Here is a 112,023-nt window from a genome sequence, read left to right as displayed (position 1 = left end):
GCCTTGCTCGATCAAGTGCGGATGCAGCGGGACGATACGCGCGGCATTAGCCTTTACTGTGCCTGCCTCGGGCGTGATCCGAATTGTCCAGATGCCGTCAATCTGTGTCACGTCTTGGCCGCGTAACTGCGAAATCTCGTTCACTCGCGCACCCGTATAGGCGCAAAGCCAAGGTATCCACCGGCGTGCCAGTAACGTCTTGGCCGCGACGCTCCTAGCAGGCCGCTTTAACGTGGCAGACAGAATTGCCTTGGCCTCTGCGGGGGTGAAATCGCGCTCTCGAAGCATTGCCTTCCGAGGCACACGGATAGTTATTTGCGCGGCGACATTTTCTGTCAGCTTCCGTTTCTCAATCAGCCAATTCAGGGAGGCGCGCAGCGGTGAAACATAATTGTTCCTAACTGTCCTGGGGCTGCGGGGCTGACCCCTTTTGGTCGTTTCTGCAAGCAGGGCGGCGACCCAGCGGTCTAGGTCATCAACGGTAATCCGTGCCGCGTCATCATGCCCTAGGAAATCGACTAGCGCAGCGAGGCTTCGACGCCATTCATATCGTGTCCCCGGCTTCATTCCCTGCTCGGCGGCATAGCTGTCAAACGAGGCCAGGAGGGGCACCCCTGTAGCGGGCGAGGCCGGTTTAAGGGAGGCCGTCTCGACTGGTGGCGAAGCAATCCCACGTCGCGCCTCCGCACGAGTAAGGGCACGCATTGTCTCTCGCTCACGCTCTATCGTGAAATCCAGCCGCAAATCCCGGATTATATCCAGAACGGCACTCTCCTCGTCAGATCGCTCCAGCGTTGATTTACGAAATGCCCGTTCAAACCGTTCGCGGATCGGCGCTCGGCGCTCATATTCTGCTTCGCGGCGAGCGATGTCCTCGGATGCTGTCTGCGCGTCAGCCTCAGAGCGTTCCACCAGTGCGGCTGTCCATACCTTGGCTTGCTCCTCCAGGCGCTCTGCGACACGCCTACGGGCGTCATCATCCGGGCTGTTTGCCGCTACCCGGCGTGCCTGCTCTGCCGCGTCAATCTCGGCCTGGGTATCCAGCGTATGGCGCGGGATAAGCCGCTTCGCTTCGTCGCGGTCTTTAGTCTTGAGCGACCGCTTCCATTCCGCGCGCGGAGCGCCAGTGCTTGTGCGGATGAACGGTCGCAGTTCCAACGGAACGACACGCCGGAAATAATAGGTTGATCCGACCTGATCGAGGTATGTGCACATCGTTGGCGCTCCTATTACAAATGTAACAGTCGCCCGTCAAAAAGTGCCTGATTTCCTAGGTTTTTTCAGCCATTCCAAAGGCTTGGAACGGGATGGTGCCGGTTGCAGGGATCGAACCCGCGACCTTCGGTTTACAAAACCGCTGCTCTACCATCTGAGCTAAACCGGCGATCCGCCGCGAATGGTGCCCCTGGCCGGACTTGAACCAGCACTCCTTTCGGAACTCGATTTTGAGTCGAGCGCGTCTACCAATTTCACCACAGGGGCCTGTCGCGGGACGCAGGCGCTAACCGATTGCGCCGCGCCCCGCAAGCCATCGGCGTCAGCCAAAGGTGTCTGCGACGTCGTCCACGGCATAAGGATCCTTGGGATCCGGCCCGAACCGGTTCGGCCCCCGCGTTCCTTCCAGCACCATGAAGACAAGGACGATCAGACCGCCGACATAGGGGATGAAGTTCAACAGGACGAACCATCCGCTCCTGTCCTGATCATGAAACCGGCGAACCTGCACGGCGAGGGCCGGGATGAAGATCGCCAGCACGAAAATCCCGAACAGGATCAGGAACAGCCCTGACGCGCCATCGCCCGTCGATCCGAAGATGCCGCCAAATACGGCGAGCAGGATCGTGACGATCAGATAGCCGAGAAAGAACATCCAATATTCCTTGCGGCGCGATCGTCCCTGAAAATCCGCGTATCGCTTCAGCGGCATCAGCATCCATTCCATTCACTCTCTCCCCCAGATACCGCCCCCCCCGGCGCGGCGATAGAAACGTGGCGCAGAGCGGCTCTCGCTGCAAGCGGATCACGTCAGGCACGCGGTGCCTGTCGCCGGTAACTCAGCGCCTCGGCCACATGGACCCGGCCGACCGTTTCCGATCCGGCCAGATCGGCAATGGTGCGGGCCACGCGCAGGACGCGGGTATAGCCGCGCGCGGACAGGCGCATCGCTGCCGCCGCCTTGGCCAGCAGGTCGCGGCCCGCATCGTCGGGCTTTGCATGATCGGTCAGGATATCGCCATCCGCCTCCGCATTGGTGCGCGCGGGATTGTCCGCATAACGCCGCTGCTGGATGGCGCGTGCCGCCGCGACGCGGGCACCGACCTCTGCCGACCCCTCGACCGGCGGCGGCAGGATCAGGTCGGCGGCAGTCACCGGCTGCACCTCGACATGCAGGTCGATCCGGTCAAGCAGCGGACCGGATACCTTGGCCTGATAATCAGCGGCGCAGCGCGGCGCGCGGCTGCACGCCAGCGCCGGATCGCCCAGATGGCCGCAACGGCACGGGTTCATCGCCGCCACCAGCTGCACCCGCGCAGGATAGGTCAGGTGCGCATTGGCCCGCGCGATGCTGACCGTGCCGGTTTCCAGCGGCTGGCGCAGCGAATCGAGGACCGCTCGCTGAAACTCCGGCAGTTCGTCAAGGAACAGGACGCCCAGATGCGCCATGCTGACTTCCCCCGGCCGCGCCTTCAGCCCGCCGCCGACCAGCGCCGCCATTGACGCGCTGTGATGCGGGCTGCGGAAGGGGCGCACCCGCGTCATCCGCCCGCCCTCCAGCGTACCCGCGACGCTGGCGACCATGGAAACCTCCAGCGCCTCGCCCGAATCGAGCGGCGGCAGGATGCCGGGCAGGCACGCCGCCATCAGCGATTTGCCCGCACCAGGCGGCCCGACCATCAACAGATTGTGTCCGCCCGCCGCCGCGATCTCCAGCGCGCGCTTGGCCGTTTCCTGCCCCTTGACCTGATTAAGGTCCGGCCCCCCGCCCTGCGCAACCGCCATGCCCGGTTCCGGCGGCGACAACAGCTGCAGGCCGTTCAGATGGTTGAGCAGGCCGAGCAGGTCGACCGCCGGAACGACGCCGGCCGATCCGGCCCAGGCGGCCTCTGCACCCTGCGCCGCCGGACAGATCAGCGCCTTGCCCTCCGCCGCGGCATGAAGCGCGGCCAGCAGCACGCCGGGCGACGGGGCCACCCGTCCGTCCAGCCCCAGCTCGCCGACGATCACATAATCGCCCAGCGTCTCGGCATCCGCCACGCCCATCGCGGCGAGCAGCGCCATGGCGATGGGCAGGTCGTAATGCGATCCTTCCTTGGGCAGGTCGGCGGGCGACAGATTGACGGTGATGCGCTTGGGCGGCAGCGACAGGCCGATGGCGGCGATCGCGGCGCGCACCCGTTCGCGGCTTTCGGCCACCGCCTTGTCCGCCAGGCCAACGACGACGAAATTGGGCAGGCCGGGGGCCAGCGATACCTGAACCTCGACGCTGCGCGCCTCCAGCCCCAGATAGGCCACTGTCGATACGATCGCGACCAATGGCCAATCCCCCTGCCCCGGTTTTGCAGTAGCTTAGCCGGTTTCGTAATCCTGGCCAGAGGGCCATAGGGGAAAAAAGCGGGGCGGGCGTATTGCACCGGCAATACACAGCGCCCAACTGTGCCAGCATGGCGACATCGCCCTCTGCGTTGACTTTATCGGCAGGCTGGCATAAAGCCGCGCCCAACACGGCCGTCCGAGTGGCGGCCCTTTTTCGTTCTGATTTACCGGGAATGCACAATGAAGCGGACTTTTCAGCCGAGCAATCTGGTGCGGGCGCGCCGTCACGGTTTCCGGGCACGCATGGCGACTCCGGGCGGCCGCAACGTGATCCGTGCGCGCCGCGCGCGCGGCCGCAACAAGCTGTCGGCCTGACCGTCCTTACGCGGCGGGCGGATTTCCTCGCCGCGAATCAGGGCAGGCGCGCACCGACGCGGGGGTTCCTCCTGCTGGTGCGCGACCGGGGTGATGGCGATCCGGGCATGCGGATCGGCTATACCGTATCGAAGAAAGTGGGAAACGCCGTCGTGCGCAATCGCATGAAGCGGCGTTTTCGCGCATTGGCGCGCGAGGTGCTGGCAACGCACGGCATCGCCGGTGCCGACCACGTCCTGATCGGCCGCCATTCGGGGATCGAACATCCCTATGCCGATCTGGTCGCCGACCTGAAAAAGGCGCTGGCCCGCGCCCGGCCCGGGCCGCCCGCTGCGTGAGCCGCCCGTCCCTGCCCGCACAGGCACTGATGGGGCTGGCCCGGCTGTGGCAGCTTGGCCCGTCGCTCATCCTGCCACCCAGCTGTCGCTATTCGCCCTCCTGTTCGGCCTATGCAATCGAGGCGCTTGCCCGCTATGGGGCGCTAAAGGGTGGATGGCTGGCAATGCGGCGTATTGCGCGATGCCATCCATGGGGCGGCCATGGCCATGATCCGGTGCCATAAGCGCCAAGCAGGGACTGACTGGTGAAACAAGAACAGAAGAATTTCCTGATCTTTGCCGTGATCGCGGCGCTGATCCTGTTTGCCTGGGAACCGATCGTCCGCTTCGTCTATCCCAGCGCCGTCACCCGGCCGACCGAGGTGATCGCGGGCGGCGAGCGCGTGGCCAAGCCCGACCCGTCTGCCGACCCTGCCGCGAACACGCCGGGCGCGATTCGCGATCGCAATGCCGTCCTTGCCGAAACGCCGCGCGTCGCCATCGACACGCCGACGCTGAAGGGGTCGATCAACCTGAAGGGCGCGCGGATCGACGACCTTGTGCTGACCCGCTATGATCAGACGGTCGACAAGAACAGCCCGCCCATCCGGCTGTTTTCGCCCTCCGGCACCGAAAAGGCGTATTTCGCCGGCTTTGGCTGGCGCGGCACCGGCCTTGCCGCCCCGGACGCGAACACCGTGTGGCAGGCGAGCGCGCCGACGCTGAAGCCGGGCCAGCCCGTGACGCTCAGCGCGCGCGTGGGCGCTCAGGTCTATCGCATCCAGCTGGCGGTCGACGATGCCTATATGTTCACCGCGACGCAGACGGTGGGCAATGCCGGCGGCCAGCCGGTTCAGGTCGTGCCGTTCAGCTATCTGAGCCGCGCCGAAAAATCCGCCGATGTCGATCAGTGGACGGCCCATGTCGGCGCCATCGCCGCGACCACCGAACAGGCGAACTACATCAATTACGATGCGGTGACGCCCACGGCGACGCGGTTCGAGACGCGCGGCGGCTATGCCGGGTTCACCGATCATTACTGGCTGACTGCCGTCATTCCCGATCCCAAGGTGGCATCGGAACTGCGCCTGATTTCGGCGGGCGAGCGGTCGTTCCAGGTGGATACCGAACCCGCCAGCGCAGCCCAGCTCGCCCCCGGCCAGCAGCTGACGCAGACCAGCCGGCTGTTCGCGGGTGCCAAGGAAGTGAACATCCTGGACCGGTACGAGGAACAGGGCGGGATCCCCCATTTCGGCCGCGCCATCGACTGGGGCTGGTTCGAAATCCTGGAAAAGCCGATCTTCCACTTCCTGCACTGGATTTTCACCAACGTGCATAATTTCGGCGTGGCGATCATCCTGCTGACGCTGACCATCCGCCTGCTGCTGTTCCCGATCGCGCAGAAACAGTTTGCCAGCATGGCGGCGATGCGCGCGGTGCAGCCCAAGATGAAGGCGCTGCAGGAACGGTACAAGGACGACAAGGTCCAGCTGCAGCAAAAGATGATGGAGCTGTACAAGACGGAAAAGGTCAATCCGCTGGCCGGATGCCTGCCGACCCTGATCCAGATTCCGATCCTGTTCGCGCTGTACAAGGTGCTGATCCTGGCGATCGAAATGCGGCACCAGCCGTTTGCGCTGTGGATCAAGGATCTGTCCGCGCCCGATCCGCTGACGCCGGTCAACCTGTTCGGCCTGCTCGATTTCACGCCGCCCGGCTTCCTGGCCATCGGCGTTATTCCGATCCTGCTCGGCATTTCGATGTGGGCGCAGTTCCGCCTGAACCCCGCGCCGATGGACGAGGTGCAGAAACAGGTGTTCGCGATCATGCCGTGGATGCTGATGTTCATGATGGCGCCGTTCGCCGTGGGGCTTCAGATCTACTGGATCACGTCGAACCTGCTGACCATCGCCCAGCAGCAATGGCTGTATTCCCGGCATCCGGCGCTCAAGCAGAAACCGGCATGACGGCGGAGGAGGAAGCGGCGCGGGCAGCGGCGATCGAGAAAGCGCGGCGCATCTTTGCCGGGCCGATCACGTTCCTGAAATCGGCGCCCGCGCTTGAATTCCTGCCCGATGCAACGGTGCCGGAAATCGCCTTTGCCGGCCGGTCGAATGTCGGCAAATCGTCGCTGCTCAACGCGCTGACCGGTCGGACCTCGCTTGCCCGCACGTCGGTGACGCCGGGTCGGACGCAGGAGCTGAACTATTTCGACGTCGGCAATCCGCTGTTCTTCCGGCTGGTCGACATGCCCGGCTATGGCTTTGCCAAGGCGCCAAAGGACATGGTCCGCCGCTGGCGCTATCTGGTGAATGATTTCCTGCGCGGTCGCCCCGTGCTGAAACGCGCACTGGTGCTGATCGATTCGCGGCACGGCATCAAGGACGTGGATACCGAGATGCTGGACATGCTGGACAAGGCAGCGGTCAGCTATCGCATCGTGCTGACCAAGGCGGACAAGGTAAAGGCGACCGACCTGGCCGCCGTCCTTGCCCGCACCGAGGCGGAGGCAAGGAAGCGTCCCGCCGCGCATCCGGAAATCATCCCCACCTCGTCCGAAAAGGGCATGGGCATCCCTGAATTGCGCGCCGCGGTGATTGAGGCTGTGACCGCCTGACCGTCGCTGGCCGGGCGGCTTCGCGCCCCCCGGCCCCGCTCTCCGCCCAACGGCGCGCGGCGGTTGCCCCCCGTCCCCCGCGCGGCTAAGCCCGTGCGATGCTCAAGCTTTACATCGGCAACAAGGCCTATTCCTCCTGGTCCATGCGCGGCTGGCTTGCCTGCAAGCTGTCCGGCCTGCCGTTCGAGGAGGTCGTGGTGCCGCTGTACGACGCCGAATGGGACCAGCGGCGCGAAGGGGACGAGTTCGCGCCGTCGTCGGGCAAGGTGCCGATCCTGTGGGACGGCGATGTCGTCGTGTGGGACAGCCTGGCGATCGTCGAATATCTGAACGAGAAATCGGGCAATGGCCGGTTCTGGCCCGCCGATCCCGCCGCGCGCGCCATGGCGCGGTCGATGGCGGCGGAAATGCACTCCGGCTTTTCGGCGCTGCGCCGCAAGCACAGCATGAATGTCCGCCAGGTCTATCCCCCGCAAAAACCCGATGACGATGTGCTTCAGGATATTCAGCGCATCATGGAACTGTGGGCACAGGCCCGCGCCCGGTTCGGCGGCGATGGCGAATTTCTGTTCGGCGATTTCAGCGCGGCAGACGCGATGTTCGCGCCGGTGGTGACGCGGCTCGTCACCTATTCGCTGCCCGTCGCGCGCTTTGCCCCCGCCTATATGCACGCCGTCCTGACCCATCCGTGGATGCAGGATTGGATCGCCTGCGCCCAGGCCGAGGACTGGGTGATCGAAAAGTTCGAAGGCGTGGTTCAGGGCTGACCTATCGCAGGCGCGGGTCTGGGTAGGGCGTGCCGTCTTTCCGCTGATAGCCGTCGGCCGTGAACGTCATGTCGATGTCGGAATAACTGCCGCCCGCCGTCCGGTCGCCCGCGCCGATGGCAATGAACACGCAATGGGCATCGCTGCGGTTGATCAGGTGATGCCCGTTTTCCTCCCCCGCTGGAAACGCGGCAATGTCGCCGGGCCGCAGCACGGTTTCGCCGTGATCGTCGATCAGCACCGCTTCGCCGGCCAGCATCACGACCAGCTCGTCCTCCCCCCGATGCCAGTGGCGCTGCGACGACCATGCCCCCGGTTTCAGGACGACATGGCTGGCCCCGATATGGGTCAGGCCCGCTACGGGCGCCAGGCGGCGATACCATCGCCCCTCGACCGCAGTATCGAATGGCGGCGGATAACCGGTCGCATTGGTTTGCGGCATGGCATCAAGGTCCAGCTTGGGCATCGGCTTATCCTGCGCTAACGGTGCGGCCATGCTGCCCGATCCCATCGAATTGACCAAGGCGCTGATCGCCGCGCCAAGCATCACTCCGGCCACCGGCACGGTGTTCGATGTGCTGGAGGCGGCCCTGCTGCCGCTTGGATTTGCCGTGGAACGGTTCGTCAGCGGTCACGCACCCGATGGACCGGTGGAAAACCTGCTGGCCGTGCGCGGCACCGGCGGGCGGCATTTCGCCTTTGCCGGGCATCTGGACGTCGTGCCGCCGGGCCAGGGCTGGGCCAGCGATCCGTTCGAGCCGCAGGTGCGCGGCGACCTGTTGCATGGGCGGGGTGCAGTGGACATGAAGGGCGCAATCGCCGCCTTCGTCGCCGCCGCCGGACAGGTACCGGCCGATGCCGGCACGGTCAGCCTGATCATCACCGGGGACGAGGAAGGGCCGGCGGTTTTCGGCACGCGCGCACTGATCGACCGGATGGGCGAGCGCAGCCTGGCCCCCGACGCCATCCTGGTGGGCGAGCCGACCAGCGTCGCCCGGCTGGGCGACATGGTAAAGATCGGGCGGCGCGGCTCCGTCAATATCTGGATCGACGTGCCGGGGCGGCAGGGCCATGTCGCTTATCCGCATCTGGCCGACAATCCGATCCCGCGCCTGATCGCCGCACTGTCGGCAATCGACGCGATCGCGCTGGACGCCGGGACCGACTGGTTTCAGCCGTCGAATATCGAGGTGACGGACATCACCGTCGGCAACCCGGCCACCAATGTGATCCCGGCCGCGGCGTCGGCGCGCCTGTCGATCCGGTTCAACGATCTGCACACCGGCGACGGGCTGGGCGAGCGGATCCGGTCCGTCGTCCATGCCCATGCGCCAGAGGCGATCGTGCGGCCCGTCGTGTCGGGTGAGGCGTTCCTGACCCCGCCGGGCGCGCTGTCCACGCTGGTCGCCGATGTGATCGAGCGGCACCAGGGCATCCGGCCAGAACTGTCGACGACCGGCGGCACGTCCGATGCCCGGTTCCTGTCGCGGATCGCGCCGACCATCGAATTCGGATTGCTGAACGCCACCATGCACAAGCTGGACGAGGCTGTGGCGCTTCAGGATCTGACCGCGCTGACCGCGATCTACGCCGATATCACGCGCGAAGCGCTGGCCGCGGCATCCTGATCGACGGCTGGGCCGCGACCCAGCGCATGAACGTCACCTCGTCCATCGGCGGGGCGATGGCATAGCCCTGCAGCACCTCGCACCCGATGACGCGCAGGACGTCGCGCTGTGCTTCGTCCTCGATCCCCTCTGCCACCGCCGTACAGCCCAGCCCGTGGATCAGGCCGATGACCGCCTGCGCGATGGCCCGCGCCTCGGTGCGGACCGCGACATGCTCCACGATGCTGGTATCCAGCTTCACCCGGTCCACCGGCAACTCGCGCAGACGGGCCAGGTTGGAATAGCCGGTGCCGAAATCGTCGATCGCGACCGTCGCTCCATCCTCGCGCAGCGCGCGGATCGCACTGATCACATCATCGCTGCACGTCATGGCCAGCGTTTCGCTGATTTCCAGTTCCAGCAGGCCGGCCGGCGCGCCCGCCGCCCTCAGCGCGCTGCGCAACCGGCGGAAAAAGGTCGCGTGATCGATCTGTCGCGGGCTGATGTTGACGGCCATCCGCTGCTCGATGCCGATCCGGGCCCAGCGGGCGATCGTTTCCGCCACCTCATCCACCACCCGGTTGCCGATCTTGACGATCAGGCCGGTTTCCTCGGCACAGGCGATGAACTCGGTCGGCAGGCGGACGCCATCGGCATGGCGCCAGCGCAGCAGGGCCTCTGCCCCGACAACGCGGCCATCCTTTGCCGCGATCTGCGGCTGGAAATACAGGCTGAATGCATCGTGTTCGACGGCGTCGCGCAGGTCCCGTTCCAGCTGCATCCGCGTTTCGGCGGCCAGCGCCATTTCGTCGGTATAGAGCGCCACCCGGCTGCGGCCATCGCCCTTCGCCCGGTACATCGCCATGTCGGCGGCCCGCATTAATTCGGCCAGCATCTGGCCGTGACGGGGGCGCAGGGCGACACCAACCGATGCGCCAATCCGCACATCCTGCCCCTCGACATCGAATGGCTGGATCAGTTCGGCATGGATGCCATGGCCGATCCGCAGGGCATCGGCCGCATCGCTGACGACCGGAAAGAACAGGGTGAACTCATCACCGGCCAGCCGGCCGATCAGCGGATGCGCCGCACTTCCGTCGTCCGCCATCCCGGCAAACCGGCCCGCAACGTCGCGCAGCCGCTGTGCCACCATGCTCAGTAGGATGTCGCCCGACGCATGGCCCAGCGTGTCGTTGACGAGTTTGAACCGGTCAAGGTCGATGAAAAACAGCGCCGACGACCCGTCGTCGGACAGCGTTTCCAGCAACCGGTCGCAGGTCCGGCGGAAATGCAGCCGGTTGGGCAGGCCGGTGACCGCATCGAACAGCGCAAGCCGTTCGGCACTGTTCAGGTTGCTGCCCACCTGATCGAACAATTCCCGCATCGTCTGGGCCAGACCCGGTACGGCGCGGTCGATCTGTTCGGGCACCGGCGCGGTCAGGTCGCCATCGGCTGCCTGGCGCAGTCTCTGGATCGCGGTGTCGAGCGCGGCGGCGGTCCCGGCCAGCGTATGTTCGGCGAAGGCCCAGCACATCGCACCACAAATGGTCGCCGCGATCAGCGCACGCCCCGCGCCATCCGGCGTGATGCCAGCACCCGTCGCCACCAGCGCCAGGATGAAAACCAGCGCGCCAGCGCCCAGCGCGAATGCGATCGCGCGAACTCTGAGCGAATGGCCTGTCATCGTCGTCGATGGCTATCCCGGCGGCGGTGCGCCCGAACGGCCCCCGACCAATGCGGAAATATCGTCGGAAAGAGTTAAAAAAACACGACGTTCAGCCAGATTTTCGTTTCTGGATCAGAACTGCTTTCGCTCAGCCTGAACGGTGTATCGTTCCGCGGCGCAGGACGATGTACAGTGCGCCCGCCCCGCCGTGCCGGGGATGAGCGCCCCGCACCGCCGCAATCGCATCGGCATGGCGCGACATGGCCAGCCAGTCGCGGACGGCAGCACGGATGGCGCCGCGCGCATGGGGCCGTTCGGATTCGGGGCGCGGCGGACGGCCGGTGATCAGCAGCAGCACCCGGTCGCCGCGCGCGATGGCGCGGGCCAGTCCGTCGTCCAGCACCCGGTGCGCCTCGGCCAGGCTATGGCCGTGCAGGTCGATGCTGCTGTCGGGCAGCAACTGTCCCCGCGCGATGCGGCGTTCCCATCCGCCGTCCAGCGATCCGTCGATGCTGCGCGGCGGTGGCGCGGGCGGGGCGACCGGGCGGGGCAGCGGCACCCGCCCCTTTGGCGGGCGATGGCTGGCGGGGGCGAAATCGGCAGCGGGCGGCAATGGCGGTGGCGGCGGCGGGACGACGGCGATCCGTGCTGCGCGCAGCGGCCGCACGCTCGCCATCACCTTTGCCCAGAGCGCGGCCTCTGCCGGGTCAAGGCGCCGCATTGCCGCCCCGGACCCGCGCAATCGTGCCGCGCGGCACCAGGATAAAGGCGGTGCCGCGGGCCGACATGCCGCCCGCAATCGCCCGCGCATCGTCGCCCGCGCCCCAGAAGGTATCGAAGCGGTTCGGCCCGCGAATCGCGCCGCCGGTATCCTGTGCAACCCACAATCCTGTGGCATCCGTCCGGTCCATCGACAGGAAGACGGGCGCGCCCAGCGGCACGAATTTGGGATCGGCGGCAACGCTCGCCTGTCCGGTGACCGGCAGGCCCAGCGCGCCAAGCGGACCCGGCCCGGTCAGTTCGCGGAAAAAGACATAGCTCTTGTTCTCGCGCATCAGCGCGCGGCCTTCCTCCGGATGTTCGCGCAGCCATTGCATGATGCCCTGCATCGACGCCTGACCGGGGGCCAGCAGGCCGCGATCCCGCATCAGCGCGCCGATGCCGGTATAGGTGCGGCCGTTCTGCCCGGCATAGCCGATGCGCAGGACGCCGCCATCGGGCAGGCGCAACCGGCCCGATCCCTGAATTTGCAGGAAGAACAGCTCAATGGGATCGGCGGCCCAGCCGATTTCCAGCCCGCGTCCGGCCAGCGCGCCTTCCTCGATCGCGGTGCGGTCGTGATAGGGGACCAGGCTGGTTCCCTGCACCCGGCCCCGGATGGTCTTGCCCTTCAGGTCATCGCTGAAATCGCCCAGCGCAACATCGACCAGATCGGTCGGGCGGGCATAGACCGGGGTCTGGTACGGCCCCTCCTGCCGCCGCGATCCGGCGATTTCCGGCTCGTAATATCCGGTGGCAAATGCCTTGCCGTCCGCCACCTGAACCGTCTCGAACCGCTCGGCAAAGAACCGGCGGGCGTCGCTGGCCCCGGCCGCCGCCGAACAGGCCGGTTGCCAGTCCGCACCGCGGGTCAGGCCGGACGCATCGGTCCGCCGGATCAGCGAGGGGCAGGAAATGCGAAACGCGGCCAGCGCGCGGGCCGCAACGCTCTCACTGATCGGCAGGCTGTCGATCGCCGGGCCGGGGGTCAGGGTGGCCGCAGCGGCGGTGGTGATGCTGGCATCGACCGCTGGCGCGATTGCGGGGGCGATCGGCGTCGCCGCAACCGGCTGACGCGCGGCTGGCTGGCGCGTGGTGGACTGTTCGGGGACCTGCGGGCGAGTGGCCGGACGTGTCCCGGCGGGCGGGCGCGCTGCAGTTGACGGGGTATCGGGGCGAGGGACCAATGTTGCCGCACAGCCGGGCAGCGTCAGCATCGCGGCCATCATCGCCATGGCCGCCAGCGACGCCCGTCCCCCGTTCGTCATGGCGCGCTACACTCCTGCCGGTTCAGGCTTCGTCGGTTTCGCTGAGTTTCCAGTTCGGATCGTCGCTGCGCAGGCGGCGGCTGAACGTCCAGATATCGTGGGTCTGCACGGCGTCGGACAGCGAACCGGCCACCACATTCCCTTCCTTGTCGCGCGTCACCGCGGCGATATCGGCATCGAAGCGAACGGTGATCTCGGCGACGCCCGATTCCACCCGCGCATCGGTGATGACCGCGTTTTCGATGGCGACGACGCGGTTGTCGAGCACATGGCCGGCCGCCTCGCGATCCGCGATCGCTGCATCGAACCCTTCGCGCACATCATCCTCGACCAGCCAGGTCAGCGTTTCGCGGTCGCCCTTCCAGTAGGCGTCGAGGATCATGGAATAGGCGGAGCGCGCACCGGTCAGGAACTGTGCGGCGTCGAACCGTGCATCCGCGTCGATGATCGCCCGCATCCCGCGCTCGGCTTGAGGCTCCATCAACCGCTGCGCCGGCTCGCGCAGATCGGCGGGCTGATCCACCGGCCGCTGCGGCTGTGGCATGGCAACGCGCTCTTCCGCAGGCTTGGGCAGAGGTTGTTCGTGCCCCGTCCGCTTGCCCAGAACCGAATACAGGCGCAGCGCCAGGAAGCCCGCAACCATGGCGAGCAGCACAATGAAAAGGATGGGTCCACCGGTCATGATGCGTCCAACATAGGCAGAAGCGCCGCGGGTTTCAAATGAACCTTGCGCCGATCCGGTTCCCGCGACCGTTGAACTCGGCCGCCGCCCCTGCTAGTCGCGGCGCTCTTGGCCGGGGGAGCGGGATCGCCGGACGGCCTTTTCAGGGACGACAAGGAAAAGTTCGATGGAAATTGAGGACAATGGCGTGGCTGGCGAGCCCGTGGCGAACGGTGCAGACACCGCTCCGTCGGCAAGCGTCATTTCGCAATATGTGAAGGACCTTTCCTTCGAAAATCCGAACGCGCCCGCCATTTATCAAGTTCAGGACGGCCAGCCCAAGCTGGATGTCCAGTTCAACATCGGTGCCGGCCAGCTGGGCGAGGGCGTGCACGAGGTCGTGCTGAAGATCGAGGCGCGGGCCGAAGTCGACGGCCGCGTGATGTATCTGGTCGACCTGTCCTTTGCCGGCCTGTTCGCCCTGCGCAACATCCCCGACGAGCATCTTCAGCCGTTCCTGCTGGGTGAGGCACCCCGCATCCTGTTCCCGTTCGCCCGCCGCGTGCTGGCCGATCAGGTGCGCGACGGCGGATTCCCGCCGCTGCTGCTGGAACCGATCGACTTTGGCGCGCTGTACCTGCAACAGGCAGCGGCCCAGGGCGGTCAGGGCGGAGAAATTGGCGGCGAGTTTCCGACCAGCGGCCAGGCCTGACCGGCCCGTCCGGAGAGCCGCCCGATGGGCCTCGCCAAATCGCTGGGATCCGTCGGCGGCCTGACGCTGGCCAGCCGGGTCCTGGCGCTTGGCCGGGATACGCTTCAGGCGGCTTTCGTGGGCGCGGGCTTTGCCTCGGACGCGTTTCTCGTCGCGTTCCGGTTGCCAAACATGTTTCGCGCCCTGTTCGCCGAAGGCGCGTTTTCGGCCGCCTTCGTCCCGATGTTCAACCGTCAGGTGGCGGAGGGCGGCGGCCGACCCGCCGGGTTGCTGTTCGCCGAACAGGCGCTGGCACTGCTGTTCCCCATCCTGCTGGCCATGACCGCGGTGATGCTGGTCGCCGCATGGCCGCTGACCTGGGTGCTGTCGGGCGGGTTCGATGACCCCAGCCCGGCACAGTTCGCCTATGCGGTCGAGCTGTCGCGGATCACCATTCCCTATCTGATGCTGATCTCGCTCACCTCGCTGCTGGGCGGCATCCTCAATTCGATCGACCGTTACTGGGCCAATGCGGCCGCGCCGATCCTGCTCAACGTGTCGATGGTGTCCGCCTTGGTCTTCTTCCACGGCGCGGACCCGTTTGAAACCGCACGGGTGCAGGCACTGGCGGTCACGGCCGGGGGCGTGCTGCAACTGGGCTGGCTGATCTGGGTATGCCGCGCCTCTGGCGTGTCGCTTCGCCTTCGTCTGCCGACCATCACGCCGCAGATGCGCGAGCTGGGCCGCCTGATCCTGCCCGCAGCGGTCGGTGCGGGTGCGGTGCAGATCAATCTGGTGATCTCGACCGCGCTTGCGGGCAGCCTGCTCGATGCCGGGTCGATCAGCCATATCTATTACGCCAATCGCCTGTCCGACCTGCCGCTCGGCATCATCGGCATCGGGCTGGGCACCATCCTGCTGCCCACCTTGTCGCGTCAGTTGAGCGGCGGCGATCATGCAGAGGCGATGGCGACGCAGAACCGGGGGATCGAGCTTGCCCTGCTGCTCACCCTGCCCGCCGCCGTCGCGCTGGTCGTTGCCGGCGAACCCATTGTGCGGGCGCTGTTCCAGCATGGCGTGTTCGGATCGGACGACACGCGCGCCACCGCGCTGGCGCTGGGCGCATTCTCGCTCGGCCTGCCCGCCTATGTCCTGATCAAGCTGCTGACGCCGGCCTATCACGCACGTCAGGATACGCGCACGCCCATGCGCTATGCGACCATCTCGATCGGGGTGAACATCATCGGCAACCTCGCCCTGATCCCGACGATCGGCCATGTCGGGCCGCCGCTGGCCACCACGCTGGCGGCGCTGGTCAACGTCGTCCTGCTCTATCGCACCCTGCGCAAGCGCGGGGATTTCGAGGCTGATGCCCAGTTGCGCCGCCGCCTGCCCCGGCTGGCGCTGGCGGCGCTGCTGATGGGCGGTGCGCTGTTCTGGCTCGATCGGATCGTCGCCCCCTGGACGACCGGCGAATTGTGGGTGCGCATCGTGGGCATGGCGGCGCTGGTCGCGGCCGGATGCCTGGTTTATGGCATCGCCAGCATCGTCACGGGTGCCTTCAGCCCGACAGAGCTTCGTGCCCTGCTCGCGCGCCGGGGGCGCGCCACCAAACCGACAGAGGATTGATTTTCACACCATGCGCGTCGTTTCCGGCATCCAGCCCACCGGCAATCTCCACCTCGGCAACTATCTGGGCGCCATCAAGCAATGGGTGGCGATGCAGGATCAGGTAGCGTCCGGCGGTGGCCAGTCGCTGTTCTTCCTTGCCGACCTGCACGCCCTGACCGTGCATCAGGAACCGGCGGCGCTGGCCAATGCGACAATCGAGATGGCCGCCGCGCTGATGGCCGCCGGCATCGATCCGGCCAAATCGATCCTGTTCAACCAGGCCCGCGTGCCCGCGCACAGCGAGCTTTGCTGGCTGTTGGGCGGCACCGCGCGCATGGGCTGGCTGAACAAGATGACGCAGTGGAAGGACAAGGCGGGCAAGAACAGCGAGGGCGCAAGCGTCGGCCTGTTCACCTATCCGGTGCTTCAGGCCGCGGATGTGCTGGTTTACAAGGCGACCCATGTGCCGGTGGGCGAGGATCAGAAACAGCATCTGGAACTGGCCCGCAACATCGCCACCAAGTTCAACACCGATTTCGCGGTCGAGCTGTTTCCCCTGCCCGAACCAATGATCGGATCGGCGGCGCCCCGCGTCATGAGCTTGCGCGACGGCAGCGCCAAGATGTCGAAATCCGACCCCTCCGATGCCTCGCGCGTCAACCTGATCGACAGCGACGACGTGATCGCCCAGAAATGCCGCAAGGCGCGCACCGATGCCGAGCCGCTGCCGGGCGAGATGGCGGGGCTTGAGGGCCGGGCAGAGGCAAAGAACCTGGTGACCATCTATGCCGCGCTGGCCGGGCGCGCGCCGACCGATGTGCTGGGCGAATTTGCCGGACAGGGATTTGGCCAGTTCAAGCCCGCGCTGGCCGATCTGATGATCGCGACGCTTGGTCCGATCCGCGACCGGATGACCGCGCTGCTGTCAGACCGGGCAGCGATCGGTGCTGCGCTGGCAGAAGGGGCCGCCCGCGCAAACGCGCTTGCCGCGCCAACCCTGCGCGAGGCGCAGGACGCCATGGGTCTTCAGGTCTAGCATCGGGTGGCAAAGGGGGGTCGCACCCCCTTTCGGTCAAACCGCCAGCTTTAGCGGGACGGGGTCCGTCACCGGCCGCGGCTGATCGGGCCAGATGCCGCGCGTGTCATACACGATCTTGCCGCGCCGTTCGTCCAGCGGGACGGATTTGAACACGTCGTGATCGACCAGCACGATGAAGATCGGACAGCTTTCGATCGCCTCGTCCACATCGATCAGGGTCGCGCCCGTGCCGTCGAATGCGCGGGGCAGTTCGGTCGCATAAGGCTCGACGATGCGCACGCGGCTGCCATGGTGACGGGCCAGTTCCGATGCGACCTTCAGCGCCGGGCTTTCCCGGAAATCGTCGATGTTCGCCTTGAACGCCAGGCCCAGACAGGCGACCGGCGCACCGGGCAGGGACGCGATCACATCGTTTGCCTGTGCAATGGTGTATTCCGTCTTGCCATCGTTCACCTGCCGCGCGGTGCGGATCATCCGCGCGTTTTCGGGGTCGGAATGGACGATGAACCACGGATCCACCGCGATGCAATGGCCGCCGACGCCGGGGCCGGGCGACAGGATGTTGACCCGCGGATGGCGGTTGGCCAGCCGGATCACCTCCCACACATCAATGCCCAGCCTGTCCGTGATCAGCGACAATTCGTTGGCAAACGCGATGTTGACGTCGCGGAACGCATTTTCGGTCAGCTTGGTCATCTCTGCCGCCCGCGCGGTCGTGGTCACGCACGCACCGCGCACGAACCGGCGATAGAATTGCAGCGCCTTGCGCGCGCAGCGGGGCGTGATGCCGCCGATCACCCGGTCATTGTCGATCAGTTCGACCAGGATGCGGCCGGGCAGCACGCGTTCGGGGCAATAGGCGATGGCAACATCCGGCGTGCCCATGCAATGCCCCGGCACCTTCAGATCGGGGCGCAGCCCGGAAAGCAGCTTTGCCACCTCCTCCGTCGTGCCCACGGGCGATGTGGATTCGAGGATGACCGTGTCGCCGGTTTTCAGCACCGCGGCGACATTGGTCGCGGCCTGCAGGACATACCCGATATCGGGGGCGTGATCCTCGTTGAACGGCGTCGGCACCGCGATGACGAACACGTCGGACGGCTCCACCTGCATCGACGCGCGAAGCAGGCCGCGCGCAACGACGCCCGATACCAGGCCGTCCAGGTCGATTTCCTCGATATGCACCCTGCCCGAATTGACGGTGTCCACGACCGACTGATGCACGTCCACGCCAAGGACGCGGGCCCCGGACCGGGCGATCACCGCTGCGGTGGGCAGGCCGATATAGCCCAGCCCCAGAACGCAGACGTTCAGGTCATTGTCCGAACCCATGGGCAATCGTCTCCGCAATCCGTGCCGAGGCATGGCCGTCGCCAAACGGATTGTGGGCGCGCGCCATGGCCTGATAGGCATGGCTATCGTCCAGAAGGGTTGAGATTTCGGAAACGATCCGGTCGGCATTGGGGCCAACCAGTCTTGCGGTGCCCGCCTCCACCCCCTCCGGCCGCTCGGTCGTCTCGCGCATCACCAGCACGGGCTTGCCCAGCGCGGGCGCTTCTTCCTGAACGCCGCCGCTGTCGGTCAGGACGATGTGCGCCATCCCCAGCGCCCGGATGAAATGCGGATAATCCAGCGGATCGATGCGCGCGACATTGGGCCGTTCGCCCAGCATCGCGTTCATCACGCTGACGACATTGGGATTGGGATGGACGGGAAACAGCACGGCCGTGTCGGGCCGATCGGCAATCCGGCCGATGGCGGCGGCAATCTGGGCCATGCCGTCGCCAAAGTTTTCGCGCCGATGGGTGGTGACCAGCACCAGCCGCTTGTCGGCAAAGCGCGCCTCGATTGCATCAAGGCCAGCGGCCAGGCCCGGATCAGCCGCTATCCGGTCGCGCGTCGCGTGCAGCGCGTCGATCACCGTGTTGCCGGTGACATGGATCGTCGCGGGATCGATATTTTCCCGGCGCAGCGCCGCTGCCGCCGTTTCGGTGGGCGCGAAATGCAGGTCCGCGATCGGCGCGACGATGCGGCGGTTCACTTCCTCTGGCCAGGGTTGCCAGATATCGCCCGACCGCAGGCCAGCCTCGACATGAGCTACCGGCACCTTGCGGTAATAGGCGGCAAGCGCGCCGACCATCGCGGTGGCGGTATCGCCCTGCACCACGACCCGGTCGGGCCGCTCGGCATCCATCACCTCCCCCAGCCCGGTCAGCAGCCGCGCGGTCAGCCGGTCCAGCGTCTGGCCCGGCTCCATCAGGTCAAGGTCGATATCGGGCACCAGCCCGGCAATCGCCATCACCTGATCCAGCAGGCCGCGATGCTGCGCCGTGATGCACGTGCGCACGTCCATCCCGCCCTGCGCGCGCAGCGCATGGACGACCGGAAACATCTTGATGGCTTCCGGACGGGTGCCAAAGATGACGAGGATTTTGGGCTGGGTCATGGCCCGCGGGATTAGCGGCACAAGGTTAAATGCCCGCTAAGCCCCCCCGGGTCAGTCGACGCCGACCAGTTCGACGTCAAAGATCAGGTCAGCGCCCGGCGGGATCACACCGCCCGCGCCGCGCACGCCATAGCCATCGACGGCCGGGATCACCAGCGTGCGCTTGCCGCCCACCTTCATGCCGTTGATGCCCAGGTCCCAGCCACGGATCACGCGGCCGGTGCCCAGCGGAAAGGCAATCGGCTCGCCGCGGTCCAGGGAGCTGTCGAACTTCTTGCCGCGCGCGCCGTCGGTCAGCAGCCATCCGGTATAATGCACGCGAACCATGCGCCCGGGCTGTGCCTCCGCCCCGGTGCCGATTTCGGATTCGATGATCCGGGTGGCCTCGCCGGCCTGTATGGGTGCGGTATCGGACACGGGCTTATCCTTGCTGGGGGAAACGAGCGCGATCAGCGCGGAGAGGAATGCGAATGCCATGCCCGCGCCATAGGCCGGACCCGACATATGGCGCAATGCCGGTCAGACAAGGACCAGCCGATCGTCGCCCAGGGCGAGCAACAGCCCGACCATGCCTCCGCCCTCGATCCGGGGATCCAGCGTGGACAGATCGATGCCCGCCTCGGCCAGGCCGGTCTGACAGGCGATGACCGCGACGCCGCCGTCCATCGCCTCAACCAGCATGGCATCGGACAGCCGCATCACGGCCATCCGATGGGCATAGAGCCGCACGGTACCGCCAATCGCCGCCTCTGCCGCTGCAACCGCGACGGCTGCGTCGAACCGCTGGGGGTCGTCCCCCGCAACGATCAGGGTCAGGCCGCGCCGCATGACGGGCACCCCGGATCCTTGGGCAGCGACAGCGTGCGAAAGCGGAAATCCAGCGCATCGGCGATCAGCAGCTTTCCGGCCGGATCGGTGCCGAACGGCGCGATCTGCCGCACCGCCTCGATCGCCGCCATGCTGCCCATCACGCCGGTCATCGCGCCCAGCACGCCCTGATCGGCACAGCTGACGTCCGGCCGGTCGGGATCGCCACCCACCCAGCACCGGTAACAGGGCTTGTCCGCCTCCCACCCCCGAAACACGGCCAGCTGGCCGTCGAATTGCCCCACAGCGGCGGAAACCAGCGGGACATGGTGGCGCAGACATGCATCGGCGACCAGCAAGCGCGTGGCGAAACTGTCGGTGCCGTCGATGACGACCGTCATGCCCTCAACCGCATCGATGCTGGCCGCATCCATGCGGCGCACCATCGCCTCCACCGTAATTTCGGGATTGATCGCCAATGCCCGATCCCGCGCGGCCTCCGCCTTTGGCTGGCCGATATCGGCGGTGGCAAAGATCGTCTGGCGCTGCAGGTTGGACAGATCGACCCGGTCGTCATCGACGATGACGATGCGCCCGACGCCGGCTGCGGCCAGGTACTGGATGACCGGCGATCCGATCCCGCCCGCGCCGATCACCATGACCCGCGCCGCCTTCAGCGCGGCCTGCCCCGCCCCGCCAATCTCGCGAAGGATCAGATGGCGGGCATAACGCTGAAGCTCGGCATCGGACAGGCTCATGCCGCCCAGTCGAAGGTGATGCTGGCCCGGTACCAGCCGGGTGCGCCCTGGGCCCGCGGCAACAGGTTGTTGCGCGCGGCGCTGGCGACGATGCCGGCCGCATATTGTTCGACCGTCGCGCATTTGATCGCGCGCGGAATGGTGGCGCGGACATTGCCCTCGTCATCCAGCAGCACGGCGACATCGGCGCGCACCATCCGGCGACCCAACAGGATTGGGGCCTGCGGACAGCGGCCGGACTGAATCTCGCCCGCGACATAACTGGTCATATCCGGGGTGACCGGCGGCACGGTGCGATAGGGCAGCGGCGGCAGCGCATCCCAGTCGATCGGCAGGGTCAGCCCCTGGGCCTGTGCGGCAAGGGCCGCGGCGGACAGCAGACGGATCATCCCTGCACCCCCGTCGATCCAAAGCCGCCGGTGCCGCGCGCCGTGTCGTCAAGGCTGGCGACTTCGTCGAACGCCGCGCGCTGAACCGGAGCGGCCACCAGCTGAGCGATCCGGTCGCCGCGGGCAATGGCAAAGGGCTGATCGCCAAGATTGGCAAGGATCACCTTTACCTCGCCGCGATAATCGCTGTCGATCGTGCCGGGCGTGTTGAGGCAGGTCACGCCATGCTTCAACGCCAGGCCCGACCGGGGACGCACCTGAACCTCGAACCCGTCCGGAATGGCGATGGCCAGTCCGGTCGCCACGGCATGGCGCGCGCCCGGGGCCAGCATCACATCCTCGGCCGACACGATGTCCATGCCCGCTGCACCTTCCGTCGCATAGGCGGGCAGCGGCAGGCCGTGGCCGTGCGGCAGGCGCATCAGCGCAATGCGAATGACGCCGCTCGTCACTTTGCATCCCTCGGCAGCCGGGCGGCCATCCGCTGCGTCGCTTCCAGTACCTGCGGGTCATCGATCAGCGATCCGGTGCGCCCCGGCAGGATGCGCAGGTCCGTGTTGATCCCCCGAAGCGCCAGCGCCTCGGCATAGGAACGGGAAAAGCGCGGCGGCAGTTCCTTGTCATCGGCCCCGGTCACGATAGCGGCCATCATGTCCGGCGGCACGCCGCCTGCGGTCAGCAGGGGATCGAGCGCCTCAACGGGCTTGTCCCATCCCTTGCCCGGCGACTGGCGCGCGCGCAGCTTGCGCCATTCGGGCAGGGTGCACGGACAGCTGATCAGCACCATGCCGTCCAGCAATTGCGGACGGGTGCCGGCCAGATTGGCGATGATCGCCGCGCCGCCGCCCGAACCGATCAGCACGGTTTCGGCATTGGGATACCGGCTGCGGATCGCGCCGATGGTGTCGGCGACCGCCATCATCGCCTCGGTCGATGCCTGATCGCCATTTTCCGCCGGGACGTCACCCGGGCTGCGATGGCCGCTGGCATCGCCATAGCCCGGACGCAGCAGATGGACGACCGCGCTTTTCGGAACGGACGCGCCCAGTTTGCGGATAAAGCCATCCTCATCCCCGCGATTGGCGGGCGGGCCATCGCCGTTCAGCATGATGAACAGCGTCTCGACGGAGCGGCTGCGCTTCGGTCCGATCAGTTGTTGATACAGCGCCATGCCCTGTGGACCGTCCATCGGCGGCAGGCTGGCAGCGCATCCGGCCAGGACGAGCAGCGCCGCCATCGGCACCGCGCCGGCCAGCCATCGTGTCATTCGGTCAAATCGCATCCGCAATCCGTTCCACCAGCCGCTCGGCCACGGCCTCCTTTGTCATCCGTTCCCACGTCTCGACCCCCGTATCGCGGACGAGATGGACCAGATTGTGACCGCCGCCCATCACATCGCCCGACACGTCGTTGGCAATGATCCAGTCCGCCCCCTTGCGCAGCCGCTTGGCGACCGCATGGTCGATCACCCGTTCGGTTTCCGCGGCAAATCCGACGACCAGCGCCGGCCGACGCTCTCCGCCCGCAACGGTTGCCAGTATATCGGGATTTTCGTTCAGCGTCAGCCGCGGCGGATCGCCGCCTTGTTTCTTGATCTTCTGTCCGGCCGCGGCCACGCGCCAATCGGCGACAGCGGCGACCATGATCGCGACGTCGGCGGGCAGTGCGGCATCGACCGCAGCGGCCATTTCGACTGCCGTTTCGACGTCCACGCGGTCAACGCCGGGCGGCGTCGCAAGCTGGACCGGACCGGCGATCAGCGTCACCCGCGCACCGGCGCGCGCTGCTGCCGCTGCGATGGCAAAGCCCTGTTTGCCGGACGAGCGATTGGCGATGTACCGCACCGGATCGATGGGTTCATGCGTCGGACCAGCGGTGATCAGCAGATGCCGCCCGGACAGCCGCCCGGCGGCCTGCCCCTCACCCCCCAGCGCGGTCTGGATCGCGGCAAGGATCGCGGCGGGTTCCGGCAACCGGCCCGGGCCATGTTCGCCGCACGCCATCGGCCCCTCGTCCGGCTCCATCACGGTCACGCCGTCCGCCCGCAGCTGGGCGACATTCCGGCGCGTGGCGGCGTGCTGCCACATCCGCACGTTCATGGCGGGGACCGCCAGCACCGGCTTGTCCGTCGCCAGCAACAGCGTGGTGGCCAGGTCGTTGGCCAGCCCGCCGGCCATGCGTGCGACCAGATCGGCGGTGGCGGGCGCGACGACGACCAGATCGGCCTGACGGCTGAGCTGGATATGGCCCATCTCCGCCTCGTCCTTCAGATCCCACAGGCTGGTATGGACGGGCTGTTCGGACAGCGCGGCCAATGTCATCGGCGTCACGAACTGCGCCCCGCCATCCGTCAGGACGCAGCGGGCAGCCATGCCAGCTCCGCGGATCAGGCGGATCAGCTCGCACGCCTTATAGGCCGCAATGCCGCCGCCAACGATCAGCAGGATGCGCTTCATGCCGCCGACTTCTGCACGCGTGGGGTCTGTCTGTCGAGCAGCGCAAGCGTCAGGTCCCGCAGCGCATCGGGCACGAAGATCAGACCGGGCAGCACCAGCGGCGCGACCAGCAGGCCCCAGTAAAAGGTATCGAGCCGCCCGAACAGCGCCAGCAACAGGCCATAGGCGGCCAGCGTGCCCAGCGTCCGCGCCGCCATGGCGCTGCGCCAGCTTGCCCAGCCGAACAGGGCAAGGGCAACGACCGGCGCGGCCAGCCAGACCGGCGCCAGCGTGAGCGCGGTCGAAATGCCCATCGTGCGGAAAAAATGGCCCGGCCCCAGCATCCCCGACCATCCGGGCGAAACCGGGTCCAGCGGCGTAACGACCATCGACACCGCATGGGCATGAGCCGCGACAACTGCGCCCAGCACCGCGACCGCACCCACCCATGCCGCAGCCTCTCGCCAGCGCCGCTCGGAAATCGCGGTCAGGAACATGATCAGGGCGAAGAGGGCGCTGGTTTCGCGGATCAGCATGGCCATCAGCGTGATGGACACGGTCAGCAGCACCCGGTCGGGCCGGTACATCGCCAGCGCCAGCGCGATCAGCAGCCCGGCCCAGATTTCGTGGAATGGCGCAAGGTCGAGCTGAACGAACGCCATCAGCCCGCCGAACAGGAGCACGATCAGGGCAATTCGCGGCGCCATCCGGGTCAGGCTGGGCCACAGCCGCGCCGCCCAGGCGGCCAGCACGCCCGCGACCAGGCTGAGCTGAACGCCCCAGACCAGCCAGTCGGGCACTGCTGCCTGCAACCGCGCCAGCGTCGGCAGGCGAAAGGTGATGAAGGGCCGCAACGGATAATTGCCCGCGCGCAGCGCACGCGCCGCCACCGGGTAATAGTCATCCCCGCCGCGCAGCCCCGCGACAATGGTTTCATAAAGGACGACATCCGCCTGCGCCTCCACCCGGCCGCTGGCGTCGCGGGCGGCGGGCGGCGGTGCGGGCACCAGCAGCGCGGTGAACGACAGCGCCAGCACCAGCGCCAGCAGGGCGGCGGCAATCATCGCGCCGCGCCGATCGATCCCGGCCAGCCGCCGGTTTCCGGCAAGCCAGAAGCCGGTCATTGCACCGCGAACATTGCCAGCGCGCCCAGCGCCCCGCCGGCCAGTGCGATGACGGCATAGCGCCACCCGCCGCCCACGCGGACCAGCTGAATCTCGCGCAGCGGCGGCGATGGCGGGGCCCCTCCGGGGGCAGGAAAATGCAGCTCGATATTGCGGACCAGCTGGGGCAGCCGCGCCAGGGTGCGCAGGTCCTCGATCAACCGGTCGGCGACATAGGTTTCCGGGCCAAGTTCGGTCCGGATCCATTCGCGCACGAACGGTGCGGCCGATTCCCACAGGTTGACGTCGGGATCCAGGCTGGTCGCCACCCCTTCCACCATCACCATCGTCTTTTGCAGCAGCAACAGGTGCGGCTGCGTCTGCATGTCGAAATCGCGGGTGATGTTGAACAGGCTGTCCAGCATCATGCCGATCGACATTTCCTTGACCGGCAGGCCGCGCATGGGTTCGCCCACCGCGCGCAGGGCCGTGGCGAACTCCTCGACATTGTGATGCGGCGGCACATAGCCTGCCTCGAAATGAATTTCGGCCACGCGGCGGTAATTGCCGGTGATCAGGCCATAGAGGATTTCGGCCAGCCAGACGCGGGCGCGCCGGTCGATGCGCCCCATGATGCCGAAATCGATGGCGGCGATGCGGCCGTCGGGCAGGGCGAACAGATTGCCCTGATGCATGTCGGCGTGAAAGAAGCCTTCCGAAATCGCCTGCCGCAGGAACGCGCGGACCAGCTTGACCGCCAGTCCCGGCAGATCGTGCCCCGCCGCGATCAGCGCCTCCCGGTTCGACAGCTTGATGCCGTCGATCCATTCCAGCGTCATCACCTTGCCCGTGCTGCGCTGCCAGTCGATTTTCGGCACTACGAAATCGGGTTCGGCGCGCATCGTTTCGGCCAGTTCGCTGGCGGATGCGGCCTCGCGCCGCAGGTCCAGCTCGCGCAGCGTCCAGCGCTTGAACGTGTCGATCACCAGCCGGGGGCGCAGCCGCTGCGCCTCGCCGCCCATGGCCTCGACCTGCGCGGCGGCCCATTCATAGGTGTCGATGGCGGACAGAAACTCGGTTTCGACGCCGGGACGCAGCACCTTGACCGCGACATGCCGGCCATCTGTCGTCACGGCGCGATGGACCTGTGCGATCGAGGCGGCTCCCACCGGCACCGGGTCGATGCTGGCGAACAGATCCTCAAGCGGCCGGCCAAAGCCCTTTTCCATGGCGGCGCGGATCGGTTCGAACGGCAATGGAGGCAGCCGGTCCTGAAGGCGCATCAGGTCGTGCGCCGCCGCTTCTCCGACCAGATCGGGGCGGGTCGCCAGCGTCTGGCCCAGCTTGATCGCTGCAGGGCCGATCGCCTCGAACGCATCGGCATAGGCCGGTTCGGCCGGCACGCGCGCGCCGAACCGTGCGAGCCGCGCCACGCGCTTGACCGCCACGGGCGCATTGGGATCCCGCTCGATCCCGCGCAGCGCGCCGTGCCGGGCAAGCGTGCGGCCCCATTTCAGCAGGCGCCACAGATGAACGACAGGTGCGGTCATGGACGGGCGATGCCGACCGGCAGCGGCGGCGCAGGCGGGACGATCATCAAAGCTTCCACCCGCTATGGATCGCCACCAGTCCGCCCAGGATCGGTTCCACCCGCACCTGGGCAAAGCCCGCCTCTTCGATCATCGCCTTGAACGCGGGCATCGGCGGGAACCGGCGGATCGATTCGACCAGATAGCGATAGCTGTCCGAATCATTGGCCAGCAGCTTGCCAAGCCGCGGGACCAGATGATGCGAATAGGCATCGTAGACATCGGCAAAGCCGGGCCATTGCGTCGTCGAAAACTCAAGGCAGAAAAACCGCCCGCCGCGTTTCAGCACCCGGTGCGCCTCACGCAGGGCCGCCGGGATATCGGTCACGTTCCGGATGCCGAAGGCGATGGTATAGGCATCGAAGGCACGGTCGCCGAAACTCAGCGTCTCGGCATTCTGTTCCTGCCAGACAAGGCCGTCGATGCGCCGTTTCGACGCGCGTTCCATGCCGACGGCCAGCATGTCGGGATTGATGTCGGCCACCGTCACCGATGCGCCCGACCGGGCCAGGCGGAACGCGATGTCGCCGGTGCCGCCCGCCATGTCGAGGATCGATTCCCCGGCGCGCGGATTGACCTTTCGCACGAACGAATCCTTCCACAACCGGTGCAGGCCGCCGGACATGGCATCGTTCATCACATCGTATCGGGCCGCGACGCTGGAAAACACGCCGCCCACCCGGCGGGTCTTTTCCTCTGGCGCCACCTGTTCATAGCCAAAGGACACCGAGCGTTCGTTCGTCATAGCCAACTCCGTTCGTCCCGAGCGAAGTCGAGGGACAGGCACCGCGTCTCCACCGCCTCTAGCCAAGGGTTGAGCGCACCGCAAACACTGCCTAGCTACCGGGCAGGCGGCGCCGTTTCGCGTGCCGGACCCGAGAGCCGATCCTGATGCCAGAACTGCCCGAAGTCGAAACTACCGTTCGCGGCCTTGCGCCCGTACTGGAGGGCCAGCGGATCGCGCGGATCGAGACGCGGCGGCCGGACCTTCGCTTTCCCTTTCCACCGGATCTGCGTCAGCGGTTGACCGGCGCGACAGTGACCACGCTGGGACGGCGGGCCAAATATGGCCTGATCAGCACCGATCGCGACGATGTTCTGCTGTTCCATCTGGGCATGTCGGGGCGCTGGCGGGTCGATCCCACCGATGTGCTGACCCACGATCATCTGGTGATCGAAACAGAGGCTGGGCGGCGGCTGGCGCTCAACGATCCGCGCCGATTCGGCTTTGTCGACCTGTTGGCCGGGGCATCGGGGCTTGCCACCTATCCCGCCTTTGCCGCGATGGGGCCGGAACCGCTGGGACCGGAATTGACCGCGGCCTATCTGGCCGACCGGTTCAACGACCGGTCCGCGCCGGTCAAGGCGTTGTTGCTGGATCAGCGAATCGTCGCGGGCCTTGGCAACATCTATGTGTGCGAGGCGCTGTTCATGGCCGGCATCCACCCGCGCCGGGCCGCCGGCACGATTTCGCGCAAACGGCTCGATTCGCTGGTGACGGCGATTCGCGACGTCCTGTCCTCCGCCATCCTGGCCGGGGGATCGACGTTGCGCGATTATGCGCGGCCCGACGGACAACTGGGCTATTTCTCCAAGCAATGGCTGGTTTACGGCCGCGAAGGCGAGCCATGCCGGTGCGGCGGCACGGTCGAGCGCATGGTCGATTCCGGCCGGTCCACCTTCTGGTGCCGCGCCTGCCAGCGATGATTGGCCGTCGCTTCGATGCCGCTGAACAGTTGACCGGGCGAGCCGGAGCGCGTAAGGGCGCGTCCTTCCGGGGACAGGCGCCCTTTGTGTGCCGGCCCTTTTCTTGACGATTTTAAGGATTCGAGGACGGCATGGCGAATACGCCTCAGGCAAAGAAGCGTATCCGGCGCAACCAGCGCCGCGCGGAAATCAACGGTGCGCGCGTCAGCCGCATCCGCACCTTCGTGAAGAAGGTCGAACTGGCCCTGGCTGCTGGCGACAAGACCGCCGCTGCCGAGGCGCTGACGGCGGTTCAGCCGGAACTGGCGCGCGGCGTGGCACGCGGCGTGCTGCACAAGAACACCGCATCGCGGAAGTTCTCGCGCCTGACCAAGGCGGTTTCCGCCCTCGCCTGATCCTGTCGGCAGGCATCGCCTGCACGATCTGAGACCAAAGCCTCTGCTGCATCTGCGGCGGGGGCTTTTGTCATATGGAAATGACCCAGGATGGCAGGGAAATACCCCATTCCGAATCATACGATTCGAACGGGGAAAGCCCGCAAGCAATTGTTAACCACCTGAAAAACCGCAGAAAACCCGGCGTCTCACGCAAAACTGCGGCAAAGTCGAGTCAATGGTCATTATTTCACTTTCTTTACGAAAGCGGACTTGATCGACTCAAGAAACCCTTCCTAAAACGACGGTCCCGGCCGCGGACGAGGTCGGGTTCAAGCGTAGCTGCATTCTGTACAGTCGGGGGGCATGTTCCGGCTGGGGGGAAGTGTTGACTGTTGGCATGTAGCGCGCGGGCGATCCTGTCCGCGCCAAGGGAAAGGTTGTGCGCGTGGCAGGCCTTGCGGGACAGGAAGTGAACGAAGCCATCGAACCGAATGGAGCAGTTACTGCCGCATGGAACCGGGTCCGCGATAATCTGCGGGCGTCGGCCGGGGCCCGTCTGTTCGACCAGTGGCTGAAGCCCATCCAGGTGATGCCCGGCGACGGCGATCGTCATGTCCGCCTTGGCCTGCCCTCTGCCTTCATGGCCAGCTGGGTGCGCAATCACTATGCGGACCGCATCTTTTACGAGTTCCGGGCGATCCTGCCGTCGATTCGCAAGGTGTCGATCGAAACCCTGCCCGCCAATGTCGACCTGCGTCCGGTCGAGGCGCCCGAAAAGCCTGTACAGGCCCCGGTGCGGACCATCGCCAACGACCAGCCGGCGCCCGTGCCGGCAGCGCCGCGGGCCGAGCCTGCGGCAATGCAGCCGCGTGACACCCAGCCGTTCGATTCGCGCCTGACCTTTGACCGGTTCCTGGCCGACGATTCGAACCGCGTGGCAACCAATGCGGCAAAGGCGCTGGCCGAACCGGGTCGTCCGCGGTTCAGCCCGCTTTACCTGCACAGCGCGACCGGGCTGGGCAAGACCCATCTGATGCACGCCATCGGCCACGCCTTTCTGGGTGCCCAGCCGGATGCGACCGCGATCTACATGCCGGCCGAACGCTTCATGTACGAATTCGTGCAGGCGGTGCGTGCCCGCGATACCTTTGCGTTCAAGGCGCGGCTGCGCGGCGTCGACCTGTTGATGATCGACGACCTGCAATTCATTGCCGGCAAGGAATCGACGCAGGAAGAATTCTTTCACACCGTCAACGAGTTCATGGGCGCGGGCAAGCGGCTGGTCGTTGCCGCCGATCGCCCGCCGCAGCAGCTGGACGGCATCGAGACGCGGCTGATGACGCGGCTGGGGTCAGGTCTGGTCGCCGACATCCGCCCGCCCGAATTGTCGCTGCGTCAGGCGATCCTGAAGGCGAAGCTGGCGGACATGCCCGGTGCCGCGATCCCGGCAGAGGTATTGGACCTGTTGTCCCAGCGGCTGTGCCATTCGGTGCGGGAAATGGAAGGCGCGCTCAACCGGCTGGTCGCCTATGCCCAGCTGACCGGGCAGTCGGTGACGATGGATTTTGCCGTCGCCACGCTTGGCGAGGTGCTGAAGGGGGCGCAGCGCCGCATCACGATCGACGAGATTCAGCGGGCGGTGTCGGCGCATTACCATGTCCGGCAGATCGACCTGATCTCTGCCCGGCGGGCGGTTTCGATCGCCCGGCCGCGACAGATCGCCATGTATCTGGCCAAGCGGCTGACCACCCGGTCCCTGCCGGAAATCGGTCGCAAGTTCGGCAATCGCGATCATTCGACCGTCATCCATGCCGTCCGCCGGATCGAGGAACTGCGCGCGGTGGATCAGGAAATCGATTCGGCCGTCACCGTGCTGATGCGCCAGCTGGAGGGTTGATCCCCCCGGCCGGGCATAGCCCGGGTCTCTGGCGCAGCCCGCTTCCCTTGATGGCGCAGCGATCCTAACAGCGGGCCATGCAAGCGATTGACGCATTGAGGTCTGACCTGGCCGGCCTGGCGGCACGCGACCGGCTGCGGTCGCTTTCGCCGCGCACCGGCATCGATTTTTCGTCCAACGATTATCTGGCGCTTGCCCGTTCCCCCCGCCTTGCCACTGCGGCACAGGCGGCGCTGGCGCGGGGCGTGCCAACGGGGTCCGGCGGATCCCGCCTGTTGCGGGGCAACGATGCGGAGCATGAGCTGCTGGAGACAGAAGCCGCCACGTTTTTCGGATCGGAGGCCGCGCTGTTCTTTTCCAGCGGATTTGCGGCCAATGCGACGATCCTGTCGACGCTGCCGCAGCGCGGCGACCTGATCCTGCACGATGCCCTGATCCATGCCAGCGCGCATGAGGGGATGCGGCTGGCCCGCGCGCCTGCCCGCGGCGTGCCGCACAATGACGTGCAGGGATTTACCGACGCCATCCGCGACTGGCGGCGCAGCGGGGGGATGGGCACGCCCTGGATCGCGGTGGAGAGCCTGTACAGCATGGATGGCGACCGCGCGCCGCTGGCCGAGCTGACCGCGCTGGCCGAAGCCGAGGATGCGGTGCTGATCGTGGACGAGGCGCACGCCACCGGCGTGTTTGGCGACCGGGGCCAGGGGCTGTCGCTGCCCGGCCCGCGCCGCATCGCCATCCACACCTGTGGCAAGGCGATGGGCGTCGAAGGGGCGCTGGTCACGCTGCCCCGCGTGATGCGCGATTTCATCGTCAATCGCGGGCGCGGCTTCATCTATTCGACCGCGCCGTCGCCGTTGATCGCCGCGCTGGTGCGCGAATCGCTTCGCATCCTGTCGGACGAGCCGGAGCGGCGGGCCGCCCTGCACGGGTTGATCGCCGCTGCGGGCGCCGAATTGGCCCGGCTGGGCATCGCGCCGACGGGCAGCCAGATCGTGCCGGTGATCCTAGGCGAAGACGCCCGCGCCATGGCCGTTGCGGCGCAGATCCAGGCGGCCGGGTTCGACGTGCGCGGCATCCGTCCGCCAACGGTGCCCGCCGGAACCGCCCGGCTGCGCCTGTCCCTGACGCTGAACGTCACGATGACCGATATCGATGCGCTGACAGGCGCGCTGAACGAGGCAATGGCATGAGCACGGGTCCGACCATCATCGTCACCGGCACCGATACCGATGCGGGCAAGACGATCTTTGCCGCCGCCCTGGCCGGCGCGCTGAGCGGCCTGTACTGGAAACCGGTGCAGTCCGGCATCGCTGATGGCTGCGATGCCGATACCGTCCATCGCCTGTCCGGTCTGGCGCGCGAACGCATCCTGCCCGAAGCCTATCGCCTGACCGAGCCATTGTCGCCGCATCGCGCCGCGGAGCTGGACGGCGTGGTGATCGACCCCGACCGGCTGACCCTGCCCCGTCATCAGCGCCCGCTGGTGGTGGAGGGTGCGGGCGGCGTGCTGGTCCCCGTCACGCGCGATCTGCTCTATGCCGACCTGTTCGCGCGGTGGGCCGCGCCGGTGGTGCTGGTCGCCCGCACGTCGCTGGGCACGATCAACCACAGCCTGCTGAGCATCGAGGCGCTGCGGGCGCGGGGCATCCCCATCCTGGGCGTGGCGTTCAACGGCGATGCGAACGAGGATAGCGAGGCAACCATTGCGGCAATCGGCGGCGTCCGCCGGCTTGGCCGCCTGCCCCGGCTGGACCCGCTGACACCCCAGACGCTTACCGCAGCATTTGCGCAGCATTTCCGGCTGGACGATTTTGCATGAGCCATATCTGGCACCCCTTTACCCAGCATGGCCTGAACGAGCCGATCCCCGAAATCGTGCGGACCGAGGGTGCGGCATTGTACACGCGCGATGGCCGCCGCATCGTCGACGGCATTTCCAGCTGGTGGGTCACCACCCATGGTCACAGCCATCCCCGCATCATGGCCGCCATTGCCGAGGCGGCGGGACAGATGGACCAGATCATCTTTGCCGGGTGGACGCATCCCCATGCCGAGGCGGTGGCGACGGGCCTGCACGCAATGATGCCGGACAGCCTGACCCGCACCTTCTTTTCGGACAGCGGATCGACGGCGGTCGAGGTCGCGCTGAAAATGGCGCTGGGATACTGGTTGAACATCGGCCAGCCGCGCGACCGCATCCTGGTGCTGGAACACAGCTATCATGGCGATACCATCGGGGCCATGTCGGTGGGCGCGCGCGGCGTGTTCAACCGCGCCTATCAACCGTTGCTGTTCGATGTCGGCACCCTGCCCTTTCCGGCCGCGGGACGCGAGCAGGCGACGCTGGATGCGCTGACGGCGGCGTGCCGCGAACGTCCCGCTGCATTGATCGTCGAACCGCTGCTGCTGGGTGCGGGGGGGATGCTGACCTATCCGCCCGCCATTCTCGCCGAAATGGCACGTATCTGCGCAGCGCACGACGTGCTGTTCATCGCGGACGAGGTGATGACCGCCTGGGGCCGCACCGGCACGCTGCTGGCCTGTGAACAGGCGGGCGTGGTGCCGGACATTCTGTGCCTGTCCAAGGGGCTGACCGGCGGGGCCGTGCCGCTGGCCGTCACCATGGCGAGCGAACGGATTTACGCGGCGCATCTGTCGACCGACCGGGGGCGGATGTTCTTTCATTCATCCAGCTACACCGCCAATCCCATCGCCTGCGCCGCCGCAGCCGCCAATCTGGCCGTCTGGCGCGACGAACCGGTGCTGGACCGTGTGGCCGATCTTGGGCGGCGGCAACGGGACTGGCTGGACCGGATTGCCGCACGGCCATGGGCGCACAATGCGCGCAGCATCGGCACCATTGCTGCGTTCGAATTCGGCCAGAGCGGCGATGGTTATCTGGCGGATATCGCCCCGCGCCTGCTGGCCGCATTCCGCGCCCGCAACCTGCTGATCCGGCCGCTTGGCAACACCCTCTATGTCATGCCGCCCTATTGCATCGACGATGCTGATCTTGCCGCGATCTGGCAGGGGATCGACGCGGTGTGCGTGGATCAGGCCGCAGGGGTCAGCTGACCGGGTCCAGCACCGCCAGCACCATGTCGTTGCTGCGCATCGGGATGCTGCCCATCCATGTGCCGTCCATGCCGATGGTGACCATCGCCTGCCGCTCCGGCGTGTCGGCGGTCAGCGCCCGCATCCGCGCGATCTGATCCGCCGACAGGCTGTCCGGCAGGCCAAGGTCGATATAGGCCGAAAAGGCGTCATTGGCGCGAAAGCCGGTTCGGTGCAGCCGCATCCGATATCGGCCCGGTCGCATCCCGGCGACGCGCAGCACGACCGTCCGGTCGGGCAATGCCTGAACGATCCGGCTGAAAAACGGCTTGTTGCTGAGCGCCTGATCCGGCTGGCGAAAAGCCCAGACCAGTGCGGCGACCCGGCCATTCTCGGTCGCTGCCCAGATCTGATCGTCCGTGCTGGGCAGCACGCGCCCGCGCACGGCGTTCAGATATTTATAGGCGAACCAGACCGGCTTTCGGATGGATTCGCGGTTCATCAAGCCAAAGCCGCCATGAAAGGGCGTGGGCGGCGGACCCGGCTCTTCGAACAGGTCGGTATAGGCCCAGTAGCTCATGCCCTGAAGCAGTCCCTCGGCCTGTTTCAGCTTGGTGAGGACATAGGCCCCGCTGACATAGCTGTCGTGGACGAAGTCGCGCGGCGTGTAGCTGGTCGACCATTCGGTGAAATACAGCGGCAGGCCGGGATAGGCCGATGCCTCGATCTCTGCCCGCACCTTGCGGATATCGCCGATGACGGCATCCGGCGATGGGGACAGCTTGGTATCCTGCTTGCCCTCTTCGTCCAGAAATCCGCCGTCCACGCCATAGGTGTGCGTCGTCACGAAATCGACCGGCACCGTGTTGGCGTGGCAATAGGCAAGGAATTCCGGCACCCAGGCAGCGCCCGCCGTGGCTGGCCCGCCAACCGGCAGCGCAGGGTCGATCGCCTTGATGGTCCGCGCGGTCAGGGCATAGAGGCGGAAATAGGCGGCCTGATCCGCGCGCTCGAAAAAGCCGTCCAGATTGGGTTCGTTCCAGAATTCGAAATGCCAGCGGCGAACCTCTGCCACGCCGTACCGTTCGCGGCAGTGCCGAACGAACGCATCGACCAGCGCGGCCCATGGCCCATCCTGAGGATGGCTGGTATTCCCCTTCCACCAGAAGATCTGCTGATCCGATGTCTTCATCGCCTCCGGCGTGAAACCCAGTTCGACAAAGGGCCGGATGTTCCGCGCAATCAGGCCGTCGTACAGCCGGTCGATCCCCGACCAGTCGTAAACGATCCGCCCGTCCCGGACCTGCACCGTTTTCAGGACATCGTGGAACAGGGCGTGAAAGCGGATGGTCCGGAACCCCAGTTCCTCGACTGCGGTCTTGAGCTGCGCCATGCTGTCGTCGCGGATCAGCGTGCCGGGATAATCCGATCCGACCATGTAATCGAAAAACCGGTCCATCGGCTTGCCCGCGCGGCGCAGGTCAAGGTCGATCGCCCGCGTGCCGCCCGTGACGGCGGATGCAGCCCGCACCACCGGAGCCGCAGCCGAGCCGATCAGCGCGCCCAGCGCCGACAACATCCGCCGGCGGCTCCAGCGCCAGGTCATTTCAGACGATCCGGCCCCAAAGTCACCGCCTTGCCATCATAGACGACCTGCACCGATCCCGCCTCGAAGCTGGGCGCAATCGTCCCGCCCGGCCGATAGACGCGGACGGAAATTCCGCGCTTGCCCGCCATGCCGGGATAGCTGCCCTGACGCGCACCGATGGTCAGCGTCCCCGCCTTGTCATCCCAGCGGATCGGCGTGCGGGCGAACTCGCCGCGATCAAAGCCCATCGACGTGCCGTCATCTTCGTACAGGTCGAAACTGGCATCGGCCCCGGCAAAGACGTGCAGGACCAGCGGCCCGTCCGGCTGTTCCGACGTGTACTGGACCGCCGGGCCGGTCGGCACGATGGAGCCCGCACGGACGAACAGCGGCATCCGCTCACGCGGGGCATCGGCGGTAATCGTCTGTCCGCCCTTGAAATGCCGGCCGGTTGCAAAATCGTACCAGTCGGCGCCGGCGGGCAACCAGACGGTGCGGTTCGTCGCCTTGAATTCGGTGACCGGCGCGACCAGGAACGCGGGACCGAACAGATATTGGTCGTCCACGTCCCAGCCCTTGCGGTCGGCGGGGAAATCCATCGCCAGGCCGCGCATGATCGTCCCGGACTTGAAGTGCGTGTCCGCCGCCAGCGTGTAGATATAGGGCAACAGGCGATAACGCAGGCGGGTATAATCCAGCATCGACTGATATGCCGCCTGATCATCCCCGGCGAGGGAATAGACCTCGCGCAGCGGAAATTCGCCATGGCTGCGGAACAGCGGGCTGAACGTGCCGAACTGGAACCAGCGCAGGTTCAACTCGCGCCATTCGGCGACGTGCGCCGGATCCTGTTTGGTATAGCGATCCTCGACCGCAAAGCCGCCAATGTCATGGGTCCAGTTGGGCACACCCGCCATGGACAGGTTGACGCCCGCCGAAATCTGATCGCGCAGATCGTCCCAGCGCGCGGCGACATCGCCCGACCACAGCGCGCTTGATGCACGCTGCACCCCTGCATAGCCCGACCGCGTCAGGATGAAGGGCCGCTGATCCGGGTGGCTGCCGCGAAGGCCATCAGCCATGCCGTCGGCGTGGATCAACGGATAGCTGTTGAACCGGGCCGCGCCGACGCCGCTGTCGCGATGGCTCATCTGGAACTTGCGTTCCTCGACCGACAGGTTGGAATGCCAATCCGGTTCGGTGGCATCCATCCACCACGCATCGAAACCAAGCCCGACCAGCTTGTCCTCGATCTGCTTGTAGTACAGTTCGCGCGCGCCCTTGGTGTAGGGGTTGTAGAAGGTGTTGGGATACCCCTTGCCCACCCAGTCGAGCTGTCCAGCCTCCAGCGGACGGCGATACAGCCAGCCCTTGGCATCCAGTTCCTTGGCATTGTCGGTGGTCGGATAGAATTTCGGCCAGACCGAGATCATGATGCGCGCGTTCAGCGCGTGCACCTCGTCCACCATCCCCTTGGGATCGGGGAAGCGCGCCTTGTCGAATTCGTGGCTGCCCCATGCGTTTTCGGGCCAGTAGAACCAGTCCTGCACGATGTTGTCGATCGGGAATTCGCGCTTGCGATATTCGCGCACCACGCCCAGCAATTCGTCCTGCGTGTTGTACCGCTGGCGCGACTGCCAGAAGCCATAGGCCCATTTCGGCATCATCGACGCCTGGCCGGTCAGCGAGCGATAGCCCGCAACCACCTGATCCAGATTGTCGCCGGTGACGACATAGTAATCGAGGGTCTTGGCCAGTTCCGACGACAGCCACAGCGACTTGCGGTCCTGCGCGGGCATCGGATCGTTGTGATACAGCGCGATATATCCGGCATTGGGCGACCATTCGATCCGCAGATCGACCGTCTTGCCCGCCGTCATCGGCAGTTCGAAATTATGGTACCAGGGGTTCCAGTTCTGGCGCCAGCGCGACAGCACTTCCTTGCCGTCTGCGAACACCTTGACGTAATGCGAGCTGTAGAGCTTGAACTTGTGCGTGCCGCTGGCCTTGGCATTCAGCGTGCCGGTCCACACCACGCGCTGCTGCTGCACCGCATTGCCCGCCGTGTTCTGTCCGGTCGTCGCCGCAACCGTCTGCGCCTTGGCCGCTTCAGGCCAGTTCTTCTGGTCGCGGATATATTCATAGTTGATCGTGGATTCCTGACGCGCGACCACGGGCTTGTCGTCCAGGAAATATTCGGCCTTCCACCCCGGCTTTCCGCCGCTGGTGACGGTCAGGCCCGCATCGTCCCGGGACCCGACATGGGCATAGGGCACGGGATCGCCAAAACGGGTGATGCTTTCATTGTCCCACAGGACGCCGTAATTGTTGGTCGACACGACAAAGGGGATGGCGATCGACATGTTGTGCTGGGCCAGCTCAACATCCTCGCCATTGTAATTCATCTGCCGGTTCTGGTGCTGGCCCAGGCCAAAAAAGCCCTCGTCCGTGCCGCGATTGAACTGCTGGTTCACCGCCACGAATTGTTCGCCCTCGACCGTCACCGGCTGGAATGCGCCGCGCGCCGCCTCGGTCAGGATGGTCTTGCCGGCCGCATTGGCAAAGCTGACCTGCCCGTCGGACAACCGGATCGTCGCGCTGCCCCGTTCGGCCTTGACCGTCACGGTGCCGCGCGCCTCGCTGACCGTAAAGGCGCCGTCGGGCTTTGCGACGACCATGATGCTGTCGGGGCGGTTGAACTCCGTCGTCGGCGTTGCTGAGACGCGGAAACGATCCGCGCCATAGACCAGCACGCGCACCTTTTTGGCCGGACCGCGATCGGGCGTGACGACCACGCCACCCGGCACCTTTTCCACCTCGGCCGCCCATGCCGGCACCGCCGAAACGCCAGCCATCAGCAGCGCAAGTGCCGCCCCAACCCTGTTCAATGCGCGCATGGTCATTCCTTGAAACTGCCCATCGTGATTTTGAGAAACACCGGATCGGCCCCGAAATTCAGGCCGTGATCGGTCTGATCGCCGTTCCAGACACGGCGCATCACCCAGTTGCCGTCGGCATCATAGCTGCCTTCCTCGACCCGCAGCATGATCCCCTGCCGCCCGGCGGGCAGCTTTTCCGCGCCGAACTTGAGGCGGACATGGCTGCCCGCGGCCAGAAATTCGTTGTCGGACAGCTGGGCGACCACTGCGCCGCCGACCGGCTTGCCCGCCGTCGGATGCGGATCGGATTTCAGCCACGGGCTGTCCCGGTCGCCGAACTGCCATTCTTCGTACTGCGCGCTGATCTTCCATGCGCCCATCACGGTTTCGTCGCGCAGCGTGTCCTCACGCTTGGTCGTGCCCCAGGTCGGGCGGTTAGCAGCAATCGCCGCCCATGCGCGCGCAGCAGGCGCGAACAGGCGATAGGGGCGCGCAAAGGTATCCAGCGTCGCGTCGTCCAGTTCCTTGGCACCCAGCGGATAATTGGAATAGCCGCTGGCATCCATGCCGAACGGCGCCATGCCGATCCCGCCCTTGCCCAGAATTGCCCAGAAGAAGCGCGCGAATTTCGCGTCATTGCCATATTCGGGCACCATCAGGGCATTGTCCGCCCGCGCATAATGATCGAGATGCTTCAGGAACTGGCGCGGTTCGCCCGAATAGATGTCGGGGGCCACGAAATCGATGTGCGGCGCCGCGGCCTTCCAGACATCGATCATCATCCAGTCGGGACCACCCGATGCACCGCCCCCCTCGCCCGGTTTGGCATAGGCATCGCTGAGCGCGGCATTGGTGTACATCGGAATAGGCTTCACTGCCTTTCCGGCCGCAGCGATCTCGTCGATATAGCTGGCGGTGTACCAGGCGTTGAACGCGCTATCCGCATCCTTGCCGAACAGCTCGGTCCATGTCCCCTTGCGGCGCATCTTGCGGGCAAGCGCATCGGGCACGGGCCCTGCGAACAGCCGGTTGGCCGCGGGTGCGAAATCGCGTTTCTGGCCATAGACGCCGACTTCGTTTTCCGGCTGCACCAGAATGACCGTGTTCTGCGGGTCGCGCGCCTTCAGATGCTGCATCAGGCGGACGAACGCCTTCTTGTCCGCGTCCAGCGTGGCGCGGTGATGCGGCGACAGCGCGTAATGCGCCTTGCCATCGGCCGTCCGCATCCGGGGAAACCGCTGATTGTCCAGTTTCACCCAGGCGGGCGCATAATTCGGTCCGGTATTCTTCCACGTGGCGAACCACAGCAGCACCAGCCGCTTGTCATGCGCGCGCGCCTGTTCAAGCAGCGTGTCGACATAGCTAAAATCGAACCGGCCCTCTTCCGGCTCCAGCTGTTCCCAGGCGACGGGGATTTCCAGCGTGTTGGCGTGCAGCCGGTCCATCACCGGCCACACGGTTTCCAGCATCGCGGGATAGTTGCTGCTGTTATGCGCCTGAATGCCCAGGACCAGAAAGGGTTTGCCATCGACGATCAGCGCGTGTCGGCCGCCGTCGCTTGACAGGCGCGGAACGCTGGTCGGCGACTGGGCGACCAGGGGCGCGGTCAATGTCAACGCTGTCAGCGCAAGAAAAATCCGTCCGAACATCCGCCCCTCAATCTGTTTTATGAATGAATGCCACCGCCCCGCGATGATGCCAACCGTGCTGCCCCTGAAAAAGGCGGGGGCGACCGAAGCCGCCCCCCGTTCAGGAGATGGAACCATCAGAACCGGACGCGTGTCCGGATCGAGAAGCGGCGATCGTTGATCACATAGTCGCGCGGGCGGCTGCCCACGATCTGATAGGTCTTGAACGCCGTATCCAGCAGGTTCTGGCCATCGACGATGATCGAGAATTGCGGCGTCACGTCATAGCTGACCGACGCATCGAGCACCCCGAACGCCTCGCCGTAAATCGGCAGGTTCTGCGTTCCGGTATTCGCCGTGCCCTGCAGATAATCGTCGCGCCAGTTATAGGCGACGCGGATGTTCAGGCCATCCTTGTCGTACAGACCGACCAGGTTGAAGCTGTGCTTGGACAGGTTGGTGATCGGCACGCGGATCAGTTCGGGGCTGCCGATTGCGCCAGCGGCCTGCTGGCCCGCATCGCTTTCGACATAGGTATAGTTCGCCTGAACCCCCAGCCCGTCGAACGGCGCGGGCAGGAAGTTGAAGAATTTCTGCCCCCCCACTTCAAAGCCGCGGACAAAGCCTTCCTCGACATTGACCAGGTTGGTGACGCCGAACTGGACATTGCCGACACCGGGGATTTCACGAACGAACGTCGCTGCCTCGGTCGTGATCAGGTTCTTGATCTTCTTGTAGAACCCGGTCGCATAGAGATAGCCGACCGGCTCGAAATACCATTCCAGAGCCAGATCGGCCTGGGTGACTTCTTCAGGCAAAAGGTCGGGGTTGCCCTGTGCCGTGCCATTGCCCGCATAGGGATTGGTGACGGGATCATAGGGCAGGTTGTTGTTCACCCGGTCCGGCGTCAGCGCCCGGTTTTCCCCGACATCGGTATAGTTCGGGCTGAGCGTGAAGCTGGGGTTGAGCGAGGTGAAGGCGGGCCGCGAGAAATTCTTCGACGCCGCCGCACGCAGGATCAGTTCGTCGGTCAGGAAGACGCGCAGGTTCAGGCTGGGCAAATATTTGTCGTAATCGCGCCCGCCCGAATAGGGCTCTGTCACGGTCACCGTCGTCGGCGTCGTGCCGCTGCTGGCGGGATCGCGATAGGTCAGCACCGACAGGCCGTTGGCCGCAGTTTCCGTCCGCACCGCGCGCAGACCTGCATTGCCGTCGAACCGGATGCCGCCAAGGTCCGCACCGAAAGCCACGCGGACATAACCGGCATAGGTCTTTTCATCGATCGTGCCGCTGAACGCATTGGGCGCGTCGAACGGGCGGAACGCGATGTCCTGACCCGAAATCGCTTTCACTGCCGCAAAGGCAGCGGCGCTGTCGTTGATCAGCGCATCGCTGAACTGCCACACCGGGCCGAACACCGTATCGCTGGCCCGGCCGCGCAGCAGGTTGGACTGGAAACGGTTGGGTTCGGCATATTGCGGGAATTCGGACAAAAGCGTGCAGCCATCGACCGACGACCAGTTGGCGCAGGTCGAACCGATCGCCGTCCAGGTGCCATAGGTGGTGTTGCGGTTGATCGCGCTCTTGTCGGTATAGCGGCCGCCGACGCGGATCTGCTGAATGAAGCTGCCGTCGTCGAAATCCCAGCTGAGGTCCGCGCGGATCGCATCGGCCGCCGCCTCGTTGTCCTCGGCATAGGGCAGGATCGCCGTCATGCCGTAATTGCGGATGTCGCCATAATAGCTGGGGTCGTTGGCCAGCAGCACCGGCACATCGCCGCTGATATCGAAGAAGAAGTCATATGCCTTGCCAAGCCCGGCAACGCTGGTGCGCGGGTTGAGCGCGCTGGCCGTCAGGTTCAGCGTCTGCTGCTGCACGTCGGAATCGATATGCTGGTAATCGACGCTCAGCTTCAGCCGGTCCGTCGCCTGCCAGATCAGACCACCGGAATATTCGCTGGTCGATGTGTCGCGCAGCGTGCCGTAATTGACCGAATCGACGCCCGGATTGCTGAAATAGCCGCTGCGGACAACGCCCTCGTCATCGACGGTGAACGGGCGGTTCGGCCCGGTCGCGATCGGCATATCCTCGCCATAGGCAAAGAAGGACACGCCGGCTTCGTCAAAGCTGTAATCTGCCCGGAAATACTGGGCGTACAGTTCCAGCCGGTCCGTCGGCTTCCACTGCAGTACCGCCGTGCCGCTCAGCCGCTCGCGGTCTCCATAGCTGACCGCAAAGCCGCCGCCATGCGGGGCAAGCAGCGTCTGGTTCTCATACCCCGGATAGGCCTGTTTGATGCTTGAGATGTTGGTGGGGTTCGGCCCGTGCCGCCAGAACGGCTCCACCACCACCTTGTCCTCACGGAACGCCGTGGTCTGATAGCCGACGTTGAGCAGCAGGCCGATTTCACCGATGCCGGTGTCCCAGCGATTGCTGTACAGGCCAGCCAGCTGCTGACCGCTTTTCTCGATCAGATCGAAATAGGTGGCCCCTGCGTTCAGCGCGATGATGCGGCCCGACGAATCGAACGGCTTGCGCGTGCGCAGGTTCACCGTGCCCGACAGGCCGCCCTCGATCAGTTCGGCCGACGGGTTCTTGTACACATCAATGCCGGCAAGCAGCTCCGATCCGACCTCTTCCCACGAAAGGCCGCGCCCGCCGCTGGCCTGAAAGATGTCGCGGCCATTCAGCTCGGTGCGAACCTGGGTCAGACCGCGCACGGCGATGCCGCTGCCCTCGCCCCGGTTGCGGGTGATCTGAACCCCCGAAATGCGCTGCAGCGATTCGGCCACGTTCACGTCGGGCAGACGGCCGATATCCTGGGCCGTGATGGAATCCACGAACTGTTCGGAATTGCGCTTGATGTTCTGGGCGCTCTGCAGCGACGCGCGCAGACCAGTGACGACGATTTCTTCATCGGCCGGCGTCTGTTCGGCGGATGGCTCGGCCGATGGATCCGCATTGTCCTGCGCCAGCGCGGGTGTTGCACAAGCGACTGTCAACGCTGTCAGAGACGCGCGCAACATAAGCTGATGAAATTTGCGATTGCAGAACGCCATGACTTGTCCCCTCCTGTGCCGTGTCGTCACGGGCTTGAAACATCATATTATTGTTGGCCGCCTATACAGATCATATTTAATCCGACAAGTAGCATCGGATAGCGCTATCAAGATTTCGTTCGAGGGAGAGGTCGGGTGATGAGAGAGCCGATCAGCCGCGTGGTCATCGCGGGCGGCGGGACGGCGGGCTGGATGGCCGCCGCCGTGCTGTCCAGGACCTTTACCGACACCGGGATGCAGATCGCACTGGTCGAATCGCCCGAAATCGGAACGGTCGGCGTGGGCGAGGCGACGATCCCGCCGATCCTGACGCTGAACCGCCTGCTCGGGCTGGACGAGGACGAACTGGTCCGCCGCACCGCCGCCACGTTCAAGCTGGGCATCGAGTTCAAGGATTGGGGGAATCGGGGCGAAAGCTATTTCCACCCGTTCGGGACCTATGGCGCCGATACTCAGGGCGTCGATTTCCACCACCACTGGCTGAGGCTGAAGCGCGGCGATCTGGCCGAATATTCCCTGCCAACCATGGCCGCGCGGCAGCACCGCTTCACCCGGCCCGTTGACGATCCCCGCCACGTCCATTCGCGCATGGCCTATGCGCTGCACTTCGATGCGGGATTGTACGCCGCCTATCTGCGCGACCTGTCGGTTGCGCGCGGGGTTAGTCATGTGACGGGCACGATTGCCGATGTCCGCATGGATGACCGCGGCCATGTCAGCACGCTGACCCTGACCGACGGGCGGGAATTGCCGGGCGACCTGTTCATCGATTGCACCGGCTTTCGCGGGTTGCTGATCGAAGGGGCGCTGAACACCGGCTATGAAAGCTGGGCCGACTGGCTGCCGATGGACCGGGCCGTGGCGATGCCCACCACCAGCAGCGGGACGCCCCCGCCCTATACCCGCGCCACGGCGCGCAAGGCCGGATGGCACTGGCGCATTCCGTTGCAGCACCGAACCGGCAACGGCCATGTCTATTGCAGCAGCCATGTGTCGGACGATGAGGCCGCGGCCGATCTGGTTGCGTCGGTCGAGGGACAGCCGCTGGCCGATCCCCGCTTTCTGCGGTTCAAGACCGGGCGGCGGCGCAAGGCATGGAATGGCAATGTGGTCTCGCTGGGCCTGGCATCGGGGTTCATCGAGCCGCTTGAATCGACCAGCATCCACCTGATCCAGCAGGGTGTCGTCACGCTGATGTCGCTGTTTCCGGACAAACGCTTCGATCCGGCAACGGTCGATCAGTATAACCGGTTCATGCAGCGCGAATTTGAAAGCGTGCGGGATTTCATCATCCTGCACTATCACCTCAATCGTCGCACCGATTCCGCGTTCTGGACCGAAATGCGGGAAATGACCGTGCCCGACAGCCTGCAGCACCGGCTATCGCTGTTTGCCGATGCCGGGCGCGTCTTCACCGATGCGGGCGAGCTGTTCACGCCCACCAGCTGGGTGGCCGTGATGATGGGTCAGGGGATGGTGCCCGGCGGGCATGACCCGGTAGCCGACACGCTGCCCGCTGCGACCATGCACGCAAAACTGGATCAGATGCGCGCCGTGATCGAACGCGGCGTTGCCGCCATGCCGACGCATCAGGCGTTCATCGATGCCCATTGCCGAACACAGGTCAGCGCACCGGGCAAGGTGGCGGCATGAAGCGGCGCGGCTTTCTTGGCGCGTCCGGGGCGCTGTTCGGTGCGGCGGCGGCAGGGGCGCAGGGCATGGGCCAGTCGGTTGCGCCCAACTGGTCGGCGCTGACCGCGGCCTATCGCACGCCCGACTGGTTCCGCGACGCCAAGTTCGGCATCTGGGCGCACTGGTCGGCGCAATGCGTGCCAGAGGCGGGGGACTGGTATGGCCGCCTGATGTATGTGCCGGGCGATGACCGGTACGATCATCATCTGCGCACCTATGGCCACCCGGCCGACACCGGTTTCATGGAAATGGAAAACCGCTGGAAAGCCGAGGCATGGGATCCGGCCTATCTGGTCCGGCGGTACAAGGAAGTGGGCGCGCGCTATTTCATGGCGCTGGCGGCGCATCACGACAATTTCGATTGCTGGAACAGCCGCCATCACGAATGGAATTCCGTCCGCGTCGGGCCGAAACGGGACATCGTCGGCACCTGGGCGAAAATCGTCCGGGCAGAGGGGCTGCGCTTTGGCGTGTCCAACCATATCAGCCATGCCTGGCACTGGTGGCAGACCGCCTATGGCTATGATGCCGAAGGGCCGCGCGCCGGACAGCGTTATGACGCATTCCGCCTGACCAAGGCGGACGGCAAGGGCAAATGGTGGGACGGGCTTGACCCGCAACAGCTCTATACCGGCCCCGCCATGGTGCCGCCCGACGGCATCACCGACAATCAGGCGATGCGGGATTGGCACGATGCCAATACCGGCCGCTGGATGCAGCATTCGCCGCCGCAGAACCCGCATTTCGTCGCCAAATGGCTGGCGCGCCAGATGGACCTGGTGGAACAGCATGATCCCGATCTCGTCTATCTGGACGATTACGGCCTGCCGTTCGGCAGCACGGGGATCGAGGCGCTGGCCCATTATTACAGCCGCAGCATGGAGCGGCGCGGCGCGATCGACGTGGTGCTGACGGCAAAGAACCTGTCCGCCTATCAGCGCCGCGCATTGGTCGAGGATATCGAGCGCGGATTTTCCGACCGGTTGCGCGAAGAACCGTGGCAGACCTGCACCTGCATCGGCGACTGGCATTACAATCGCAGCCGCTTTCTGGAGCGCAGCTATGTGCCCGCCGAACAGGTCATCCAGCGGCTGGCCGATATCGTGTCGAAAAACGGCAATCTGCTGCTGTCCGTTCCGGTGCGCGGCGATGGCAGCATCGATGCGGAAGAAGAGAAGATCCTGGACGGCATCCGCGACTGGATGCGCGTGAACGGCGAAACGGCGATTTACGGCTCACGCCCCTGGCGCATCTATGGCGAGGGGCCGACCGTGCTGAAGGCCGGGATGCATACCGAGGATCAGATGAAGGCATTTTCGGCGCAGGACGTCCGGTTCACCGTCAAGGACGGCGGGCTGAACATCCTGTTCCTGAAATGGCCGGACGGGCCGGTTCGCGTGCCGTCGCTGGGCACCGGCCGCCTGCCCGATGCGCAGATCGCCGCCGCCCGGATGGCATCGGGTCAGAAGGTCGGGTTCGACCGACAGGCCGATGCCCTGGTGCTGACCCTGCCCCGCGCGCCATCAGGGGGCGGCATCGTGCCGGTCGTGCGGCTGGAAGGGCGCGGCCTCGTCTGACCGCGGCTGCGGCGGGCCGGCCCCGTGAAGGACCGGCCCGTGCAGCGGATTACTGACCCGCGCCGGGGGGCGGACCGCCGGGGCCACCGGGGCCGCCCGGGCCCATCATCTGCATCTGCATCTGGCGGAACATCTGTTCCGGCATGAATTCGAGCATGTCGACTTCGAACACCAGCACCTTCTTGGCCAGATCCGCCTGGGGCGATCCGGGCTGAAGCTTGGCGACGATATCGGGCGCGCCATAGCCGAGTTCAGGCTTGATCCAGATGCGATATTTGGAGCCGCGCGGCATCAGCTTCAGCGCCTCGGAAAAACCGGGGATCGACGCGCCGGGGGCGACCGGGAACGGCACCGGCTGCTGGCTGCGGTCGAATTCCTTGCCGTCGGTAAAGGTGCCGACATAGTTGATCAGCGCAACATCCGCCTCGGACGGGCGCGCATCCCCCTGACCGGGCGACAGCACTTCATATTGCAGGCCGGATGCCGTGGTGACGACGCCCGAACGCGATGCGTTGGACGATAGATACCGGGTCACCGGATCGGTGGCGCCGAACCGCGCGAGCAGGATCGCCAGCGCGATGGCAGCAACCACGCCAATCCAGATCCACGCGACATAGCTGCGCTTGACGGGCGGAATCGGCACGGCGGTGGCGGACATGAACGGCAATCCTTGCAAACATGACAAAAGGGGCGACACTCGTGCCGCCCCCTAACCGGTCGTGCCGGAACAGTCCACGCCCGACCGTGATCGAAACGGACGAAAGCAGAAAATTGCCATCGCCGGTATCGTATCCCAGCGATGACCGACGGCTTACTTGACGCCGTCGCGCTCCATCCGCTTGCGCTCCATCTTGCGGGCGCGGCGAACGGCAGCGGCACGCTCGCGCGCACGCTTTTCCGACGGCTTTTCGTAATGACGGCGCAGTTTCATCTCGCGATAGACGCCCTCGCGCTGCAGCTTCTTCTTGAGGGCGCGCAGCGCCTGGTCGACATTATTGTCGCGAACGATGATTTGCATAAGGCCGTCGTTGCTCCGATCAAACAATAGATTAGGGTTCGCCGGGAACGCATTCCCGGTCGTTGCCGGAGCCCCTATCAGCGATTCCCGCGCGGTTCAAGCGTTTTGCGGACTGGCGGAGCATGGTGCACCGCGATAGGCTTTGCTTTTTTCGGGCGGGAGCGGGTGCATGGCAATCTCCATCGGCGATGGCACGGCAGCCGCACCGGCGGCATCGCGTGGGCGCTGGTGGACGCATCTGTACAGCTGGGTCCTGATCGGGATCGCGGCCGGCATTTCCGTCGGCTTTGCCGCGCCGGAGACGGGATCGGCGCTGAAGCCGCTGGGCGATGCCTTTATCAAAATGGTCAAGATGATCATCGCGCCGGTCATCTTCCTGACGCTGGTCACGGGAATCGCGGGCATCCGCGACATGGCAGAGGTCGGCCGCGTCGCGTTGAAGGCGTTTGGCTATTTCCTGTTCTTTTCCTCGCTTGCGCTGGTCGTCGGCCTGATCATCGGCAATCTGGTTCAGCCGGGCGCGGGACTGAACATCGATCCGGCCACACTGGATGCCAGCGCCGTATCCGGCTTTGCCGAAAAAGCGCATGAAACATCGCTGATCAAGTTCCTGCTCGGCATCATCCCGACCACGCTGGTCAGCCCGTTTGTCGGCGACAACATCCTTCAGGTGCTGCTCGTCTCGATCCTGTTCGGCACGGCCTTTGTCCTGGTGGGCGAGCCGGCCCGTCCGGTGCTCGATATTCTGGAGCGGGTGGGCAAGGTGGTGTTCCGCATCGTCGGCCTGTTGATGTGGCTGGCCCCGATCGGCGCGTTCGGGGCGATGGCCTTCACCGTCGGCGAATTCGGCATCGCCAGTCTGGCCAATCTGGGCAAGCTGGTGGCGACCTTTTACGCCACATCCCTGATCTTCGTACTTGGCGTGCTGGGGCTGGTCGGCCTTGCCGCCGGTTTTTCGATCTTCAAGCTGATCCGCTATCTGCGTGCGGAACTGCTGCTCGTGCTCGGCACCTCCTCGTCCGAAGCGGCGCTGCCCGCGGTGATGGACAAGCTGGAGCGGGCGGGCTGTGCCAAGGCGGTCGTGGGGCTGGTCATTCCGACCGGCTATTCCTTCAACCTGGACGGCACCAACATCTACATGACGCTGGCCGCCCTGTTCATCGCACAGGCCGTGGGCGTCGACCTGACCCTGGGTCAGGAAATCGCGCTGCTTGGCGTTGCGATGATCTCGTCAAAGGGCGCGGCGGGCGTGACCGGCGCCGGGTTCGTCACGCTGGCGGCAACGCTGTCGATCGTGCCCGCCGTGCCGGTGGCTGGCATGGCGCTGATCCTGGGGGTCGACCGGTTCATGTCGGAATGTCGCGCGCTGACCAATTTCATCGGCAATGCGGTCGCCACGATCGTCGTCGCCCGGTGGGAGGGGCAGCTGGACCGCGAACGGCTGGCGGCGGCGCTGGACGGGCGACTGGACGGGGAACGCGCTTGACCGCTACGACATCGACTGGCGCGCCGGGCATGGCAGCGCGGATCCGGTCGATTATCGGCGGATCGGCGGGCAATCTGGTCGAATGGTATGACTGGTATGCCTATGCCGCCTTTACCCTGTATTTCGCGCCGCACTTTTTCCCGTCCGGCGATCCGACAGTCGAATTGCTGCAGGCGGCGGCGGTCTTCGCGCTCGGCTTTCTGATGCGGCCCATCGGTGGCTGGCTGATGGGCGTTTATTCCGACCGGCACGGGCGAAAGGCGGGCCTCACCCTGTCGGTGACGCTGATGTGCGCCGGATCGCTGCTGATCGCCGTCACCCCGACCTATGAAAGCATCGGCGTGGCCGCCCCTGCCCTGTTGCTGCTCGCCCGGTTGATGCAGGGGCTGTCGGTGGGCGGGGAATATGGGGCGAGCGCCACCTATCTGTCAGAAATCGCGGGTCGCGACCGGCGCGGCTTCTTTGCCAGCCTTCAATATGTGACGCTGATCGGCGGGCAGCTGTCGGCGCTGGGCCTCTTGCTGCTGCTGCAACAATTCCTGCCGCGCGAGGCGCTGGATGCCTGGGGCTGGCGCATCCCCTTCCTGATCGGCGGCGTGCTGGCGATCAGCGTCTTCTGGCTGCGGCGCGGGCTGGTGGAGACGGAGAGCTTTCACAATGCCGATCCGGCGGCCCGGCGGCGATCGGGCTTTGTCGCGCTCATCCGCGATCACCCGCGAGAGACGGCGACGGTCATCGCGCTGACCGCCGGGGGCACGCTCGCCTTCTATGCCTATTCCATCTACATGCAGAAGTTCCTGGTGAACACGAGCGGGTTCAGCCGGGAGGCCGCATCGACGATCAGCGCGGCCAGCCTGTTTGGCTTCATGCTGTTGCAACCGGTGATGGGGGCGCTGTCGGACCGGATCGGGCGAAAGCCGCTGATGGTCGGGTTCGGCGTGCTGGGCGTCGCCTTTACCTGGCCGATCTTCACCACGCTGGAGGGGGTGCGCGATCCCGTCACCGCCTTCTGGATCGTCATGGGCGCGCTTGCCATCGTCTCCGGCTATTCGGCGATCAGCGGCGTGGTGAAGGCGGAAATGTATCCCGCAGCCATCCGCACGCTGGGCGTCGCCCTGCCCTATGCCATCGCCAATGCCGTGTTCGGCGGGACCGCCGAATATGTGGCGCTATGGCTGAAGGGCGCGGGGTGGGAACGCGGCTTTTACCTCTATGTCACCGCGATGATCGGCGTGTCGCTGATCACCTATCTGCTGATGCCCGATACCAAGAGCGCCAGCCGGATCCTGGAGGATTGAGGGCCGTTGCCGGACCTGCCTTAAAGCAGCAGGTCCCCGCTTCGGCTGGCCATCACCCGGCCCATCGCCTCGAACAGGGCATCCATCGCCACCGGCTTGAACAGAACCTCGTCCGCGCCCGCAGCGATGCACCGCTCGCGCAGATCGACGGCGGTGTCCGCCGTGACCACGATCAGCGGCAGTTCCGCCTTGTGATCCGGCCGGGCGCGGATTCGGCGCATCGCCTCCATCCCGTCCATCCCCGGCATCCGCAGATCCACCAGGACTACGTCGAACTCGTCACTGTCGATCAGCCGCAGGCCATCCTCGGCCAGCGGCGCTTCGACCATCGATACCCCGGCAACGTCCAGCATATCGCTGACCACGCGCCGGTTCATCGCGTCATCCTCGATGAATAAAACTTTCATTTGCGACCTGTCCCGCATTTTCGACGGGTTATTGTGTTTTGCATGACTATATCACTATCGCGCTAGGCGGCTTGCGAAACAAGAGGTGGGGCATTGTTTTCGTAACCCCCTAATCGTTTCAAGCTGGTAACAACCGCAGCGCCAGCCACTGGCCGCTCCATTACCACGATCTGCCCCATGCCGCAAAGCGCCGCGCGGCGATCGGCAGCCATGGGCTGGGCAAGCAGCAGCACCGGCGTGCCGCCGCCTGCGGCATGGATCCGCTCCAGAGCGACCTCGATTGCCGTCCCATCCGCGGTCAGCGTGCCCTCGTCCGCCAGCACGGCCCGGAATGGGTGGGCGTCAAGGGTGGCAACCGCCTCGTCCACCGTGGTCGCAAAGCCTGGCGCACCGAACCGCGGCGCCATCAACGTCTTCAGCATCGACCGGGCCACGGGGTTGCGCTCGACGATCATGATGCCGCCGGTTCCGCCATCGACCTGTACCGCAGGCTCCGCCGCCTTCGGTGCAGCAATCGCGACAAGCGGAAGATCGACGGTAAAGACCGAACCCTCACCGACGACACTGTCTACCACCACGTCACCGCCAAGCGCGCGGGCAAGGTTGCGGCAGATGGAAAGCCCAAGCCCGGTTCCGCCGAACTTGCGCGTCGTGCCGGAATCGGCCTGCTTGAACGATTCGAACACCTCACCAAGCTTGTCCTGTGCAATGCCGATGCCCGTATCGCGAAAGGTCAGCACCAGCCGGTCGCCAGTCGCGCGCGCGGCAAGGGCGACGGAGCCTGCCTCTGTAAACTTGATGGCGTTGGACAAAAGGTTGAATACCATCTGACGCAGCCGAGCGGGATCGCTTTCGATCCAGCCGAGCGCGGGATCGATGGTCAGATCGAATCCCAGCCCCTTGGCCCGCGCCTGCTCCTGCCACAACCGGCTGACATCGGTCAGCGTTGCGGGCAGGTCCATCGGCGCCTGTTCGATGGTCAGGTTGCCCGTTTCCATCTTGGCCACGTCCAGAATATCGTCGACCAGCGCGCGCATCGTGACGCCGGCACCATGAACCACGTTGATGCGGTCGCGCACCTGACTGTCGAGTCGCTGGTCGGCAAGCATGACCTGAGTCATGCCCAGAATACCGTTCAGGGGCGTTCGGATCTCGTGGCTGGTCGTCGCCAGAAACTCGGTCTTGGCCGCCAACGCCTTTTCCAGCGCGCTGTTTGTCCGGCCCAGTTCGACGTTGGTCGCGCGCACCTGATTGCGGCTGCGGCGCAGCGTCACGACGCCAAAGCTGAGCAGACCGATCAGGACCGCAACGGCAATGGCAATGCCGCTGAACAGCGTCAGCTGGAACTGCCGGCGGGCGCGTTCGAATTCGACATTACGACGCAGCTCCTCGGCCTTCAGCCGGGCGATCTGCAGCTCTTGATTCTGGAAATCGAATTGAGCGCCCATCAGCGCCGTCTTGGTCGAAATCGCCAGCTTGGTGGCCTGTTCGTCGAGCCGGTTGAGCGCCTGAAGGTGAACCAGCGCCGCCTTGCTTTCCCCGGCCGCGCTATAGGCGAGATAGGCGCTGAGATGCGCGTCGCGGAACGACAGGGCCGACGTTTCCGGATCGATGCCCGCCAGGCTTTGCTCGGACAGGGCGATCGCCCGCTGAACACGCCCCTGGTCAAGCGCGACCCGCGCCGCGACATTCAGCAGCTCGCGCCGGGCAATCGCAGCATTGTCGCCGGGCAGCAGGGCAAGCCCGGCATCCACCGACCGCTGCGCATCGTCCAGCTGACCCGCCACCCGCTGGGCACGGGCAAGATTGCCCAACACACGGGCAAGGACCGGAGGGTTATCCAGCGTCTGCGCACGCTGACGAGCGATCAGCAGTTGTTCGACAGCCTCTTTCGACCGCCCCATCTCCCGCAGCACATTGCCGCGGTTATTCAGGACAAAGACGGACAGCTGGGCTTCCTCGTCATACGCATCCAGCGCCTGACGGTAATATTTCAGGGCCGCTTCATAATCCGCCGCCTCACGATAGAGCGACCCGATGGCGACCAGCGCAATCGCCTGGCTGCGCGCTTCATTCGCGGTGACAAAGGCACGATGCGCCCCCTGGTAATCGGCCAGTGCTCCGGCAACGTCGCCAGATGCACTGCGGACACCCCCACTGGTCAGCTTGAGGTCGCCGGCGGTCTTGTCGGATACCCGGTTCGTCCGGGTCAGCCGGACGGCTTCTTCGATCAGCTTTGACGCCTGATCGGTGTGGCGCATGCGCAGTGCCGCTTCGGCCTGCAGGCCAAGCGCAGCGACCAGCCATTCGGCCGAGCGTGCTGCCCTTGCCTGGCCTGCCGCCTGAACAGCGATCGTCCGCGCCTGCTCCGGATCGGATGCCATGACGGATCGCGCCCGTTCGACCAGTTGCGCGGTGGTTGCGGGTGACGACTGCGCTGCAGCTGAACCGGCCGGCGCTGCCTGGGCGGCTTGCTGCACGATCGGCATCATGCCGAGCAGGGCACCGGTCAGGAACAGGAAGGGGCGTGCGCAACCATTCACCCGTCCTGACTAACCGGCGGGCGTTAACGTGGCACTAAAGGGGTTACACGCGATTCCAGAAACGATTGCCCGCCTGGAACGAGATGGTCGGGCGGGTCAGCGCCTGTTTGTGGCGATGCTGCGCCAGATACGGGATCAGCGCATCCAGTTCGACCGGGCGGCTGACCAGATATCCTTGGATCATGTCGCAGCCCATGACGCTGAGCAGGGCCATCGCCGCCGGCGTTTCGACGCCTTCCGCCACCACTTCCATATCGAGCGCATGGGCCAGATCGATGGTGGACCGCACGATCAGCGGATCTCGGTTGCTGCTAGTCAGCTGGGTAACGAACAGCTTGTCGATCTTCAGTTCGGTCGCCGGCAGCTGTTTCAGATAGGCGAGCGAGGACAGGCCCGCACCGTAATCGTCGATGGCAATCGGAATGCCGGCATCGGCAAACAGTTTCAGATGGCGGATTGCGACCTCCGGATCCCGGATCACCGACGTCTCCGTGATCTCGAACCCGATCCGACCCGTGGTGTCGCGCACCATCAGCGACACCTGTTGCACGAAATCGCGGTCGGCCAGCAACAGGCCCGAAATGTTGACGTAAACCGGAATATCATGCCCGGATTCGGCCAGGCGGGCCTGTCCGCGCACCGCCTCTCCCAGGGTCCAGAGCGTCAACGCCCCGATCTGTCCGGCCTGCTCGGCCAGCGTAATGAAATCGCCGGGCGGAATCAGGCCGTGAACCGGATGGCGCCAGCGGACCAGCGCCTCAACGCTGGACACTTCCTGACGCCGGACATGCACCTTGGGCTGGTAATGCAGCACCATCTGCCCCGCCGCGATCGCACTGGGCAATTCGCGCATCAACGCCACCGGATCCAGCCCGTCACCGGTTTCGCCAAGCACCCGGACGACATCCCGCTCATCGGATTGCGCCTGGCGCAGCGCCGCTTCGGCAAGTTCGACCAGGCGGATCGGATCATGGCGGTTGCCAGCGACTGCAGAGCCGATGGTCACGAATACCCGGTGCAGCTGTCCGTCCAGATCGATCAGCGCGGTCATGGCATCGCGAACCAGCGCGATATTGGTGTCGGCGTCACCGGGACTACGGATGGGCAGGGTCACTTCCATCGTCCGACGTCCGCTTGCCACCACTTCGGCCAGCGGCAGGGCCAGCGCAACGCGCGCTGCGATCCGGTCGATGATTTCGTTCGCAGCATGAACGCCCGCATGACGGCGCAGCACGTCAAAATTGGTCAGTCGCACCAGCAACATCTGGACATGGTTGTTGTCGGCAAGGCGACCGGTCGAAAGCGGCTCGGCATTGGCGGCGCTGGCAATGGGCATGGCCATGGGCGCGACCGGCGCGCGCATCGCCGTTCGTCTGGGCAGAGGACGCAAGGGCGCGGTGCCGGACATTGCATCACCCCTATCTGTCAAGGGTTGAAAGAAGGGTTAATTCCGGTGGACGCTGTCCCGAAAGCGACGCAAGTCCGAATTGCAAAATGCTTAAAAATCAGTTAATAATCACGACGCGCACGTTGCGCCAAAACAGGAGAATCCTGATGTTCGCTCTGCTGTTTCGTGATTCCTACGGCGACGACCTTCGCCCCTGGTAACGGACGCTTCCGGGCTGGGTGAAGTCTTCGGAAATCAGCCAGCCCGGACGTTTCGCGAATCACGACCGCGAGCGTTTCAAGCCTGAAATCAATGGCCTGGCTAAAATGCTGGGATTTTTGGCGTATCCCCAGTAGTTCAGCCATGTGCTGATTTGAGGCGCATGGGCATAAGCGCGGAACACGCTAGCGCGCGCCATTTCCGCCCGAACATTTGCCGAGTCCCGAATCGGGACGGCCGTTATTCCACGGTCACTGATTTCGCCAGATTGCGGGGCTGATCCACATCGGTGCCCTTGGCCACGGCGACATGATAGGCGAGCAGCTGCACGGGGACAGCATAGACCAGCGGCGCGATCAACGGATGCACGCGCGGCATGGCGATGGTGGCAAGGCAACCCTCGCCAGCGGCGGCAACCCCTGCCTCGTCCGAAATCAGCACGACCTTGCCGCCCCGCGCCTGCACCTCCTGCATGTTGCTGACGGTCTTTTCGAACAGCGGACCGGACGGCGCGATGACGATGACCGGAACGGCATCGTCGATCAGCGCGATCGGGCCATGCTTCATCTCGCCGGCAGCATAGCCCTCGGCATGGATATAGCTGATTTCCTTGAGCTTGAGCGCACCCTCCAGAGCCAGCGGATAATCCGTGCCGCGACCCAGATACAGGACATCGCGCGCGCCGGCGATCAGATGCGCCATCCCCTGGATCGCCTCGTCATGCGCCAGTGCCGCGTTCAGCGCCGCGGGCGCCTCGGCCAGATGACGGACGATCTCCTTCTCCGCATCTGGGTCCAGCCGCCCCTTGGCACGGGCAAGGTTTGCAGCAAGCGCCGCAAGCACCGCGAGCTGGCATGTAAACGCCTTGGTCGAGGCAACGCCGATTTCCGGGCCGGCATGGGTCGGCAGCAACAGATCGGCCTCACGCGCCATGGTGCTGGTCGGGACATTGACCACGACGGCGATCTTCTGCCCTTCCTCGCGGGCGTGGCGCAGCGCAGCCAGCGTGTCGGCCGTCTCGCCTGACTGGCTGATGAACAGGGCAAGGCCGCCCCCTTCCATCACCGGTTCGCGGTAGCGGAACTCGGACGCGACATCGAGGTCCACGGGCACGCGGGCGAATTGTTCGAACCAGTATTTGGCGACCATCCCGGCATAGAAGCTGGTCCCGCAGGCAACGATGGTCACGCGGCGGATCGCACCAAGGTCGAACTCGGGGATCGGCAGCGACACCTGGTCCTGTTCGCGGCGCAGATAAGATTTCAGCGTCTGGGCAACAACGATCGGCTGCTCATGGATTTCCTTGAGCATGAAGTGGCGATGATTGCCCTTTTCCACCTGTGCCGCCGACACGCCGGAAAGCGTGATCGCGCGCTCGACCGGCCGGTTGTCGCGGTCAAAGATTTCCGCGCCGTCCCGGGTGATGACGACCCAGTCGCCCTCCTCAAGATAGCTGATCCGCTGGGTCAGCGGTGCCAGCGCCAGCGCGTCGGAGCCCAGAAACGTCTCGCCATCGCCATAGCCGACGACCAGGGGCGAGCCGAGCCGCGCGCCGATCAGCAGGTCGGGATGATGACGAAACAGAATGGCCAGGGCGAATGCGCCGTGCAGGCGGGGCAGCACCGCGGCCACCGCATCACGCGGGGCCACACCCTGTTCCACCTGCGCACTGATCAGATGGGCGACGACTTCGCTGTCGGTCTGGCTGTCGAAATGACGGCCGGCGGCGACCAGCTCGTCACGCAGCGGCTTGTAGTTTTCGATGATGCCATTGTGGACCAGCGCCACTTCGCCCGTCGAATGGGGATGGGCATTGGCTGTGGTCGGCGCGCCATGGGTGGCCCAGCGGGTATGGGCGATGCCGATGGTGCCGGGCAGCGGCTCGTCACGCACCTCGCGGACCAGATTGGCCAGCTTGCCCTCCGCCCGGCGGCGTTCGATCGCGCCGTCATGGATGGTGGCAACCCCGGCGCTGTCATAGCCGCGATATTCCAGCCGCTTCAGCCCGTCGACCAGACGGTCGGTAACATCCGTGTTGCTGACGATTCCAACAATGCCGCACATGGTTCAACTGGCCTTCGTGACTGGGTTGCCGGTGTCGGTTGCACCGGCAGGATAGGTGGAGCGCACCGCCTTTAACCAGCGATAGTATAGAAATCATCCCTTTGCGCGGTCGGCCTTTTTCCGCTTCATCGCATCGTGAAAGCGGTCGGCCCAGCCGGGTTTCACCAGCTGTTCGGCACGAACGATCCGCAATTCGCCATCGGCCACATCGCGCGTCACCGCACTGCCGGCGCCGACGATGGCGTCCGCACCGATGGTAACCGGTGCGATCAGCGCGCTGTTGGAACCGATAAAGGCGCGCGGGCCAATCACGGTCCGGTATTTGAAATACCCGTCATAATTGCAGGTGATCGTGCCCGCACCGATATTCGCGCCGTCGCCGACACTGGCATCGCCGATATAGCTGAGGTGATTGGCCTTTGCCCCTGCACCGATTTCGGCGGCCTTTACCTCGACAAAATTGCCGATCCTGGCCCCTTCGCGCAGCACCGCGCCGGGCCGCAGCCGGGCATAGGGGCCGATCGACACGCCCGCTTCCAGCACTGCCCCCTCCAGATGGCTGAAGGCATGGATCGTCACGCGGTCGCCCACGCTGACGCCGGGGCCGAACACCACGTTCGGTTCCACCACGACATCGCGGCCAAGCACCGTGTCATGGGCGAACCAGACGGTTTCCGGCGCGATCAGCGTCGCCCCGTCCGCCATCGCCTGTGCCCGGCGGCGCTGCTGCCAGGCCAATTCGACGCCGGCCAGTTCGGCTCGGCTGTTGACGCCCGCCACCTCTGCCTCGCCCGTTTCGATGACCGCGCTTGCCCGGCCATCGGCGGCGGCCAGCATGACGATGTCCGGCAGATAATATTCCCCGGCTGCATTATCGTTGCCCACCCGCGCCAGCAGCGCGAACAGATCGGCCGAACGCACCGCCATCAGGCCGGAATTGCACAGGGTGACGGCGCGCTCCGTTTCGCTGGCGTCCTTATATTCAACCATGCGCGTGATGCGGTCGCCATCGGCAAGGATCCGGCCATAGGCCGCCGGATCGGCGGGGCGAAAGCCAAGCACGACGCAGGCAGGCGCATCGGCCGCGCCCAGCCGGTCGACCATGCGGCGCATCGTATCGGCAGAAACCAGCGGCACGTCGCCATACAGGATCAGGACGGTGCCATCGAACCCGGCCAGCGCGCGTTCGGCCTGCGCCACGGCATGGCCGGTGCCCAGCTGTTCCGATTGGACGGCGATGCCCACGCCCAGCGGCGCGACGGCCGTTTCCACCTGTTCGCGCCCTGCCCCGACCACGACCACGCGGCGTTCGGGCGACAGCGCATCGACGCTGGCCAGCAGGTGCAGCAGCATCGGCCGCCCGGCGACGGGGTGCAGCACCTTGTGCGTGTCGGATTTCATGCGGGTGCCCTTGCCCGCGGCAAGGATGATCGCGGCGATGGGTTGCGTCATGCGGCCTCCAGCTGTCGGCCGCGTCCCTGCCATGCCCGGCTTGCCATGACCATAGGCGACCGCCATTTGGCCAGCCATGCAGCACCCATTTTCGATCATCGGCTTTGATCTGGACGGCACATTGGTCGACAGCCGGACGGATATCGCCATCGCCGTCAACGCAGCGCTGGCGGGAATCGGGCGGCCGGCACTGACGCTGGATGCCGTCACGCGGATGATTGGCGGGGGCGTCACGCGCCTGCTGGAACAGGCGCTGGTGGCGACGGGAGGCGCGGACGGCGTGGATTTTCCGGCGCTGCGGGCGGCGATGCTTGCCCATTATGGCGCGCATCTCAGCGTCCATACCCGCCCCTATCGCGGCGTCGAGGCGGTGCTGACCGAATTGGCGGCAGGGGATACGCAGCTGGCGGTGGTGACCAACAAGCCGGAGGCGCTGGCCGTCGCCCTGCTCGATCAGCTTGGCCTGACCCGCCATTTCAGGCTGGTGATCGGCGGCGACACCATGGGTCCGGGCCGGGCAAAGCCGGATCCGGCGCCGGTGCTGGCGATGATCGACCGGCTGGGCGGCGGCCCTGCGGCGTTCGTCGGCGATTCGCAGTTCGATGTCGGCGCGGCGCGCGCGGCCGGCATTCCGGTCATTGCGGTCGATTTCGGCTTTTCATCGGTACCTGCCGCCGATCTGGGTGCGGACGCGGTGATCGGTGATTTTGCAGACCTGCCGGCCGCGCTGGCGGATCAGGCGGGGCGATAACCCGTCCGCCACTTGGTCCACAGATGCCGGGCCAGCATGGCGGGCGGCATCCGCAAGGCATGACCGCGCAGGTAAAAGGCGAATTCAGTCCCCTTGTGCCGCTGCCGTCCCCAGCCATCGCGGCCCGTCAGACGGCGGTGGAACCAAGCATCGCTCCATCGCCTGCCCGACCATTCGGCCGGAATGTCGGTGCCGAACAATCGCGCCGACAGGCGGCAGGCCCGCGCCATTGCCCCGGTCAGGCCATGCAGCCGCGCCCGATCGGGCAGGCCGTCATGCCCCCCGTCGCTCAACAGACAGTGAATGTCCCACAGGTTGCGCAGTCCCCCGGCCATGTCGCCATCGGCGATCAGATGCGCGGCGGCATGGCACAGCATGTCGGCATGGTTCAGCACCGCCAGTCCGCCGCCCAGTTCCACGCGGTCCGCGATCAGCGCCGCCGCATCGGGCCGCACCCGCGCGGTCAGCGGCAGGATGGTGTGATGGACGTCGATCATCCGGTCCCGCTCGCGGTGGATCAGCGGCGGCAATTCGTGCATCCAGCGGCGATAATAGGCATCGTCATAGGGATCGGGCTTGACCCATTCCCAGCCGCCCGGCCCCAGCAACGCTGCCTCCACCGCTTCCAGCGCATCACGGGGAACCAGGATATCGAGATCACCGATCGACCGCCCCAGCCCGGCGGACAGCCCTGCGGCAACAAACGCCGTCCCTTTCAGCAGCACGACCGGCACGCCCAGCGGGGCCAGCACGCGGCGCGCCATCTCCGCCTCCCACAGCGCGGCCGTTCGCCCCTGTTCGGCCGAGGCGCGGGCATCGGCCAGGATGCGCGCAGCGGCATCGGGCATGGGCAGGCCCTTCAGGCGGTGGGCCAGCGTCCCGACGATCTGTTCCGCGCGCGCCGCCGCGATCAGGCCGGTCCAGCCCGCGGCATCCAGCGATGCCGTGCTGGCCGGATCGCGCAGCGCATGGATCAGCAGCCGGGCGCTCACGCCGCCGCTCCGAACAATCGTTCGACCATCGCAAGCGCGCTGTCCGTGTCGGGATAATCGATCGCGCGGGCGGGCACCGTGCGGACCAGCCGGGTCAGCGCGGCAAAGCCCCGTTCGCCCAGCGCGACATAATTGGTCGAGGCTTGCGTCAGCCGCACGAAAACCTCGCTCGGCTCGACCGGCCGCTCGTCGGCGGCATGGCCATAGCTCGGGAACAGGATCAGCGCGGGGCGCGCGGTCCGGTCCATCGCGGCAATGGCAGCGGCGTCGGGGATCAGATGGCGGATATCGCCCTTTGGCGTGGCGGGCTGGGGCGGCCCGAACCGGCCATCGGGCAGCGCGGCCTGCATCACCGCCACCGACTGATTCTTCAGGCTGATCAGGCGGGGAAAGGCGTGGACCATGCCGGTTTCGGGGTCGAGCAGCGCGAACTCATCCCCCATCAGCCGCCATCCGCGCGCCATCAGCAGCGCCGACAGCGTCGATTTGCCCGATCCCGACACGCCGGTCATCAGCACGCAGCGCCCATCCCGCTCCACGGTCGAGGCGTGGAGCAACAGGTGGCGCCGCTGCGCCAGCGCCATTTGCAGGTTCATGCCCATTTCGGCCGCCAGCAGCCCCAGCGACAGCGGCAGCGGTGCGGCATCGGGGATGGTGTAATCGCCGCCGATCATCACCGATGGACGGATCACCCGCCGCCACGGCCGCGCGGCGAACAGCCGGACGGTGAAATCCGGGATGCCGTTTTCGGGCCGGGGATAGTCGCGATAACAGTCCGCCAGCTGCGCCACCGGCAGCCGCCAGTCGGAACCGACGCGAAAGCCGACCGGGCCGACGCGGACGTGAAAGACGTGCCTCACAGCCGCTCCACCAGCCCCGTCGTGGTCAGCTCCTCCAGCCGTTCGGCCAGCGCCGCCGCATCGCCGTCCACCAGATCGAACCGTTCGGCCAGCCGGGCCAGCAATGCGGCCGCATCCAGCGCGCCATCGCCCAGCGCTTCAAGCAGTTCGGAAACCGGCGCCGCCACCAGATGCGTCTGCCCGGATCGCCGGTCATGGATCGCGGTCAGCGCATCCAGCGGCACGGTCAGCAGCGTTTCAGGGGGGGCGGCGCGATATCGGGTCACGCCATTGCCCTACCGCCAAAGCGGTTAGGGGGAAATTAAGCGATCAGCCGCGCGGCATCTGCAGCGAGGCGTAGCAGGTAAAGCCGCTCGTCCCCTGTTGCAGGCGCCGGATATAGTTGGTGTAGGCGCGGCTTTGTTCATAGCTGGTGCCGGGCAGCGTGCTGCCGTTCAGCGCGCGCTTCACCTCCTCGCCCTTGAACGCGCGGCCCGGCGGGGCGAACGCGCCCTGGGTGCCGGGCGGGACGACCTTGCCGTCAGCGGCGATATACTGGCCCGCGCGGCCGGGATCGGGCACCGGAATCTCGCAGGTCGAGATGGAGGCCGTGGTCTGCGCCAGCGCCGGCCGGATGGAAACCACCGCCGATGCACCGACCGCGCCCAGCATCAATGCCCGGCGGCTGGTGCGCGCGCTGTCCTTGCCCGGGGTCGCGGGCGGCTGGGCTTCGGGCAGGTCGGCATGATCCATCATGCGCTTGTCCTGCCACAGCGCGGGTTGTGCAATGGTAAAAGAGGGTAAATCCCGGCCCGCGCGCTCCGAAATGTCCTGTTGCGGGCCATTGTCGGGGCCCGCGCCGCGCGATAGGGCATGGGCGATGAGCGCCGCCCTCGCCTCCCGCCTTGCCGTCGCCATCGTGCTGATCCTGATCGGCGCGCTGGGCATCGCCGCGCTTGGGGCGGACATCAACATCCTGGTCATTTCCGCCATTTCCGGCATCGCCGCCGTGCTGATCGCGCACGGCATGGGCGATGGCCTGAAACGCCGGGCCAAGGCAGAGGCGCTGAAAGCCGCGCCGCAGACGACCGGCATGGGCGAATTGTCGGAAGCGATTGCCGAACCCATCCTGCTGATCGCCGACAACCGGGTGGTCCATGCCAACAGCGCCGCCCGCGCGCTGCTCGGCACGCATATCCTGGGGCAGGACGCGCGCATCGCCATCCGGCATCCCGCCGCCGCCGAACGATTGCTGGCACGCAAGGACCCCGCGGGCGGCGCGCCGGTTCATCTGGTCGGCCTTGGCACCCGCGACCAGCGATGGGAATTGCGCACGCGGATGCTGTCATCGGGCCAGCGCATCGTCCACCTGATCGACCGGACCAGCAGCTATGCGACGGAGCGGGTGCGGGTCGATTTCGTCGCCAATGCCAGCCACGAACTGCGCACGCCGCTGGCATCGATCCTGGGTTTCATCGAAACGCTGGGCGACGAGGCGGGCGACGATCCCGAAACGCGCGCGCGGTTTTTGAAGGTGATGCATACCGAAGCGGTGCGGATGCAGCGGCTGATCGACGATCTGATGAGCCTCAGCCGGATCGAGGCGGAAAAATATCGGGAGCCAGACCAGCAGGTCGATCTGGCCGAACTGGCGGGCGAGGTGGTGGCATCGATCCGCTCGACTCACGATCCGCGCGCCGCGGACATTCAGCTGCAGATGGCCGATGTGCCCCCCGTGCGCGGCGACCGCGCCCAGTTGAGCCAGGTTTTGTACAACATCGTCGGCAATGCGATGAAATATGGCCGGCCCGAAACCCCGGTCCTGCTGACCCTGAAAAGCAGCGGGACGATGGCCGAACTGTCGGTGCGCGACCGGGGCGAAGGGGTGGCGCCGGAACATCTGCCGCGGCTGACCGAACGCTTCTATCGCGTGGATTCCGGCCGCAGCCGGGCCATGGGCGGCACGGGCCTGGGCCTCGCCATCGTCAAGCATATCGTCGAACGGCATCGCGGCCGGATGGACATCGCCAGCCAGGTCGGCGTCGGCACCACGGTCACGATCCTGCTGCCGATCGGGGGCGATGTCATCAATCCGTAACAGGATTGCAACACAGGCAGCCGGGTAAGGTGCTAGCGGGGCCGGGACAGGGGGCCAATTCCGCACCGCTGATGGAGATTTCTATGCTCGGCCGGCCGGTGCTGGTTGCGATCCTCGCGTTGATGACGACCGCCTGTGGCGGGCCGAGCGCGCGCGAGCAGATCAAGGTGGTGGGTTCGTCCACCGTCTATCCGTTCACGACGGCCGTTGCGGAGCGATTCGTCAACGCCGATCCCGGCCGCCGTGCGCCGGTGATCGAATCGACGGGCACGGGTGCAGGCTTCAACCTGTTCTGCGCCGGCGTCGGATCGCAATATCCCGACATCCAGAACGCATCGCGGCGGATCAAGAAAAGCGAGTTCGAACAGTGCGCCGGCAACGGCGTGCGCGACATGATCGAGGTTCAGGTCGGCGCGGACGGCCTGGCCATCGCCGAATCGGTCAATGGCCCGCGCATGACGCTGACCCGCGGCCAGCTGTATTCCGCGCTCGCCGCGAAGATAGACGGCAAGCCCAACCCGCACCGGTTCTGGGCGGACGTCGATCCTTCGCTGCCGCGCATTCCGATCAAGGTGCTCGGCCCGCCGACGACTAGCGGCACGCGCGATTCGTTCAACGAACTGATGATGGAGCCGGGCTGCGTCGCTGCCTTTCCCGACATGGAAAAGCTCAAGAAAAGCCCGGACAAGGATGCGTTCAAGAACGCCTGTGTCCGCATCCGCGACGATGGCGCCTATATCGATTCGGGCGAAAACGATAACCTCATCGTCCAGAAACTGGCCGCCGATCCCAACGCCATCGGCATTTTCGGCTACAGCTTTCTGGAAGCGAACCTGACGCGGGTGCGCGGCGTGCCGATCGACGGCATCGTTCCCACCTATGAAACGGTCGCCAACGCCAAATATCCGGGTGCGCGGCCCTTGTTCATCTATGTGAAGAAACAGCATATGCGCGCCGTTCCCGGCATGGCCGAATTCCTGGCCACCTATGTCCAGTCGTGGGAAGCCGATGGCCCGCTGGTGCGAAAGGGGATGATTGCCTCGCCCGCCCCGGTGCGCGCCGCCGCCGCCCGCGCCGTCGCCGAACAGACGGTCCTGACGCCGGAGGGGCTGAAGTGAACCCTGTCGTCCTGTTCTTTCTGGTCCTCGGCCTGGCGCTGATCGGCTGGCTGGTCGCGCGTGCCCGCGCCGCCGGGCTGGAGGGCGCAAATGGCCGTCGCCCCCATTCGCTGCCAGCCCAGCATGGCTGGTATGTCGCGATCTGGGTCGCGCTGCCCGCCCTTGCCTTTCTGGGGATCTGGGCCGCGATCATGCCCGCGCTGGTCGCCGATACGGTCACCGCGCATCCCGCCGCCGCCGCGCTGCCGACGCAAGGGTTCGAACGCGCCTCCATCCTGGCAGAGGCGCGCGCGCTGGCCACCGGCAATGCCTATGGCGCGTTCAACCCGCTGGCCGAAACGCTCGCCCCCATCTATGCCGCCGCCGCAGACCGTTATGGCTGGATCGGCACGGCCATCGCGCTGCTGCTCGCCTTTGCCGGCGGTGCCTATGCCTATACCCGCATCCGGGCGGATCTGCGTGCGCGCACCATGGTCGAACGGGTGGTGATGATGGTGCTGCTGATCGCATCGCTGATCGCGATCCTGACTACGCTTGGCATCTTCCTGTCGCTTTTGTTCGAAAGCGCGCGCTTCTTCGCGATCGTGCCGGTCACCGATTTCCTGTTCGGCACCCGCTGGAACCCGCAGGTGATCAGCGCGACCAACCCCGGCGAGACGCTGGGCGCGGTGCCGCTGTTCTGGGGCACCTTCTTCATCGGCGCGGTGATCGCCATGATCGTCGCCATCCCGTTCGGCCTGATGAGCGCCATCTACCTCACCCAATATGCCGCCCCGGCCGTGCGCAAGTGGATGAAGCCGATCCTGGAAATCCTGGCCGGCGTGCCGACGGTGGTTTACGGATATTTCGCCGCATTGACCGTCGGCCCGGCGATCCGCGACCTGGCTGTCACGCTGGGCTTTACCTATGCCAGCAGCGAAAGCGCGCTGGCGGCGGGCCTGGTGATGGGGATCATGATCATCCCGTTCGTGTCGTCCATGGCGGATGACAGCATTGCCGCCGTGCCGCGCGCCATGCGCGACGGATCGCTGGCAATGGGTGCGACGACCAGCGAGACGATCCGGCGCGTGCTGCTGCCCGCCGCGCTGCCCGGCGTCGTTGCCGGAATGCTCCTCGCCGTCAGCCGCGCGATCGGCGAAACGATGATCGTGGTGATGGCGGCCAGCGGCGCGGCCAACATCACGATCAATCCGTTCGACAGCGCCACCACGGTGACCAAGCAGATCGTCGACCTGCTGACCGGCGAGGCGGAATTTGACAGCCCCAAGACGCTGGCTGCCTTTGCCCTTGGCCTGACGCTGTTCCTTGTCACCTTCCTTCTCAACATCGTCGCGCTGCGCGTGGTGAAGAAATATCGGGAAGCTTATGAATAAGCCCGCGTCCATGGAACGGTCGCAGACCGACTGGCGCTCCGACGCGATGCGCCGCCGCATCGGTGCGCGCTATCGCGCCGAACGGCGGTTCCGCCTGCTCGGGCTGGGCGCAGTTGCGGTGTCCGCCGGGTTCCTTGCCTTTCTGCTCGTTTCCATGCTGTCCAGCGGCCTTGGCGGCTTCAACCGGACCGAAGTGGCGCTGCCGCTCGATCTGAAGGCGGCGGCGCTGGAAGTGACGCCGGAACAGCTCAATTCGCCGGGCGCCGATCTGGCGCTGGCCAGTGCCGGGCTGGCCGATACCGTGGAGGCGGCGGCGCTGGCGGCATTCGGGGAAACCCCCGTGCCGGTGGTGTCCGAATATAGCTGGCTGGCCGTGCGCGACGCGATCAAGGCCGACCCGGCGCTGATCAACCGGTCGGCGAAAATCGACGTGCCGGTGTCCAGCGAGATCGAGGAAGCGGTCAAAGGCGACGGCACGCCGGAGGCAGAGGCGATCGTTCAGCGCCTGACCGCGGCAGGCGCGCTCAATTCGGGCTTCAACTGGCAGTTCCTGACCGCATCGGATTCCACCGATCCCAGCGCGGTCGGCATCTGGGGCGCGCTGAAGGGATCGTTCCTGACGATGCTGGTGACGCTGGCGCTCGCCTTTCCCATCGGCGTGTTCTCGGCCGTGTATCTTGAGGAATATGCCCCCCGCAATCGCTGGACCGACCTGATCGAGGTGTCGATCAACAATCTGGCGGCGGTGCCATCGATCATCTTTGGCCTGCTGGGGCTGGCGGTGTTCCTCAATACGCTGAACCTGCCGCGATCCGCGCCCATCGTTGGCGGCCTGACGCTGGCGCTGATGATCATGCCGGTCATCGTCATTGCGGGCCGCAACGCGATCAAGGCGGTGCCCCCTTCGATCCGCGACGCCGCGCTCGGCATCGGCGCATCGCGTGTGCAGGTGGTGTTTCACCACGTCATCCCGCTGGCCCTGCCCGGCATCCTGACCGGGACGATCATCGGCATGGCCCGCGCCCTGGGCGAAACCGCCCCGCTGCTGATGATCGGGATGCGCGCGTTCATCGTCAGCGCGCCGGAGGGGATGGCCGATCCGGCCACCGTATTGCCGGTCCAGATCTTTCTGTGGTCCGATCAGGTCAGCCGCGGCTTCATTGAAAAGACCAGCGCGGCGATCATCGTGCTGCTGGTGTTCCTGCTCGCCATGAACGCGCTTGCCATCTATCTTCGCAACAGGTTCGAGACCCGCTGGTAATGACCGACACCCTTATCAACCCGGCGATCGCGCCGGCCACCGCGCCGATCAAGATGGCGGCGCGCGACGTCCATGTGCATTACGGGGCGACGCACGCGATCAAGGGCGTGTCGATCGGCATCGACATGGACAATGTGACCGCGTTCATCGGCCCGTCGGGCTGTGGCAAGTCCACGTTCCTGCGCACGCTGAACCGGATGAACGACACGGTCGCCAATGCGCGCGTCACCGGCGATATCACGCTGGACGGCGAGGATATCTATGCCTCGTCCATGGACGTGGTTCAGCTGCGCGCGCGGGTCGGCATGGTGTTTCAAAAGCCCAACCCGTTCCCCAAGTCGATCTTTGAAAATGTCGCCTATGGGCCGAAGATCCACGGGCTGGCGACCAGCAAGTCCGACCTTGCCGACATTGTCGAGCAGTCGCTGCGTCGCGCCGGCCTGTGGGACGAGGTGAAGGACCGCCTGAACGACAGCGGCACCGCCATGTCCGGCGGCCAGCAGCAGCGGCTGTGCATCGCGCGCGCCATCGCCGTCGATCCGGAAGTGATCCTGATGGACGAACCGTGCTCGGCGCTGGACCCCATCGCGACGGCGAAGATCGAGGAGCTGATCCACGAACTGCGCGGCCGTTACGCCATCGTGATCGTCACCCACAATATGCAGCAGGCGGCCCGCGTGTCGCAGCGCACGGCATTTTTCCACCTGGGCAACCTGGTCGAATATGGCGTGACGTCGGACATCTTCACCAATCCCCGCCAGGAGCGGACCAAGGATTACATCACCGGCCGCTACGGCTGAGTTCGGGAGTTTCAGGCGGCATGAGCGAACATACGGTCAAGGCATTCGATGAGGACATCGGCGAGCTGCGCGGCCTGATCGCGCAGATGGGCGGGATGGCCGAAAGCGCGATCGAGGCGGCGATGACCGCGCTGAAGCGGCACGACCTCAAAGCGGCGGCCGAGATCATCGAGGGCGACAAGGCGATCGACGCGCTGGAATTCGAGATCGAGCGGCTGGCCGTCCGGTTGATCGCCCTGCGTGCGCCGATGGCGGACGACCTGCGCGAAGTGGTCAGCGCGCTCAAGATCGCCAGCGTCCTGGAACGCGTCGGCGATTATGCCAAGAACATTGCCAAGCGCGTGGCCGTCATCAAGGACGGCGGCGACATGGCGCCGCTGTCTCTGCTGCCCGCCATGGCGACCATGGCGACCGACATGCTGCATGACGTGCTCGACGCCTTTGCCGCGCGCGATCCCGAAACGGCGGTCCGGGTGTGCGAACGCGACAATGCGGTCGATGATTTCTACAATTCCATCTTTCGCACCCTGGTCACCTTCATGGTCGAAAACCCGTCGACCATCGGTCAGGCGGCGCATCTGCTGTTCATTGCCAAGAATCTGGAGCGGGTGGGCGACCACGCGACCAATGTCGCGGAAATGGTCTATTACACTGCGACCGGCCACCACATGAGCGACCGGGATCAGGGCGAACCTGTTCCCGTCATCGGGAGCTGAACCCATGTCACGCGCAACGATGCTGCTGGTCGAGGATGATCCGGCACTGGCCGAGCTGCTCATCTATCATTTCAAGCGCGAGGATTTCGAGGTCAAGCATACGCCGGACGGCGAAGAGGCGCTGTTGCTGGCCAAGGAGGCATCGCCCGACATTGTGCTGCTCGACTGGATGGTCGAGGGGCTGTCGGGGATCGAGGTGTGCCGCCGCCTGCGCCGGATGAGCGAGACGGCCAATGTCCCGATCATCATGCTGACCGCGCGCGGCGAAGAAGAGGATCGGGTGCGCGGCCTGGAAACCGGGGCGGACGATTACGTCACCAAGCCCTTTTCCCCGCGGGAACTGGTCGCGCGGGTCGGCGCGGTGCTGCGCCGCGTGCGCCCGGCGCTGGCCGGGGAACAGCTGGTCTATGCCGACATCGAAATGGATACGGTCGGCCACAAGGTGCGCCGCGGCGGCGAAGTGGTGCCGCTGGGTCCCACCGAGTTTCGCCTGCTCAAGCATTTCCTGGAACATCCCGGCTGGGTGTTCAGCCGCGAACGGCTGCTCGATGCGGTCTGGGGCCATGACAGCGACATCGAAAGCCGCACCGTCGACGTCCATATCCGCCGCCTGCGCAAGGCGATCAATCAGGGCGACCGGCCGGACATCATCCGCACGGTCCGCTCCGCCGGCTATGCGCTGGATTCGGGGAACTGATCGCAGCGCCGACCTGCAACCGTTGACGCTGGCCGGTTGAGCCTGCACCAGTCCGTCCCAGGTTATTCGGGAGTGGATTAAATGGCGATCCGGTTCGATGGGCGCGTGGCGATCGTCACTGGCGCTGGCGGCGGGCTTGGCCGCGCCTATGCGCTGGAACTAGCCCGTCGCGGGGCGCGGGTCGTGGTCAACGATCTGGGCGGCGCACGCGACGGCACCGGACGATCCGATGCCGCCGATCGCGTGGTGGCGGAGATCGAGGCGCTGGGCGGCGAGGCGATGGCCGATGGCGGCAACGTCACCGATTTTGCCCAGATGGAGGCGATGGTCGCCCGCGCCGCCGAACGATGGGGCGGCGTCCACATCCTGATCAACAATGCCGGCGTGCTGCGCGACCGCAGCTTTGCCAAGATGAGCCCGGAAGATTTCGAGTTCGTCGTGCGCGTCCACCTGATCGGGTCGGCCAACGCGACCAAGGCGGTGTGGGACCGGATGCGCGATCAGGGATATGGCCGCATCCTGATGACCGCCAGCTCGACCGGCCTGTTCGGCAATTTCGGCCAGGCCAATTACGGCGCGGCCAAGCTGGGCCTCGCGGGGCTGACCAAGACGCTGTATCTGGAGGGCGCGAAATACAATGTCCGCGTCAACACGCTGGCCCCCGTTGCCGGCACGCGGATGACAGAGGACATTTTTCCCGAAGCCGCCTTTCACGCCTTTGCGCCAGAGGCCGTGGTGCCGGCCGCGCTCTATCTGGTCAGCGAGGATGCGCCGACCAACGCGATCGTCGGGGCGGGCGCGGGCGTATTCCAGGCCAGCTATGTCACGCTGACCCGCGGCGTCCACCTGACCGGCGATGCCCTGTCGCCAGAGGGCGTGGCAGAACATTGGGCGACGATCACCGACCGGACGGGCGAGATTGTGCCCCAGTCGGGCGGGGAGCAGGCCGGGCTGATCTTCAGCCAGCTCGGCTGAAGCCGCCGACCCGCCTAATTCTCGACCAGCTTCATCAGGCGGCGTTCGACCGGGGCCAGGACCAGCGCCAGTTCGTGCCCGCGCTTCAGCACCACGCCCTGTTCCCCGATCAGCGCCCACATCCCCTGCCGGTTGCGCAGCGCCGGACGCTTTTCGATCCGCAATTCAGGGTTTTCCGCCGTCCGGCGAAACGCGGCGAACATCGCCACGTCCCGTTCCAGCCGGATGGCATAATCGCGCCAGTGGCCCGCAGCGACCATCCGGCCATACAGGTCGAGGATCCGGCCCAGTTCCGCCCGGTCAAAGCCCACCTGTCCGGGGCGCGGCCCGCCCGGGGCGGGAAACGGCGTGACGGTTCCCATCAGGCGCGGTCGCGGCGCTCCACGGCATCGCGTTCGGCCATCAGTTCGTCCACGCGCCGACGCATCGCCTCAAGCTCGCAGCGCAGGATTTCCAGCTTCTGCGTCTGGGGATCGAACATCTCGCGGCACGGCGTGCCATAGGGCATGAACCCCTGCCCCGACTGGTAACTGGATGCGTCCATCAGCACGGGCTTGGCGGGAATGCCAACCATCGTCGCCCCGTCCGGCACATCCTTGGTCACCACGGCATTGGCCCCGATGCGCGCACCGCGCCCGACCGTGATCGGCCCCAGCACCTGCGCACCGGAACCGATGATCGCACCGTCCAGCAACGTCGGATGCCGTTTGCCGGCAATGCCATTGTCCGGGCTGGTCCCGCCCAGCGTCACGCACTGATAGATGGTGACATTGTCGCCGATCACCGCTGTTTCGCCGATCACGGTAAAGCCATGGTCGATGAAGAAGTGATGGCCGATCGTCGCGCCGGGATGAATATCGATCGCGGTCAGGAACCGGGACACGTGATTGACCGCGCGGGCCAGGAAGAACAGGCGCATCCGGAACAGGCGATGCGCAATCCGGTGGAACCCCAGCGCCCAGACGCCGGGGTACAGCAGGATCTCCGCCCGCGACCGCGGAGCCGGATCGCGCGCCTTGATCGAATCCAGATATCGTCCCAGGCGCCGGATCATCGGCCCGTCCCCTTGTTGCAAGCCGGCTATTTAGGGGGAAAACCCCGCGATTTCCAGTGGGACGGCGATGCAGCACCGGCAGGGGGGATAGTTCAGCCTTGCCGATGGAAACCCGATCAATCTTGTCGAATATGAAAAAGCCGTCATTGTGCGTGGCAATGTCTGGGGCAGCATAAGGTCCGCGCGTGGAGATTTTCGGGTTCGATCTTGCTGGGGTGCTGCCGTTCATCGCGATCGGTTTTGCAGCGCAGATCATCGATGGCGCACTGGGCATGGCGTTCGGCGTCATTTCATCGACGCTGATGGTCAGCGTGATGGGCGTGGCCCCCGCGCGCGCCTCTGCCGGCGTGCATCTGGTCGAAATGTTCACGACGGCCGCCTCGGGCATCAGCCATTTCTTCCACCGCAACATCGACTGGAAACTGTTTGCCCGGCTGGTCATTCCCGGCGTCATTGGCGGGGTTATCGGCGCGTATTTGTTGGCTGAAATGGGGGAAGGCGCCCGGCCGTTCGTCATGGCCTATCTCTCGGTGATCGGAATTTACCTGATCTTCCGCGCCTTTGGCATCCCGCCCAAGTCGAAAGAGCCCAAGCTGATCGCCCCGCTGGGCCTGATCGGCGGTTTCCTTGATGCGGCGGGCGGCGGCGGCTGGGGGCCGGTCGTCACCTCGAACCTGCTGATTCAGGGCAGCAATCCGCGCACGACCATCGGCACCGTCAACAGCGCCGAGTTCTTCCTGACCACGGCGGTGTCGATCACGTTCATCGCCCATCTGGGGTTCGAGGCGTTTACCCAGGCAACCATCGGCCTGCTGATCGGCGGCGTTATCGCTGCACCCTTTGGTGCACTGCTGGTCAAACGGATCCAGCCGCGCCTGCTGCTGGGCCTGGTCGGCACCGTCCTGACCCTGACCAGCGCCTACAGCATCTATCGCGCGCTGACCTGACCCCCCGCGCCGTCCGACATTCGGAAACGGCAAAGTCGGTACGGCAATGACATGAAGTCGCTCGATTGTGGGCTGCCGCTTTGATCGACACAGGCGATCAGGGGGAACGAGCATTCCGGTTTGAACGGCACTGCACAATACCTATATGCCGCAATGCAACACCCGTTCATCAACAGGAGGATTTCCATGGCCCTTATTGGCAGCCAGCTGAAGCCGTTCACCGCCACCGCGTTCAAGGAAGGCAAGTTCGTCGACGTGACCGACGCCGATGTGCGCGGCAAGTGGGCTGTTTTCTTCTTCTATCCGGCCGACTTCACCTTCGTCTGCCCGACCGAGCTGGAAGATCTGGCGGACGTCTATCCGACGCTGCAGAAGATGGGCGTCGAGGTGTATTCGGTGTCCACCGACACGCATTTCAGCCACAAGGCATGGCATGAAACCTCGCCGGCGATCAGCAAGATCACCTATTACATGCTGGGCGATCAGAACCATGTGCTGGCCAAGAATTTCGACGTGCTGCGCGACAGCGGCCTTGCCGATCGCGGCACCTTCGTCGTCGATCCGGAAGGCGTGATCCAGCTCGTTGAAATCACCAGCGAAGGCGTCGGCCGCAATGCGCAGGAACTGCTGCGCAAGATCAAGGCGGCGCAGTATGTTGCGGCGCACCCCGGCGAAGTCTGCCCGGCCAAGTGGGAAGAGGGTGAAAAGACCCTGGCTCCGTCGCTGGACCTGGTCGGCAAGATCTAAGGCCGCATCCAGGGCCACGTCTGAATAGCGCCCGCCATCTCCCCCCTCCCCTGGCGGGCGTAACGCGGCCCGGAGCGATCCTCCCCTCCCTTCGCTCCGGGCCGTTCGTTTTTTGATCAACAGGAGTGTTTCATGCTCGACGCGCATCTGAAGCAGCAGCTCGAAGGCTATCTGGTCCATATCCGCGAACCGATCGAACTCGTCGCCAGCCTTGGCGAGGATGCCAAATCGCTTGAGCTGGAAGGGCTGCTGAACGAAATCGCCGGCCTGTCCGGCAAGATCTCCGTCGTCCGCAAGGATGACGACAAGCGCAAGCCCAGCTTCATGATCCGGCGCGTCGGCACCGACATCGGCGTCCGCTTTGCCGGCATCCCGATGGGGCATGAGTTCACCTCGCTGGTGCTGGCGCTGCTTCAGGTCGGCGGCCATCCGTCAAAGGCGGCGCAGGACGTGATCGAGGCGGTGAAGGGCCTGGAGGGCGAGCTTCACTTCGAAACCTATTTCTCGCTGTCCTGTCAGAATTGCCCGGATGTGGTGCAGGCGCTCAACCTGATGGCGGTGCTCAACCCCCGGATCAGCCACGTCGCCATCGACGGTGCGCTGTTCAAGGAAGAGGTGGATGCGCGTCAGGTGCTGGCGGTGCCGATGGTGTTCCTGAACGGGCAGCAGTTCGGCTCGGGCCGGATGGAGCTGGAGCAGATCGTTGCCAAGCTCGACACCGGCGCAGAGGCAAAGGCCGCGGAAAAGCTGAATGCCAAGGATGCGTTTGACGTGCTGATCGTCGGCGGCGGCCCGGCGGGCGCTGCTTCGGCCATCTATACCGCGCGCAAGGGCCTGCGGGTCGGCGTTGCTGCCGAACGGTTCGGCGGCCAGGTGCTCGACACCATGGGGATCGAGAACTTCATCTCGGTGTCCTATACCGAAGGGCCGAAGCTCGCCGCGCAGATGGAGGCACAGGTCCGCGAAAACGACGTGGACGTGATGAACCTTCAGCGCGCGGACAAGCTGATCCCCGCCACGCACGAAGGCGGCCTGCACGAGGTTGTGCTGGCCAATGGCGGGCGCCTGCGGGCAAAGACGGTGATCCTGTCCACCGGCGCGCGCTGGCGCCAGATGGGCGTACCCGGCGAAGAAGAGTTCAAGAACAAGGGCGTGGCCTATTGCCCGCATTGCGACGGCCCGCTGTTCAAGGGCAAGCGCGTGGCAGTGATTGGCGGCGGCAATTCCGGCGTGGAAGCGGCAATCGACCTGGCCGGCATCGTCGCTCACGTCACGCTGATCGAATATGACAGCCAGCTGCGCGCCGACGCGGTGCTTCAGCGCAAGCTGGGCAGCCTGTCGAACGTCAAGGTCATCACCTCGGCGATGACGACCCGCGTCAATGGTACCGACAAGGTCACGGGCCTGACGTACAAGGATCGCAATTCGGGCGAGGAGCACGATATCGAGCTGGAAGGGATTTTCGTCCAGATCGGCCTGGTGCCCAACACCGAATGGCTGAAGGACACCGTCGCACTGACCCCGCGCGGCGAGATCGAGATCGACGCGCATGGCGCAACGAGCCAGCCGGGCATCTTTGCGGCGGGCGATTGCACCACCGTGCCGTACAAGCAGATCGTGGTTGCGGTCGGTGCCGGATCGACCGCGGGTCTGGCCGCGTTCGACTATCTGATCCGCCTGCCCGCCGAAGTCATAGAGGCTCAGGCAGCCTGATCCGAAACGACGGATCCGCAACGATTTTGAAAACCCCTTCCTGGCCGGGCCGGGAAGGGGTTTAATTATCGCCTTGCTCACTTATATCGTCCAAAATCATCGGTTGGGACGATCAATGGCCGCGACCTATCTGCCGACACTGAAACAGCTGCAATATCTCGTCGCCCTCCGCGATACCGGCCATTTCGGGCGGGCCGCGGAAAGCTGTTTCGTCACGCAATCCACTCTTTCGGCCGGCATCCGCGAGCTTGAAACGCTGATCGGCGTGGTGCTGGTGGAACGGACGCGGCGTGTCGTCCGCTTCACGCCGCTCGGCGAAGGGATCGTGGCAAAGGCGCGCGTCGTTCTGCGCGAGGCGGACGAGCTGGCCGACATGGCGCGCGCCGCCGGCCAGCCGCTGTCGGGCGAAATGCGGATGAGCGTCATTCCCACCATCGCGCCATTCATGCTGCCGCGCATCCTGCCCCGGCTGCGCGCCGATTACCCGGATCTCAAGCTCTATCTGCGCGAAGAGCCAAGCGCCGCTGCCTGTGAAGGGCTGCATCATGGCCGCACCGATTGCGTGCTGCTCGCCCTGCCCTATGCGTGCGGCGATGTGGAAATCGAACCGCTGTTCGATGACCGTCTGTTCGTTGCCTATCCAGGCGACGATCATGCGCCGCCGCCCGGGCCAGTGGTTTCCGAAGACATTGACGAGACCCGGCTGCTGCTGCTGGAGGACGGGCATTGTCTGAAGGATCACGCCTTATCGGCGTGCAACAATCCCGAATTGCGCGGCCAGGCGACGATGCTCGGCACCTCACTCCACACGATCGTTCAGATGGTGGACAACGGCCTTGGCGTCACCATGCTGCCGGAAATGGCCATTGATGCCGGGATATTGACGCATACGCGCATTGTCGCGCGCCCTCTGCTCACCGACAAAGCAGTGCGGAACGTCGCATTGGTCTGGAGAAAGGCGAGCCCGCGTGAACGCGATTTCCGGTTGCTTGCCAAGGTTTTGAGCGACGCCCAACGCTGATCCTGCAATGAGTCCCCCGAACTGCGCCAAATGATCGTCCGATGGTGACTTGGAACCCGATTGGATGCTCAAGCGTAATGTTATCCGGCGCAGCGATGCGCCCAGAATTTCGGACAACCGATTTGGAGAGTTCCATGCGTAGTCTTTCTGTCATCGCCAAGCTGGCCGCCGTCAGCGCCTTTGCCCTGACCGCCGCCGCTGCCAATGCGCAGCAGGCCGAACCGCAGGCCCCTGCCCAGACCGAGGCACCTGCCCCCACCACCACGGCCGATCCGGCCACCACGACCACGGCTCCGGCCGACACGACGACGCAGACGGCTCAGCCCGCGGCTCCGGCCACGGCGGACGCTGCGGCGCCCGGCGGCACGATCGTCGATGCGGCCGTCGCCACGCCGACGCTGAGCACGCTGGTAACGGCGGTGCAGGCCGCCGGGCTGGCCGATACGCTGAAGGGCCCTGGCCCGTTCACGGTGTTCGCGCCAACCAACGAAGCCTTTGGCCGTCTTGCCCCCGGCACGGTCGACACGCTGCTGAAGCCGGAGAATAAGGCAACGCTGACCGGTCTGCTGACCTATCACGTCGTCGCCGGTGAGCTGGATTCGGCCAAGCTGGTCGAGCAGTTGAAGGCCAATAACGGGAGCGTCACGCTGACCACCGTTGCCGGCCAGCCGCTGACCGCGACGCTCGAAAACAACGCCATCATCCTGACGGATGCGAACGGCAACAAGAGCTACGTGACCCAGTATGACGTGAAGCAGGCCAATGGCGTGGTTCATGTCGTCAATGGCGTGCTGATCCCCAAGCAGGAAGCGCAGGCGGCACAGGCGCCGGCGGCTCAGCCGTCGACTGAGGCGGCGGACGCCACTGCCCCGGCTCAGGACGGCGCAACCCGCTGATCCGACCTTAACTGAATGGCTGCGGCCGGCGCCTCGTGCGTCGGCCGTTGCTATTTCTGGTTGGTGCCAACCGGACGGGGTGTCTGCTCGGCTTTGTGCGCCAGCCCTTAACGCCAACGGTCCGCCGCTTCGTGGTCGCTGTCCCGTGCCGCCACCCAGCGGACGTCTTCGCCGCGCGTCTCCCGTTTCCAGAACGGGGCATCCGTCTTCAACCGGTCGATCAGAAACGCACAGGCGGCAAGCGCGTCGGCCCGGTGCGGAGCAGCCGTCACCACCATGACCACCGCATCGCCCGGGCGCATCGCGCCCACACGATGGACCAGCAGCGCGCCGGTCAGCCGCCAGCGGGCGGCGGCATCCACGCACAATCCATGCAACGCCCGCTCGGTCATGCCGGGATAATGCTCCAGCATCAGCTCGGTCACGCCATCATCGGCGCGGACCAGCCCGGTGAACGTTGCCACGGCGCCAACCCCGTCCAGCGCCGCGGCGCGGTTCAGCATCGCGGCTATGTCGATGGGCGTCTGCTCGATCCGCGCCTCGATCATCCGCCGGTCACCGGGGGAAAGAATGCGATTTCCCGCGCCGCACCGATCGCCGCGTCGAACGGCACGAACTGCTGATCGATCGCCGCGCGCAGTCGCGTGGGCTCGGCAAAGGCGGTGCGGTGCCCTGCGCTGTGCCCGGCAAGCCATGCCGCCAGCGCCTCGATGGTGACAATGTCATCGGGCAGGGTCACCGCCTCCTCACCGCTGCCGATCGCCTCGCGCACCCAGGCGAAATACAGCAGGGTAACCGTGCGGGTCATGCCGTTCAGCTATCCATGTGCGTCAATCCGACGCGCAGATAATCCCACCCCGTCACCAGCGTCAGCAACGCCGCAATCCACAGGGTCGGCAGGCCGATCCAGTCGGCCAGCCACACGATATCGCTGAGGATCAGCGCACCCAGCGCGATCAGCTGCAGCGCCGTTTTCCACTTGGCCAGTTTGGAAACCGGCACCGATACCTGCAACCCGCCCAGGAATTCGCGCAGGCCCGAAACGGTAATCTCGCGCACCAGGATGATCAGCGCGGGGATGATGTGCACCCCGTCGATGACCCCCTTGGCACACAGCATCAGCAGCACGGCGGCCACCATGATCTTGTCGGCGATCGGATCCAGGAAAATGCCCAGTTTCGATACCGTGCCCTGTGCCCGCGCCAGATATCCATCCAGATAATCCGTCGCCCCGATCACACAGTATAACAGGAACGCGGCGACATAGCCCGCTTCCCAGCCCGGCCACCACAGCAGCGCCACCAGCAACGGCACCCCCAGGATGCGGGACAGCGTCAGGATGTTGGGCAGCGTCAACATGGGTGCTTTCCCTACGGCGTGCCCGGCGACAGGGCAACGGCCCAGCGCAAGCGATCGACAACCGCGATCCGGGATTGATGGTGCGCCGCAATCGGGGCTATGCCCCACCCCTGTTGCTTAACCCCGGCTGGATCGCATCTGCCCATGACCAATGCCTTTGGCCTGCTGCGCCAGCGCCGCTTCCTTCCGCTGTTCGTCACGCAGTTTCTCGGCGCCTATAACGACAATCTGTTCAAGACGGCGATGGTGCTGTTCGCCACCTATCAGATTTTCAACAATCCCGAGGTGGAGTTTCAATTCAACGCGCTGGCGACCGGTTTTGGCATTCTGCCCTTTTTCCTGCTGTCCGCACTGGCCGGTCAGCTGGCCGACACGACCGACAAGGCGCGGATCATCCGCATCGTCAAAACTGCCGAAATCGGGCTGATGCTGTTCGGTGGAGCGGGCATGCTGATCGCCAATGCCGGGTATCACAGTGCAGGCATCGTCATGATGCTGGCCGCCGTCCTCGGCCTCGGCGTTCACTCGACCTTTTTCGGGCCGATCAAATACGCGATCCTGCCTCAGCATCTTGAGGATGATGAGGTTCTGGGCGGCACCGGCCTGGTGGAGGCGGCGACCTATCTGTCGATCCTGATGGGCACGGTAACCGCGGGTTTTGTTGCCAAGCATATCGAACTGGCCGCCGGCCTTGTCCTGATTGTCGCGCTGATCGGCTGGTTCACCGGTCGCATGGTGCCGCCGGCCCCCCGTGTCGGGCCAAAGCTGAAACTGAACTATAACCCTGTCACCGCATCCTGGCGGCTGATCTCGGCGACGATGCACATTCCCCGGCTGTTCCTCGCCATCTGCGCGATCAGCTTTTTCTGGACGATCGGCTCGGTGCTGATCATCATTTTCACGCCGCTGGTGAAGAATGTGCTGACCAGCGATGAACAGGTGGCCAGCCTGACCATCGCAGTGTTTTCGATTGGCGTCGCGGTTGGATCAGTGATCATCAACGCGCTGCTTAAGGGGCACGTGTCGGCCCGCTATTCTCCGATCTCGGTTATTGTGATGGCAGCCATCATCGTGATCTTCTCGGTAGAGGTGCGGATGTGGGTGCCCGCACCCGCCGGGACGCTCTATTCGGTTGCCGAGTTCGCAACCCAGGGTCAGGGATGGATGATCATGGGCACGCTGCTGGCCATCGCCGTGTTCGGGGGGATGTTCGTCGTACCCCTCTATGCCTTTCTCACCACGACCGTGACCAAGGATCAGACGGCGCGCACGGTTGCGGCGAACAACGTCGTCAATGCCGGCGCAATGACCGTGGGCGCGCTGTTCGTCATGGGGCTGACCGGGCTTGGCATCTCATCGGAAGATATGCTGCTGGTCGTGGCCGGCATGTGCCTCATCTCGGCATGGCTGGCCTATCGCCTGCACCGGGTTTGCCAGATGGAAGATGCGGCCGCCTGCTGACGCCGTCCGTTACAGGAACAGCGTATAAAAGCAGACGAAGAACGCTGTGAAGCTCAGCGCGAACAGTTTGATGTCGCTGTCATCGGGATTGGCGATCTTGGGCTTGGGCAGGTTCAGCTGGCGACGAAAACCGTTGGGTGCGGCGGGCTCGATGCGGTGAATGCTCATGGCACATGTTAACGCGCCGTTGACCATTGCGCTCCATTCAAAAGCGCGCGCCCGCGTCCGGGAACGGGACAGGCGCTTGACCTGAACCTTCGGTGGGCCGGGCGTCAAGCGCACTGCGCCATGACCTTGGGTCAGTTCAGGCCGCCGATGCCCTGATGCGATGCTGTCCATCATCCGCAACGCCAGCCGGCGGGCCGGCCTGGTACCGAGGGGGAAACGGGGCAGGACGGATGCCGCCTCTGCCCTGCAACGCTTCCGGTATGTTCGGATGTCGTGGTCGGGAACCCAGCAAGCCCGCGTTCCCCGGCCTGCCAGCGGCTGGCATATCCCTGACGCTACATCGGCCAGCAGGTGCCGCCTCGAACGCCCCTGCCGCGCGCAAAAGAAAAGGGGGCCGGTTTCCCGACCCCCGATCCTTGTTCGTCCGTTACCGGTCGATCAGTTGCCCGAACCCGGACCGTAGGTGACTTCCACCCGGCGGTTCTGCAGTTCGCGGACACCGTCGGCGGTGTCGACGCGCGGACGGCTTTCACCGAACGCTTCCGTCGAAATCGCGCCTTCGCCGATGCCACGGCCCGACAGGTAAGCCTTCACCGCGTCAGCGCGACGCTGCGACAGACCCACATTGTACTTGGCCGAACCCGACTTGTCGGCGTGACCAGCCAGCATCACCTGCGCGTTGCCGCACGACTGATAGTTGGTGATCGCGTTGTCCAGGATGCTCGCGGCTTCCGGCGTGATATCCGACTTATCCCAGTCGAAGAACACGATGTACGGCCCCGGGGTGCAGACCACTGCCGGCGGAGGCGGCGGAGGCGGCGGCGGGGGCGGCGGAGGCGGCGGGGGAGGCGGCGGCGGGGGCGGCGGCGGCGGCGGCGGCGTCGGCGCACCGAAGTTGAAGGTCAGGCCACCCAGCAGCGAGTGCGAGCGGAACCGGCCTTCGAACTGACGACCCTGAATGTCCGAGTAGGACACGTTGTCGGCGTTGAAGAAACGATACTTCAGCGACACATCGACATTATCGCTGAGCGGGGCGCGCACACCGGCCAGGGCCTGCCATGCGAACACCGTGTCGGAGTTGTCGAGGAACGCACCGTTCTCGTTCAGGCGATTGTCGCTCGCCTTGACGCGGGCAACACCGGCACCACCACCGATAAAGCCCTGAACGGCATCGTCAGCACCGAAGTCCAGCAGCGCATTGGCCATGAAGCTCAGCGCGCTCGTGCGGCCGCCCAGGCTGTAGCTGCCAGCCGGCGCGTTGAACACCGCACCCGCCGCGTTGAACGCCGGGGTGGTGGTCGACGAGGTGAACTCGTCGGCAGTCGCGCTGCGATAGCTGACTTCGGTTTCCAGACGGACCGGACCGAAGTCGTAACCGACCGTGGCACCAGCGTCGTAACCATAGTCGCTATCAACGGTAGCGGTGGCACCGTTGCCGGTTGCGATGTCATAGTCGATGTCTTCGACGATCATCGCGCCGCCTTCCACGCCCACATACCACGCTTTGTCGCGTGCAAGGGCGGGAGTGGCCAGCGCGGTTGATGCAAGCGCCAATGTGACGGCAAGCTTCCGCATTGTAATCCCCTTTCATGGTTGTCCTACGGACAGCGCAAACCCTCTACTCCGCTGTAAGTTTCCGTGCAAGCGAACAAATATGCGGTGTGTTGCGCGAAAGACACATTATTCCGCGGAACCAATCATGCCGTATGTGCGTGCCGCGGCCAGCAAATTGGTGATCGCAGCGCGCGCTTCATGATCGATCACCGTGCCACCGACCGGGTTCGAAATGGCCGGCTGGCGGTCGCCCGTCACCCGGTTCCCCGCCTCGTCGATCACGTGACCGCGCCATTGTCCGGCCTCCCATCCTGCCGCGCCCAGCCGGATGACCTGTGCGGCTGCACGATCCCATAACGCCATGCCGGGCACCGGGTCGACAAAGCGCCATCCGCCCCCGCTCCAGAAGGCGATCCGCCCGGCCTGCCCGGTCCAGTCCCCGTTCGCAGATGCAGCAACGATCCACCCCGCTCCGGGCGCGGGATCATCAACCGGCGGCGCACCTGCACTGCCCTCGACAATTCCGGCAATCAGGAAATCGGCAATGATCAGCGCCTCGTTATGCGTCATCTCCTTCTGTGCCTGGCCCGGGTGGAGCATCGGCATGGCCCAGCGGGGGGTTTGGTCGTCGCTCATCCTTCATCTCCCATCGTGTCGATCCTGCCGCCGGTCATGAAAGGGCAAGGGACATCGGCGTCGACGCCGCCAGGTCGCCGATCTGGCGGATCTCGATGTGCCAGGGCCGGGGCCGGCCGTCGGTACCCAATCTCAGTTCCGGCACCCCCGTGTCGTGAACACTGGTCGCGCCAACCGAATCGCGGATGGTCACGCGGTATCGCTCTGCCGATTCGCCAAGCGGCGCATCGATCGCGTCGATCCAGTTCCACCCCGTCCGGCTGCGCCTGGTCCAGCGAATCACGATGTCGCCATCCGCGCCGGTGCTGACGATCGCGCGCACCGGTGACGGCGGCCGCACGGACCGACCGTCGATCGCCACCCTTTCCCGCACCAGGTCGGGATCGCCCACGCCCTGGGCTGCAACATCGATGTCGCTGCCGATCGCACCGGGCGTCAGGTCGATGACGGCGAGTGCATCGGCTTCGATCAGGCAGAAGGGTTCATCGGCCACATGGTTTGCCATCGCCCATTCCGTGCCGCGCCGTCCGCGCAACAGGCCGGTGAGCCGCCACCGCCCCGCGCCCAGCGGATCAGCGCGCATGAACTGGATCAGCTCATCCCCGATCAGGGCCAGGTTCTCCCCGCGGTCCACTGACGCTATGTCTGCATCGCGCACCATGTCGCCGGGGCGGGTCAGCGCGACGATCACCGCGCTCCGCCAATCGATCAACAGGGGGCACGCCGGCCCCGGCGGCACGACCGCCCGCCCGATCACCGCTGCCCGCGCGCTGCCGCCGAATGGCTGCCACGCCCCGCCCGGTGCCGCGGTCATCAGCGCCGCGGATCGCCACCCCGCCTCCGTCCCCGACGCTGCGATGGCCAGCCTTGGCACGCCGGTGCCGCTGCCCTGATCCAGCGGTAGTTCGAACGCCGCGATCACGGTCGGCCCATGGACCTGGTCGTCGTCGGGATGCACCCGTCCGGGATCGGCGAGGGGCAGAGGCACCGCGGCAGCATCGGCAATCCGGACCAGTTCGACGCGCCGCCCGCTCCGCTCGATCGTCACCGCCGCCGCCCGCCACAGCCCGGCTTCGCCCGACAGGCGCACCCGGTCGCCGGGGTTCAGCGTCAATGCATCCGCCGTCACCCCGATCCAACGCCGCTCGCGCTCGGCCATCGCCCGGTCCATCGCCGCCTCGGCCAGCGCCAGCGCCGCGTCCGCCCCGATGGCGGCCGGCATGGCGATGCGGCGTTCCGATTTGCCAGCGCCCGGCCGCGCTGCCCGCTGTACCCCTGTCTGATAATCGCGCGCTGGATCGTAATGGGCGATGGTCACCGCACCCGGCATCCGGTCGGCGGGCGTCATGCTCCGCCGGCCCGGCGATCCCGCCCCCGCCGCGCGCCAGCCATGGTCGGTCAGCATCCGCTCCCCGCCGTCGCCCTTGCCCGCACACAGGATCAGCCTGCCGTCCCCCTCGCGCCACCAGCCACCGGTGATCGCCGCGATCTCTCCCGCTGCCTCGGCAATGCTCGCGCCCTCGACCGCCAGGCCGCCCAGCGCCGAACCGGCACCTTCCGCCCCCAGCCGGTGGGACAGCGCGGCCAGCACCGCGCCCGTCGCTACCGGCTCCGGATCGGCAATCACTTCAAAGGTCAGCGACGGGATGCGGTTGCCGAATTCGCTGAGGTCCAGTTGCTCGAACACCGCATAGCCATGGCCTCGCCACGCCGGGGCCTGCGCCGCCCCTTCCGCTGCGGCGATCAGGGGGTCGGGCATCTGGTCCGCATCGCCTTGATACAGCCGGAATCCCGTCCGCACCTTCCAATCGCCCGCCGCGCCCCGGATCAGCCGCCCGTCCGCCCAGACCCGGCCGATCCCGCTGATCGCCCGCGCCGACAACAGCACAGCAAAGGAGGCGCTGTAGCTATATTGCGTCACGCGCGGCCCGCCCTTGCCGCCGCCCGATGTGCTGCGGTTCTCGATCAGGTCGCTGGCCCAGATCACGGTGCCTGCCACACGCATCGTCCCGAACAGGCGCGGGATCGGCGTGCCGTAACTGGAAGTCTGGATTTTAAGGTCATTGAGCCGTGGCCCCTCCCGCCGCCGCCCGGGCAACAGGCTGCGGTCCGCCGCCTGCCCCAGCGCCGCGCCGATCGCACCGCCCACCGGCCCGCCGATCGCCGTGCCCAGTGCCGTCAGCACCAATGTCGCCATGCCCTATCCCTCCCCCTTGATCCGCCACCGCGCCAGCACGGGCCAGGGCAGCGGCCCCGGCCGCTCGACCACCCGGCCCAGCCCCGCATCGGCATGAACGATCCCGCCCGAACCGTTGGCGATTCCCAGATGCAGCTGCCCGGCGGCGGGCCTGAGCAGCACGATCTCGCCCGCGGCGCCCGTGCCCGCCATCAGGTCCGCGGCCGCCGCCCACCCTGCTGCCCGCATCGGATCATCCATGCGAAGCGCATAACCCCTTGGCCCCACGTCCGGCCGCGCGATCGCCAGCGCGACCAGCCCCACGCAATCCAGCCCCGTCGCCGGATCGCGGCCATGCAGCCGGAACCGCACGCCGATCAGCGCGCGGGCACGGCCCAGCACCTCCTCCATCACCTATCCCCCCGGATATCGGGTCAGCAGGTCCATGCCCGGCAGATGCGGCTCGCCCTGAAAGTTCACGGCATTGCCAAACCGTCCGGCACAGGTCGCCAGCCGCCGGTCACACCCCTCGATCAGTTCCACCAGCGCGCCTGCAACCGGGTATCGCGGCGGGCTCCACGGGGTGACCCCGCCCGCATCCGATCCCGCCAGCGGCAGATCGATGCCGCTATTGCCGCCGCTGATCCAGCGCAGCCTCCCTTGGGCAAACCGGCCCGGCGCGCCCAGTGGCCGATCCATCGCCAACCGGCCATCGGCCATGCTCGTCACCCGCGCGATCATCCGCCGCCCGGCCATCGGCACCCGGCACCGCCGGTCGCCCAGGGTCGCCCTGCATCCCGCGCTCGTCGCCTCGACCACCGGCTGGTTCAGCGCCGCCGCAACACCGTTCAGCTCCGCCGAAAATCCGCCCGCGCCGGTGTCGATCGCCCCGATCGTCCCCTCGCCCTGCGGCCATTGCGTGCCCTCCGGATCGGTCCAGTCCACCGCGAACAGGCGCACCCGCGCCCCGTCCCACCGCCCGGCGATCAGCGCCTCAGCCTCGATCGCCGCATGGCTCAGCGCGCCGGAAACGCTCATCCCCTCCCCGTCAAGCTCGGCGCGCCGCTCGATCGCGCCCGGCACCATCCCCGGCGCCGCGCGATAGGTCAGCCCGTCGATGAAAAGGTCGCGGTCATGCCCGGTCAGGCCGATGGCCACCCCGTCCCGCCGCTCGATCCGCCAGCACCAGGCCAGCGTGGTCAGCGCATCCTCCAGCCCCGCCATGGCTTATGCCTCGCGCAGTTCGATCATCGGCACGCTGGGTGCCACGCCCGCCCGGAATGTCGCCCGACTGACGCTCAGCCGGTCCTCGGCAAAGCGGACCGGCACATCGAACGCGAACCCGGCCGTCACCCCGGCCCCCTCTAGCGGCGGCGCATCCAGCACCACCCAGCCGCCCGGCTCGACCGTGAACGCCGCCGTCTCGGCCCCCGCCACCGCCACCCGCACGCTGCCCGCCACCGGCCGGGTGATCCGCCGCGCAACATCGCCATACCGCTTGACCAGCGCGAACCGCAGCGTCTGGCCATCGCCCGTCCCGATCTGCACATCCATCGGCCCCGCCACATCACCCGTGCCGGTCCGCCAATCGAACGGATCGCTCAGCCGAAACCCCCGCGCCGGCCCCATCCGCGCGCGATAGAATTCCAGCAGCATCGCAATGTCCGCCTCGCTGCGGACCCCCGGCCCCACATCGTACCGCGTCCGCGCCGATGCCCAGTTGGCATTGCGCTGCTCATGTCCGCTGCTGCTTTCCAGCACCTCGGTCGAATGTTCCGGGCTCACCTCCACTTCGCGCCCCAGCGCAATCGGAAAGCGCACATCGTCGAACGGCACCATCGCACCCTCCCCCTCGCCAAAATGGATGAACCCGTCGCGCATCACCTGGGGCAGCGCCCAGACGAACGTCTCCGCCACCCCCCGCGCCCGCGCCGCCTCTGCCGCCGCGTCGATTGCCGCCCATTGGCGCTCGTCCTCCGGCCGCAGTACGAACCCGCTGAAATAATGCTGGCGGTCGGCGGGATAGTTCAGCCGCACCTCTGCAGCCGCCACGCCCCGCCGGGTCAGCGCGGTATTGCCCGTCGCCGCCCAGTCATAATCCTCAAGCTGCAGCACATCGAACGCCGGGCTGGCACAGCCGAGCGGCAGGTTCGCCCGCTTCAGTTCCGGCGCCAGCGGATCGAGCACCTGCGGCAGATAGGCGAGCAGCAACAGCTCGGCCTCCCCCGCCGCCGCATCGCGCACCGCCACCCCCAGCGCCGCCGTGCTCGCCGCCAGCATCGCCCCCGCCTGATCCAGCAGCGCCACCTGCGCCGCGTTCAACGGCCCGCGCACCGTTGCGATCTCCGGCGGGTCACCCCCGAACGCCGCCCGCGCTGCATCGTCGTACAGGCACGGCCGCCCGTCGCCGGGAAACACCCACCACCATGGCTCGCCGATCTGAAAGCGGACCGGCATCCCGGCCTCGACCGCAATGGCCACAAACGCCCGCGCCACCGCATGCAGATACGCCATTGCGCCGGAATTAGCCGGCGACAGCAAGGTTGATGGCGGCACCCATCCGGTCAGTGCCGGGCTGCCATCCCATGTCCGCTGCTTCCATTCGGCCGGGCAATAGGCGTCAAACAATTCGTAACTCAGCGACCAGATGACGCTGTACCCCAGCGCTTTGGCCCGGCGCGCGAAATCCCGATGCCAGCCCATGCACGGCCCGTTGACCGCCCCGCCCGCCAGGCTCGCCTGAAACCCGCTGTCCGCCGCCAACAGCCGCGGATAATGGCTCATCCCCACATAATGGACGATGCTGCCGCGATAACCGAGGTGCAGGGCATTGCGCAGCACCCGCTCCGGCGTCAGGTTGTAGCTGTCGTCATATCCGGAACAGATGCTCAGCCCATGTTCCGGCACCATCGCCTCGCCAATGGCCAGCACCGCGCCCGATCCCTCGCAGCTTATGTCCGACAGCTCCGCCCAGCCCTCGACCGGCTCGGGCAGATCGCCGCCAGCCTCCGCATATCCCGGCGGGACCAGCGACACGAACATCCGGTCGACATCGCCCGCGAACACCGGGTCCGCCTCGTCCGGCAACAGGAACCCGCCGTTCAGCGCGGCAAAATCCAGCGTCACCCGCGCATCCTCCGGCGCGCCCTCGGCATAATTCCACAGTCGCACATACCAGGCACGGGCCACGCCGGCCGCATCCCGCCCCTCGATGGTCAGCACCGGGCCGTTGACCGCATCCAGCGGGATCAGCCCGCCCGACCGCCAGCGGAACGACAGCACGCACCGGCGGAAATCCCGCGCCGTCTCATATGCCAGCAACGGATGGTCGAACCGGTCCTCCGCCGCCCAGATCAGCCCGGCCAGGTCGCTGCGGCGATAGAACGCGCAATCGACCCGCAACGCATCCCACGCCGTCGTCGTCACCGCCGCCATCATCGGCCGCGGAAAATTGACGGTCCAATAGGCCGGATCGAATCGCGTCAGCACGCCTTCGGCCTGCACGGTCCGCCCGCGCATCAACCAATGCCCCATGATGATGATGTCCTCTAAAGCCCCTCCCCTTCAGGGGAGGGGTTGGGGTGGGGCAGAGGTGCAGGAACCACCCGCCTCTATCCCCAACATCCCTCTCCCCTCACGGGGGTTCGTGGTCGTCCATGGTGGTCGCGGCGACCTGATCGCCCCTGTTCAGCGCGGCTTGTTCGAAGCTGGGTGAGGGGTGATTGACCTCGCCCCGTCTCTCACCCCTCCAGCGCCGCCCTTACCGCCCGTGCCACCTGCCGGCTGGACCGCTCCAGCGCCCGCGGCCCGTCCATGCCAACCCCGGCGTTCACCGTGATCGCCACCCGCACCTCGCGCGGACCGGCGCTGCCCGTCGGCATTACGGTCCCGCTGGCGGTCGGCACGAACAGCTCCGGCCCGCGCTCGCCCACCCAATAGGGTCGCGCCGGGCTGACCGGGCCGCCCGTCGCCCGCCCCGGTGCTCCAGCGATCAGGCCGATCAGCGCGCCGCCCAGCCCCCCGCCACCGCGCGCACCGCCGCCGAACAGCGCCTCCAGCCCGCTCGACAGCGCCGCATCGGCAATCTCGCCCAGCACCGCCAGCGCGCTGCGCCGCAGATCGTCGAACCCCAGCTGCCCGGTGCGGATCGCCCGTGACAGGCTCGTTTCGATCGCCCGCCCCGCGCGGCCCACGCCCGCCGCCAGCGGCCCGTCCAGCGCACCGCGCATTTCAGCCACATCGGCGGCGAAGCCCCGCGTATCAGCGCGCACGCTCACCACCAGCCGCTCGATTTCCTCATCCATCGGGATGCTCCTTCATCAGCCGGGCCAGCGTGTCACGATCCACGCCCGCACCCGCATCCTCGCCCCGTGCCGCCTCCACCAACGCCGCCACCTCGTCCGGCGTCGCCCGCCAGAACGCATCCGGCGACCACCCGAACGCCGCGCCCATCATCCCCGCCAGCCGCCTTGCACCGGTTGCAAAAACCTCCCCGGAACGGGGAGGGGGACCGCCGGGCGCAGCCCGGTGGTGGAGGGGTTGTGTGCCCATCACCGCCCCGCCAGGATCTGCCGGATCAGCGTCCTCAGCACCGGGGTCGCCGCCGCCACGCCGCCCGCGACCACCGCCTCGCCAAAGCCGTCCCGCGTCATCCCCTCCGGCCGCTCGGCCAGGCAATGCCAGAACAGCGCGACCATCTCGCCAATGGCCAGCCGCCCCTCCGCCGCCCGCTCGACCAGCGCAAACAGCGGCCCCAACTCCTGCTCCGCCGCCACCAGCGCCGAAAAGCTGGGCCGCACCACCAGGCTAACCCCCGCCACCCGCAGCACGGCCTCCCCCCGACCCGGATTCGCTCCAAAACCCCCCTCCCCTTCAGGGGAGGGGACGGGGGTGGGGCAGTGGGACGGACGTCCTTCTCCGCCCATCACGCGCTCACCACAGCACCAGAGGACTCGAGGCTCACCGTATAACTGCGCTCGCCATTATGATCCCCGGCATACTCCAGCCGCGTGATCAGGAACCGGCCGGTCATCGTCTCGCCGCTCTCGAAACTCAGGCGGTAATCGTCGATGGTGCCAGCCAGCGCATTGGCGCGCAGCCGCGCCTCCGCCGCCGATCCGGTAAACACCCCCGCGCCGGACACGCTCACCATCCGCGTGCCCGCGCCCGACAGCAGCTCGCGCCACCCGCCCGAATCCTTGCTGGTGATCGCCACCTGCTCGCCCGAAATGCTCAGCTGCGTCGTGCGCAGCCCCGCCACGGTCGTAAACGCCACCGGCGTCGCCCCGTCCCCCACCTTCAGCAAAAACGCACTGCCCCGCTCAGCCGCCATGATCCTTCTCCTTGTTGCTCAACAGCACCGGTCCGCTCGACCGTCCGGTGCCGCAAGATTCAAATCCCCCGCACCATCCGCACCCGAAACTCGGCCAGCCCGATCCAGCGTCCCTCGCCCCCCGGTCCCATCCGGCTGCGCGTCAGGCTCAGCGCCACCAGCCGCCAGTCGCCGGTCAGCTGGGTCGGCAGCGCCAGCACCGCCGCCTCCACCTCAGCCAGCATCGCCTCGGCTGCATCGGGCGTCGAACCCTGCGCATGCACCTGCACCGCGATCCGCCCTTCCCGTCCCTCGCACCCGCGCGCTGACCAGTCGGCCAGCACGGGCCGCTCCAGGATCAGGTGCGGGAACAGCGCCCGGCCCGGCGGCGCGGCCAGCACCGCCACGCCCAACGGGGCCAGCGCATCCGCCACCGCGCCCTTCAGCACCGCCGCCGCGCTCATCGTCCCGCCTCCCGCACGTCCGCGTCGGTCAGCCATCGCCGCAACAGCCCGCGCCCGCGCGCGACCACTGCCTCGCCCTCGACCCTCGCCTGCACGCCGGGCAACGCATCCAGCGCCGTTGCAATGTCCCGCAGCCGCGCATCCACCGCCCGCCCGGCCGCAGCGCGCGCCCGCGCCTCGATCCGCGCCATCATCGCCCGGCCCCCAGCGTCAGCATCCGCCATGGCCGCCACAGCGCAGCGACAGCGGCGGGCGGCGCCATGCCGACGGATCGATGGTCGTGCAGATGCCCGGTCATCAACACCACGCCCTGCGCGATCGGCGGGGGCAGAGCTGCCCAGTCCGCTGCCACCCCGGCGGTATAGGCGACGCGGACCCGCCCCGCGCCGCCCGGCTGCATCACCCGCACCCATCCGCGCGCCCACGCATCGATATCAATGGCATAGGCTTCCACCGGCAGCGCGAACGCCGCCCCCTCGGCCGGCAGCCCCTCGACGCCCGTGATCGCACTCATCCCGGCCAGCGGCAGCCTTTGCCACGCCGGGCTTGCCGCCAGCACCGCCGTCCCGGCCCGCGCGATCCACGCCCGGCCGGTAAACTGTTCCGCCAGGGTCAGCGCGCTTGCCGCCAGCCCCTCGATCAGCGCCGCCTCGCCGCTGCCCGTCCGCCAGTATTCGCGCGCCGCCGCGCCCGCCGCCGCAATCACCGGCGCGGGAAAATCCCCGTCCATGCGCATTCTCCCAACCAGAAAAGCCCCTCCCCTTCAGGGGAGGGGTTGGGGTGGGGGCGAGGAGTGGGCGAACCTCACCCCCCGCCCCGCCTCACGCCGCGCTGAACCGCATCAGCTTGATCGCCTCGGAATTGCTCACCATCCCGCCGACGCGCTTGGTGGCATAGAAATGCACGAACGGCTTGTTGGTGAACGGATCGCGCAGCACCTGCGTCTCCGCCCGTTCCGCGATCAGATATCCGGCGCGGAAATTGCCGAATGCGATGGACAGGCTGTTCGCCGCGATGTCGGGCATCGCCTCGGCCTCGACCACCGGGTAACCCAGCAGGCTCGCCGGCTGTCCCGCGGCCAGGCCGGGCGACCAGATCAGCTCACCCTCGGCCGTCTTCAGCTTGCGAATCACCGCCAGCGTCGCCGAATTCATCACGAACACCGCCCCCTGGCGATACGGCGCGCGCACGGCGTGGATCAGGTCGATCAGCCGCTCGTCCGGTGCATCGCCAAAGCTGCCCGCCGCCCCTGTCGGCACCACCTGCAACGTGCCGAACGGCCGCGTCGCATCGCTCGCGGTGCTCACCGGCTGGGTCAGGAACCCCTTGGGACGGTTGATGCCATTGCCGCTGACGAATGCCGTGCCCTCTGCGGCGGCAAACTCCTCGGCAATCTCCTGCGCCAGCCATGCCTCCACGTCGAACGCGGCATCGTCCAGCATCGCCTGGCTGGCCGCCGGATTGGCGAACAGGTCGCCCGATGGCGGCACGATCTCGTTGAACACCGGCGTCGCAGTTTCCGCGCGCGGCCCCGTCTCGCTGGCCCAGCCAGAGGCAAAGCCGCCGCTCGCCACCAGCTTGCGGTACCCGCTGGTGCCGACCCGCACCACGCTGGCAATCGCGCGGATGGGAGAGATGGACTTCAGCGTCGCATCCACCTGTTCGTCGATCGCGCGGGGGATGGCAAAACCGCCCTCCGCCCCGGTCGCCCCGCTCAATGCCTTCACCTCGGCGGTGCTGCCCGAACGCAGGAACGCGCCGAACCCCGCATCGCGCATCGCGCCGCCATTGCCCGCCAGCATCGGCCGGCCAGTCACCACCCCGCTCGCCTCGACCGCGTCCAGGCTTGCCACCATTGCATCGCTCATCGTCGTCTCCTGCCGTCAAAAACCCATGAAAAAGGGGCGCCGCCGGCCTGCCCGGTGACGCCCCGAAATCCCTCGCCCTGTCCGCCGGTTCAGCCGCTCGCCGGCTCCACCGCGCAAATCCGCGCCAGCCGCTGCATCGGCTCGGCGACCAGGCTCACCTCGATCAGCTCGACGGCGGTCAGTTCCCGCACCATGCCCCGCCGCGCCGCCCGCGCGCGATAGCCAAAGGATAGCCCGCTGACCGCGCCCCGCATCAGCAGCGCGGCAACCTCCGGCACCTCGACCCGCCCGATGACGCGCAGGCCCCGCCGATCCTCGCCGATCGCCTCGATCACGCCCACCGGCGCGCCCCGGTGCTGCCACAACAGCGGCACCGGCCCGACCGCCCCGGTTGCATCCGGGCCAAACGCGCCCGCCCGGATCACGTCTCCACCCCGGTCCGCCACGTCGAACACCGCCGCATATCCGGCAAAGCGCACCGCCCCCGTCACTTCACCCATCCCGAAAAGCCCAGCTTCACGGCCAGGCCCACCAGCAGCAGCGCGGCGGCCATCCGCACGATCCATTCCACCGCCGCCTTCACTGCCGACCGCTTGGCATCGCGCCATGCCCCAAGCAGCTCGCGCAGCTCCGCCATGTCCTTGGCTGCGCCCGCATCGCTCATCCCCAGCCGGGCCAGCGCCCGCGCCGCGCCGCGCTCCCCCGCCTCCTCGGCAATGGCGCGCAGCGTGGCCAGGTCGGCACCGTCGGCCGCCGCCTGCCCGATCAGGGCAGCCAGCATCTCGTCCTGCCGCATCGACTGTCTCCTGAAACAAAAAAGCCCCTCGCCGTGGGGCAAGGGGCGGGTTGATGGCTTGCCGGGGCAATGCCTGCCCCGCCCGGCTCACTCCTTCAGGCGGTGCTGCTCCACCATGCGCGCCGCGCGCACCGTCGCCGCCTGGGTATCGGTGGCCAGCCGCTTCACTTCCTGTGCCACCACGGCAAATCCGCGCCCGGCTTCGCCCGCCCGCGCCGCCTCGATGGTGGCATTCAGCGCCAGCAGGTTGGTCTGCCCGGCAATGTCCGAAATTGTCGCCACAATCTCGCTAAGGTCGCTCACCGTCGCGCGCAGCGCCGCCTCGCGCCCTTCGACCGCGCGCTCCAGCACCACCTTGTCGGTCACGTCCGTCGCCAGTTTCAGGATGCGGTGCACCGCCCCGTCGCGCATCAACGGGCTATAGGTCGCCTGCACCCATAATTCGCGGCCATCCTTGCGCCGCCGGGGATAGACGCCCCGGTCGAACTGCCCCGCCCGCAATTTCCGCCAGAATGCGGCATAGTCATCCGATTCGGCATAATCCGGAAAGCACAACACCCGGTGATGCTGCCCGATCAGCTCGCTGTGCGAATAGCCGACCAGACCGAAGAAGCTGTCATTGGCCCAGGTGACATCGCCCGTCGGGGCCAGCTCGACCACCGCCTGCGATCCGCAAACCGCCTCCCACGCCGCCCGGCAATAGGCATCGCCGGGGCCATCCCCACGCTGATCCATTTCGAACATGAACCAACCCTATCGCCCCGCCCGCACCCGCACAATGTGGCTGCTACGCATCACGCACCCCGCCCCTCCTCCCCCCTTGCGGTGGAGGATAGCAACCCTTGCCGCAACCGCGACTGGCGCAGCTTGGAGAGGGGGAAGCCTCGCCCCAGCGTTGGGATGACAAGGCTTGTTCCCAAAAACTGGCGCGACTTGCCCCGCGCGATTAGCTTTACCCACATGACCGACCGCCACGATCGCCTCTACGACCGCGCAATGGACATTCTCGATCGCCGGCACGGGATCGGCCTTGGCGAACCAATCCTGTGGCACCTGGCGCTCCGCAATCACGGCCCGGCCATGCTTGAACTCGCCAACCGATGGAGCCGGAGCGGACGGCGCGGTGAACTCGGCAGGATGCAGGATGCCTTCTCGCCGCTGGGCCTCACCCGCCGCGCTTATCGGCTGGGCCATGCGAACGCGGCCCAGAACATGGCGATGACCTGGTTCAACATCGGCGACATGGCCGGATACCGCCTCTGGCTTCGCCGCGCCGCGCAACAGGGCGACGCCACCAGCGCGAAGGAGGCACGCCGCTTTGAACCCCGAATGCCCCACACCCTGGCCCGCCGCCTCCGCCGCCTCCGCCCAACCCGCCGCGACGGTACCTAACACAACCTTTCCTCCCCCCTTGCGGGGGAGGATAGCGAAGCTTGCCGCAACCGCGGCTAGCGCAGCTTGGAGAGGGGGAACGCTACCGCCAACTTCGCTCGGGCTGAGCCTAACCCCCTCACATCCCCACCAGTACCTTCTTCTCCTCGGCGTTCAGGAAATCCGCCGCGCTTGCCGCTGCCCATAATTCGTATCGCTCCTCGGCCAGCACGCTCACCCGGTTCTCGTCCACCCACGCCGTCGCGCCCGGCCACCATCCCTTCAGCCCTTCTGCGATGCCGCCCAGGATGGTCGTCACCACGGGCAGCACCGCCTGTCGCCACAGCGCCCGGTTCGCCTCGCGGTAACTGGCATAGGCATTGTCGCCGGGCAGGCCCAGCAGCATCGGCGGCACCCCGAATGCCAGCGCGATTTCCCGCGCCGCCGCGGCCTTCAGGCCGACGAAATCCATGTCTGCGGGCGACAGGCTCAGCGCCTGCCATTTCAGGCCGCCTTCCAGCAGCATCGGACGGCCCGCATTGGCCGCGCCCTGGAACGCCGCCTCCATCTCGGCCTTCAGCCGGTCGAACTGCACCGGCGTCATCGTCGCCCCGTCGCCGGGATCGTACACCAGCGCGCCGGATGGCCGCGCCGCATTGTCCAGCAGCGCCTTGTTCCACCGGGTCGCCGCATTGTGGATCGCCACCGCCCCCGCCGCCGCGCCCAGGCACCCCAGCCCCAGATGATCGTCCAGCGGGCTGAACTGCTTGATGTGGATGACCTGCGGCCGCCCGCTCCCGTCCCCGGCGCTGAGCCGCTGGCTGCGACCATTGACGGTGTAGCAATAGGCGGCGGGCCAGCCCTGTGCATCCGCCTCCACGCTCACCCGTTCGGGGCGCAGCGCATACAGCTCGCGCGCCATGCCGCCCTCGTCGGTCATCACCTGAATGAAGGCATTGCCATGCATCAACAGGTGCGACGTCGCCGTCTCGATCAGGTCCTGCGCAGCGGACCGCGCCTGGATCAGCGCCAGCAGTTCCGGCGGATCAGACGCCATCGGCGCGCTGGCAGCGCTCGTTGCGATCATCCGCACCGCCCGCTGGGCAATCGGATTGGCCAGGAACGCATCGCGCACCTGCGCCTCATAGGATGCGGGCCATTCCCCGATCACGCCGCGCGCACCGCCCTGTACCAGAAACGGCCGCGCAGAACCCCGCCCGGCCGCAGCCTTGCGCCCGAAGATCTTCATAACCTGATGCTCCTTGATGAGAATGCGCGCACCCTTCCCTCTCCCCTTGCGGGGGGTTCGGGGTCGTCCATGCCCCCGGCATGGACTGAACAGCGCGGGGCGCTGTTCACCCCGAACCGGTTGCGAAGACTTGGCGGCTCAGCCGCTTAGTCGTAGCTGGGTGAGGGGTGACGGCCTGCTCGGAGCTACATTTAGCCCCTTTTTGAACCGTTTTTGTTCTTTTTTCACTTGTGCCGTCTTTTTGGCTGTGTCAGCGTTGTGGTGCTCGAACGGGAAACAGAGTTCGGATCGATTCTCTAAGTGCTAGGCTGCATACCCAGCAATGGTTTCAGCGGATGCCTTCATGGCGGTCAGTTCGCGCAAACGAGTTCGGGTGATACCATTGGCAGAAGGAGAAGAGCGATGTTCGCTCCGGTCCCTGTTGCCCATGAAGGCAAGTCCTTGTGGGCGTGGTATCATTTGGATGCACAGTGCCGACCGATTGCACGGTCTGCCGGACTGTTTGCCTCACGGCAGGAAGCACGGCGGGACTATTTCATTCGGTTTGCAACGTCGCTCATCTGATACCGGCCGGGCGGGTGAACAACCCGTCCGGTTCGGTAATCGGAAATCTGGGTGCGCGAAGTTAGGCCCGCTACACCCGCGCCATGCTGATTCGTCCCGCTACGCCCGCCGACGCGGCCGCCATCGCCGCCATCATCCTGCCCGTCATCCGCGACGGGGCGACCTACGCCCTCGATCCCGGCATGGGAGAGGCGGCGGCCCTTGCCTGGTGGCTCGGCGATGACCACGAACCCTTCGTCGCCATCGATGCCGGCCGCGTCGTCGGCACCTATTATCTGCGCGCCAATCAGGCAGGCGGCGGCGCCCATGTCGCCAATTGCGGCTACATGACCGCTGGCGACGCAACCGGACGCGGCTTCGCCCGCGCCATGGCGGAACATTCCTTCGCCCATGCCCGCGCGCGCGGCTTCACCGCCATGCAGTATAATTTCGTGGTCAGCACCAACGACCGTGCCGTTCGCCTCTGGCAATCCTTGGGCTTTGCCATTGTCGGTCGCCTGCCCGGTGCGTTCATCCATCCGCGGCACGGCCCGGTTGATGCCTATGTCATGCACCGGACGCTTTAGGCGAAAAAGCTACCCCCGCCGCCGCCCGAACCAGATCACGTGCCGCGGCCCCTTGCCGTTCTCCCGCGCGCGTACGGCCACTTCCTCGACGGCCAGCCCCGCCTCGCCCATCCGCCGTCGGAACGCGGCATCCGGCGCCGCTGACCACACCGCCAGCACCCCGCCGGGCCTGAGCGCCGCGACGCTCGCCGCCAGTCCGCCTGCGGAATACAGTCCGTCATTGCCCGGCCGGGTCAACCCGTCCGGCCCATTGTCCACGTCCAGCAGGATCGCGTCATACGCGCCGCGCCCCTCGCGGATCGCTGCCCCGACATCGCCGATGCGCACGCTCACCCGCCGATCGTCCAGGCACCCGGCGGTCAGGTCCGCCATCGGCCCGCGCGCCCACTCGATGATCTTGGGCACCAGCTCCGCCACCACCACCTGCGCATCGCCGGGCAGCACGGCCAGCGCCGCGCGCAGCGTGAACCCCATGCCATATCCGCCGATCAGCAGCCGGGGCGCCCGCGCCTTCAACCGCTCGACCGTTATCGTCGCCAGCGCCGCCTCGGACCCGCTCATCCGGCTGTTCATCAGCTCGTTGCGTTCCAGCACGATCATGAAATCCGCGCCCCGCCGCACCAGCCGCAGCGGCTCGCCCCCCGGCACCTCCGCCGTATCCAGATGCTCGCGCGGGATCATGCCCCCGCCCCTAGCGCGCCCTGCCCCCTCACGCCAGCACCCGCAGCGCCGCCTGTCCCCGCCCGCGCAGCATCAATTCGCTCATCGCCCACACCAGCGCATCCGCCCGGTCCGGCGATCGCCCCGGCCCGCGATAGTCCCCGGCGGGGAACAGGCCGCACAATTCGTCCTCCAGTGCGGGGAACGCGCCCGCATGGCGCACCCGCCCGGCGGCATAGAGCGCGGCGACCGGCTCGGCCCGCGCCACCTTGCCCCGGCTCGCGCGCACCTGCTTCACCACCAGGCCCAGCCCGGCCCCTGCCAGCACCGCCTTCACCATGTCGCCGCCCATATTCACCTCGGCCACCACGCATTCGGCGTTCCACCGCGCGGCACAGTCCGCCACCGCACTGGCCCAGCCTTCGGGCGACCGGCCGGCAACGCTTGCATCGGCCAGCACATGGCCAATGCCATCCTCGCCCAGGCCGACGGCCACGATCCCGCACGCATCGCCATCGGCCGTGGCGGGCGGATCGACGCCGATGACGACGCGGACCATCTCCGGCACCGCGTCCGCCGCGATCCGCGCGCCTTCGATCCCCGCCCGGTGCCACAGCGCGCCTGCCAGGTCGTCGATGATCTCCCCGTCCAGCTCCTGCCGCCCCAGCGCGGTCCCGCCATAATCCGCCATCATCGCCGCGACGAACCCGTCCGGCAGGTGCGGATTGTCCCGCGTCGCCCCCCGCGTCTCCACCGTGTCCCGCGCGCTCAGGATGCGTTTCAGCAGCGGGATCGGCCGCGGCGTCGTCGTCACCACCGCGCGCGGATGATCGCCGATGCGCAGCCCCATCATCAGATTGTCCCACGCCGTGCTTCCCCGCGGCCATTTGGCCAGCTCGTCGCACCATGCCGCGCCGTGCTCCGGTCCGCGCAGAGTCTCTCCTGCCGCCGCCGAATAGCATTGCGCCACCGCGCCCGATGCAAAGGTCAGCTGCCCCAGCGTGGATCGCCAGCGATGCTTCTCCCCCGGCCGCGCCAGCGCAAGGATGCCGCTCGGCCCCTCCACCATCACCTGCCGCGCATCGTGCAGGCTCGCCGCGACCAGCGCGATCCGCGCCTCCCCGTCGCGCCGCGCCACCTCGCTCACCCATTCCGCCCCGGCGCGCGTCTTGCCGAACCCGCGCCCGGCCCGGATCACCCACACGCGCCAGTCGCCCGGCGGCGCCAGTTGCCCGGCATGGGCCCATAGCGGCCAGCGATGCAGCAGCTCCTGTCGGTCCCCTGTCGTCATTCTGGCCAGCAGTGCGGCCTGTTCATCCGGCGAACGGGCGTTCAGTGCGTCGATCGCCTCGTTCATCCGCCTGTCTCCACCAACGGATCGGCGCGCCTCGCCGGCAACTTCTTCAGCAATTTCAGGATCGCGGCGTCGGTCCGCTCGGCGGATGCAGCATAATCGCGATCGGGATGGCCCCGCCACCGCCCCTCACGCGCCAGGCTGCGATGATGGTTCAACAGGCGCTGGGCCTGGTCGAATGACACGATCACGGCTTCGCCCTCCGGCACCGGCACACTATCCTCAGCCGCCCGCACCGCCTTCATTGCAGCGGCCAGCATCGCCGCCTCCAGCCGGTCGTAACCGATCGCCAGCGCCCGATCCCATTCGGCGGCAAACTCCGGCTCGCGATATCGCGTGCGATAGACCGTTGAGCTGGACACGCCGGACTTGCCGACAGCGGCAGTGACATTGGCGGTCTCGGCCAGGTGCGTCAGGAACCGCTTGCGCTGCGCCGCGCTGAACGCCCGGCCGCTTGGCCGCCGCTTTTGCACCCGCCCCTGCCGGTTGGTCCCGACGATCAGATCCCCCATGCCAGCCTCCTGCCCCGCCTCCGACCCAAAGCGAACGGGCCGGACAGCGCCCCCGCGCCCCGGCCCGTCACCCCCTTGCAAACCCCGCCCCGTCCGGACGCGATTCGTCATCCTGTCAAAGGGATTAGCCTGATCGTCACGCTGTAGGACAGCATAAAATAACCCATCCGGTTATTATTTCGCCTTACCCTCGTAATAGACGGGGCCAAGCGCATCGATCACCGCCACGGCATCGATCGCATCGGCCTGCTGCGCGCCGTCATCCAGCGGCCGGATGTCCAGCTCGGTCTTGTATCCCACCAGCGTCCGGTTCTGCTCGATGCCGTACTGGGTCTGCGTCATGTACCGCTGATAATCCCTGCGCGCCGCGATGTGGAACCGGTTCTTGCCCGCCTCCCGCGTCACCTCCGCCGCGCGCAACAGCACCATTTCCTGCACCATCGGGCCGGATGTGGTGTTGCCGTTGAACGTCACATTGATCGTGCCGTCGGGATTGGGGGTCGAGCGGAACCCGGCGGTGCGGTCGATCCCGCCCAGCAACGTGGTGCCGAACGACAGCGCCGCCCCCACTGCCGCGCCCAGGATGTTGGGCCGCGACTTTTCGTAATCGATCAGGTTGCGGCTGGTTTCCGGGCTGATCAGCAGATCGCGAGCCATGGCGGTCAGGCTGATCGAGCTGCGCTCTGCGGGGACCAGCGCGGTCAGCTCCGGCGCCCCCGCCGGGTTCTTCTCCCGCGCGGTGCGATAGGCGCCGAACAGCTCCTCGGTCATCGGCGTCGATCGCCAGCCATTGCCCGCCAGCGTGCGCGCCGCATCGGTCAACCGCCCTTCGGCCACCGCAATCCGCGCCTCGACCAGCAGCGCGGCCGGCTCCAGCTGATTGGTGCGCACCGCATCGGTCAGCAGCGCGACCAGCGGATTGACCGCGGGCTTCTTCGCCTCGTCAGCCGCGGCCGCTCCGGCGGTAGCGGCCACCGGCATCAACGCGGCCTCCGGCTTGGCGGCGGGCTTTGGCGGGCTTGCCGCATCCAGCGCGCTGCGCGCCGCCGCGACCCATGCCCGCGCCGCATCCGGCTTGCCTGTCGCGGCCAGCGCATAGGCAGTGTTCATCGCCTCGTTCACCGGGGCGCCCCATTGCGCCAGCATCCGGCCCGCATCCATCTTGCCGTTCAGCACCAGCTGCATCGGGATTTCGGTGGGGATCGTCACCTTGGGCACGCCCGCCGCCGCCGCCACGCTGGCCAGGTCGGCGAGCTGGCCGGACAGCTTGCCGGTCAGGTCGCGCACATTGGGGTCGATCCTGGACAGGTTTGCCCAGATCGCGCCGTCGCGCTTTTCCGCCGTGGCGGTGCGGATCAGCGCGGCGGCCTGCTGGATCGGCAGGGCATAGGGCCGCTTGGCCGCCACGCCTTCGGCCAGGGTCAGCGCCGCTGCCCGGTCGCCCTTCTCGTTCATCGCAATGGCACGCAGCAGGTCGATCGACAGTCCCATGCTGCGATCAAAAAAGAAATCGCCCTTGTGCGGTGCGGCCGCCGCCTCTGCCGCATCCAGATCGGTCAGGGCCGCCGCGGCATCGCCTGCCTCCAGCCGCGCTGCCGCCCGCGCCCGCAACAAATGCGCCCGGCGCAGCGTCTGCTTGGGCAACAGGTTCTTGCTCTCCAGCGCGCGGGTGCACGCCGCGATCACCTGTGCCGAACTGTCCGCAGCGCGAAAGCGAAAGGCGGAAATGGTCGCCTGCCCGCGCATCCCGTCATCGCTGTTCTTGGGTTTGCGAAGGCCGTCGCAATCGGCGAAATCCTCCGACACCCCTGCATAAGCGGGCGCACAAACGCCCATCGCCATGGCGATCACGCCCGCCGCACCGATCCTTGCAACCATGAATGCCCCCTCAGGCGAACCTGACCCCTCCACGCTTTCCCGTTGAAAGCGTTGGGATAATCCTATGCCGGCCCGTGCCGGATGCAATCGGAATCATGCGGGAACGGCGCCCTTTCGGGCACCCTATGGGTTCAGATAGGACAGGGTCAGAAACGCCAGGAACACGCCCAGCCCCAGTCCGTACAGGCTCGGCACGACGCGCAGCGCCAGGCGCACGCTGTTCCGCTGCGGTTTGATCCCCTGACACATCTGCGTGATGTCGGTCTTGCCCTGCAACGCCAACAGGCCGGAAAGGGCGACGGGCAATGCGCCTGCCGCCATCTGCCACGGCTCGATCCGCGCCCCGAACACGGTTTCGCCAGGGTCAGGATGCCGCCCAGCGTCGCCACGCTGACCGACACCATGCTCTTGAAGTAATCATAGGCGAGCCCCGGGTCGGCCAGGCCACAGCGCGACGCGGCGTCATCGCGCATCGGCGTCACTTCGCTGGTGGCGACACTTGGCAACTTGTCGGTCATGGCCACCCCCGGTTCGGCTCGATCCCCGGCGGGAACGATAGCGGGCGTGCGGCGGGGCACAAGCCGACGTCGGGCATCGACGCCCGGCCCGGCTGGCTGGCTCAGTTGCCGATCCCCGCCAGTTCCTCCAGCATCCCGGTATAATTGCCGGTCTGCGCGGCGATGTCGGACAGCCATTGATCGCGGGTCTGTTCCACGATGGCGGCATCGCGCACGCTCATCTGGTGCGGACGGGGGATATCGCGGAAACTGCCGCTCACGACCTCGCGCAGCGCCCGTTGCCGCTGGCCGAACGCCAATACGGCTGCACGCGCCGCCGCGATCCGCTCCGGCGTCGGCTGCTGCCGCGCCTCGCCCAGCGCCCGGCGCGCGGGCATCAGCAGGTCCGGGCCATCCAACCGCAGCGCCTGCCACTTTGCCCGCGCCTCGGCCAGCCGTGCGGCGACCATCGCATTGTCCGGCACGCCCTTGTCGGTGAAACAATCGGCAAAACGCTGGCCCAGCTCCGTGTCGGCCGGCGCACATTCATATTTGTCGAGCGCCAGCATCATCATGGCGCTGGCATAGGCGGCGGCGGGCGGCGGCGTGCTGGCGCATCCCCATGTCGCATGGGCATCCGGGCTGGCGGCGATCATCCCGCTCCAGCAATGGCTGACGACATCGGGGCGGGAATCGGGCTTCGGGTCGCGCCACGGGGCGAATGCCGGGCCTTGCAGCCGGGCGACCGCATCCCATTCCGTCTGGCTCACCCGCTTCGCCTCGCTGGTCCAGCCGCGATGGACGATGCGGATGGTCATGCGCCCGTCGCGGTGCCGCTCCATCTCCACGCCGGGAATGGGCATCATGCCATAGGGATCGCTGGGCAGCACGCGGCGCACGTCGCGCCCGGCAAAGCGCATCTCGGCCATTGGCACGAACCCGCGCTCGGCCATGCGCCGCTCGGCATAGCGCGCATTGTCGCGATCGACCTTTGCGGCCGTGGCGGCGGGATCGGGCGCGGTCTGCGCCGCGACGGGGGCGGCGATCGCCGCGATGGACAGGACGGGGAACAGGACCGGACGGATACGCAACATCGCCTCGCCTTTCGACTGGGATGGGGCAAGGCTATTCGATGGCGCCCGGTCCTGCCACCGGCTTGCGACGAACCGCCTCAGCCCTCGCGGACCATCCATCCCTTCCAGAACCGCTTGCTCGGCCGGATCAGGATCACGGCCACGCCCGCCATCGCGATCAGGCCGCCGATCACCATCTGCAGGCTGACCGGATCGTTGGTGATCCACGCGCCCATCATCACCGCGAATACCGGCGTCAACAGGGTCAGCGGCGCGACCAGGTTCGCATCATGCCGCCGCAGCACCCAGAAATAGGCGGTATGGGCGACCACCGACACCAGCAGCGCCGATGTCGCGATGGCGGCCCAGAACCGCCATCCCGCCGCCGCGCCCGCCGCTGCCTGTCCCTGCTCGAACACCATGCTGGCCAGGGTCAGTCCGATACCTGTCGAAACCCCCGCCCATGCCTGCAGCTTGACCGCGCCGACCTCGACCCGCTTCATCATCACCGATCCCAGCGCGCCGACGACCGCACCGGCCAGCACGAACAGCAGCCCTGTCGACGCGCTCAGCGTCTGCGGCTCGGCCAGCGCGGTCACCACGCCGGCAAAGGCCAGCGCAATGCCCAGCGCGCGCCGCCACCCGACCTGCTCGTCCAGCATCACGATCGCCAACAGCACGGTCAGCGGCGCGGCCAGCAGGCTGACGATGGCGACCGCCGACGGCGCTGCGGTCATCAGCCCCACCATCGACAGGCCGAAACTCCCTCCGCTCATCGACAGCGCGATCAGGATCACCCGCCCGAACGGCCGGGGCAGCGGGAACAGCCATGGCGACAGCGCCGCGGCAATGATGAACCCCCGGATCCCCGCCGCCCAGAATGGCGGCACGCCCAGCGTCGCCACGATGAACTTCGAAATGATGATATTCCCCGCCCAAAACAGGTTGATCACCAGCATCAGGGCAAGGGTCGCGGGTGGCACCGCCGGTCAGTCCAGACCGGCCAGCACGGCGTCCCAGGCATCGGCCTCCTGCGGCCGTTCGGCGGTGCGCGTCATCGCCGTCACCCGCGCGGTGGTCAGGTCGATTTCGGCCACGCCCTCCCATTCGAACGTCGCATTGCCCGCGATGGTGATGGTCGCATCCGCCGCCGCCCGGTCCGTCATCGCGCGGACGAACCCGCCGCGATTAGCGACCCGGATCCACGCGCCCGCCGCGACCCTGCCGGTCAGCACCGCGGCCAGCACCGACGCCGCCATCGCGCTGCCGCAACTGTCGGTCAGGCCGACGCCCCGCTCATAGGTGCGCACATAGATCGCGTCAGCGCCATCGACCCGCACGAAACTGACGTTGCAGCGGGCCGGCAGGATGTCGGGCGCCGCCTCTGCCCAATCGCCCAGCGCGATCAGCTCGTCCCCGTCGATCGCATCGACGAACGCGACCAGATGCGGGTTGGGCATCGCCACGGCGGTAAAGGCGCGCGCGCTCGGCACGCCCGGCACCGGCTGATCGACCGGCCCGTCCATCGCGACCTTCAGCCCGATGGCCGCCGCGCCAACGCCCGCCGGCACCGCCTCGGTCCGCACCGTCGCCACGCCCGCCGCCATGTCCGGCTCGCTCGCCGCGCCCGCCACGCTGGTCTTCAGCCGCACCTCGGCGGCGGTCAGCCCCGTCACCTCGAACCCCAGCCGCGCCGTACAGCGCAGGCCGTTCAGGCATGTCTCCGCCTCGCTGCCATCGGGGTTCAGCATCCGCATCCCGAACGGCTGCCCGCCCGCAGGGCCGGTCAGGATCAGCAACCCGTCGCCCCCCACCGGCCCGGCCCGGTCGGCCAGCGCCCGCGCGATGGCGGCCCATTCGCCATCGTCCAGCGCCAGTGCCCGCCCGTCGACCAGCGGGAAGTCGTTGCCCGATCCCTGGCATTTGATGAACGCGATCCGCATGGCCGCCCCATGCGCGCGCACCGCGGGTGCCGCAACTATTTTTGCGCTCGGCGGGCATGGCCGCTTCCGCCCGGCGCTCCTGCCCGCTAACACCCGCCGCGATGCTCCGCTCGCTTTACAACTGGATGCTGGCCAAGGCCGCGCACCCGCACGCCGAACGCTGGCTGTTCCTGTTCTCGTTCATTGAATCGAGCTTTTTCCCCATCCCGCCGCATCCGCTGCTCGGGCTGATGTGCCTTGCCGATCCGAAACGCGCCGTCCGCTTCGGTGTCGTGTGCACCATCGCCTCGGTGCTGGGCGGGCTGCTCGGCTATGGCATCGGCTATTTCGCCTATGACGCCTTTGGCGATCAGCTGCTGGCCGCGCTCGGCCTGGCCGACAAGTTTCCGGTCGCCGCCTGTTACCTGCGCGAATACGGGGCACAGCTGATCATCATCAAGGGCGCGACGCCAATCCCGTTCAAACTGGTCACGATCACCGCCGGCTTCATTCAGATGAACCTGTTCACGTTCCTGTGGGCCAGCGTGCTGTCGCGCGGGTTTCAGTTCGTGCTGGTCGGCGTGCTGTTCCGGCTGTTCGGCGCCTGGGCAAAGCAGTTTATCGAAAAATATCTGGGCCTGCTCTCGATCGCCTTTGTCGTGCTGGTCATCGGCGGTTTCCTGCTGGTCAGCCAGATCGGCCATGGCGACAAACCCTCCGATCAATGCACGGCGGCGGCAACGGTCGCCGCCCGCTGACCGCTCACCCCAGCCGGTAGTGATCCGCCAGCCGGTCGAGCGCGATGCCCAGCACCAGCTTGCCTGACCGCGCCGGCCATCCCATCGCCTGTTCCGCGCCCGCCAGCCGCTCGTCGGCGCACACCACGCGCCACAGGATGTCGGACAGGCCCGGCCCCGTCGCCGCCATCGCCGCATCGAACCGGCGCTTGGCGTCGATCTGCGCCATGCTCGCATCCACCCCCCGTGGCGGCCCCCGCCGGCCACCGGATGCCGGTGCGGCGGTCCAGCGCATCGTCACGCCGGGGGCCAGCGCGGCCCGCTCGTAATCAGAGCGCAGCCGCTCGCCCGCCTCGTTCTGCCGGGGGTTCAGGTGCCCACGCGCAAACAGCCACGACAGCGCCGATTCGCCCAGGTTCACCTGCACCCCGCGCTGCCCGCGCTGCGGCGGGGCGGATCCGATGCGGTCATCGGAAAAACTGCGTTCCACGATCATTCGGCTCATCCCGGCCTCCGTTGCTGCTGCCCGAATCGGCTTGCCATGACGACGGGGCTGTAGGACAGTCGCCAAACCGCATTGGTTCGCTTGAGGGGGCGAAACACGCATGATTACCGCTATCCGGGAGGTTCGCCGGGCAAAGGGGCTGACCCTTGAAGATGTCGCCCGACGCTGCAACCCGCCGACCACGGCCCAGACCATCGGGCGTCTGGAAACCGGCACCCGCACCGTTTCGGTCAACTGGCTCAACCGCATCGCCGCCGCGTTGGAGGTGGATGCCGCCGATCTGGTCCACCTGCCCGCGCGCGCCGACATGCCCGTCGTGGCGGTGCTAGAGGCGGGCGGGGCCAGTGCACCGCGCCGCCCCGCATCGGTCGTACCGCCGCATGGCGCACCCGGCATGGTCGCCGTCACCGTCGCGGTGGGCGTCGGCGATTACCGGGCTGGCGACGAAATCTGGTGCGACAGGCTCGACCCGGATCAGTTCGGGCGCGCGCTCAACCGCGACGTGCTTGTCCCCCGCCCCGCCGGCCGCTTCATCTTCGCCCGCCTGATCGGGCGAGAGGGCGCACGCGCCGATCAGCCGGGCAAGCTGCAACTCCTCCCGCACGGCGCCGCCGGCCGGCAACAGGTGGTCACCGATCCCCCCTGGATCGCCTGCGCCAAACGGCTGGTCCGGGCACTTTAAGCATCAGGTCCTCCCTTCAGGGCAGGGGCTGGGGCGGGGCGGCCGGTTTCGCAACATCCGATCCGACACCGCCATTGGCCCCGCGCCCGCGCATCTGCTAGCATCCCGCCATGCCGCTTTCCGCCGTCGCCTCCGCCCGCGAAATCCTGACCCGCCTGCACGATGTCATGGCCTCGCGCAGCGCGGCTCAGGCCAAGCTCAATTCGGTGGTCGGCATCATTGGAGAGGCGCTGGATAGCGAGGTTTGCTCCATCTATCTGCTGCGCGAAGGGGTGCTGGAACTCTTCGCCACCCGCGGTCTGGCGCAGGAGGCGGTGCACGTGACCAAACTCGCGCTGGGCGAGGGGCTGGTCGGCAGCATCGCGCGCAACGTCGAAACGCTGAACCTGGATGAGGCGGCGATCCATCCCGATTTCGCCTATCGCCCCGAAACGGGCGAGGAAAAATTCCACAGCTTTGCCGGCGTGCCGATCATCCGCCGCGAACGCGCGGTCGGCGTGCTGGCCGTGCAGCATGTCGAAAGCCGCCGCTATGATGATGTGGAGATCGAGGCGCTGCAGACCGTCGGCATGGTCTTGTCCGAACTCATCGCCAATGCCGGGCTGATCGACAATGCCAGCAGCGATACCAGCCGCCCGCAATCGACCGCGGTGGACCGGGTGCCGGGCTTCAAGCTGGTCGAGGGGATGGCGGCGGGCGTTGCCGTGTTCCATCAGCCGCGCATCGTCATCGAACATACCGTGGCAGAGGATACCGAGGCGGAGCGTCACCGCGTCTATGCCGCGTTCGACAAGATGCGCGAACAGATCGACCGCATGGCCAGCCAGGCCGAATTCGGCGTCGATGGCGAGCATCAGGAGGTGCTCGAGACGTACAAGATGTTCGCCTATGACGAGGGGTGGTCCCGCCGGATCAACGAGGCGATCGAAAGCGGCCTGACCGCAGAGGCCGCGATCGAACGGGTGCAACAGCGCACGCGCCAGCGGATGCGCCAGATCGACGATCCCCTGCTGCGCGACCGGATGCACGATCTTGAGGACTTGTCCAACCGCCTCATCCGCATCGTGTCGGGTCAGCTTGGCACGGCGGCGCAGCTTGGCCTCCGGCACGATTCCATCCTGATCGCGCGCAATCTGGGTCCGGCCGAACTGCTCGAATATGACCGGCGGCGGCTGAAGGGCGTGATCCTTGAGGAAGGATCGCTGACCGCGCACGTCACCATCGTCGCCCGCGCGATGGGCGTGCCCATGCTGGGCCGCGTGCGCGACGTGCGCCGCCTGATCGCGGAGGGCGACCGGCTGCTCCTCGACACCGCGACGGAACAGGTGATCATCCGGCCATCGGCGGCGATGGACGAGGCGTTCGACACACGCCTTGCCCAGACGCAGCAGCGGCGCGCCGTCTTTGCCGCGCTTCGCCATGTCGAACCCGTCACCCGCTGCGGCACGCGCATCCATGTCAACATCAATGCCGGCCTGCGCGACGACATCGCCGCGCTCGACCTGACCGGTGCGGACGGCATCGGCCTGTTCCGTACCGAGTTCCAGTTTCTCGTGTCCGCCACCCTGCCCCAGCGCGAACGGCAACAGCGGCTCTACCGCGATGTGCTCGATGCGGCGGGCGACCGTCCGGTCGTGTTCCGCACCGTCGATATCGGCGGGGACAAGGCGCTGCCTTATCTCAACCATGACGAGGAGGGGGATGAGGAAAACCCCGCCATGGGCTGGCGCGCGCTGCGGCTTGCGCTGGAGCGCGAAGGGCTGATGAAGGCGCAGGCCCGCGCCCTCCTGGAGGCGGCGGCCGGGCGTCAGCTGAACGTCATGTTCCCGATGGTTTCCGAACCCTGGGAGTTTGAAGAGGCGCGCACCCTGTTCGAGGCGCAGCGCGAATGGCTGGCCGCGCGCGGCAAGAAACTGCCCGTCGACATCCGCTACGGCGCGATGCTGGAGGTGCCGGCGCTGGCCGACGTGCTCGACATGCTGATGCCCCGGCTCGACTTCCTGTCGATCGGCACCAACGACCTGACGCAATTCCTGTTCGCCGCCGATCGCGCGCACCCGAAACTGGCCGTGCGCTATGACTGGATGAGCCCCGCCATCGCCCGCTTCCTGCGCCGGGTACAGCGAACGCTGCACGGCACTGGCAAGCCGCTGGCCGTGTGCGGCGAAATGGGCGGCCGCACGCTTGAGGCGATGATGCTGATCGGCCTAGGCATCGACCGGCTATCCATCACGCCCGCCGCGGTCGGGCCGATCAAGGCGATGGTCCGTTCGCTCGATCGGACGGCGCTGGCTGCGCATCTCGAAACGCTGCTGGTCAACCCGCCGCGGTCCTTGCGCGAGCCGTTGCTCGACTGGGCGCGCGAAAATGGCGTCGAACTGGCGTGACCGGGCTTGTATTTGCCTGAACCGGCGTTGACAGCACGGTCATGGTCGCCAAAACCCAACGCTAAGCGGCGGCAGTAAACGGGACGCACGACCGGCGCGAAAGAGAGAAGCAGGACATGGCCGAAACCCCAGCCGGCACCCCACAGAATAAGGCCGAACCGGCCACCGTTGGCGATCGGTTGCGCACCGCGCGGGAGGCCGCGGGCCTCGATCTTGCCGAAATCGCCGCCCGCACCCGCATTCCGCAGAGGCATCTGGAGGCGATCGAGCAATCGGATTTCTCTGCCCTGCCTTCCCCCACCTACGCCTATGGCTTCGTCAAGGCCTATGCCCGGTCGGTCGGGCTTGACGAGGTGGGGCTGGCCCGCACCTTGCGCAGCACCCTGTCCGGTGCGCCGGCCCGCGAACCAACGATCAGCATGGGCGAGATCGAGGAACCAAGCCGTCTGCCCAGCCCGGCAATGACCATCGGCCTGATCATCGGTTTCCTCGTTCTGATCATCGCGGCGGGCCTGTATTATGGCGGGGCGATGCTGCGCGGCGGCGATAGCGCCGAAACGACCAGCGTCGCCGACGAACTCGGCGTCAAGCCCGCCGCGAGCGTCCCCATCCCCGCCGCCGCCCCTGCGGCTGCCCCGCCGGCCACGGACGGCCCCGTCGTCCTGACGGCAAAGGGCGAGGTATGGCTGCGGGTCTATGACGCCGCCAACCAGACGCTCGTCCTGCGCACCTTTCAGGCGGGTGAGCGGTTCGAGGTGCCGGCCAACGCCAATCGCCCGATGATCAACACCGGTCGGCCGGACCTGATCGACGTCACGGTCGGCGGACGGCCCGTTCCGGCCCTCGGCACGGCAGAGCGCGCGATCAAGGATGTGGAAATCAGCGGTGCCGCGCTGCTTGCCCGCGCCGCCGGAACGCCCGCTGCCGCCCCGGCTTCTGCCCCCGCCACGCCCGCCCAGCCGCGCACGACCGGCCGGACCAGCCGCCCGGCCCAGCCCGCTGGCACGGCTGCCGCCACCCCCGCGCCGGCATCGCCGACACCCGCCGCGACCGAAACCGTGGAGCCGGTACCCGGCGGCGAGTGACGTCATGCCGCCGCTGCGCCATTGCAGCGGGCCGATCCTCCGCCTAGACCATCGGGGACAGGGAATGGCGACGCCCTTTTGGGGCGACAGGAACCGATAGGGGATGACAGGAATGCGTTTTGCGGTTCGCTTGGCGATGCTGGGCACCTCCATGCTGGTGATGACGACCACCGCTCAGGGCCAGACGGTCGAGGTCCGCGTCGAACGGCTGGAGCGCGACATGCGCACCGTTCAGAACAAGCTTGGCCTGCCCGTCGCCCCCGGCGGCGCGCTTCAGCCACAGATTACCGCCCCTGTCGTCGAACAGGGCGCGCCCGGCACCCCGCTGGACAGCCCCGTCGCCATCATCGAACAGCGGGTGAACGCGCTTGAGGGACAGGTTCAGACCCTGACCGGTCAGGTCGAGCAGACCCAGTACAAGCTGCGCCAGATGGAAGAGGCGTTCAACGCCTACAAGCTGTCAACCAATGCCCGCCTCAAGGTGCTGGAGGATGCGGCGACCTCGACCGGTGCGCCGCTGGGCGGCGACCCCGGCACAGCCGCGCTCCCGCCCGTCACCCGCACCACCCCCGCGCCTGCCGCCAGCGCGGCGACAACGCCCGCGCGCGGCCCCGGTGCCGGCAATGGCGTGCTGGGTCAGTCGCGCCCCTCCGGCCCGGCACCCGCCGCCACTGCGCCGGCCACGCGTCCGGCCCCGGCCAGCGGCGCCCGCGCCGAACAGCTCGCGGCCATCGAACGCCCGGCCAGCGGCGATGCGGCCGAGGACCTCTATGTCTACGGCTTCCGCCTGTGGCAGGCCAAGCTCTATCCAGAGGCACGCGCCCCGCTTGCCGAAGTGGTCGCGAAATATCCGAAGCACCGCCGTGCCAGCTTTGCCCAGAACCTGCTCGGCCGCGCCTGGCTGGACGAGGGCAAGAATGCCGAGGCGGCAAAGGCGTTTTACGACAGCTACATCAAGCTGCCCGATGGCGAGCGCGCCGCCGACAGCCTGTTCTACCTGTCTCAGGCGCTGCAGAAGCTGAAGGCCGCGCCCGCCGAACAGTGCAAGGTCTATAAGGCGCTGGAACTCGACTATCCCGGCAAGCTGTCGTTGGATCAGCAGGCAGTCGTCGACCGGGGCAAGGCCGCCGCAAAGTGCAGCTGACGGCGTAAATCCGCCGCCGGATCCCGTCCCCAACCCTTTCTTGGTTTTGCCCGCCCGGTCTGGCATCATGCCTCAGCGACGCTCGCGCGCCGAGCGGGGGGAGGCATGAATGGCCGAACGCAAGACGCAGATCGTGGTCGTGGGCGGCGGGGCCGGGGGGCTGGAACTGGTTCGCCGACTGGGCGCGCGATACGGGCGCAAGCGGCACGACATCATCCTCATCGACCGCAACCTCACCCATATCTGGAAACCGCTGCTGCACGAGGTGGCGGCCGGATCGCTCGACGCCAATCTGGACGAGGTCGGCTATGGCGGTCATGCCGTCCGCTGGGGCTATCGCTTCTTTCACGGCAGCATCGAAAGCGTCGATCGCGCGGCGCGCACGCTGACCACCGCGCCCCTGATGGATGAACAGGGGCAGGAAGTGATCGGCCGCCACACCATCCGCTATGACTATCTGGTCCTGGCGATGGGCGGCATTTCCAACGATTTCGGCGTCCCCGGCGTGCGCGAACACGCCATGTTCCTTGAGGATCGGCCCCAGGCGGACCGGTTTCGCCAGCGGCTGCTCAACGCCTGCCTTCGCACCAATCACGCGCATCAGACCGGCGATCCCGATGCGCGGGTGCGCGTCGCCATTGTCGGCGGCGGCGCGACCGGCGTCGAACTGGCGGCCGAACTCTACAATGCGGCAAAGGCGCTGCGCCATTACGGGCTGGAGGTGTTCGACGAAACCAAACTGGAAGTGACGCTGGTCGAAGCGGGTCCCCGCATCCTTCCCGCGCTGGACGAACCGCTGGCCGCCACCGCGAAACAGGAACTGGTCAATCTGGGCGTGCGCGTCCTCGACAACACGCAGGTGACAGCGCTTGAGGCGAAGGCCGTCCTGACCCGCTCGGGCGAACGGGTCGATGCCGACCTCATCGTCTGGGCCGCCGGGGTCAAGGGCGCGGACGAACTGCGCACGCTGGGCGATCTGGAACTGACCCGCTCAAACCAGATCGTCGTTCGCCCGACCCTGCAATCCAGCGTCGATGACCGCGTCTATGCGCTGGGCGATTGCGCCTCCTGCCTGTTGCCGGGGCGCGAACGCCCGGTGCCGCCGCGCGCGCAATCCGCGCATCAGATGGCCAGCCGGGTCTTCGCCAACCTGATTCGTGCCCAGGAAGGCAGGCCGCTCAAGGACTTTATCTACAACGACCATGGCTCGCTCGTCTCGCTCAGCCGCTTTTCCACCGTGGGCAGCCTGATGGGCAATCTGGTCGGCGGACGGATGTTCGTCGAAGGATGGATTGCCCGCACCGTCTATATGTCGCTCTACCGGATGCACCTCATTGCCATCCATGGCTGGTGGCGCGGCATCGCCCTCATCGTCATCGGCCATGTCAACCAGATCGTCCGGCCTAAACTGAAGCTGCATTGACGGGCGTGGATGCGTATTCGGAACGCCGCCATCCTTGCACGAACGATCAATCCGCGGTCGCCGCCCCTTCCGCGCCAGCTTCCCGGAACTCCATGATCTTGTCCAGATTGCCCTCGATGCACTGAGCCAGCGCCAGCACCTTTTCCGCCACGTCGCGGCCCATGGGCGACAACCGGTAATCGACGTGCGGCGGCACCACCTGATGGGCGATGCGCTCGATCAGGCCATCCCGCTCCAGCAGGCGAAGCGATTGGGTCAGCATCCGTTCGGACACGCCGCCGATCCGGCGACGCAGGCTGCTGAAGCGCAGCGTGCCGTCCAGCAACGCGATCAGCACCAGGCCGCCCCATCGGCTGGTCACATGGTTCAGCACCAGCCGCGAACCGCATCGTTCGTTCAGCACATCGGGCACGAATTGCATGGGGCAGGACCCTTTATCGGCATACTTACAAAAATGTCGGTACTTACGTTTTATTTGTGTCCAACTATCTGGCGGGGTCAATCGCAAATGAAGGAGCCGACCCCATGACAATCGCCATCACCGGTGCCAGCGGACAGCTGGGCCGTGCCGCCATCGACCTGCTCAAGTCGCGTGCAGCCGGCACCCCGATCGTCGCGCTGGCACGCGATCCTGCCAAGGTCGCGGACCTGGCGGTCGAATCGCGCGCGTTCGATTACACGCATGCGCCGGACGCGCTGGCACCCGCACTGGCGGGCGTCGAAACGCTGGTCCTCATCTCTTCCAGCGATTTCAACGACCGGGTCGGCCAGCACCGCAATGTGATCGACGCGGCGGTTGCTGCCGGGGTCGGCCGGATCGTCTATACGTCCATCCTCAAGGCAGATGTC

General features: G+C 66.6%; 114 protein-coding genes and 2 tRNA genes (2 of these 116 only partly in view). 44 read left to right on the top strand and 72 right to left on the bottom strand.

Features of this window, described 5'->3' with window-relative positions; genetic code table 11:
• From NYR55_RS11410 to NYR55_RS11390, 5 genes are all read right to left on the bottom strand, one after another.
• A protein-coding gene (locus tag NYR55_RS11410; RefSeq protein WP_260021426.1) for a DUF6538 domain-containing protein crosses the window boundary here: on the bottom strand, nt 1-1,215 show its 5' portion. The gene continues 348 nt to the left of window position 1, outside the view; the window shows 1,215 of its 1,563 coding nt (coding positions 1-1,215); its start codon is at nt 1,213-1,215; its stop codon lies off the left edge, out of view.
• 93 nt (nt 1,216-1,308) lie between these two features.
• A tRNA-Thr gene (locus NYR55_RS11405) sits at nt 1,309-1,384 on the bottom strand.
• A gap of 13 nt (nt 1,385-1,397) precedes the next feature.
• Nucleotides 1,398-1,482: transfer RNA gene (locus tag NYR55_RS11400), tRNA-Leu, on the bottom strand.
• Nucleotides 1,483-1,537: 55 nt separating this feature from the next.
• Nucleotides 1,538-1,942: a DUF805 domain-containing protein gene (locus NYR55_RS11395; RefSeq protein WP_260021425.1), complete on the bottom strand. Its 405-nt coding sequence runs from the start codon at nt 1,940-1,942 to the stop codon at nt 1,538-1,540.
• 83 nt (nt 1,943-2,025) lie between these two features.
• On the bottom strand, nt 2,026-3,534 hold the full coding sequence (locus NYR55_RS11390; protein ID WP_260021424.1) for a YifB family Mg chelatase-like AAA ATPase: 1,509 nt from the start codon (nt 3,532-3,534) through the stop codon (nt 2,026-2,028).
• A gap of 240 nt (nt 3,535-3,774) precedes the next feature.
• On the opposite strand from NYR55_RS11390, the gene rpmH reads away from it, so the two are divergent.
• The 6 genes from rpmH (at nt 3,775) to NYR55_RS11360 (ending at nt 7,610) form a co-directional block, all read left to right on the top strand.
• Nucleotides 3,775-3,909, top strand: coding sequence for a 50S ribosomal protein L34 (gene rpmH, locus NYR55_RS11385; protein WP_044332822.1), 135 nt, complete (start codon nt 3,775-3,777; stop codon nt 3,907-3,909).
• Nucleotides 3,906-4,247, top strand: a complete 342-nt coding sequence (rnpA, locus tag NYR55_RS11380) for a ribonuclease P protein component (RefSeq protein ID WP_260021653.1) — start codon at nt 3,906-3,908, stop codon at nt 4,245-4,247. The genes rpmH and rnpA overlap by 4 nt, the downstream gene beginning before the upstream one ends.
• 11 nt (nt 4,248-4,258) lie before the next feature.
• Nucleotides 4,259-4,471, top strand: coding sequence for a membrane protein insertion efficiency factor YidD (yidD, locus tag NYR55_RS11375; RefSeq protein WP_260021652.1), 213 nt, complete (start codon nt 4,259-4,261; stop codon nt 4,469-4,471).
• 21 nt (nt 4,472-4,492) lie between these two features.
• Nucleotides 4,493-6,193, top strand: a complete 1,701-nt coding sequence (gene yidC, locus NYR55_RS11370; protein ID WP_260021423.1) for a membrane protein insertase YidC — start codon at nt 4,493-4,495, stop codon at nt 6,191-6,193.
• On the top strand, nt 6,190-6,843 hold the full coding sequence (gene yihA, locus NYR55_RS11365; RefSeq protein ID WP_260021651.1) for a ribosome biogenesis GTP-binding protein YihA/YsxC: 654 nt from the start codon (nt 6,190-6,192) through the stop codon (nt 6,841-6,843). Before yidC ends, yihA begins: the two co-directional genes overlap by 4 nt.
• A gap of 98 nt (nt 6,844-6,941) precedes the next feature.
• A complete protein-coding gene (locus tag NYR55_RS11360; protein ID WP_260021422.1) occupies nt 6,942-7,610 on the top strand; it encodes a glutathione S-transferase family protein in 669 nt (222 codons plus the stop codon).
• A gap of 1 nt (nt 7,611) precedes the next feature.
• On the opposite strand, the gene NYR55_RS11355 is transcribed toward NYR55_RS11360, so the two are convergent.
• Entirely contained in the window at nt 7,612-8,076 is a 465-nt protein-coding gene (locus NYR55_RS11355) for a cupin domain-containing protein (protein ID WP_260021421.1), read from the bottom strand.
• Nucleotides 8,077-8,104: 28 nt separating this feature from the next.
• On the opposite strand from NYR55_RS11355, the gene dapE reads away from it, so the two are divergent.
• The gene (gene dapE / locus NYR55_RS11350; protein WP_260021420.1) at nt 8,105-9,238 is read left to right on the top strand and encodes a succinyl-diaminopimelate desuccinylase; all 1,134 of its coding nucleotides are present in this window, start codon (nt 8,105-8,107) and stop codon (nt 9,236-9,238) included.
• Here the strand turns inward: dapE and NYR55_RS11345 are convergent.
• From NYR55_RS11345 to NYR55_RS11330, 4 genes are all read right to left on the bottom strand, one after another.
• Nucleotides 9,207-10,901: a bifunctional diguanylate cyclase/phosphodiesterase gene (locus NYR55_RS11345; protein ID WP_260021418.1), complete on the bottom strand. Its 1,695-nt coding sequence runs from the start codon at nt 10,899-10,901 to the stop codon at nt 9,207-9,209. The genes dapE and NYR55_RS11345 overlap by 32 nt on opposite strands.
• Nucleotides 10,902-11,031: 130 nt before the next feature.
• Nucleotides 11,032-11,604: a Smr/MutS family protein gene (locus NYR55_RS11340; protein WP_260021416.1), complete on the bottom strand. Its 573-nt coding sequence runs from the start codon at nt 11,602-11,604 to the stop codon at nt 11,032-11,034.
• Nucleotides 11,591-12,910 (bottom strand): murein transglycosylase A, encoded by a 1,320-nt coding sequence (locus tag NYR55_RS11335; protein ID WP_260021415.1) that lies wholly within the window; start codon nt 12,908-12,910, stop codon nt 11,591-11,593. The genes NYR55_RS11340 and NYR55_RS11335 overlap by 14 nt, the downstream gene beginning before the upstream one ends.
• A gap of 22 nt (nt 12,911-12,932) precedes the next feature.
• The gene (locus tag NYR55_RS11330; protein ID WP_260021650.1) at nt 12,933-13,577 is read right to left on the bottom strand and encodes a Tim44/TimA family putative adaptor protein; all 645 of its coding nucleotides are present in this window, start codon (nt 13,575-13,577) and stop codon (nt 12,933-12,935) included.
• Between the two features lie 181 nt (nt 13,578-13,758).
• Between NYR55_RS11330 and secB the strand changes: the two genes are divergently transcribed.
• From secB to trpS, 3 genes are read left to right on the top strand one after another with little or no spacing between them, the layout of a single operon-like run.
• A complete protein-coding gene (gene secB / locus NYR55_RS11325; RefSeq protein WP_260021414.1) occupies nt 13,759-14,283 on the top strand; it encodes a protein-export chaperone SecB in 525 nt (174 codons plus the stop codon).
• Between the two features lie 24 nt (nt 14,284-14,307).
• Complete coding sequence (gene murJ / locus NYR55_RS11320; protein ID WP_260021413.1) at nt 14,308-15,891, top strand: murein biosynthesis integral membrane protein MurJ; 1,584 nt, start codon at nt 14,308-14,310, stop codon at nt 15,889-15,891.
• 10 nt (nt 15,892-15,901) lie between these two features.
• A complete protein-coding gene (gene trpS / locus NYR55_RS11315) occupies nt 15,902-16,909 on the top strand; it encodes a tryptophan--tRNA ligase (RefSeq protein ID WP_260021412.1) in 1,008 nt (335 codons plus the stop codon).
• 36 nt (nt 16,910-16,945) lie between these two features.
• On the opposite strand, the gene wecC is transcribed toward trpS, so the two are convergent.
• Genes wecC through NYR55_RS11255 form a run of 12 tightly spaced genes read right to left on the bottom strand, consistent with a single transcriptional unit; the run spans nt 16,946 to nt 27,184 of the window.
• The gene (wecC, locus tag NYR55_RS11310; RefSeq protein WP_260021649.1) at nt 16,946-18,244 is read right to left on the bottom strand and encodes a UDP-N-acetyl-D-mannosamine dehydrogenase; all 1,299 of its coding nucleotides are present in this window, start codon (nt 18,242-18,244) and stop codon (nt 16,946-16,948) included.
• The gene (gene wecB / locus NYR55_RS11305) at nt 18,228-19,358 is read right to left on the bottom strand and encodes a UDP-N-acetylglucosamine 2-epimerase (non-hydrolyzing) (protein ID WP_260021411.1); all 1,131 of its coding nucleotides are present in this window, start codon (nt 19,356-19,358) and stop codon (nt 18,228-18,230) included. The genes wecC and wecB overlap by 17 nt, the downstream gene beginning before the upstream one ends.
• A gap of 51 nt (nt 19,359-19,409) precedes the next feature.
• Nucleotides 19,410-19,835, bottom strand: coding sequence for an FKBP-type peptidyl-prolyl cis-trans isomerase (locus tag NYR55_RS11300; protein ID WP_260021410.1), 426 nt, complete (start codon nt 19,833-19,835; stop codon nt 19,410-19,412).
• Between the two features lie 42 nt (nt 19,836-19,877).
• Nucleotides 19,878-20,186 (bottom strand): hypothetical protein, encoded by a 309-nt coding sequence (locus tag NYR55_RS11295; protein WP_260021409.1) that lies wholly within the window; start codon nt 20,184-20,186, stop codon nt 19,878-19,880.
• Nucleotides 20,171-20,923, bottom strand: coding sequence for a HesA/MoeB/ThiF family protein (locus tag NYR55_RS11290; RefSeq protein ID WP_260021408.1), 753 nt, complete (start codon nt 20,921-20,923; stop codon nt 20,171-20,173). Before NYR55_RS11290 ends, NYR55_RS11295 begins: the two co-directional genes overlap by 16 nt.
• Nucleotides 20,920-21,312, bottom strand: a complete 393-nt coding sequence (locus NYR55_RS11285; RefSeq protein WP_260021407.1) for a hypothetical protein — start codon at nt 21,310-21,312, stop codon at nt 20,920-20,922. Before NYR55_RS11285 ends, NYR55_RS11290 begins: the two co-directional genes overlap by 4 nt.
• Nucleotides 21,309-21,764 carry a dUTP diphosphatase gene (gene dut / locus NYR55_RS11280; RefSeq protein WP_260021406.1) on the bottom strand — a complete coding sequence of 152 codons (456 nt, stop codon included), beginning with the start codon at nt 21,762-21,764 and terminating at the stop codon, nt 21,309-21,311. The genes NYR55_RS11285 and dut overlap by 4 nt, the downstream gene beginning before the upstream one ends.
• Nucleotides 21,761-22,594, bottom strand: a complete 834-nt coding sequence (locus tag NYR55_RS11275) for an alpha/beta hydrolase (protein WP_260021405.1) — start codon at nt 22,592-22,594, stop codon at nt 21,761-21,763. The genes dut and NYR55_RS11275 overlap by 4 nt, the downstream gene beginning before the upstream one ends.
• On the bottom strand, nt 22,584-23,768 hold the full coding sequence (gene coaBC / locus NYR55_RS11270; protein WP_260021403.1) for a bifunctional phosphopantothenoylcysteine decarboxylase/phosphopantothenate--cysteine ligase CoaBC: 1,185 nt from the start codon (nt 23,766-23,768) through the stop codon (nt 22,584-22,586). The genes NYR55_RS11275 and coaBC overlap by 11 nt, the downstream gene beginning before the upstream one ends.
• The gene (locus NYR55_RS11265) at nt 23,765-24,871 is read right to left on the bottom strand and encodes a hypothetical protein (RefSeq protein WP_260021401.1); all 1,107 of its coding nucleotides are present in this window, start codon (nt 24,869-24,871) and stop codon (nt 23,765-23,767) included. Before NYR55_RS11265 ends, coaBC begins: the two co-directional genes overlap by 4 nt.
• Nucleotides 24,868-26,400, bottom strand: coding sequence for a 2-polyprenylphenol 6-hydroxylase (ubiB, locus tag NYR55_RS11260; RefSeq protein ID WP_260021400.1), 1,533 nt, complete (start codon nt 26,398-26,400; stop codon nt 24,868-24,870). The genes NYR55_RS11265 and ubiB overlap by 4 nt, the downstream gene beginning before the upstream one ends.
• 46 nt (nt 26,401-26,446) lie before the next feature.
• Entirely contained in the window at nt 26,447-27,184 is a 738-nt protein-coding gene (locus tag NYR55_RS11255; protein WP_260021399.1) for a class I SAM-dependent methyltransferase, read from the bottom strand.
• Nucleotides 27,185-27,330: 146 nt separating this feature from the next.
• Here NYR55_RS11255 and mutM point away from each other — a divergent pair, with 146 nt between their 5' ends.
• The 6 genes from mutM (at nt 27,331) to NYR55_RS11225 (ending at nt 33,498) form a co-directional block, all read left to right on the top strand.
• A complete protein-coding gene (gene mutM / locus NYR55_RS11250) occupies nt 27,331-28,146 on the top strand; it encodes a bifunctional DNA-formamidopyrimidine glycosylase/DNA-(apurinic or apyrimidinic site) lyase (protein ID WP_260021398.1) in 816 nt (271 codons plus the stop codon).
• 131 nt (nt 28,147-28,277) lie between these two features.
• Nucleotides 28,278-28,541, top strand: coding sequence for a 30S ribosomal protein S20 (gene rpsT, locus NYR55_RS11245; protein ID WP_260021397.1), 264 nt, complete (start codon nt 28,278-28,280; stop codon nt 28,539-28,541).
• Nucleotides 28,542-28,992: 451 nt separating this feature from the next.
• A complete protein-coding gene (gene dnaA / locus NYR55_RS11240) occupies nt 28,993-30,420 on the top strand; it encodes a chromosomal replication initiator protein DnaA (protein ID WP_260021647.1) in 1,428 nt (475 codons plus the stop codon).
• A gap of 77 nt (nt 30,421-30,497) precedes the next feature.
• A complete protein-coding gene (locus tag NYR55_RS11235) occupies nt 30,498-31,613 on the top strand; it encodes an 8-amino-7-oxononanoate synthase (protein ID WP_260021396.1) in 1,116 nt (371 codons plus the stop codon).
• Nucleotides 31,610-32,242, top strand: coding sequence for a dethiobiotin synthase (gene bioD / locus NYR55_RS11230; RefSeq protein WP_260021395.1), 633 nt, complete (start codon nt 31,610-31,612; stop codon nt 32,240-32,242). The genes NYR55_RS11235 and bioD overlap by 4 nt, the downstream gene beginning before the upstream one ends.
• Entirely contained in the window at nt 32,239-33,498 is a 1,260-nt protein-coding gene (locus tag NYR55_RS11225) for an adenosylmethionine--8-amino-7-oxononanoate transaminase (protein WP_260021394.1), read from the top strand. Before bioD ends, NYR55_RS11225 begins: the two co-directional genes overlap by 4 nt.
• Here the strand turns inward: NYR55_RS11225 and NYR55_RS11220 are convergent.
• From NYR55_RS11220 to NYR55_RS11205, 4 genes are all read right to left on the bottom strand, one after another.
• On the bottom strand, nt 33,491-35,083 hold the full coding sequence (locus NYR55_RS11220) for a beta-xylosidase (protein WP_260021393.1): 1,593 nt from the start codon (nt 35,081-35,083) through the stop codon (nt 33,491-33,493). The genes NYR55_RS11225 and NYR55_RS11220 overlap by 8 nt on opposite strands.
• Complete coding sequence (locus tag NYR55_RS11215; protein WP_260021392.1) at nt 35,080-37,962, bottom strand: TIM-barrel domain-containing protein; 2,883 nt, start codon at nt 37,960-37,962, stop codon at nt 35,080-35,082. Before NYR55_RS11215 ends, NYR55_RS11220 begins: the two co-directional genes overlap by 4 nt.
• A 2-nt stretch (nt 37,963-37,964) precedes the next feature.
• On the bottom strand, nt 37,965-39,554 hold the full coding sequence (locus NYR55_RS11210; RefSeq protein ID WP_347709669.1) for a DUF5597 domain-containing protein: 1,590 nt from the start codon (nt 39,552-39,554) through the stop codon (nt 37,965-37,967).
• 155 nt (nt 39,555-39,709) lie between these two features.
• Nucleotides 39,710-42,598, bottom strand: coding sequence for a TonB-dependent receptor (locus NYR55_RS11205; protein ID WP_260021388.1), 2,889 nt, complete (start codon nt 42,596-42,598; stop codon nt 39,710-39,712).
• Nucleotides 42,599-42,769: 171 nt separating this feature from the next.
• Here NYR55_RS11205 and NYR55_RS11200 point away from each other — a divergent pair, with 171 nt between their 5' ends.
• Nucleotides 42,770-44,284 (top strand): tryptophan halogenase family protein, encoded by a 1,515-nt coding sequence (locus NYR55_RS11200; RefSeq protein WP_260021387.1) that lies wholly within the window; start codon nt 42,770-42,772, stop codon nt 44,282-44,284.
• Complete coding sequence (locus NYR55_RS11195) at nt 44,281-45,900, top strand: alpha-L-fucosidase (protein WP_260021386.1); 1,620 nt, start codon at nt 44,281-44,283, stop codon at nt 45,898-45,900. Before NYR55_RS11200 ends, NYR55_RS11195 begins: the two co-directional genes overlap by 4 nt.
• A 49-nt stretch (nt 45,901-45,949) precedes the next feature.
• Here the strand turns inward: NYR55_RS11195 and NYR55_RS11190 are convergent, their stop codons facing one another.
• Together NYR55_RS11190 and rpsU are read right to left on the bottom strand one after the other, a co-directional pair.
• Nucleotides 45,950-46,558: an FKBP-type peptidyl-prolyl cis-trans isomerase gene (locus tag NYR55_RS11190; protein ID WP_260021385.1), complete on the bottom strand. Its 609-nt coding sequence runs from the start codon at nt 46,556-46,558 to the stop codon at nt 45,950-45,952.
• A 153-nt stretch (nt 46,559-46,711) separates the two neighbouring features.
• Nucleotides 46,712-46,918, bottom strand: coding sequence for a 30S ribosomal protein S21 (gene rpsU / locus NYR55_RS11185; protein ID WP_260021384.1), 207 nt, complete (start codon nt 46,916-46,918; stop codon nt 46,712-46,714).
• Nucleotides 46,919-47,087: 169 nt separating this feature from the next.
• On the opposite strand from rpsU, the gene NYR55_RS11180 reads away from it, so the two are divergent.
• Both NYR55_RS11180 and NYR55_RS11175 read left to right on the top strand, forming a co-directional pair.
• Nucleotides 47,088-48,404: a dicarboxylate/amino acid:cation symporter gene (locus tag NYR55_RS11180; protein WP_260021383.1), complete on the top strand. Its 1,317-nt coding sequence runs from the start codon at nt 47,088-47,090 to the stop codon at nt 48,402-48,404.
• 29 nt (nt 48,405-48,433) lie between these two features.
• On the top strand, nt 48,434-49,702 hold the full coding sequence (locus NYR55_RS11175; protein WP_260021382.1) for an MFS transporter: 1,269 nt from the start codon (nt 48,434-48,436) through the stop codon (nt 49,700-49,702).
• 20 nt (nt 49,703-49,722) lie between these two features.
• On the opposite strand, the gene NYR55_RS11170 is transcribed toward NYR55_RS11175, so the two are convergent.
• The 6 genes from NYR55_RS11170 to glmU form a co-directional block, all read right to left on the bottom strand.
• A complete protein-coding gene (locus NYR55_RS11170) occupies nt 49,723-50,109 on the bottom strand; it encodes a response regulator (protein WP_260021381.1) in 387 nt (128 codons plus the stop codon).
• 62 nt (nt 50,110-50,171) lie between these two features.
• Complete coding sequence (locus tag NYR55_RS11160; RefSeq protein ID WP_347709668.1) at nt 50,172-52,652, bottom strand: ATP-binding protein; 2,481 nt, start codon at nt 52,650-52,652, stop codon at nt 50,172-50,174.
• A 43-nt stretch (nt 52,653-52,695) separates the two neighbouring features.
• Entirely contained in the window at nt 52,696-54,015 is a 1,320-nt protein-coding gene (locus NYR55_RS11155) for an EAL domain-containing protein (protein WP_260021380.1), read from the bottom strand.
• A 146-nt stretch (nt 54,016-54,161) separates the two neighbouring features.
• On the bottom strand, nt 54,162-54,404 hold the full coding sequence (locus NYR55_RS11150) for a hypothetical protein (protein WP_260021379.1): 243 nt from the start codon (nt 54,402-54,404) through the stop codon (nt 54,162-54,164).
• 94 nt (nt 54,405-54,498) lie between these two features.
• Nucleotides 54,499-56,322, bottom strand: a complete 1,824-nt coding sequence (gene glmS / locus NYR55_RS11145) for a glutamine--fructose-6-phosphate transaminase (isomerizing) (protein WP_260021378.1) — start codon at nt 56,320-56,322, stop codon at nt 54,499-54,501.
• 93 nt (nt 56,323-56,415) lie between these two features.
• Nucleotides 56,416-57,774, bottom strand: a complete 1,359-nt coding sequence (gene glmU / locus NYR55_RS11140; RefSeq protein WP_260021377.1) for a bifunctional UDP-N-acetylglucosamine diphosphorylase/glucosamine-1-phosphate N-acetyltransferase GlmU — start codon at nt 57,772-57,774, stop codon at nt 56,416-56,418.
• A 76-nt stretch (nt 57,775-57,850) separates the two neighbouring features.
• Between glmU and NYR55_RS11135 the strand changes: the two genes are divergently transcribed.
• Nucleotides 57,851-58,525: an HAD-IA family hydrolase gene (locus NYR55_RS11135; RefSeq protein ID WP_260021376.1), complete on the top strand. Its 675-nt coding sequence runs from the start codon at nt 57,851-57,853 to the stop codon at nt 58,523-58,525.
• Here the strand turns inward: NYR55_RS11135 and NYR55_RS11130 are convergent.
• The 4 genes from NYR55_RS11130 to NYR55_RS11115 are packed head-to-tail and all read right to left on the bottom strand — an operon-like array spanning nt 58,510 to nt 61,028.
• The gene (locus NYR55_RS11130; RefSeq protein WP_260021375.1) at nt 58,510-59,517 is read right to left on the bottom strand and encodes a nucleotidyltransferase family protein; all 1,008 of its coding nucleotides are present in this window, start codon (nt 59,515-59,517) and stop codon (nt 58,510-58,512) included. The genes NYR55_RS11135 and NYR55_RS11130 overlap by 16 nt on opposite strands.
• Nucleotides 59,514-60,377, bottom strand: coding sequence for an HprK-related kinase A (locus tag NYR55_RS11125; RefSeq protein ID WP_260021374.1), 864 nt, complete (start codon nt 60,375-60,377; stop codon nt 59,514-59,516). Before NYR55_RS11125 ends, NYR55_RS11130 begins: the two co-directional genes overlap by 4 nt.
• Nucleotides 60,374-60,643: an HPr-rel-A system PqqD family peptide chaperone gene (locus NYR55_RS11120; protein ID WP_260021373.1), complete on the bottom strand. Its 270-nt coding sequence runs from the start codon at nt 60,641-60,643 to the stop codon at nt 60,374-60,376. The genes NYR55_RS11125 and NYR55_RS11120 overlap by 4 nt, the downstream gene beginning before the upstream one ends.
• A gap of 43 nt (nt 60,644-60,686) precedes the next feature.
• Nucleotides 60,687-61,028, bottom strand: a complete 342-nt coding sequence (locus NYR55_RS11115) for a hypothetical protein (RefSeq protein ID WP_260021646.1) — start codon at nt 61,026-61,028, stop codon at nt 60,687-60,689.
• 208 nt (nt 61,029-61,236) lie between these two features.
• Between NYR55_RS11115 and NYR55_RS11110 the strand changes: the two genes are divergently transcribed.
• The 8 genes from NYR55_RS11110 to NYR55_RS11075 all read left to right on the top strand — a co-directional run bounded on the left by NYR55_RS11110 (nt 61,237) and on the right by NYR55_RS11075 (nt 69,394).
• Complete coding sequence (locus tag NYR55_RS11110; protein ID WP_260021372.1) at nt 61,237-62,454, top strand: ATP-binding protein; 1,218 nt, start codon at nt 61,237-61,239, stop codon at nt 62,452-62,454.
• 122 nt (nt 62,455-62,576) lie between these two features.
• A complete protein-coding gene (locus tag NYR55_RS11105) occupies nt 62,577-63,572 on the top strand; it encodes a substrate-binding domain-containing protein (protein WP_260021644.1) in 996 nt (331 codons plus the stop codon).
• The gene (gene pstC, locus NYR55_RS11100) at nt 63,569-64,945 is read left to right on the top strand and encodes a phosphate ABC transporter permease subunit PstC (RefSeq protein ID WP_260021371.1); all 1,377 of its coding nucleotides are present in this window, start codon (nt 63,569-63,571) and stop codon (nt 64,943-64,945) included. Before NYR55_RS11105 ends, pstC begins: the two co-directional genes overlap by 4 nt.
• On the top strand, nt 64,938-66,206 hold the full coding sequence (pstA, locus tag NYR55_RS11095; RefSeq protein ID WP_260021370.1) for a phosphate ABC transporter permease PstA: 1,269 nt from the start codon (nt 64,938-64,940) through the stop codon (nt 66,204-66,206). The genes pstC and pstA overlap by 8 nt, the downstream gene beginning before the upstream one ends.
• The gene (gene pstB / locus NYR55_RS11090; RefSeq protein WP_260021369.1) at nt 66,206-67,006 is read left to right on the top strand and encodes a phosphate ABC transporter ATP-binding protein PstB; all 801 of its coding nucleotides are present in this window, start codon (nt 66,206-66,208) and stop codon (nt 67,004-67,006) included. The genes pstA and pstB overlap by 1 nt, the downstream gene beginning before the upstream one ends.
• Nucleotides 67,007-67,026: 20 nt before the next feature.
• Complete coding sequence (gene phoU / locus NYR55_RS11085) at nt 67,027-67,722, top strand: phosphate signaling complex protein PhoU (RefSeq protein ID WP_260021368.1); 696 nt, start codon at nt 67,027-67,029, stop codon at nt 67,720-67,722.
• Between the two features lie 4 nt (nt 67,723-67,726).
• A complete protein-coding gene (gene phoB / locus NYR55_RS11080; protein WP_260021367.1) occupies nt 67,727-68,419 on the top strand; it encodes a phosphate regulon transcriptional regulator PhoB in 693 nt (230 codons plus the stop codon).
• Between the two features lie 81 nt (nt 68,420-68,500).
• Entirely contained in the window at nt 68,501-69,394 is an 894-nt protein-coding gene (locus NYR55_RS11075) for an SDR family NAD(P)-dependent oxidoreductase (RefSeq protein WP_260021366.1), read from the top strand.
• Nucleotides 69,395-69,408: 14 nt separating this feature from the next.
• Here the strand turns inward: NYR55_RS11075 and NYR55_RS11070 are convergent, their stop codons facing one another.
• Nucleotides 69,409-69,756, bottom strand: a complete 348-nt coding sequence (locus NYR55_RS11070; protein WP_260021364.1) for a DUF2794 domain-containing protein — start codon at nt 69,754-69,756, stop codon at nt 69,409-69,411.
• Nucleotides 69,756-70,448, bottom strand: a complete 693-nt coding sequence (gene epsC, locus NYR55_RS11065) for a serine O-acetyltransferase EpsC (RefSeq protein WP_260021362.1) — start codon at nt 70,446-70,448, stop codon at nt 69,756-69,758. Before epsC ends, NYR55_RS11070 begins: the two co-directional genes overlap by 1 nt.
• A gap of 185 nt (nt 70,449-70,633) precedes the next feature.
• On the opposite strand from epsC, the gene NYR55_RS11060 reads away from it, so the two are divergent.
• The 5 genes from NYR55_RS11060 to NYR55_RS11040 all read left to right on the top strand — a co-directional run bounded on the left by NYR55_RS11060 (nt 70,634) and on the right by NYR55_RS11040 (nt 75,772).
• Nucleotides 70,634-71,395, top strand: coding sequence for a sulfite exporter TauE/SafE family protein (locus NYR55_RS11060; RefSeq protein ID WP_260021360.1), 762 nt, complete (start codon nt 70,634-70,636; stop codon nt 71,393-71,395).
• Nucleotides 71,396-71,581: 186 nt separating this feature from the next.
• Entirely contained in the window at nt 71,582-72,142 is a 561-nt protein-coding gene (gene ahpC, locus NYR55_RS11055) for an alkyl hydroperoxide reductase subunit C (RefSeq protein ID WP_260021359.1), read from the top strand.
• A gap of 132 nt (nt 72,143-72,274) precedes the next feature.
• A complete protein-coding gene (ahpF, locus tag NYR55_RS11050) occupies nt 72,275-73,855 on the top strand; it encodes an alkyl hydroperoxide reductase subunit F (protein WP_260021358.1) in 1,581 nt (526 codons plus the stop codon).
• 115 nt (nt 73,856-73,970) lie between these two features.
• Nucleotides 73,971-74,876, top strand: a complete 906-nt coding sequence (locus NYR55_RS11045) for a hydrogen peroxide-inducible genes activator (RefSeq protein WP_260021357.1) — start codon at nt 73,971-73,973, stop codon at nt 74,874-74,876.
• A gap of 134 nt (nt 74,877-75,010) precedes the next feature.
• The gene (locus NYR55_RS11040) at nt 75,011-75,772 is read left to right on the top strand and encodes a fasciclin domain-containing protein (RefSeq protein WP_260021356.1); all 762 of its coding nucleotides are present in this window, start codon (nt 75,011-75,013) and stop codon (nt 75,770-75,772) included.
• A gap of 107 nt (nt 75,773-75,879) precedes the next feature.
• Here the strand turns inward: NYR55_RS11040 and NYR55_RS11035 are convergent, their stop codons facing one another.
• From NYR55_RS11035 to pgsA, 3 genes are read right to left on the bottom strand one after another with little or no spacing between them, the layout of a single operon-like run.
• Nucleotides 75,880-76,320 carry a molybdenum cofactor biosynthesis protein MoaE gene (locus NYR55_RS11035; RefSeq protein ID WP_260021355.1) on the bottom strand — a complete coding sequence of 147 codons (441 nt, stop codon included), beginning with the start codon at nt 76,318-76,320 and terminating at the stop codon, nt 75,880-75,882.
• Nucleotides 76,317-76,580, bottom strand: a complete 264-nt coding sequence (moaD, locus tag NYR55_RS11030; protein ID WP_260021354.1) for a molybdopterin converting factor subunit 1 — start codon at nt 76,578-76,580, stop codon at nt 76,317-76,319. Before moaD ends, NYR55_RS11035 begins: the two co-directional genes overlap by 4 nt.
• A 5-nt stretch (nt 76,581-76,585) precedes the next feature.
• Nucleotides 76,586-77,131: a CDP-diacylglycerol--glycerol-3-phosphate 3-phosphatidyltransferase gene (gene pgsA, locus NYR55_RS11025; protein WP_260021353.1), complete on the bottom strand. Its 546-nt coding sequence runs from the start codon at nt 77,129-77,131 to the stop codon at nt 76,586-76,588.
• Nucleotides 77,132-77,275: 144 nt separating this feature from the next.
• Here pgsA and NYR55_RS11020 point away from each other — a divergent pair, with 144 nt between their 5' ends.
• Nucleotides 77,276-78,592, top strand: a complete 1,317-nt coding sequence (locus NYR55_RS11020) for an MFS transporter (protein WP_260021352.1) — start codon at nt 77,276-77,278, stop codon at nt 78,590-78,592.
• Between the two features lie 9 nt (nt 78,593-78,601).
• Here the strand turns inward: NYR55_RS11020 and NYR55_RS11015 are convergent, their stop codons facing one another.
• The 18 genes from NYR55_RS11015 to NYR55_RS14940 form a co-directional block, all read right to left on the bottom strand.
• Nucleotides 78,602-78,934, bottom strand: coding sequence for a hypothetical protein (locus tag NYR55_RS11015; protein WP_260021351.1), 333 nt, complete (start codon nt 78,932-78,934; stop codon nt 78,602-78,604).
• A 264-nt stretch (nt 78,935-79,198) separates the two neighbouring features.
• A complete protein-coding gene (locus NYR55_RS11010) occupies nt 79,199-80,335 on the bottom strand; it encodes an OmpA family protein (RefSeq protein WP_260021350.1) in 1,137 nt (378 codons plus the stop codon).
• 105 nt (nt 80,336-80,440) lie between these two features.
• On the bottom strand, nt 80,441-80,950 hold the full coding sequence (locus tag NYR55_RS11005) for a DUF2793 domain-containing protein (RefSeq protein WP_260021349.1): 510 nt from the start codon (nt 80,948-80,950) through the stop codon (nt 80,441-80,443).
• 34 nt (nt 80,951-80,984) lie between these two features.
• Nucleotides 80,985-83,147, bottom strand: a complete 2,163-nt coding sequence (locus NYR55_RS11000) for a phage tail protein (protein WP_260021348.1) — start codon at nt 83,145-83,147, stop codon at nt 80,985-80,987.
• 3 nt (nt 83,148-83,150) lie between these two features.
• Nucleotides 83,151-83,537, bottom strand: coding sequence for a peptidoglycan endopeptidase (locus tag NYR55_RS10995; protein ID WP_260021347.1), 387 nt, complete (start codon nt 83,535-83,537; stop codon nt 83,151-83,153).
• A gap of 3 nt (nt 83,538-83,540) precedes the next feature.
• On the bottom strand, nt 83,541-84,350 hold the full coding sequence (locus tag NYR55_RS10990) for a DUF2163 domain-containing protein (RefSeq protein WP_260021346.1): 810 nt from the start codon (nt 84,348-84,350) through the stop codon (nt 83,541-83,543).
• A gap of 3 nt (nt 84,351-84,353) precedes the next feature.
• Nucleotides 84,354-86,660 carry a DUF2460 domain-containing protein gene (locus tag NYR55_RS10985; RefSeq protein ID WP_260021345.1) on the bottom strand — a complete coding sequence of 769 codons (2,307 nt, stop codon included), beginning with the start codon at nt 86,658-86,660 and terminating at the stop codon, nt 84,354-84,356.
• Between the two features lie 206 nt (nt 86,661-86,866).
• Nucleotides 86,867-87,430, bottom strand: a complete 564-nt coding sequence (locus NYR55_RS10980; RefSeq protein ID WP_260021344.1) for a tail tape measure protein — start codon at nt 87,428-87,430, stop codon at nt 86,867-86,869.
• Nucleotides 87,423-87,581, bottom strand: a complete 159-nt coding sequence (locus NYR55_RS10975) for a phage tail assembly chaperone (protein ID WP_260021343.1) — start codon at nt 87,579-87,581, stop codon at nt 87,423-87,425. The genes NYR55_RS10980 and NYR55_RS10975 overlap by 8 nt, the downstream gene beginning before the upstream one ends.
• Before the next feature lie 95 nt (nt 87,582-87,676).
• Nucleotides 87,677-87,955 (bottom strand): gene transfer agent family protein, encoded by a 279-nt coding sequence (locus NYR55_RS10970; protein WP_260021341.1) that lies wholly within the window; start codon nt 87,953-87,955, stop codon nt 87,677-87,679.
• 95 nt (nt 87,956-88,050) lie between these two features.
• Nucleotides 88,051-88,458 (bottom strand): phage major tail protein, TP901-1 family, encoded by a 408-nt coding sequence (locus NYR55_RS10965; protein ID WP_260021340.1) that lies wholly within the window; start codon nt 88,456-88,458, stop codon nt 88,051-88,053.
• Nucleotides 88,459-88,517: 59 nt separating this feature from the next.
• Entirely contained in the window at nt 88,518-88,901 is a 384-nt protein-coding gene (locus tag NYR55_RS10960) for a DUF3168 domain-containing protein (RefSeq protein ID WP_260021339.1), read from the bottom strand.
• Nucleotides 88,898-89,095 (bottom strand): hypothetical protein, encoded by a 198-nt coding sequence (locus NYR55_RS10955; protein ID WP_260021338.1) that lies wholly within the window; start codon nt 89,093-89,095, stop codon nt 88,898-88,900. The genes NYR55_RS10960 and NYR55_RS10955 overlap by 4 nt, the downstream gene beginning before the upstream one ends.
• Nucleotides 89,092-89,631 carry a hypothetical protein gene (locus NYR55_RS10950; protein WP_260021337.1) on the bottom strand — a complete coding sequence of 180 codons (540 nt, stop codon included), beginning with the start codon at nt 89,629-89,631 and terminating at the stop codon, nt 89,092-89,094. The genes NYR55_RS10955 and NYR55_RS10950 overlap by 4 nt, the downstream gene beginning before the upstream one ends.
• Before the next feature lie 91 nt (nt 89,632-89,722).
• Nucleotides 89,723-90,679: a phage major capsid protein gene (locus tag NYR55_RS10945; protein ID WP_347709672.1), complete on the bottom strand. Its 957-nt coding sequence runs from the start codon at nt 90,677-90,679 to the stop codon at nt 89,723-89,725.
• Between the two features lie 179 nt (nt 90,680-90,858).
• Nucleotides 90,859-91,269: an HK97 family phage prohead protease gene (locus NYR55_RS10940; protein ID WP_260021335.1), complete on the bottom strand. Its 411-nt coding sequence runs from the start codon at nt 91,267-91,269 to the stop codon at nt 90,859-90,861.
• Nucleotides 91,257-91,565, bottom strand: coding sequence for a DUF6127 family protein (locus tag NYR55_RS10935; RefSeq protein WP_260021334.1), 309 nt, complete (start codon nt 91,563-91,565; stop codon nt 91,257-91,259). Before NYR55_RS10935 ends, NYR55_RS10940 begins: the two co-directional genes overlap by 13 nt.
• Before the next feature lie 87 nt (nt 91,566-91,652).
• Nucleotides 91,653-92,309, bottom strand: coding sequence for a methyl-accepting chemotaxis protein (locus tag NYR55_RS14940; RefSeq protein WP_279338690.1), 657 nt, complete (start codon nt 92,307-92,309; stop codon nt 91,653-91,655).
• A gap of 216 nt (nt 92,310-92,525) precedes the next feature.
• Here NYR55_RS14940 and NYR55_RS10920 point away from each other — a divergent pair, with 216 nt between their 5' ends.
• On the top strand, nt 92,526-92,957 hold the full coding sequence (locus tag NYR55_RS10920) for a hypothetical protein (RefSeq protein ID WP_260021333.1): 432 nt from the start codon (nt 92,526-92,528) through the stop codon (nt 92,955-92,957).
• Nucleotides 92,958-93,075: 118 nt separating this feature from the next.
• On the opposite strand, the gene NYR55_RS10915 is transcribed toward NYR55_RS10920, so the two are convergent.
• Nucleotides 93,076-94,185, bottom strand: a complete 1,110-nt coding sequence (locus tag NYR55_RS10915) for a phage portal protein (RefSeq protein ID WP_260021331.1) — start codon at nt 94,183-94,185, stop codon at nt 93,076-93,078.
• 647 nt (nt 94,186-94,832) lie between these two features.
• Here NYR55_RS10915 and NYR55_RS10910 point away from each other — a divergent pair.
• Nucleotides 94,833-95,315 carry a GNAT family N-acetyltransferase gene (locus tag NYR55_RS10910; protein WP_260021330.1) on the top strand — a complete coding sequence of 161 codons (483 nt, stop codon included), beginning with the start codon at nt 94,833-94,835 and terminating at the stop codon, nt 95,313-95,315.
• Nucleotides 95,316-95,324: 9 nt separating this feature from the next.
• Here the strand turns inward: NYR55_RS10910 and NYR55_RS10905 are convergent, their stop codons facing one another.
• The 8 genes from NYR55_RS10905 to dapF all read right to left on the bottom strand — a co-directional run bounded on the left by NYR55_RS10905 (nt 95,325) and on the right by dapF (nt 103,232).
• Complete coding sequence (locus tag NYR55_RS10905) at nt 95,325-95,996, bottom strand: spermidine synthase (protein WP_260021329.1); 672 nt, start codon at nt 95,994-95,996, stop codon at nt 95,325-95,327.
• Between the two features lie 28 nt (nt 95,997-96,024).
• Nucleotides 96,025-97,266 carry a terminase family protein gene (locus NYR55_RS10900; RefSeq protein WP_260021643.1) on the bottom strand — a complete coding sequence of 414 codons (1,242 nt, stop codon included), beginning with the start codon at nt 97,264-97,266 and terminating at the stop codon, nt 96,025-96,027.
• A 62-nt stretch (nt 97,267-97,328) separates the two neighbouring features.
• A complete protein-coding gene (locus NYR55_RS10895) occupies nt 97,329-97,841 on the bottom strand; it encodes a hypothetical protein (protein ID WP_260021327.1) in 513 nt (170 codons plus the stop codon).
• 174 nt (nt 97,842-98,015) lie between these two features.
• Nucleotides 98,016-99,719: a hypothetical protein gene (locus NYR55_RS10890; RefSeq protein WP_260021326.1), complete on the bottom strand. Its 1,704-nt coding sequence runs from the start codon at nt 99,717-99,719 to the stop codon at nt 98,016-98,018.
• A gap of 123 nt (nt 99,720-99,842) precedes the next feature.
• Nucleotides 99,843-100,070: a hypothetical protein gene (locus tag NYR55_RS10885; RefSeq protein WP_260021325.1), complete on the bottom strand. Its 228-nt coding sequence runs from the start codon at nt 100,068-100,070 to the stop codon at nt 99,843-99,845.
• Nucleotides 100,071-100,338: 268 nt separating this feature from the next.
• The gene (locus NYR55_RS10880; RefSeq protein ID WP_260021323.1) at nt 100,339-101,310 is read right to left on the bottom strand and encodes a hypothetical protein; all 972 of its coding nucleotides are present in this window, start codon (nt 101,308-101,310) and stop codon (nt 100,339-100,341) included.
• A gap of 77 nt (nt 101,311-101,387) precedes the next feature.
• The gene (locus NYR55_RS10875; protein WP_260021321.1) at nt 101,388-102,272 is read right to left on the bottom strand and encodes a DMT family transporter; all 885 of its coding nucleotides are present in this window, start codon (nt 102,270-102,272) and stop codon (nt 101,388-101,390) included.
• A gap of 6 nt (nt 102,273-102,278) precedes the next feature.
• On the bottom strand, nt 102,279-103,232 hold the full coding sequence (gene dapF / locus NYR55_RS10870; RefSeq protein ID WP_260021320.1) for a diaminopimelate epimerase: 954 nt from the start codon (nt 103,230-103,232) through the stop codon (nt 102,279-102,281).
• A gap of 101 nt (nt 103,233-103,333) precedes the next feature.
• Between dapF and NYR55_RS10865 the strand changes: the two genes are divergently transcribed.
• On the top strand, nt 103,334-103,969 hold the full coding sequence (locus NYR55_RS10865; RefSeq protein WP_260021319.1) for a DedA family protein: 636 nt from the start codon (nt 103,334-103,336) through the stop codon (nt 103,967-103,969).
• A 4-nt stretch (nt 103,970-103,973) separates the two neighbouring features.
• Here the strand turns inward: NYR55_RS10865 and NYR55_RS10860 are convergent, their stop codons facing one another.
• Complete coding sequence (locus NYR55_RS10860; RefSeq protein WP_260021318.1) at nt 103,974-104,453, bottom strand: DUF6456 domain-containing protein; 480 nt, start codon at nt 104,451-104,453, stop codon at nt 103,974-103,976.
• Between the two features lie 100 nt (nt 104,454-104,553).
• Here NYR55_RS10860 and NYR55_RS10855 point away from each other — a divergent pair, with 100 nt between their 5' ends.
• From NYR55_RS10855 to NYR55_RS10835, 5 genes are all read left to right on the top strand, one after another.
• Nucleotides 104,554-105,135 carry a helix-turn-helix transcriptional regulator gene (locus tag NYR55_RS10855; protein ID WP_260021317.1) on the top strand — a complete coding sequence of 194 codons (582 nt, stop codon included), beginning with the start codon at nt 104,554-104,556 and terminating at the stop codon, nt 105,133-105,135.
• Nucleotides 105,136-105,245: 110 nt separating this feature from the next.
• Nucleotides 105,246-107,522 (top strand): phosphoenolpyruvate--protein phosphotransferase, encoded by a 2,277-nt coding sequence (gene ptsP, locus NYR55_RS10850; RefSeq protein ID WP_260021316.1) that lies wholly within the window; start codon nt 105,246-105,248, stop codon nt 107,520-107,522.
• A gap of 116 nt (nt 107,523-107,638) precedes the next feature.
• Nucleotides 107,639-108,607, top strand: a complete 969-nt coding sequence (locus NYR55_RS10845; protein ID WP_260021315.1) for a helix-turn-helix domain-containing protein — start codon at nt 107,639-107,641, stop codon at nt 108,605-108,607.
• Nucleotides 108,608-108,719: 112 nt separating this feature from the next.
• The gene (locus NYR55_RS10840) at nt 108,720-109,751 is read left to right on the top strand and encodes a hypothetical protein (RefSeq protein ID WP_260021314.1); all 1,032 of its coding nucleotides are present in this window, start codon (nt 108,720-108,722) and stop codon (nt 109,749-109,751) included.
• Between the two features lie 109 nt (nt 109,752-109,860).
• Nucleotides 109,861-111,174 (top strand): NAD(P)/FAD-dependent oxidoreductase, encoded by a 1,314-nt coding sequence (locus NYR55_RS10835; RefSeq protein WP_260021313.1) that lies wholly within the window; start codon nt 109,861-109,863, stop codon nt 111,172-111,174.
• 46 nt (nt 111,175-111,220) lie between these two features.
• Here the strand turns inward: NYR55_RS10835 and NYR55_RS10830 are convergent, their stop codons facing one another.
• On the bottom strand, nt 111,221-111,595 hold the full coding sequence (locus NYR55_RS10830) for a helix-turn-helix domain-containing protein (protein WP_260021312.1): 375 nt from the start codon (nt 111,593-111,595) through the stop codon (nt 111,221-111,223).
• A 104-nt stretch (nt 111,596-111,699) separates the two neighbouring features.
• Between NYR55_RS10830 and NYR55_RS10825 the strand changes: the two genes are divergently transcribed.
• Nucleotides 111,700-112,023, top strand: partial view of an NAD(P)H-binding protein gene (locus NYR55_RS10825; RefSeq protein ID WP_260021311.1) — the start only. It continues 525 nt past the right edge of the window; the window shows 324 of its 849 coding nt (coding positions 1-324); the start codon lies at nt 111,700-111,702; its stop codon lies off the right edge, out of view.

Source organism: Sphingomonas sp. BGYR3, from assembly GCF_025153455.1.
Taxonomy (GTDB): Bacteria; Pseudomonadota; Alphaproteobacteria; order Sphingomonadales; family Sphingomonadaceae; genus Sphingomonas.
This window is presented reverse-complemented; position numbering and strand designations above follow the sequence as displayed.

Bases quoted from the DNA above. Each gene is read 5' to 3' on its own strand.
- rpsT (WP_260021397.1), top strand. From the start codon at position 28,278: ATGGCGAATACGCCTCAGGCAAAGAAGCGTATCCGGCGCAACCAGCGC.
- NYR55_RS10985 (WP_260021345.1), bottom strand. From the start codon at position 86,660: ATGGGGCATTGGTTGATGCGCGGGCGGACCGTGCAGGCCGAAGGCGTG.
- NYR55_RS11035 (WP_260021355.1), bottom strand. From the start codon at position 76,320: ATGATCGAGGCGCGGATCGAGCAGACGCCCATCGACATAGCCGCGATG.
- moaD (WP_260021354.1), bottom strand. From the start codon at position 76,580: ATGACCCGCACGGTTACCCTGCTGTATTTCGCCTGGGTGCGCGAGGCG.
- NYR55_RS10945 (WP_347709672.1), bottom strand. From the start codon at position 90,679: ATGCGCGATGCGGGGTTCGGCGCGTTCCTGCGTTCGGGCAGCACCGCC.
- NYR55_RS11345 (WP_260021418.1), bottom strand. From the start codon at position 10,901: ATGACAGGCCATTCGCTCAGAGTTCGCGCGATCGCATTCGCGCTGGGC.
- NYR55_RS10890 (WP_260021326.1), bottom strand. From the start codon at position 99,719: ATGGTTGCAAGGATCGGTGCGGCGGGCGTGATCGCCATGGCGATGGGC.
- NYR55_RS10880 (WP_260021323.1), bottom strand. From the start codon at position 101,310: ATGTTGCGTATCCGTCCGGTCCTGTTCCCCGTCCTGTCCATCGCGGCG.
- NYR55_RS11295 (WP_260021409.1), bottom strand. From the start codon at position 20,186: ATGCGGCGCGGCCTGACCCTGATCGTTGCGGGGGACGACCCCCAGCGG.
- NYR55_RS11170 (WP_260021381.1), bottom strand. From the start codon at position 50,109: ATGAAAGTTTTATTCATCGAGGATGACGCGATGAACCGGCGCGTGGTC.
- NYR55_RS10990 (WP_260021346.1), bottom strand. From the start codon at position 84,350: ATGGCGGGGCTGGAGGATGCGCTGACCACGCTGGCCTGGTGCTGGCGG.
- NYR55_RS11290 (WP_260021408.1), bottom strand. From the start codon at position 20,923: ATGAGCCTGTCCGATGCCGAGCTTCAGCGTTATGCCCGCCATCTGATC.
- NYR55_RS11285 (WP_260021407.1), bottom strand. From the start codon at position 21,312: ATGATCCGTCTGCTGTCCGCCGCGGCCCTTGCCGCACAGGCCCAGGGG.
- NYR55_RS11360 (WP_260021422.1), top strand. From the start codon at position 6,942: ATGCTCAAGCTTTACATCGGCAACAAGGCCTATTCCTCCTGGTCCATG.
- NYR55_RS11020 (WP_260021352.1), top strand. From the start codon at position 77,276: ATGACCAATGCCTTTGGCCTGCTGCGCCAGCGCCGCTTCCTTCCGCTG.
- ubiB (WP_260021400.1), bottom strand. From the start codon at position 26,400: ATGACCGCACCTGTCGTTCATCTGTGGCGCCTGCTGAAATGGGGCCGC.
- NYR55_RS11220 (WP_260021393.1), bottom strand. From the start codon at position 35,083: ATGACCTGGCGCTGGAGCCGCCGGCGGATGTTGTCGGCGCTGGGCGCG.
- epsC (WP_260021362.1), bottom strand. From the start codon at position 70,448: ATGATCCGGCGCCTGGGACGATATCTGGATTCGATCAAGGCGCGCGAT.
- NYR55_RS11015 (WP_260021351.1), bottom strand. From the start codon at position 78,934: ATGATGGACAGCATCGCATCAGGGCATCGGCGGCCTGAACTGACCCAA.
- NYR55_RS11000 (WP_260021348.1), bottom strand. From the start codon at position 83,147: ATGGCGACATTGGTGCTGACGGCACTGGGCACGGCGATCGGCGGGCCG.
- NYR55_RS10855 (WP_260021317.1), top strand. From the start codon at position 104,554: ATGATTACCGCTATCCGGGAGGTTCGCCGGGCAAAGGGGCTGACCCTT.
- NYR55_RS10865 (WP_260021319.1), top strand. From the start codon at position 103,334: ATGCTCCGCTCGCTTTACAACTGGATGCTGGCCAAGGCCGCGCACCCG.
- NYR55_RS11105 (WP_260021644.1), top strand. From the start codon at position 62,577: ATGACGACCGCCTGTGGCGGGCCGAGCGCGCGCGAGCAGATCAAGGTG.
- NYR55_RS10845 (WP_260021315.1), top strand. From the start codon at position 107,639: ATGGCCGAAACCCCAGCCGGCACCCCACAGAATAAGGCCGAACCGGCC.
- dapE (WP_260021420.1), top strand. From the start codon at position 8,105: ATGCTGCCCGATCCCATCGAATTGACCAAGGCGCTGATCGCCGCGCCA.
- NYR55_RS11150 (WP_260021379.1), bottom strand. From the start codon at position 54,404: ATGGCTGAACTACTGGGGATACGCCAAAAATCCCAGCATTTTAGCCAG.
- NYR55_RS11340 (WP_260021416.1), bottom strand. From the start codon at position 11,604: ATGCGGCGCCTTGACCCGGCAGAGGCCGCGCTCTGGGCAAAGGTGATG.
- bioD (WP_260021395.1), top strand. From the start codon at position 31,610: ATGAGCACGGGTCCGACCATCATCGTCACCGGCACCGATACCGATGCG.
- ahpC (WP_260021359.1), top strand. From the start codon at position 71,582: ATGGCCCTTATTGGCAGCCAGCTGAAGCCGTTCACCGCCACCGCGTTC.
- NYR55_RS10905 (WP_260021329.1), bottom strand. From the start codon at position 95,996: ATGATCCCGCGCGAGCATCTGGATACGGCGGAGGTGCCGGGGGGCGAG.
- NYR55_RS11190 (WP_260021385.1), bottom strand. From the start codon at position 46,558: ATGTCCGCCACCGCCGTGCCGATTCCGCCCGTCAAGCGCAGCTATGTC.
- NYR55_RS10955 (WP_260021338.1), bottom strand. From the start codon at position 89,095: ATGATGGCGCGGATCGAGGCGCGGGCGCGCGCTGCGGCCGGGCGGGCG.
- NYR55_RS11115 (WP_260021646.1), bottom strand. From the start codon at position 61,028: ATGCTGGGCGCGGTCGGTGCATCGGCGGTGGTTTCCATCCGGCCGGCG.
- NYR55_RS11225 (WP_260021394.1), top strand. From the start codon at position 32,239: ATGAGCCATATCTGGCACCCCTTTACCCAGCATGGCCTGAACGAGCCG.
- pstB (WP_260021369.1), top strand. From the start codon at position 66,206: ATGACCGACACCCTTATCAACCCGGCGATCGCGCCGGCCACCGCGCCG.
- NYR55_RS11200 (WP_260021387.1), top strand. From the start codon at position 42,770: ATGAGAGAGCCGATCAGCCGCGTGGTCATCGCGGGCGGCGGGACGGCG.
- NYR55_RS11235 (WP_260021396.1), top strand. From the start codon at position 30,498: ATGCAAGCGATTGACGCATTGAGGTCTGACCTGGCCGGCCTGGCGGCA.
- NYR55_RS10935 (WP_260021334.1), bottom strand. From the start codon at position 91,565: ATGCGGCAGGACGAGATGCTGGCTGCCCTGATCGGGCAGGCGGCGGCC.
- NYR55_RS10960 (WP_260021339.1), bottom strand. From the start codon at position 88,901: ATGAGCGCGGCGGCGGTGCTGAAGGGCGCGGTGGCGGATGCGCTGGCC.
- NYR55_RS11180 (WP_260021383.1), top strand. From the start codon at position 47,088: ATGGCAATCTCCATCGGCGATGGCACGGCAGCCGCACCGGCGGCATCG.
- coaBC (WP_260021403.1), bottom strand. From the start codon at position 23,768: ATGAAGCGCATCCTGCTGATCGTTGGCGGCGGCATTGCGGCCTATAAG.
- wecB (WP_260021411.1), bottom strand. From the start codon at position 19,358: ATGACCCAGCCCAAAATCCTCGTCATCTTTGGCACCCGTCCGGAAGCC.
- NYR55_RS11395 (WP_260021425.1), bottom strand. From the start codon at position 1,942: ATGGAATGGATGCTGATGCCGCTGAAGCGATACGCGGATTTTCAGGGA.
- NYR55_RS11155 (WP_260021380.1), bottom strand. From the start codon at position 54,015: ATGCGCGCGCCGGTCGCGCCCATGGCCATGCCCATTGCCAGCGCCGCC.
- wecC (WP_260021649.1), bottom strand. From the start codon at position 18,244: ATGGGTTCGGACAATGACCTGAACGTCTGCGTTCTGGGGCTGGGCTAT.
- NYR55_RS11070 (WP_260021364.1), bottom strand. From the start codon at position 69,756: ATGGGAACCGTCACGCCGTTTCCCGCCCCGGGCGGGCCGCGCCCCGGA.
- glmU (WP_260021377.1), bottom strand. From the start codon at position 57,774: ATGACGCAACCCATCGCCGCGATCATCCTTGCCGCGGGCAAGGGCACC.
- secB (WP_260021414.1), top strand. From the start codon at position 13,759: ATGGAAATTGAGGACAATGGCGTGGCTGGCGAGCCCGTGGCGAACGGT.
- NYR55_RS10830 (WP_260021312.1), bottom strand. From the start codon at position 111,595: ATGCAATTCGTGCCCGATGTGCTGAACGAACGATGCGGTTCGCGGCTG.
- dapF (WP_260021320.1), bottom strand. From the start codon at position 103,232: ATGCGGATCGCGTTCATCAAATGCCAGGGATCGGGCAACGACTTCCCG.
- NYR55_RS10900 (WP_260021643.1), bottom strand. From the start codon at position 97,266: ATGACGACAGGGGACCGACAGGAGCTGCTGCATCGCTGGCCGCTATGG.
- NYR55_RS11355 (WP_260021421.1), bottom strand. From the start codon at position 8,076: ATGCCCAAGCTGGACCTTGATGCCATGCCGCAAACCAATGCGACCGGT.
- NYR55_RS10840 (WP_260021314.1), top strand. From the start codon at position 108,720: ATGCGTTTTGCGGTTCGCTTGGCGATGCTGGGCACCTCCATGCTGGTG.
- NYR55_RS10835 (WP_260021313.1), top strand. From the start codon at position 109,861: ATGGCCGAACGCAAGACGCAGATCGTGGTCGTGGGCGGCGGGGCCGGG.
- NYR55_RS11010 (WP_260021350.1), bottom strand. From the start codon at position 80,335: ATGCGGAAGCTTGCCGTCACATTGGCGCTTGCATCAACCGCGCTGGCC.
- rpsU (WP_260021384.1), bottom strand. From the start codon at position 46,918: ATGCAAATCATCGTTCGCGACAATAATGTCGACCAGGCGCTGCGCGCC.
- NYR55_RS10910 (WP_260021330.1), top strand. From the start codon at position 94,833: ATGCTGATTCGTCCCGCTACGCCCGCCGACGCGGCCGCCATCGCCGCC.
- NYR55_RS11335 (WP_260021415.1), bottom strand. From the start codon at position 12,910: ATGACGAACGGGGGACGGGCGTCGCTGGCGGCCATGGCGATGATGGCC.
- NYR55_RS11040 (WP_260021356.1), top strand. From the start codon at position 75,011: ATGCGTAGTCTTTCTGTCATCGCCAAGCTGGCCGCCGTCAGCGCCTTT.
- NYR55_RS10915 (WP_260021331.1), bottom strand. From the start codon at position 94,185: ATGAAGATCTTCGGGCGCAAGGCTGCGGCCGGGCGGGGTTCTGCGCGG.
- mutM (WP_260021398.1), top strand. From the start codon at position 27,331: ATGCCAGAACTGCCCGAAGTCGAAACTACCGTTCGCGGCCTTGCGCCC.
- NYR55_RS11110 (WP_260021372.1), top strand. From the start codon at position 61,237: ATGAGCGCCGCCCTCGCCTCCCGCCTTGCCGTCGCCATCGTGCTGATC.
- NYR55_RS10995 (WP_260021347.1), bottom strand. From the start codon at position 83,537: ATGGAGGAGGTGCTGGGCCGTGCCCGCGCGCTGATCGGCGTGCGGTTC.
- phoB (WP_260021367.1), top strand. From the start codon at position 67,727: ATGTCACGCGCAACGATGCTGCTGGTCGAGGATGATCCGGCACTGGCC.
- NYR55_RS11135 (WP_260021376.1), top strand. From the start codon at position 57,851: ATGCAGCACCCATTTTCGATCATCGGCTTTGATCTGGACGGCACATTG.
- NYR55_RS11205 (WP_260021388.1), bottom strand. From the start codon at position 42,598: ATGTTGCGCGCGTCTCTGACAGCGTTGACAGTCGCTTGTGCAACACCC.
- NYR55_RS10895 (WP_260021327.1), bottom strand. From the start codon at position 97,841: ATGGGGGATCTGATCGTCGGGACCAACCGGCAGGGGCGGGTGCAAAAG.
- NYR55_RS11265 (WP_260021401.1), bottom strand. From the start codon at position 24,871: ATGACCGGCTTCTGGCTTGCCGGAAACCGGCGGCTGGCCGGGATCGAT.
- ahpF (WP_260021358.1), top strand. From the start codon at position 72,275: ATGCTCGACGCGCATCTGAAGCAGCAGCTCGAAGGCTATCTGGTCCAT.
- NYR55_RS11255 (WP_260021399.1), bottom strand. From the start codon at position 27,184: ATGACGAACGAACGCTCGGTGTCCTTTGGCTATGAACAGGTGGCGCCA.
- NYR55_RS11275 (WP_260021405.1), bottom strand. From the start codon at position 22,594: ATGCGATTTGACCGAATGACACGATGGCTGGCCGGCGCGGTGCCGATG.
- NYR55_RS10980 (WP_260021344.1), bottom strand. From the start codon at position 87,430: ATGGATGAGGAAATCGAGCGGCTGGTGGTGAGCGTGCGCGCTGATACG.
- NYR55_RS10860 (WP_260021318.1), bottom strand. From the start codon at position 104,453: ATGAGCCGAATGATCGTGGAACGCAGTTTTTCCGATGACCGCATCGGA.
- NYR55_RS11215 (WP_260021392.1), bottom strand. From the start codon at position 37,962: ATGCGCGCATTGAACAGGGTTGGGGCGGCACTTGCGCTGCTGATGGCT.
- NYR55_RS10950 (WP_260021337.1), bottom strand. From the start codon at position 89,631: ATGGACGGGGATTTTCCCGCGCCGGTGATTGCGGCGGCGGGCGCGGCG.
- glmS (WP_260021378.1), bottom strand. From the start codon at position 56,322: ATGTGCGGCATTGTTGGAATCGTCAGCAACACGGATGTTACCGACCGT.
- NYR55_RS10920 (WP_260021333.1), top strand. From the start codon at position 92,526: ATGACCGACCGCCACGATCGCCTCTACGACCGCGCAATGGACATTCTC.
- NYR55_RS11005 (WP_260021349.1), bottom strand. From the start codon at position 80,950: ATGAGCGACGACCAAACCCCCCGCTGGGCCATGCCGATGCTCCACCCG.
- NYR55_RS10940 (WP_260021335.1), bottom strand. From the start codon at position 91,269: ATGGGTGAAGTGACGGGGGCGGTGCGCTTTGCCGGATATGCGGCGGTG.
- trpS (WP_260021412.1), top strand. From the start codon at position 15,902: ATGCGCGTCGTTTCCGGCATCCAGCCCACCGGCAATCTCCACCTCGGC.
- NYR55_RS10965 (WP_260021340.1), bottom strand. From the start codon at position 88,458: ATGGCGGCTGAGCGGGGCAGTGCGTTTTTGCTGAAGGTGGGGGACGGG.
- NYR55_RS11175 (WP_260021382.1), top strand. From the start codon at position 48,434: ATGGCAGCGCGGATCCGGTCGATTATCGGCGGATCGGCGGGCAATCTG.
- NYR55_RS11045 (WP_260021357.1), top strand. From the start codon at position 73,971: ATGGCCGCGACCTATCTGCCGACACTGAAACAGCTGCAATATCTCGTC.
- NYR55_RS11195 (WP_260021386.1), top strand. From the start codon at position 44,281: ATGAAGCGGCGCGGCTTTCTTGGCGCGTCCGGGGCGCTGTTCGGTGCG.
- phoU (WP_260021368.1), top strand. From the start codon at position 67,027: ATGAGCGAACATACGGTCAAGGCATTCGATGAGGACATCGGCGAGCTG.
- yihA (WP_260021651.1), top strand. From the start codon at position 6,190: ATGACGGCGGAGGAGGAAGCGGCGCGGGCAGCGGCGATCGAGAAAGCG.
- NYR55_RS11300 (WP_260021410.1), bottom strand. From the start codon at position 19,835: ATGGCATTCGCATTCCTCTCCGCGCTGATCGCGCTCGTTTCCCCCAGC.
- pstA (WP_260021370.1), top strand. From the start codon at position 64,938: ATGAATAAGCCCGCGTCCATGGAACGGTCGCAGACCGACTGGCGCTCC.
- NYR55_RS11075 (WP_260021366.1), top strand. From the start codon at position 68,501: ATGGCGATCCGGTTCGATGGGCGCGTGGCGATCGTCACTGGCGCTGGC.
- pgsA (WP_260021353.1), bottom strand. From the start codon at position 77,131: ATGTTGACGCTGCCCAACATCCTGACGCTGTCCCGCATCCTGGGGGTG.
- NYR55_RS14940 (WP_279338690.1), bottom strand. From the start codon at position 92,309: ATGTTCGAAATGGATCAGCGTGGGGATGGCCCCGGCGATGCCTATTGC.
- murJ (WP_260021413.1), top strand. From the start codon at position 14,308: ATGGGCCTCGCCAAATCGCTGGGATCCGTCGGCGGCCTGACGCTGGCC.
- NYR55_RS10975 (WP_260021343.1), bottom strand. From the start codon at position 87,581: ATGATGGGCGCGGCGTTCGGGTGGTCGCCGGATGCGTTCTGGCGGGCG.
- ptsP (WP_260021316.1), top strand. From the start codon at position 105,246: ATGCCGCTTTCCGCCGTCGCCTCCGCCCGCGAAATCCTGACCCGCCTG.
- rpmH (WP_044332822.1), top strand. From the start codon at position 3,775: ATGAAGCGGACTTTTCAGCCGAGCAATCTGGTGCGGGCGCGCCGTCAC.